Here is a 110,532-nt window from a genome sequence, read left to right as displayed (position 1 = left end):
GGCGGCCGTCCTTGCGCAGCTGGGCCTGGCGCTCGACCACGCGGTGCGCGTAGTAGATCGGCGCGGGCATCAGCTCAGGCGTCTCGTCGCAGGCGTAGCCGAACATCAGGCCCTGGTCGCCGGCGCCGGTGTTGAGGTGGTCGTCGGAGGCGTGGTCCACGCCCTGGGCGATGTCGTTCGACTGCTTGTCGTAGGCCACCAGCACCGCGCAGCCCTTGTAGTCGATGCCGTACTCGGTGTTGTCGTAGCCGATGCGCTTGATCGTGTCACGCGCGACCTGGATGTAGTCGACATGCGCGTTGGTGGTGATCTCGCCGGCCAGCACGACCAGACCGGTGTTGGTCAGCGTCTCGGCGGCCACGCGCGAGCGCGGATCCTGCGCCAGGATGGCGTCGAGGATCGCGTCCGAGATCTGGTCGGCCACCTTGTCGGGGTGTCCCTCGGACACCGATTCGGACGTGAAGAGGAAATCGTTCGCCACTTATAAACTCCTGTGATCCAAACAAGCTTTTCGGCGCGTGTCGCCGAGCTGTTGAGGAGCCTGCGGCGAACGCTTTAGCGGCATTTTTTCCACTTCTGCCGAAAATCTCTCGATTTCGGCAGGTGGCGTGCCCGGTTCAGGACCTGGCCCGTCGCCCCGCAAGTTGTTCCTTAACTCGGCGAATGTGACGAATTCTATGCCCGTGATCGCCTCCCTGTTCAACGCCGCCTCGAAGGCCCCGCTGCCGTTGCTCCACCGCATCGGCGCGCTGCTGGGCTGGATCACCTGGTGCGCCTCGCCGACCTACCGGCGCCGGATGCGGGCCAACGTCGAGCAGGCCGGGCTGCCGTGGTCGCAGGCGCGCCCCGCGGTGGCCTCGGCCGGACGCATGGTGGCCGAGCTGCCGTGGCTGTGGTGCCGCCGCCCCGATGCGCCGCTGGGCGAGCTCGTGCGCTGGGAAGGCGCCGAGCATGTCGAGGCGGCGCTGGCGCGTGGCCGCGGCCTGGTGATGCTCACGCCCCACCTGGGCTGCTTCGAGATCATCGCCCAGGCCTATGCCGAGCGCTGGGGCGGCCAGCGCGCGATGACGGCGCTGTACCGCCCGGCGCGCCAGCCCTGGCTGCGCGATCTGGTGGCGCAGTCGCGCAACCGCCCTGGCCTGGAGACAGCGCCGGCGACGCTGGCCGGCGTGCGGCAGATGATCCGCGCGCTGCGCAAGGGCGGCACCATCGGCCTGCTGCCCGACCAGGTGCCGCCCGAGGGCCTGGGCACCTGGGCGCCCTTCTTCGGCCGCGAGGCCTACACGATGACGCTGGCTGCGCGCCTGGTGCAGCAGACCGGCGCCGACTGGCTGCTGCTGGCCTGCGAGCGCCTGCCCGGCGGGCGCGGCTTCGTCATCCGCGCGAGCCTGCCCGACGAGGCGCTGCCCACCAGCGCCGACGAGCCCGACGCCGAGCGCCTGGCCGTGCGCAGCGCCGGCGTCGTCAACCGCGCGATGGAGCGGCTGATCCGCCAGAATCCCGGCCAGTATCTGTGGGGCTATCACCGCTACAAGGCGCCGCGCGCGCTGGCGGAACCGGCCCCCGCGCCTGCATCCGACGCTTCCGCATGAAATCCTTTCTCTCCAACCTGGCCGCCCGGCTGGTGCTCGGCCTGCTGTGGCTGCTGCACTGGCTGCCGCTGGGCCTGCAGACCCTGCTCGGCCAGGGGCTGGGCGCGCTGCTGTGGCGCCTGGGCAAGTCGCGCCGGCGCATCGCGCTGCGCAACCTCGAGCTGTGCCTGCCCGAGAAGACGCCGGCCGAGCGCGAGGCCATCGCCCGCGCGCACTTCGGCTGGCTGGGCCGCAGCTTCCTGGAGCGCGGCATGCTCTGGTACGCCTCGCGCGAGCGGCTGTCGCGGCTGATCCAGGTCGAGGGCGACGTGAAGCTGGCCGAGCGCAGCGAGCGCCCGGTGATGTGGCTGGTGCCGCATTTCCTGGCGCTGGACGTGGCCGGCGTCAGTGTGCTGCTGAACCAGAGCCGCCACGCCGGCTCGATCTATCAGCGGCAGAGCAACCCGGTCTTCGATGCGGCGATGCGCCGCGGCCGGCTGCGCTTCGGCAACGCCGAGATCTTCGCCCGCAGCGAGGGCGCGCGCGCGCTGATGCGCGCCATCAAGCGCGGCGACGCCTTCTTCAACCTGCCCGACATGGACTTCGGCGCGCGCGACGCGGCCTTCGTGCCCTTCTTCGGCGTGCCGGCGGCCACGCTGCTGGCGCCGTCGCGCATGGCGCGTGCGCTGGGCATGGTGGTGCAGCCGGTGGTCAGCGAGATGCTGCCCGGCGGACAGGGCTGGCGCATCCGCTTCCTCGAGCCCTGGACCGACTTCCCCACCGACGACGCGGTGGCCGACACCGCGCGCATGAACCGCTGGATCGAGCAGGAGGTGCGCCGCCTGCCCGAGCAGTACCTGTGGGTGCACAAGCGCTTCAAGACCCGGCCCGAGGGCGAGGCGGGGTTGTACTGAAGTCAGAAAGAGGGGGATTGCTCCTCGGTCGGCAGCTGGCGCTACACTTCCGAACTTAACGAGATTGACGAAATTTCGTTACCACAGGGAAGTCAAAATGCTGAATGCAGCGGGTCAAGTGGACTGTGAGCCTCTTCTTCAGGACAGCCGAAGTTGCCAATGGCGGGGCTACTGTGAGCGGCTCCTATGGATGCTCTTTGGGCGTGACTTGGTGTGTGGGCCGGTGTTGCCGTCACGAACCGCCTATGAAGAGTTTCTGGCAGCAGCTGATCTGGAGCGAGCTGTCTTGGAGATCCAGCGTCGCATACAGATGCAGCTAAGCCTGCCCGAGTCTGTTTTTCGTGTTGCCAAGCAAGCCAGCACACCGCCTAGCCCGCCTGTCCGAGCGTCAGTTCGGTACCTTCTCAGGATGAGCTTGGCCAGAGCATTCCGTAAGCAAGGCCAGACTGCACCTCGTTCCAGCAGCTTCTTCAGCCAAGCCAAGGTCAACGCGCGCAATGCGCCTTGAATGTTCGCTTTTCAGTCTCCTTCGACCATGAAACCCCAGACGACTGAAACCTCGACGTCTTCCGTCCTTCCCCGCCGAAGCGCGCGAGCCGCCCGACCTTCGCCCTACCTGACCCCGACCGAGACGAATGCGCTGCTGCATGCCAGTCTCGACAGCCGCCTGCGCCGGCTCGATCAGGCCGACATGATGAGCACCGACGAGGCCGCCGCCCTGCTGGGCACCAGTCGCGTGACCATCAACGCCTGGATCGGCAAGGGCCGCTGCATCGGTCTGACGCAGACCAAGCGCGGATTCAAGGTGCCGCGCTGGCAGTTTGAGCCGACCGTGTGGGCGCATGTCGCGCCGATCGGTCAGGCACTCGGGCTGAGCGAGGGCTGGGCGCTGCTGAACTTCTTCGAGACCCCGCACGGTGGCCTCGAAGGATTGACGCCGCGACAGGCCTTGGAACAGGGTCAGGCCGAGCGTGTGCTCGCTGTGGCCCGGACGGAAGGCGCCTGAACCGCGATCTTCCCGCATGAAACTGAGCGATCTCACCTACTGCCAGGAACACACGCTGCCGCGGCTGCACTCGATGTACCGCATCCAGCGCACCCGCCGCACCGCCAGCACCGTGGCGGTCGGCCCGGTGCGGTTGCCGCCGACCGGGCTGATGAGCGGCCGATTCGACCTGCCGGACACGCCGGTCGGCTATTTCGCCGAGGAACCCGAGACGGCGGCCTACGAGACACTGGCGCGGCGCGAGGCCCATGTGCTGTCGATCGCCGACCTGCGCCAGCGCAGCCTGCTCTGGGTCCAGCTTACCGAGCCGGTGCTGCTGCTCGACCTGCGTCCGCATGCGCCCACCTGGCCGGTGCTGACCTCGCTGCGCTTCGGCTGCACGCAGGAACTGGCCGCCGACGCGGTCTGCCACGGCTATCAAGGCCTGATCTACCGCTCCGCCCAGCAGCACGAGCACGACTGCTACGTGCTGTTTGGCTCGGCGCTCGACCGGCTGCGTCGTGTGGAGAGCATCCCGCTGGTGGATGCGGCCACGGGGGGCTTGCACCATCTGCTGCGCGACGTGGCCCGCGGTGCGCAGATGCCGTTCGTCCCATGATGTCCGCCCCGGATAATCCCGCCATGACCACCCGCCCGCCCCTTCCGTTCACCAAGATGCACGGCCTCGGCAACGACTTCGTCGTGTTCGATGCCACCCGCGCGCCGCTGGCGCTCAGCGAAGACCAGCTGCGCTTCGTCGGCGACCGACGCTTCGGCATCGGCGCCGACCAGATCCTCGTCGTCGAGCGGCCGCAGGGGCCGGACGCCGATTTCCGCTACCGCATCTTCAACGGCGCCACCGGCGAGGAGGTCGAGCACTGCGGCAACGGCGCGCGCTGCTTCATGCGCTTCGTGCGCGAGCAGGGCCTGACCGACCGCGACGAGGTGCGCGTCGAGACGATGAACAACCGCATCGTGCTGCGCATGCAGGCCGACGGGCGTGTCACCGTCGACATGAACCAGCCCATTCTCGAGCTCGAGCGCGTGCCCTTCGACCCGTCCGGGCTGCAGCCGCGCCTGGAGAACGGCGCCGAGCTGTGGCCGCTGGCCAATCCGGCCGCGCCCCAGGAGCAGGTCGAGGTCGCGGTGGTGTCGATGGGCAACCCGCATGCGGTGCAGCGCGTCGACGACGTGGACACCGCGCCGGTGGCGCAGGTCGGGCCGTGGGTGGAGTCGCATCCGCGTTTCCCGCGCAAGGTCAACGCCGGCTTCCTGCAGGTGGTCGCGCGCGACCGGGTGCGGCTGCGCGTCTTCGAGCGCGGCGCCGGCGAGACGCTGGCCTGCGGCACCGGCGCCTGCGCGGCGGTGGTGGCGGGCATCCGCCTGGGCTGGCTGGACGCGCGCGTCGATGTCGAGACCCGCGGCGGCGAGCTGACCATCGAGTGGGACGGCCCCGGCAGCAGCGTGCGCATGACCGGCCCGGCGGTCACCGTGTTCCAGGGCGAAGTGGTGCTGCCGGCGGCTTCCTGCTGAACCGGATCGGCTTGTGCATTCAAGGCGCGGATGAAGGGCATCCGGCCGGCTTTTCCTTCGGGTGACTGGCGGGGGGCTGCGCTACCCTCGCTCGCCATGAGCAGCATTCCGGGCCGACTGAGTGGCCTTTCCGAGGACGACATCGCCAGCTATCTGGTGCAGACGCCGGGTTTCTTCGAGCGTCATGCCGAGCTGCTGGCCCATGTCGAGCTGGCCAATCCCCATGGCCAGCGCGCCGTCTCGCTCCAGCAGCGCCAGATGGAGATGCTGCGCGAGCGCATTCACGGTCTCGAGCGTCGCCTGATGGACATGATCCGCCATGGCCAGGAGAACGCGGTGCTGTCGGACCGGCTGCACCAGTGGGTGCGCGGCCTGATGCTGCTGGCCGATCCGCGCGACATTCCGGACATGCTGGTGATCGATCTGCAGGAGCAGTTCATGGTCCCGCAGGCCGCGATGCGGCTGTGGGAGGTGGCGCCGGACTTCGAGTCCGAGCCGGTGGCGCGCGACGTCAGCCCCGAGCTGCGCCGCTTTGCGTCCAGCCTGGTCACGCCCTGCTGCGGCGCGCACACCAGCTTCGAGGCGGTGCAGTGGCTGGCGCAGCCCGCCGCGGTGGCCTCGCTGGCCTTGCTGCCGCTGCGGCGCAGCATGACCTCGCCGGCCTTCGGCATGCTGGTGCTGGCCTCGTCCGACCCGATGCGCTACACGCCCGAGATGGGCACCGATTTCCTGGTGCGCATCGCCGAGCTGGCCAGCGCCGCGGTGACCCGGCTGCTTCCCGACGGCGGCTGACCCGCCAAGACCGCCCGGGCGCCGGGGTTTCGGGCGCGCTGCCAGCATCGTGGGCGGTCTTCGCCTGATGCGGTCCGCGAGGAGGCTTGTGATGCCCGTGCCGCTGTCCGCGTTCACCATCGCCCTGGAGGTCGCCTCGGCCTCGGTCCCATCGCCGGATGCGCTGCTGCTGCAGGCGCTGCTGGCCGCCGCGGTGCGGCTGTCCGGTCTGCCGGCACCGCCGGTCGACACACCGGTGCCGGTGCTGGTCGAACTGCCAGCCGCCGAGCTGCACCGTCAGGCCTGTCCCGAGCGCTCCCGCGCCTGCATGCACCTGATCGCCTGGCATGACGCCGCCGCAGGCCGGGTGCTGCTGAGCGACCAGCTCGACTGGCGCATGCGGCCGGTCGATCGCTCCTTCGTGCTGCACGAGCTGGTGCATGTGCTGCAGGCGCGGCGCCCCGGCAGCCCCCGCGACGACGACTGCGCCCGCGCGCTCGACGACGAGCGCCTGGCCTACCGGGTGCAGAACGCCTGGCTGGACGAGCAGGGGCGCACCGAGCGCTTCGGGGGCCGGCTGCATGTGCTGCGCTGTGCCGCCGCGCAGGTCGACGCCGAAGGGCGGATGCTGCTGCGCCGTGCGGGCGGCGACGGCGATGCCGAGGCGCTGATCGGTGATCTGATGCGGCGCCGGGGCCTCAACCCGCCGGAAACAAGCCCTCCACCGCCCGGTACAGCGCCCTGAAGCGCGCATGGCGGGCGGCCAGCCGCGCGGTCTCGGCCGGATCAGGCGAGAAGGTCGCGGCGATCTCGGGTGCGGGGCAGACCGCGTCGAGCGTGCCGCCATCGGCCAGCCAGGCCAGGCGCGCGGCGCCCAGCGCGCCGCCGGCCTCGCCGCCGTGGCGGGTGACCATCGGCACGCCGATCGCGTCGGCCAGCAGCTGCGCCCACAGCCCTGAGCGCGCGCCGCCGCCCACCAGCGTGAGGCTGGCCACCTCGCCCGGCTGCACGCCCAGCGCATGCCAGCCGTCGAGCAGCCCGAAGCTCACGCCCTCGATCACCGACCAGCCCAGCGCGGCGGCGTCGTGCTCGTTGCTCAGGCCGAAGAAGCTGCCCTGCGCGTGCGGGTTGTTGTGCGGCGTGCGCTCGCCGTTGAGGTAGGGCAGGAAGAGCGGCGCGCGTTCGCGCTGCGACGGCGTCATCTGCGCGACCTGTTCGAGCAGCGCTGCCTCGCTGGCGGCGCCGACCAGCCGCGTCACCCAGCTCAGGCCGTTGGCGGCGCTGAGCATCACGCTCATCTGGTGCCAGGTGCCGGGCAGCGCGTGGCAGAAGGCGTGCATCGCGCTGGCCGGGTTGGGACGGAAGCGGTCGCTGGTCAGGAAGATCACGCCCGAGGTGCCCAGCGAGACGAAGCCCTCGCCCGGCCGCACCGCGCCGATGCCCACCGCGCTGGCGGCGTTGTCGCCGCCGCCGCCGGCGACGATCACGCCCGCCGGCAGGCCCCAGCGCGCGGCCAGATCCGGTTTCAGCCGGCCCGACACCGCGCTGCCCTCGACCAGCCGCGGCATCTGCGCCTCGGTCAGGCCGCAGGCGGCCAGCACCTCGGCCGACCAGCGCCGCTCGGCCACGTCCAGCCACAGCGTGCCGGCCGCGTCGCTCATCTCGCCGACGCGCTCATCCGTCAGCATGAAGCGCAGCCAGTCCTTGGGCAGCAGCACGGTGGCGGTCTGCGCGAAGACCTCCGGCTCGTGCCGGCGCACCCACAGCAGCTTCGGCGCGGTGAAGCCGGGCATGGCCAGGTTGCCGGCGATGGCGTGCAGGCGCGGGCAGGCGGCCTCCAGCTCGGCGCACTCGGCGCCGCTGCGGCCGTCGTTCCAGAGGATGGCCGGGCGCAGCACCGCGCCGGCGGCGTCCATCAGCACCGCGCCGTGCATCTGGCCGGACAGGCCGATCGCGCGCACCCGCGCCAGCGCCTCGGCGTGCTGTGTGCGCAGCCGGGCCATGCCGCGCTCGGTGGCGGCCCACCAGTCGGCCGGATGCTGCTCGCGCCACAGCGGGCGGGGCTGCTGCAGCGTCAGCGGCTCGTCGAGGCTGGCGACGACCTGATGGCCGGTGTCCAGCAGCACGAACTTGATGCCGGAGGTGCCCAGGTCGAGACCGAGGTACAGGGGAGACGTGCTCATTGCGGGCTCACGGGCTGTCCGGCCGGGTGCCGAAGCGGTTGTCGGCCTGCTTGCGGAACTCGCTCGGCGTCAGCCCCTTGATCTCGAGGAAGCGCCGGTTGAAGTTCGCGACGTTGTTGAAGCCGACCTCGTAGCAGATGTGCGTGATCAGCCGGTCCGATTCCATCAGCAGCTGGCAGGCGCGGTTGATGCGGACGCGGTTGACGAAGTCGGTGAAGGTGTTGCCGGTGGCGCGGCGGAAGAAGCGGCTGAAGCGGCTCTCGCTCATGCCCAGTTCCTGCGCGATGTCGGCCGCCGAGAAGGCCTGGCCCAGGTGGTCGGTGATGCGGCTGACCACCGCGTCGATCTGGTCGAGCGAGTCGTCGTCGTCGATGCTCTGCATCTGCACGTTCGACAGCAGCCGGTAGTCGGTGCAGGCGGCCAGCTCGGCCAGGAAGTCGCAGAAGGCGGCGAAGCGGCGTGCGCCGCGGGCCTCCTTGACCTTCTGCCAGTGCTGCTGCGCGCGCTCCCCCTGGCCGAAGAACTCGATGCCGTGGCGCGCACGCTCGAGCAGCGGCAGCACCTCGGCCAGCTCCGGGATCAGCTCGGCCGCGCGCACCAGCGGGTCGTGCGAGAACTGGATGACCATGTCGCGCAGCGCGACGCCGCCCTCGGGCAGATCGGTCGACAGCCAGTTGTGCGGCAGCCGCGGCCCGGTCAGCACCAGATGGCCGGGCTGGAACTGCCCGATCCAGTCGCCGACGAAGGCCTTGCCCGAGGTGCTGGTGATCAGGTGCAGCTCGTACTCGTCGTGGTAGTGCCAGCGCGCCAGCGGCGTCGGAAAGCCATGCGAGAGGCAGCGGATGAAGCCGACCTCCTGCGGCGACTCGTAGCCCAGGTCGGGCGAGCGGGCGTAGTCATGCTCCAGCTCGGGCTTGAGCTGGCGTGGCACCGAACGCGGCCGGGCGGGCATCGAGGCGCCTCCGGGTCTCAGCGCGCGCTGGCGCCGGGATGCGCGGCGACGAAGGCCGCCACCCGCGCGCTGGCGCGGCGCACCGCATCCACCAGCCGCGTGTCGCCCGCCAGCTCGCCCCACAGCGGCCGGTCGGCGCAGAAGGCCGCCACCGGGTCCGCCGCGTCGCAGATCGCGTGCGCGACCGCCGGGTCCATCGCCTGGTCCTGGTAGGTGTAGGGAATGCCGCCGCGGTGCCAGACCTGCAGGTAGGCCAGGAACAGCGCCGGCAGCATCGCCACGCTGTCGATGGTGGCGCCGGCGGCCAGGCGCTCGCGGATGGTCGGCGCGATGAAGCCGGGAATCTTGCTGAAGCCGTCCATCGCCACGCGCTGGTTGGTGTCGCGGATGGCGGGATTGCCGAAGCGGTCGAGCACCACGTCGCGGTAGCGGGCCAGGTCGATCGGGCAGGGATGCTCGGGCGTGTCCAGCACCGGGATGGTGTCGTCGGTGACGTAGTCGAAGGCCATCCGGCGGATGACCGGATCGTGCGTGCCCTCGTGGATGTAGAGATGGCCCACCAGCGTGCCGGCCCAGGCGATGCACGAGTGAGTCGCATTGAGCAGGCGGATCTTGGCCTCCTCGTAGGCGTCCACCGACTGCACCATCTCGACGCCCACTGCCTCCCAGGCCGGGCGGCCGGCGATGAAGTTGTCCTCGATCACCCACTGGATGAAGCTCTCGCCCATCAGCGCGGCGGGGTCGTCCACGCCGGTGGCGGCCAGCACGCGCTCGCGCACGTCGGGCGTCGGGCGCGGCGTGATGCGGTCGACCATTGCGTTCGGGCTGGTGGTGTTGGCCTGCACCCAGGCCAGCAGCGCGGCGTCGCCGACGAGCTCGATGAACTGCAGCAGGCCGCCGCGCGAGCGATCGCCGTTGTGGCGCAGGTTGTCGCAGTTGAGCAGCGTGACCGGGCCGGCGCCGCTCTTCATGCGCGCGCGCAGGATGGCGGTCAGCGCGGCGTAGATCGTCGAGCCCGGCTGGCCGGAGCGTGCGGCGTCGAGGTCGGCGCGCAGGTCGGCGAAGGTGGCCAGGTCGAGCCGGTTCTTCGCGTCGAGGTAATAGCCCGCCTCGGTGACGGTGAAGGAGATGATCTTCGTGTCGCTGCTGGCGCCTTGCGCGATCAGCCCGGCCAGATCGGGCGAATACGCGATGACCTGGCGGATCGAGCCGATGCGGGTGTAGCGGTGCTCGCCGGCCGGGGAGATGGTCTCCAGCGTGTAGGCGCCGCCCTGGGCCTGGAGCGCGGCGATCGTCTCGGCCATGTCGGGCCGGGTGTTGCCGCCGGCCAGTTGCCAGCCGGTGTCGCCGCTCTGGATGAGCTCGTGCAGGTAGACAGCCAGATGGGCGCGGTGGAACGAGCCCAGGCCGAGGTGCAGGATGACGTTCATGGTGGGGCGTCTTGTCGGAAGGGGTGTTCTGCTCAGAGGTCGAAGTTCGACGGCATCAGCACGACGTCGCGGATGGTCACGCCGCGCGGACGGGTCAGCATGAAGGTGATGACCTCGCCGATCTCGGCCGGCTCGATCAGGCTGCCGGAGGCGCGGGCGGCGGCCAGCTTGTCGGCCGGCCAGTCGGCGATCAGGCCGGTCAGCACCGGGCCGGGCGAGATCGAGCCCACACGCAGGCCGTGCTTGAAGACCTGGCGGCGGGTGGTCTGCACGAAGCAGTCGATCGCCCACTTGGACGAGGCGTAGACCGGCTCCCACGGCGTCGGGTAGTGCGCCGCCAGCGAACTGGTCACCAGGATGTCGCCCGAGCCGCGCGCGATCATGTGCGGCAGCGCGTCGCGCACGTTCTTCATGACGACCGCGACATTGAGCTGCAGCATGCGGTCGATCGCGTCGGTGTCGGCATCGACCAGATCGCCGCCGATGTAGAGCCCGGCGTTGGCGTGCAGGATGTCGAGCCGGCCAGCGCGCTCGAGCACCTGCGGCACCAGCGTGCGGCACTGCGCGGCGTCGAGCAGGTCCAGCGGCAGCGCGATGACCGCATCGCCATGCACGGCCTGCATCGCCGCCAGGCCCGCGGCGTCGCGGTCGACCAGCACCACGCGCGCGCCGCCGGCCAGCAGCGCTTCGGCGCTGGCGCGGCCGATGCCCGAGGCCGCGCCGGTGATCGCGGCCACCTGGCCTTCGAAGGGACGGTTCTTCATCATCAACCCACGCGTGCAGCGCGGCCCTGGGCGTCGAAGCGGTGCGCGTTGGCCGCCTCGACGAAGACGCCCACGCGGTCGCCGTTGTGCAGGCCTGAGCGCACCGGCTGGCGCGAGACCAGCTGCGCGCCGCTGTCGACGGTGACGTAGATCAGCGTCTCGGCGCCGAGCGACTCGACCAGCTCGACCGTGCCGGGCAGGCCGCCGGCGCCCGCCTGCGCGGCCGGCTGCAGCGTCACGTCCTCCGGGCGCAGGCCGACGAAGCCGCCCGCGGGCACGCCGGCCACCTGCGGCAGGTGGCGGCCCTCGACCACGTTCATCTGCGGCGAGCCGATGAACTGGGCGACGAACTGGTTGGCGGGGCGGTCGTAGAGCTCCAGCGGGGTGCCGACCTGCTCGATCAGGCCGTCGCGCAGCACGACGATGCGGTCGGCCAGCGTCATGGCCTCGACCTGGTCGTGGGTGACGTAGATGGTGGTGGCGCCGAGGTCGCGGTGCAGCTTGGCGATCTCGACGCGGGTCTGGCCGCGCAGCGCGGCGTCCAGGTTGGACAGCGGCTCGTCGAAGAGGAAGACCTTCGGGGCGCGCACGATGGCGCGGCCGATGGCCACGCGCTGGCGCTGGCCGCCCGAGAGCGCCTTCGGGGTGCGCTCGAGGTACTGCGTGAGGTTGAGGATCTTCGCGGCGCGCTCGACCTTCTCGCGGATGACGGCGGGGTCTTCCTTGGCGAGCTTGAGGGCGAAGCTCATGTTCTCGAACACGCTCATGTGCGGGTAGAGCGCGTAGCTCTGGAACACCATCGCCAGGTCGCGCTTGGAGGAGGGCGCGTGGGTGATGTCGCGGCCGTCGAGGACCAGCTGGCCGCCGTCGATCTGCTCGAGGCCGGCGATCAGGCGCAAGAGCGTGGACTTGCCGCAGCCCGACGGTCCGACGAAGACGATGAACTCGCCCTTCTCGATGGTGAGGTCCACGCCCTTGATGGCGCGGTGCTCGCCGAAGAACTTCTCGATGCCCTGGAGTTGCAGGTAGGCCATGGGAGGATGTCTCGTGGAATGGTTGACGTCGCGGTTCACTTCACGGCGCCGAAGGTCAGGCCCTGCACCAGCTGCTTCTGGCTGAACCAGCCGAAGACGACGATCGGGGCGATCGCCAGCAGCGAGGCGGCCGAGAGCTTGGCCCAGAACAGCCCCTCGGGGCTGGAGTACTGCGCGATCAGCGCGGCCAGCGTGCCGGCGTTGGCGGCGCTGAGGTTGAGCGACCAGAAGGCCTCGTTCCAGCTCAGCACCAGGCACAGCAGCCCGGTGGAGGCGAAGCTGCCCAGCGACAGCGGCAGCAGCACCTGCACCGCCTCCTGCCAGAGCGTGGCGCCGTCCATGCGCGCGGCCTCGAGAATCTCGGGCGGGATCTCGCGGAAGCCCGAATAGAGCATCCACACCATGATCGGCAGGTTGGAGAGCGTGAAGACGATGATCAGGCCGAGCTGGGTGTCGAGCAGCGCCGACTTCTGTGCCAGCACATAGATCGGCACCAGGGCGCCCACCGCGGGCATCATCTTGGTGGAGAGCATCCACATCAGGATGTCCTTGGTTCGCGGGCCCTTGAAGAAGGCCATGGCGTAGGCGGCCGGGCCGGCCAGCGCCAGGCCCAGCAGCGTCGAGACCACGCTGGTCACCACCGAGTTCCAGGCGTAGTGCAGGTAGTCGCTGCGCTCCTGCACCTCGTGGAAGCTCTCCAGCGTCGGGGTGAAGAAGATCTGCGGCGGCACCGCGATGGCCTGCAGCTCGGTCTTGAAGGCGGTCAGCGCCAGCCAGCCCAGCGGGAAGAACAGCAGCAGCGTGATCAGCCAGGCAGCCAGGGTGCGCAGCAGCAGCACCGGTGTCAGGGAGGAGGGACGGGACGACATCGGGAGGCTCCTCACTTGTCCAGGTTCTTGCCGACCAGGCGGATCAGGAAGACGGCGGCGATGTTGGCCAGCACGACCGCGAACAGCGCACCGGCCGAGGCCACGCCGGCGTCGAAGTTCAGCAGCGCCTGCTTGAAGATCAGGAAGGCCATGTTGGTGCTGGCGTCGCCCGGCCCGCCCCCGGTGGTGGTGTAGATCTCGGCGAACACGCTCAGCAGGAAGATCATCTCGATCATCACCACCACCGCCACCGAGCGGCCCAGGTGAGGGATGTAGAGATAGCGCAGCTGCTGCAGGTAGTTGGCGCCGTCCATGCGGGCGGCCTCGATCTGCTCGCGGTCCATCGACTGCAGCGAGGTCACGAAGATCAGCGTCGCGAACGGCAGCCACTGCCAGCTCACCATGATGATCACGCTCAGCAGCGGCCAGTCGGTCAGCCAGTCCACCGGCGCGGCGCCGAAGAACTGCCAGACCTGCGCCAGCACGCCGTAGATCGGGTTCATCATCATGTTCTTCCACAGCAGCGCATTGACCGTGGGCATGACGAAGAAGGGGCTGATCAGCAGGATACGCACCAGGCCGCGGCCCGGGAACGGATCGTCGATCAGCAGCGCGATGGCCGCGCCCAGACCGACCGTGATCAGGATGACGCTGCCCAGCAAGAGCAGCGTGTTGATCACCGAGGTCGTGAACGACGGGTCGGTGATGAAGTATTCGAAGTTCTCGAGCCCGACGAAGCCGCTCTGGTCGGGCTGCATCAGGTTGTAGCGGATCACGCTGAAGTACAGCGTCATCACCAGCGGCACGATCATCCACAGGAAGAGCGTGGCCACCGCGGGCGCCATCAGGGCGCGGGGCAGGAATCGGTTCATGGGTCCACCATCGTGCGCGGCCGGTCAGGTCGTGAAGGGGGTCGGAGGTCGCCCCCCGGCCCGTCTTCACGCCTGCCGGCCATGCCTCACCTCACCACAGGGAGAGGGTCGAGAAGTCGGCTGCAGCGCGCCCTGCGGGCGTCACTTGTAGTAGCCGGCCTTCTTCATCTCGCGCTCGGCGGCCTGCTGGCTGGTCTTCAGGGCAGCGTCGACCGAGGTCTTGCCGGCCAGCGCCGCGCTCATCTGCTGACCGACGGCGATGCCGATGGCCTGGAACTCGGGAATCGCCGCGAACTGCACGCCGATGTAGGGCGACTTCGGCAGCGTCGAGTCGGTCGGGTTGGCGCTGTCGATCGCGGCCTTCTCGGCGGCGGCGAAGCGGGCGGCCTTCTGGAACTCCGGCGAGGCGTAGGTCGACTTGCGGGTGCCGGTGGGCACGTTGGCCCAGCCGTTGGTCTTGGCCACCAGCTGCACATAGTCCTTGCTGGTGGCCCAGCCGATGAACTTCTGCGCGGCATCGACCTTCTTCGAGCCGGCCGGAATCGCCAGATTCCAAGACCACAGCCAGTTGGCGCCCTTCGGCGTGTTCATCGTCGGCGCCTGGGCGAAGGCCATCTGGTCGGCGACCTTGGACTGCTTCGGATCGCTGACGAAGGAGGCGGCGATGGTGGCGTCGATCCACATGCCGCACTTGCCGGCGTTGGTCAGCGCCAGGATCTCGTTGAAGCTGTTGGCGGCCGAGCCCGGGGGGCCGTAGTTCTTCAGCAGGTCGACGTAGAAGTTGATCGCGTCCTTCCAGGGCTTGGATTCCAGCTGCGGCTTCCACGCCATGTCGAACCACTGGCCGCCGAAGGTGTTGACCAGCGTCGAGAGGAAGGCCATGTTGTCGCCCCAGCCCGGCTTGCCGCGCAGGCAGATGCCGTACACGCCGTTCTTCGGGTCGTGGATCTTGGCGGCCAGGTCCTTGATGTCGGTCCAGGTCGGCTTGTCGGCGACCTTCACGCCGGCCTTGTCGGCCAGGTCCTTGCGGTACATCAGCATCGACGACTCGCCGTAGAACGGCGCGGCGAAGAGCTTGCCGTCCACGCTCAGGCCGCTGCGGATGGCCGGCAGCAGGTCGTCGGCGTCATAGGCGGCGTCGGTCTTGAGTTCCTGCAGCCAGCCCTTCTTGCCCCAGATCGGCGCCTCGTACATGCCGATGGTCATGATGTCGAACTGGCCGCCCTTGGTGGCGATGTCGGTCGTCACGCGTTGGCGCAGCACGCCTTCCTCCAGCGTCACCCACTTGACCTTGATGTCCGGGTTGGCCTGCTCGAAATGCTTGGTCAGCTTCTGCATCTCGATCATGTGACCGTTGTTGACGGTGGCGATCACCAGCTCGGTGGCGGCGTTCGCCAGGCCGGCGCTCAGGCCGAAGGCCAGGGCCAGAGCGGCCTTGAGGGTCAGTTTCATCATGTGTCTCCTCGCGGGATGGAACAGGAACGGACGACGTGGGGGCGGCCGGGGCCTCGGCGGTGCAGCGCTGGCACCGGGCTGGAGCGGTCAGCCCCGATCGACAGGCGCAACGATAGGTGCTGGTGCATGCGCCGATTGATACGGATGCAGCCCGTTCATGTACTTCATTGCACGCACAGACCCGGGTTTTCCATAGGTGCACGGAAGAAAGTACAGATTTGTACTTTCTTGCATTGATTCGCTGCAATGCAGCATCGAAACCGGTCGGTGAGCGACGTGTGAGCGAGGGGTGACTGGCGAGGGCCACATCGCTCGCGCGACAATTCCGCCCCATGAAAGTCATCCGTCTGCGTGAAGGCAAGGAGCGCTCGCTCCTGCGCCAGCATCCCTGGGTGTTCCAGGGCAGTGTCGAGAAGGGCCGAGCCGATGCCGGCGAGACGGTCCGGGTCGAGAGCCACGACGGCCAGTTCCTGGCCTGGGCTGCGTTCAGCCCGGACTCGACCATCCGGGTGCGTGCCTGGAGCTTCGAGGCTGCCGAACGCATCGATGCCGATTTCTTCCGTCGCCGCGTCGAGGCCGCAGTGGCGATGCGTGCGCGTCTGGGGCTGCGCAGCAACGGCGTTCGCCTGGTTCACGGCGAGGCCGACGGCCTGCCCGGCCTGATCGTCGATCGCTACGAGGACATTCTCAGCGTCCAGTTCCTGGCCACTGGCGTCGAGCGCTGGAAGTCGGTGATCGCCGATGCGCTGCTGGCGGCCACAGGCTGCACGCGGCTCTACGAGCGCAGCGACTCCAGTGTGCGCCAGCTGGAGGGCCTGCCGCTGGTCAAGGGCTGGCTGCGTGGCGGCGGCGACACCCGCGTGCTGCTGCACGAGCACGACATCCGGCTGACCGTCGATGTCGAGGAAGGCCACAAGACCGGCTACTACCTCGACCAGCGCGAGAACCGGGCGCTGTTCGCGCGCCTGGTGCGCCAGCTCGGCTGCCGGTCGGTGCTGAACTGCTACAGCTACACCGGTGGCTTCAGCGTCTCGGCGCTGGCCGGCGGTGCCACCGAGGTGGTCAGCGTCGATTCCTCCGGCCCGGCGCTGGCGCGGGCCTGCGCGCATGTCGAGCTCAACGGCTTCGATCCCGCGCACCACACCGCGCTCGACGCCGACGTCAACGGCACGCTGCGCCAGATGCTCAAGGACGGCCGCCAGTTCGACGCCATCGTGCTCGACCCGCCGAAGTTCGCGCCCACCGCAGCGCACGCCGACCGGGCCAGCCGCGCCTACAAGGACATCAACCGCCTGGGCCTGAAGCTGCTCAAACCCGGCGGCCTGCTGCTGACCTTCAGCTGCTCAGGCGGCATCAGCGCCGATCTGTTCCACAAGATCGTCGCTGGCGCGGGTCTGGACGCCGGCGTGGACGCCTACATCCTGCAGCGCCTGGAGGCCTCCAGCGACCACCCGACCACGGTCAACTTCCCCGAGGGCGAGTATCTGAAGGGGCTGGTGCTGCTGAAGCGCTGAGCGCGCTGAAAGTCGGTGCCGGGCGCGCTCAGGCGTTCTCCGCCAGCAGCTTCTCCAGCAGCAGGTGCAGCTGCTGGAAGTCGGGCTCGCCGACGTAGCGCTTGACGATCTCGCCCTTGCGGTTCAGCACGAAGGTGGTTGGCGTGAGCTGCACCTTGCCGTACTGGCGCGCGATCTCGCCGGTGTTGTCGATCGCGACCTTGAAGGGCAGCTGGCGCGATTCGGCGAAGCTGGCGACATAGGCCGGCGGGTCGTAGCTCATCGCCACCGCCAGCGTCTCGAAGCCCTTGTCCTTGTACTTCTGGTGGGTCGCGACCAGCTCGGGCATTTCCTTGACGCAGGTGGTGCAGCTCGTCGCCCAGAAGTTGACCAGCACCACCTTGCCCTTGAGCGCTTCGGCCGAGGTCTGCTTCGTGCCGTCGAGCAGGGTGTAGCTGATGGCGGGCGCCTTTTCCTTGCTGCCGACCGCGAACGAGGCGGTCACGGCGATGGCGGCAACGACGGCGGCGGCGAGGGCGATGCGGGCGGCTTTCATGGTGCGGCGAAGTTTACGGCAGCCCCCGCGGCAGCGGCGGGTCTGTGCCGGGGAAGCCCGGCTGTTCGTGCGGCCGCCGTGCCGCGTGGGCCCGGACAATGAACCGATCCGTTCCCGTGGGTTCCGTCCCGTCCTGCCATGTCTTGCGCCGTCCCTGCTTCCCGCCCGTCGGTTGTCTCCTTGTCGTCTACCGGGCTGAGGCTGTCGCGGGCACTGATGCCCTGGCTGCTGCCCTTGCTGCTGCCTTGGCCGCTGACATCGGTCGCGGCGGCGCCCGAACCCCAGGGCCTGGTGGCGGTGTCGAAGGATGGCCAGACGGTGGTCGATGTCGAGAGCGGCCTGGCCTGGTCGCGCTGCGTCGAGGGCATGCGCTGGAGCGGTGGGCGCTGCACCGGCCAGGCGCTGCGGGTGATGCAGTCGCAGGGGCCGGATCTGGCGGCCGTGCGGCGCCAGGCCGACGGCCGACCGTGGCGGGTGCCGCGCGCGATCGAGATGCGCCGGGTGCTGCAGCGCGCCGCAGGTTCGCCCGGCGGCATCGACAAGCTGTTCCCCGACACGCCCGAGGGCTGGCTGTGGAGCGCCTCGGCCACCATCGAGGCCGGTCCGGTCAATATCCACAGCTATGACAGCGTGATGCGCGGGCGCACCTCGGAGAACGAGGAGCGGCTCGACGGCCTGCACGGCTGGGTAATCGACGGCCACACCGGCCGGGCGCGCTCCGACATGAGCCGCGACACGCCGCTGCCGGTGCGGCTGGTGCGCCCGCGCGACTGAGCACGACCGAGGGCGGCCGAGGGCGGCTGTGGCCTGCGGTTTTCCCGAGGGGCGCGGCGATGCCGTAGCATTTCCGCTTTGCGTCCGCGCTGAAGCAACCGCCCGCCCCATGACCGCCTCCCTTCTCGTGCGTGGCTACGAAGTCGTCATCGGCTTCGAGACCCACGCCCAGCTCTCGACCCAGTCGAAGATCTTCTCCGGTGCCTCGACCCGTTTCGGCGCCGAGCCCAACACCCAGGCCTGCGCGGTCGATCTGGCGCTGCCCGGCGTGCTGCCGGTGATGAACCGCGGCGCGGTCGAGCGTGCGATCCAGTTCGGCCTGGCCGTCGGCGCCACCGTCGCGCCGATGTCGATCTTCGCCCGCAAGAACTACTTCTACCCGGATCTGCCCAAGGGCTACCAGATCAGCCAGTACGAGATTCCGGTGGTGCAGGGCGGCCATGTCGACTTCCTGGTCGATGGCGTGAAGCACCGGGTCAACCTGACCCGCGCTCACCTGGAGGAAGACGCCGGCAAGTCGGTGCACGAGAACCTGCACGGCATGACCGGCATCGACCTGAACCGGGCCGGCACCCCGCTGCTGGAGATCGTCACCGAGCCCGAGCTGCGCTCGTCGAAGCAGGCGGTGGAATACGCCCGCGCGCTGCACACGCTGGTGGTGTGGCTGGGCCTGTGCGACGGCAACATGCAGGAGGGCTCGTTCCGCTGCGATGCCAACGTCTCGGTGCGCCGCCCCGGCCAGCCCTTCGGCACCCGGCGCGAGATCAAGAATCTCAACAGCTTCCGCTTCCTGCAGCAGGCGATCGACTTCGAGGTCAACTGGCAGATCGACCAGATCGAGGACGGCTTCGACATCGTCCAGGCCACCGTGCTGTTCGACCCGGACACCGGCGAGACGCGCATGATGCGCACCAAGGAAGACGCGCACGACTACCGCTACTTCCCCGACCCGGACCTGCCGCCGCTGGTGATCGCGCCCGAGTGGGTCGAGCGCGTGCGCGCCGAGATGCCCGAGCTGCCGGCCGCGCTGGCCGAGCGCCTGCAGGCCGAGCACGGCCTGCCGGCCTATGACGCGGCCATGATGACCACCAGCCGCGCCACCGCCGACTATTTCCTGGCCGCGGTCGCGGTCTGTGGCGCGCCCAAGCCGGTGGCCAACTGGGTGATGGGCGAGATCAGCAAGCGCCTGAACGCCGACGGCGGCGACATCGCCGACGCGCCGGTGGGCCCGGCGCTGCTGGGCGCGCTGATCCGCCGCATCCAGGACGGCACCATCTCGAACAACGCTGCCCGCCAGGTCTTCGACGCGCTCTGGAGCGGCGAGGCCACCGACGTCGACGCCGTCATCGAGGCCAAGGGCCTGAAGCAGATGAACGACACCGGCGCCCTGGAGGCCATCCTCGACGAGGTGCTGGCCGCCAATGCCAAGTCGGTCGAGGACTATCGCGCGGGCAAGGAAAAGGCCTTCGGCGCGCTGGTCGGCCAGGCGATGAAGGCGACCAAGGGCAAGGCGAACCCGGCTCAGGTCAACGAGCTGCTGAAGAAGAAGCTGGCGGGCTGACACCCGGCTGCGCCAGCACCCACCGACCTGCGCCGCGACCCGGCGCAGGTCTTTTTTTCATTCATCCCACCAGGATCGAAAAATGACGAGTTCCCGCAGGATTCTGCTGAACGCGCTGGCGCTGGCCGGCCTCGGGCTGGCCGCCGCCGGCCCGCTGCACGCCCAGGAGCGCGTGCGCATCGGCTTCATGAGCCCGCTGACCGGCCCGCAGGCCGCCAGCGGCATCGACAACCGCGACGGCGCGCAGCTGGCCATCAAGGCGCTCAACGCGCGCGGCATCAAGCTCGGCGGCAAGCCGGTGCAGTTCGAGCTGGAGGTCCAGGACGACGGCGCCGACCCGCGCCAGGGCGTGCAGGTCGCGCAGGCGCTGGTCGACAAGGGCCTGAAGTTCGTGCTCGGCCCCTACAACTCCGGCGTGACGCTGCCGGCCTCGCGGGTCTTCGCCGACGCCGGCGTGCTGGTGCTGACGGTGGCCTCGAACCCGAAGGTGACGCAGCCGGCCCAGGCCAACCTCTTTCGCATCGGCGCGACCGACAACCAGCTCGGCGCCAAGATGGCGACCTACGCGGCGCAGGACCTGAAGGTCGCTTCGGTCGCGGTGATCGACGACCGCACCGCCTACGGCCAGGGCGTGGCGCAGGAGTTCATCGCGCAGGCGCAGAAGCTCGGCATCAAGGTCGTCGCCAAGGAATTCACCAGCGACAAGGCGACCGACTTCAGCTCGATCCTGACCGGCATCCGCGGCGCCAGGCCCGACGCGGTCTTCTACGGCGGCTACTCGGCGCAGGCCGGTCCGATGCTGCGCCAGATGCGCTCGCTGGGGCTGAAGGCACCGCTGCTGGGCGGCGACGGCATCTGCTCGTCGGAGACGGCGACGCTGGCGCAGATGAGCGCCGACCTGAACGTCTACTGCACCCAGGGCGGCGCGCTGATGGACCGCAGCGACAAGGGCCGCGCCTTCGTCGAGCGCTACCGCGCCGAGTACAAGCGCGATCCGCTGACCTACGCCGCGGCCTTCCATGACGGCGCCAACCTGCTGGCCGGGGCGATCGAGGCCACGCAGTCGCTCGATCCGAAGAAGCTCGCCGAGCACATCGCCAAAGGCAGCCATGCCGGCGTGGCCGGCGACTACGCCTACGACAGCCGCCACGACCTGCGCTCGTCGGCGGTGACCGTCTTCACCTTCAAGGGCAAGGACGTCGTGGCGCTGAAGAGCCTGTGACGTTGCGCCGCCCGGGCCGGCTTCAGCGCGCTGCCGACGACGGTGCGGCCAGGCTGCCCGGCGTCGCGCCGTTCCAGAGCTGGCGCAGCCGCGCCAGCTCCTGGTCGAAGCTGGCGTTGATGCGCCGGTTCTCGGCCTGGTGGCTCTGCATCGCGTCCTTCTGCGCCTGCGTCGCCACCTGGTTCTGCTCGATCTTCTGCCTGAGCGAGCGCGGCAGCTCGCGGCCCTTGTAGAACTCGGCCTCCTCGCGCAGCTGGCGGCGCTCGCGCTCGAGCTCCTCCATGCGCTTGTCGGTGCTCTGCATGGCCGAGCGCACCGGCTCCAGCGCGGCCTCGCGGGCTGCGTTGTGGCGCTCGATGTCCGGGTAGCGGCTCAGCAGGTTGCGGTCGTGGCGGATCGCGTCGCGGCGGGTGCGCTCCTCGAGCTGCTCGCGCCGGCGCCTGTCCTCGGCGGCGGCGCGCTCCTCGGCGGTCATCGACGGCGGCAGGATGCGCCGCACCGAGCCGTCGGCGCCGCGCACCTGCTGCTCGCGGTCCATGCACTCGGCGATCGGGCGATCGGCGGTCAGGCGCTGGCCGCGGGCGTTGACGCAGGAATAGATGTCGGCCTGCGCCGGCAGCGGCAGCCCTGCCGCGCCCAGCGCGGCGGCCAGCAGCAGTCCGGCAGGAACGCGAGCCGCCGCGCGGCTCACATCTGCACCCCGTAGCGGTCGCGGTAGGCCTGCACCGCCGGCAGGTTGCCGGCCAGGCGTGCGTCCTGCTGCGCGCGCAGGTAGGCCAGCAGGTCGGCCAGCGTGGCGATGGCCACCACCGACAGGCCCAGGTCGCGCTCGACGAACTGCACCGCCGAGTGCGGCGCATCGACGCCGTTCTCGCTGGCCTTTTCCTGGCGGTCCAGCGCGATGGTCACGCCGCAGGGCGTGGCGCCGGCGGCGCGGATCATCGCGATCGACTCGCGCACCGAGGTGCCGGCCGAGATCACGTCGTCGATGATCAGCACCCGGCCCTTGACGGGGGCGCCCACCAGCGTGCCGCCCTCGCCATGGTCCTTGGCTTCCTTGCGGTTGTAGGCGTAGGGCACGTTGCGGCCCAGGCGCGCCAGCTCGATGGCCACCGCCGCCGCCAGCGTGATGCCCTTGTAGGCCGGGCCGAACAGCATGTCGAACTCCAGGCCCGAGTCGATCAGCCGGCGTGCATAGAATTCGGCCAGGCGGCCCAGCCGGGCGCCATCATCGAACAGGCCGGCGTTGAAGAAATAGGGCGACAGCCGCCCCGCCTTGGTCTTGAACTCGCCGAAGCGCAGCACGCCGGCGTCGACTGCAAAAGCCACGAAATCCTGGGCGAGGGCATCGGTGCGGGAGGTGCTTGCGTCTGGGGTCGTCATCTCGGAAGGTCTTTGCTCGTGCGTCTGGTCAGCCTCAATCTCAACGGCATCCGCTCAGCGGCCACCAAGGGCCTTCATGCGTGGGTCGAGTCGGTACGCGCCGATTGTATGGGGGTGCAGGAGCTCAAGGCACAGGCTCCGGACCTGAGCCCGTCGCTGTCCGTCATCGACGGCATGCAGGGTTTCTTCCATCATGCGCAGAAAAAAGGCTACTCGGGCGTGGGCGTCTACAGCCGTGTCACGCCGAGCGAGGTCATCGTCGGGCTCGGCGACGAGGAGTTCGACGCGGAGGGCCGCTACCTTGAAGCCCGTTACGACTCGCCACATCGACGGCTGTCCATCATCAGCTGTTACTTCCCGAGCGGCTCGTCCTCCGAGGAGCGCCAGCAGGCCAAGTACCGCTTCCTGGCCCGCATTGCGCCGCACCTGCGCGCGCTGCGCCAGAGCGGGCGCGAGTTCGTGCTGATGGGCGACGTCAACATCGCGCACCGCGAGGCCGACCTGAAGAACTGGAAGGGCAACCTGAAGAACTCCGGCTTCCTGCCCGAGGAACGCGCCTGGATGACGACGCTGCTGACGCCGCTCGACCAGGGCGGCGGCGGCCTGGTCGATGTCTACCGCCACCTGCACCCCGACACCACCGACGCCTGCTACACATGGTGGAGCAACCGCGGCCAGGCCCGCGCGAAGAACGTCGGCTGGCGCATCGACTACCACCTGGCCACGCCCGGTCTGGCCGAGACGGCCCGCGCCGCCTCGATCTACAAGGACAGCTGGTTCAGCGACCATGCGCCGCTGACGGTGGATTACGACGTCAGCCTGTGAGGGGCTGCAGCAGGCGCTGTCCGCCGCAGGACTGTCTCACCACCAGCCGCGTCGACAGCTCGACCCGCGTGGACTCGGGTTGCCTGCCGCCCATCAGCATGGCCAGCAGGTCCATCGCGGCATGACCGTGAGCCACGGCGTCGGTGTGGACGGTAGTCAGCGGCGGCTCGGCATAAGGCGCCAGCGGAATGTCGTCGAAGCCGACCAGCGCGATGTCCTGCGGCACACGCCAGCCTGCCTCGCGCAGCGCCCGCAAGGCGCCGAAGGCGATGGTGTCGTTGCCGGCGAAGACGGCGTCCAGCGGCGGGCCACCTGCTGCCACTCCCCCTGCCGATGCCAGCAAGGCCTGCATGGCGCGGTGGCCGCTCTCGGCGGTGATGTCGGCCCGCGTGCACCAGGCGGGTGGCACAGGCAGGCCGGCCGTCTGCAGCGCGGCGCGCCAGCCCTGCTCGCGCTCTCCCACCACGCCAGGAGGTGCCTCTGCATGAGACTCGTAGTCGATGAATCCGATCCGGCGGTGACCGCAGGCCAGCAGGTGCTCCACCAGCGCCTGTGCGGCCGCCATGCCGCAGCTGCCGACGCAGGGCAGGCTGCCTAGCCCGGGCAGATCCAGCCCGATCATCACCACCGGCACGCCATGCTCTGGCCCTTCCAGCAGGGCCTGGTTCAGTGCAGTATCCCCTCCGAAGGCGATCAGGCCATCGACCGTGCCGCCGCGCACCAGCGCTCGCACGCGGTCGGCGCTGCTCGGAGCGCTGGCCTCGGCCTCGTCACCGCAGGCCTCGACCAGCAGCCGCAGGCCCTGGGCGCGGCAGCGGTCGTTCACGGCAGCCACCAGCTGTGCCAGGAAGACGTCCACGTACAGGTGCTTGAGCCGCGGGATCAGCACGCCCACCGTGTGGCTGCGCCCGCCGGCCAGGCGTCGGGCGCCGGCATGGGGCGTGTAGCCAAGATCGCGCGCGGCAGCCAGAACGCGCTCGCGCGTGGCCTCGCTGATGCCCTGGTGATCGACCCCGTTGAGCACGAAGGACACGGTGGTGCGCGAGACGCCGGCCGCGCGGGCGACCTCGGTGCTGGTGGGGGGCTTGCGCGGCGGCGGGGAGGCGGGCGAGGACATCGGCAGCAGGCAGGGTGGATCGTGCGGGCCCGCCGGCCGCACGGTGCGCCCGGCGCGTCAGTTCCGCAGGTACTCGGGCAGGATGTCGCCGTGGGCGGCCAGCAGCTCGTCGACCATCGCGCGGATCTGCGACAGATCGAGCTCGGCCGCGGTGTGCGGATCCAGCATCGCCGCATGGTACACATGGTCGCGTCGCTGGCTGAACACCGACTCGACCACCAGCTCCTGGACGTTGACGTTGGTGCGCATCAGCGCGGCCAGTTGCACCGGCAGCGCGCCGACGCGGGTCGGCTGCACGCCGTTGGCATCGACCAGGCAGGGCACCTCGACGCAGCAGCCCTGCGGCAGGTTGTCGATCAGCTGGCGGTTGGGCACGTTGCCGTAGATGACGCTGGGCTGGCCGCTGACCATGCTGTGGATGATGGTGCCGCCGTACTCCATCGAGCGGTTCACCGTGCGCAGGCCCTCGATCAGGCCGGCCGCGCCCCTCACCTCGCGCGGCATGACATGGATCTTTGCCGCCTCCAGCTCGGCGCGCAGGGCAGCCGGATCGGCCGCGCCGGGCTGCTGCAGCTCGCGCTCGATGTGCGGCCAGGCCCGCTCGTAGACCTGGCAGCGGCCGGGGTACTCGTCCAGCGGCACGTTGAAGCGCTCCAGCAGCTCGGGCCGGTCCTTCTTGATGAACCAGGGCGTGTACTCGGCGAAGTGCTCGCTGCTCTCGGTGGCGAAGTGGCCGAGCTGGGCCAGCATCTCGTAGCGCACGCGGTTCCAGTCCGGGGCGCGGCCCTCGGCATGGATCTGGCGCAGGCGCGGGTAGAGGTCCTGGCCGCGGTGCTCGAACCGCAGGTAGAAGGCCATGTGGTTGATGCCGGCGCACAGGTAGTCGATCTCGTCGGCCGGCAGGTCCAGATCACGCGCCAGCTCGTGGGCGGTGCCCTGCACGCTGTGGCACAGGCCCACCGTGGGCACGCGGGTGCTGGCCCGGTTCAGCGCCCAGGTCAGCATGGCCATCGGGTTGACGTAGTTCAGGTGCAGCGCGCCGGGGGCACACAGCGCGTCCATGTCGCGCTGCATGGCCAGCTGCACGGGGATGGTGCGCAGCGCACGCATGATGCCGCCGATGCCGAGGGTGTCGCCGATGGTCTGGCGCAGGCCGTACTTCTTCGGGATCTCGAAGTCGATCACCGTCGACGGGCGATAACCGCCGACCTGGATGGTGTTGATGACGAAGCGCGCGCCGTCCAGCGCGCGGCGGCGGTCGGTGGTGGCGGTGATCAGCGGCCGGGCGCCCAGCAGGCCGGCCAGGCGTTCGGCCACTTGGCGCGACAGGTCCAGCCGGTGGACGTCGATGTCGTGCAGCGCGATCTCGGCCTCGGCCAGCTCGGGCCAGGCCAGGATGTCGCCCAGCAGGTTGCGGGTGAAGACGGTGCTGCCGGCACCGATGAGGGTGATCTTGGGGCGGCGGTGGCTCATGCGGCGGGAACTTTCGGTGGAGGGGCGGGTGTCAGCGGAACAGTGCGTTGACCTTGGCGTTGGCGTCCTTGAGGGCGACGCTGGCGGGTTGCCGGCCCAGCAGCACCGACTCGATCGCGCCCTTGACCAGCTCGTCGACCTGCGAGCCGTTGTCGGCGATCGGCGCCAGGAAGGTCTGCTCCCTGGACATGGCCAGGAAGGCGGACGCGTCGACGCCCTTCTTCTTCTGCGCCTCGACCGCCTTCTCGGCCATGCCTCGGATGGCGGGGAAGACGACGCCATGGCCGGCGACCACCTGCTGGCAATCGGCCGAGGCCAGGTACTTGACCCACTTCCAGGCCTCGTCCTTGACTTTGGAGCCAGCCCAGATCGAATCGGCCAGGCCGTTGAACATGGTGGCGCGGCGGCCGTTCGGCCCCTTGGGCAGCGGCACCCAGGCATGCTCGAACTTCGCGTTGCCGGCGAAGTAGGTGATCATCCAGGAGCCCTGTGGCACCATCGCCGCCTTGCCGCCGACGAACATCGCGTCCGAGCCCAGGCTGCGCGTGCTCTCGTAGCCGGCCGACAGGCCCTTGGCTGGCAGTCCGGCCAGCCAGTCCAGCGTCTCGGCCAGCTTCGGGTCGTCGTAGAAGAACCTGCCGGCCCAGGGCTTGTCCTGGAACCTGAAGCCGTTGGTGACGGCGAAGTGGCTCCACTCGGTCTGGCCCATCATGCCGCCGTGCCCGGGGTTCTGGTAGCCGTAGACGGCCACCGACTTGCGGTCGAAGGCCGGATCGGCGGCGTTGCGGCCCTTGGCATCGACGGTCAGCTTGCGCACCAGCTGCTCGAAGCTGCCGCCGTCCTTCGGGTTCCAGGTCATGGCCTGCAGATCGGCCAGCGTCACGCCCTGCTTCTTGGCGTGCGCCAGGTTGACGATGAAGCCGATGGTGTCCCAGTCCTTGGGCAGGCCGTACTGCTTGCCGTCACGTCCCCAGACGTCGACCAGGCCGGCGGCGTAGGCCTGGGTGTCGACCTTGTCCTTCTGGATGTAGGGCGTGAGGTCGACCAACTGCTGGTTCTTGGCGAACTCGGGGTACTTGGCCAGGTGGTTGGTGAAGACGTCGGGCGCGGTGCCCGAGACGAAGCCGGTGGAGATCGCCGTCCAGTAGTCGTTCCAGCCGGCCTGGGTGATCTTGATGGTGGTGCCGGGGTTCTTCTTCGCGAAATCGGCGGCGCACTGCTGGTAGGCGGGCAGCTGGTTGCTGTCCCACAGCATGTACTTGACCTCGGCGGCCTGGGCGGCCGGAGCCAGCGCGCCGGCCAGCAGGGCGAGGGCCGAGCCGGCATGCACGACGGCACGGCGGCGCGAGGTGGCAGGCGGCAGGAAGGGCGTCAGGTGGGTTGTCATGGATGTCTCCTCAGCGTGTCGGTCGGGATCGATGCGGCCACGGCGTGGCCGTCGGGCGGTTGGTGGCATTGCAGTGGCGCCACTGGAAAATTCGGGCGGGGGGCGGCCATCACTTGCCGCCACTGAACTGAACCGACTCGACCACCCGCCGACCCAGCACCAGCAGCAGCACGAGGGTGGGCAGCACGGCCAGGCTGGCCGCGGCCATCAGGCCGGACCAGTCGGGCTGGCCCTGGGGTGTCTGCGACTTGAAGGCCTGCAGCGCGACGGGCAGCACCTGCCAGGTCTCGTCACGCGCCACCAGCGAGGGCCAGAAGAACTCGTTCCACATCCCGATGCCAGTCAGTACCGCGATGGTGGCCAGCGGCGTGGTCGACAGCGGCAGCACGATGCGCAGGAAGATGCACCCGAAGCCGGCGCCCTCCAGCCGGGCGGCCTCCTCAAGATCGCGCGGGATCGACAGGAAGAACTGGCGCAGAAAGAACACCGAGAAGCCCTGCATCAGCGCGAAGGGCGCCACCAGTCCGGGCAGCGTGTTCAGCCAGCCCAGGTCCTTGATCAGGATGAAATTGGGGATGAAGGTGACGACTCCGGGCACCATCATCGACGCGATGAACATGCCGAACAGCACCTGCCGGCCAGGGAAGCGCAGCCGCGCGAAGGCATAGGCGGCCATGGCGGCGCAGGCCGTCTGCAGCACCACCACCACGGCGGTGAACACCAGGGAGTTGAGCACCGCGCGGCTGACGTCGATGCGTGCGCCCGAGCCTCCAGCCGCGATGGCCTGCGCAGCGTCCATGCCGCCGAGCACGCGGCGCAGGTTGTCCAGCGTCGGCGCTTCGGGCCACAGCCGAGTGCTCTGACTGAACAGCTCGGCCGCCGGCGTCAGCGCTGTCTTCAGCATCATCCAGAACGGGGCCAGCGTCAGTGCCAGCAGCGCGGCCAGCACCAGCCAGGCTGCCATCCCGCCCCAAGGCAGCGCACGGCGGCGCGCGGCGGCGGGTCGGGCGTCTGCAGGGCGGTCCGGGGCTGCCGTGTGCTCGGCCAACAGGGTGGGGGTGTCGTTCATGGCAAGGCTTTCGTGCGCTTCAGGCCAGATCGCTTTCGGCCGCGCGCATCAGGCGCATCTGCGCCAGCGTGTAGATCCCCATCACCGCGCACAGCACCATGGCCATCGCCGACGCGTAGCCCATGCGGTAGAACGAGAAGGCGTTCTGCACGATGTAGTGCACGACGACGCGGGTCGAGTCCAGCGGTCCGCCATTGGTGGTCACGGCGATCGTGTCGTAGATCTGGAAGGAGCCGGTCACGCTGGTGACCAGCACGAAGACCATCACCGGGCGCAGCAGCGGCAGCGTGATGTGGCGGAACATCTGCCACTCGCTGGCGCCCTCGAGCGCCGCGGCCTCGTACAGGCTGGCCGGGATGCTCTGCAGTCCGGCCAGGAACAGCATGGCCACCAGGCCCATGTGGCGCCAGATGTTGACCGCCGCCACCGTCAGCAGCGCGCTGTCGGCGCCGCCGAAGAAGGGCTGGCGCTCTAGGCCTGCCGCGCTGATCAGGTGGTTCACCAGGCCCAGCATCGGGTCCAGCATCCACAGCCAGATCAGCGCCACCAGCACGTTGGACAGCAGGTAGGGCAGCAGCACCAGCGCGCGCACCGTCAGCGCTCGGGTCAGCCGGTGCATCGCCACGGCCAGGAACAGACCCAGCGCTGTCTGCAGCGGGATGTTCAGCAGCACGTAGAGGCCGGAGAGCTTCATGCCGTTCCAGAACTTGTCGTCCTCGAACAGGCGAACGTAGTTGTCCAGCCCTATGAATTGGGGCTCGCGCAGCAGGTTCCAGTCGGTCAGGCTGATCTGGATGGCGCGCAGCAGCGGCCAGGCATGGAACAGCGCAAAGCCGATCAGCGCCGGCGCCAGCAGCGCCCACGCAGCGAGCGTCTCAGCGCGGCGCTGGGGCGACAGGGCGCCGGGCATGGCAGTGGTGGACGGTGCGGTCATGGGTGGGAGATGCTGTTGCACGAATCATCTAACGCGCGTTAGTTGGTGGATTATTGGCAAATCGAGTGCAGCGTCGCACCCGGAACAACACCTAGAACGGCCGCAGTGGTCTTGCGTGTCGACCGGGTGGTAGATTGCCGGCCCGGTCGAGGTCCTGATGGCCTCCCCGGAGCGCCTGACCTGGCGGCCGTTCCTGGCGCCGCGTCAGCTCACGAGGACACCGGGATTGGCGCCATGGCGGCCGCGATCCTTCAGGACGAGGAGGCGCCGTGAAGGCTCTGCTTGATGCGATTGCCACGATGCCGCGCCCGCGGAACGCGGTGCGGATATTCCACGGCCGTGGCGGCCTGCACCCCGGCTGCGAGCCCTGGACGCTGGACGCCTGGCCGCCGGTCTGGGTGCTGACCTGCTTCCGGGCGCCCGCCGCCGACCCGGCCGAGGACGAGGCCGAGCTGACCGCGATCGGCGCGGCGCTGGCCGCGCGCTGGGCCGAGCTCGCGCCGGGCGAGCCGCTGAACTGGGTCTTCCAGCGCCGCCACGAGGGCCGCAGCGAGACGCGCCTGATGGCCGGCGCGGTACCCGAGCCGCATGTCGTCGAGGAAGACGGCCTGAAGTTCCTCGTCCATGTGCTGCGCGGTCAGAACCACGGCCTGTTCCTGGACATGGCCGAGGGCCGGCGCTGGGTGCGCGAGCAGGCGCGCCGGCAGCCCGGCCTGAAGGTGCTCAATCTCTTTGCCTACACCTGCGCCTTCTCGGTGGCGGCGCTGGCGGGCGGCGCGGGCCGGGTGGTCAACCTCGACATGAGCCGCGGCGCGATCTCGATCGGCCAGCAGAACCACCGGCTCAACTCGCTCGAATCCGGGGCGACCTTCCTGCCGCATGACCTCTTCACCACCTGGGGCAAGATCGGCCGCGGCGGGCCCTACGACCTGATCGTGGTCGATCCGCCCAGCTACCAGAAGGGCAGCTTCGTCGCCACCAAGGACTACGCGCGGCTGCTGCGCCGCCTGCCCGATCTGCTGATGCCTGGCGGCCAGGTGCTGCTGTGCCTGAACGCGCCCGAGCTGGGCAGCGCCTTCCTGCACGACGCGATGCGCGAGCACGCGCCCGAGCTGACCTTCGTGCGGCGCCTGGATAATCCGCCGGTCTTCGCCGATGTCGATCCGGAGCGCGCGCTGAAGGTGCTCGTCTATGCCGCGAATGACGCAGCAATGATGCGCTGATGCCTCATTCGGTCACGGTATCGGCCATGCGGACGATGCTGGCGCGCGCGCGTGCGCCTAGGCTGTGTTCAAGCGGATCGGCATCGGGCCGGTCCGAGTGATGACCCCAGGAGTCCGCCATGAGCGCATCCCGTTTCTCCCTGTCCCCGGCCCTGGCCGCCGCACTGACCCTGGTCACGGCAGGGCTGCTGCCCCAGGCCCGTGCGGGCGAGGTCTATGCCAATGTCGGCCTGCCCGGCATCGGCCTGGGCTATGCCCATCCGATCGACAGCCGCTTCACCGTGCGCGCCGACTTCATGACGCTGGGCAGCCGCTCGAAGTCGACCACCGAGGAGGGCATTCGCTACGACGGCCGCTACAAGCTGCAGCGTCTGGCGGTGCTGGGCGACTGGTTTCCCTTCGGGGGCGGCTTCCGGCTGACCGGCGGCCTGAGCTCGAACCAGTACAAGGTCACGCTGGATGCCTCCGGCGACAGCGGTTCGCTGACCATCGGCGATCGCACCTACACCACCACCGCCGCCGACGGCCTGAAGGTCGAGGTCAAGTTCCCGAGCGTCACGCCCTATCTGGGCATCGGCTGGGGCCACCAGAGCGCCTCGGGCTGGCGCGTCGGCGCCGACCTCGGCGCGCTGGTCGGCCGCGCCAAGGTCAATGCGACGGTACGCGGTGCGCTGGCCAATGAGCCCGACATCCAGGCCAACCTCGACAAGGAGCTGGCCGAGCTGCGCGACGGCGTCGGCAAGGTCCGCGCGATTCCGCAGCTCTCGGTGGCGATCGGCTACAGCTTCTGAGCTCAGGCGGCCGCCAGGTCGGCCGAGCGCTGCGTCAGCCGGGTGACCCGCAGCTTCAGCGGCAGCATCAGCTGCTCGGCCTCGTCGAGCCGGCCTTCGCGGGCCAGGTGGCTGATGCGGCGTGACAGCCGCTCCAGCGCCTCGGCCGAGCAGTTGCCGGCGGCGCCGGCGATCTGGTGGGCCAGCAGGTCGATGCGGGCGCCATCGCGTCCGAGGAAGGCCTGGTCGAGCTCGTCCAGGCGCGGCAGGGTGTCTTCCACCAGCAGCGCGACCAGCTCGCCCATCAGCGCCTGATCGCCGCCCAGACGCTCCAGCAGCGCGGTCTGGTCGAGGTCCTTCCAGGCGCGGTTGTCGCCCTCGGCCGGCTCCGAGGCGGGGACGACCGCTGCCGCCGCCGGCATGGCCGATGGGGCGCAGCCCGGCAGCCGCAGGTGCACATGGAAGATGCTGCCTCGGCCGGGCTCGCTGTCGACGGCGATGCTGCCGCCCATCAGCCGGGCCAGCCGCGCGCAGATCGCCAGGCCCAGGCCCGTGCCGCCATGGCGGCGAGTGGCCGGATCGGCCGCCTGGGAAAAGGCCTCGAAGATGCGCTGCTGCTGGGCCGGCGCGATGCCCACGCCGCTGTCCTCGACCGACAGATGCAGCTCGTGCACGCCCTCGGCCTGGGGCTGGCTGGACAGGCCGACCGCGATGCCGCCCTGTTCGGTGAACTTGATCGCGTTGCCGAGCAGGTTGTCGACGATCTGCGCCAGCCGGGCCGCGTCGCCCAGCAGCCAGGACGGCACGCCGGCATCGATCGAGAGCGTCAGCGCCAGACCGCGTGCGCTGGCTGCTGGCCGGCGCCTCTCCACCACCTGCTCGAGCAGCGGGTGTGGCGAGAGCGGCGCGCTGTCGAAGCGCAGGTCGGCCGACTCGATGCGGCTGTAGTCGAGCACATCATTGATCACCAGCTCGAGCGCCTGGGCCGATTCGCGCAGCAGCTGCAGATGCTCGCGCTGCTCCGCATCCAGGCCGGACGGCCCCTGGGTCTGCGCATCCATCAGCAGATCGCTCATGCCCAGGATGCCGTTGAGCGGGGTGCGGATCTCATGGCTCATGACCGTCAGGAAGCGGGTCTTGGCTTCGGAGGCCGCCTCGGCGCGGCGAGCCTCGGCGGTGCGTTCCTCGACCAGCTGGTTCATCAGCGCCATCGCCTGCTCGACGGTGCAGTCGCGGCTGCGGATCTGATCGAGCATCGACTGGAAGGCGGCCACGGTGCGGCCGATCTCGTCGCTGCCGGGCTCGGGCAGCCGGGCCTGCTCGATGCGGCCTTCGGCGATCGCGGTGGCCGCCGCGGAGAGCTCGTCCAGCGGCTGGCTGATGCGCTGCGCCAGCGGCCGGGCCAGCCGGCGCAGCAGCAGCCCGGACAGCAGCGCGGCCAGCACCATCGCGCCGCTCTGGGCCAGCAGGCTGCCGAGCAGATCGTGCTGGTCGATCTGAACCGTCACGCTGCCGACCCGCTCGCGCAGGTGGTCGACCACCGGCACGCTGCGCACCAGCCGACCGCTGAGCAGCTGGCCCTCGCGACTCCACAGTCCCGGGGTTGGCGCGCTGCCCCAGGAGGCCAGCGGCGTGGTCTGTCCGGCGGCATAGACCCAGATGCCACTGATGCGCGGCTGGGATTCCGCGATCGACAGATGCCGTGAAATGCCCGCCTGGTCACCGACGGCCAGCGGCTCGGCGATCAGCGCGGCCAGAGCGCGGGTCACGTCATCGGCTTCCGTCTCGGCGTGATGGAGCGCGAATCGCCAGCCCACCAGCAGCGTGGCCAGCATCGACAGCAGCAGCGTCAGTGCGGTGCACAGGCTGATGAGCCGGCGCAGCTGCTGGCGCAGTGGCTGGCGCTGCGTGCCCAGGCCGACCTGCCGGATCCATCGCTCGATCATGGCTTCAGGCCGCGGTGCGCGTCGGGGTCGCCGCCTGGCCGGGCTCTTCGGGCAAGCTGTCCTGATGATGATCATGGATCGCGATGACTTCGCTCCAGGCCGACAGCAGCGCCTCGACGCAGTCCGGGTCGAAATGGCTGCCGGCGTTGTCCACCAGGAAGCTGCGCGCCTGCTCGAGCGGCCAGGCCTTCTTGTAGGGGCGCTTGGAGGTCAGCGCATCGAAGACATCGGCCACCGCGACGATGCGCCCGACCAGCGGAATCGCCTCGCCGCGCAGCCCCTGCGGATAGCCGCTGCCGTCGAACTTCTCGTGATGGCTGTGCGCGATGACCGCAGCCATGCGCAGCAGCGGCGAGGGGCTGTCGCGCAGGATCTGGTAGCCGATGGCGGCATGCTCGCGCATGATGACCATCTCCCGGTCGTCGAGCCGGCCGGGTTTCAGCAGGATGTGATCGGGCGTGCCTACCTTGCCGATGTCGTGCATCGGCGCGGCGCGGTGCAGCATGTCGAGCATGGCTTCGGGCAGGCCGAGCTGACGCCCGATCAGCCGCGAGTACAGCGCCATGCGCACCAGATGCAGGCCGGTCTCGGGGTCGCGGTACTCGGCCGCGCGCGACAGCCGCAGGATGGTGTCGTACTCGCGCTCGGCGATCACCCGGGTGGCGCGCTCGACCTCCTCGGCCAGCGTCGCGGCCCGCTCGGCCAGCGCCTTCTGACTGCGACGCAGCGCGAGCATGTTCTTCGCACGCGCCAGGAACTCGGGCCGGTCGACCGGCTTGGTGAGGAAGTCGCTGGCCCCACGCGCCAGCGCGTCGTAGCGCACCTGGGCCTCGTGGCTGGCGGTGATCATCAGGATCGGCACGTCGGCCTTGCCCGGATGCAGGCGCAGCTGCTCGATGAAGGACAGGCCGTCGACCACCGGCATCATGTAGTCGAGCAGCAGCAGGTCGAAGTCGTGGGTCAGGCACCACTGCAGCGCCGGCACCGGGTCGGTGAAGTCGACGCTGGGCACCTCCGAGAGCTGGCGTGCCAGCGCCTTCAGCAGCGCGACGTTGACCCGGTTGTCATCGACGATGACGATCTGCATGCTTCCTCCGGCGGACGACGCCGGCGGGACGACACGATCCGCCGGACCGGAGAAAGATCGGCCGCCCAAGGCGCCGACTTGAGCGTCACTGCGGCTGGAAGCCGCTGGCGCGGATGATGCGTGCCCAGGTCGCACGGTAGGCCTGCTCGCGTGCGGCCAGCTTCGCGCCGTCGCTGAAGGCCACGCTCAGGCCCATTGCGGTCAGCCGCGCATGCACCTCGCGCTGCGCGATCACCTTCGCCAGCGCGGCGGCGAAGCGCTCGCGCACGTCTACCGGCGTGCCGGCCGGCGCGAACACGCCGTAGTAGGGCATGTCCTCGAAGCCCGCCAGGCCGAGCTCGGCGAAGGTCGGCACCTCCGGCAGCGCCGCCTGGCGCCGCCCGCCCAGCACCGCGACCACCTTCAGCCGGCCGGCGCGGTGGTTCTCGATGAAGTCGGGAATCGAGCCGACGCCGGCGGCGATCTGGCGGCCGAGCAGGTCGGTGATCATCGGCGCGCTGCCGCGGTAGGGCGCGGCCACCAGGTCCAGGCCGTGCTTGTCGCCGATCACCTTGACCAGGAATTCCGGCACCGAAGCCGGCGCCGGCACGCCGATCGCGCCCTTGCCCTGGCCGGCGCTGCGCACCCAGTCGACGTACTCGCGCAGGCTTTTTGCGGGCGTGGCGTCCGACAGCGCCAGCGCGTTGACGAAGTCGGCAAAGCCGGCCACCGGCACGAAGTCCTTGGCCGGATCGAAGCCGGGCTGGCGCGCGACCAGCGGCAGGATCGAGATGGTGTGGTCGTGGCTGATGAAGAAGGTGCTGCCGTCGGGCGCGGCGGCCTTGAGCGCCTGCGCGGCGAGCTGACCGCCGGCGCCGGGCTTGTTCTCGACGATGACCGGCTGGCCGAGCACCTCGCGCAGCCGCTCGGCCAGCAGCCGGGCGATGGCGTCGGTGCCGCCGCCGGCCGGGAATCCGACCAGCAGCCGGATCGTGCGGCTGTCGGCGCGCGCAGCCGGCAGGGCGGTGGCGGCCAGCGCCGCGGCGCCGGTGGCCAGGACGGTGCGTCGGGAAAGGCGGGCTTGCGGGTCGGTCATGGGGTCGGGATCCTTGGCAGAGGGTGAACAGACAGCGTTGCCGTCATGGTAGTCCCGTGCCCCGGTCGGGGGCCTGATGCCGCGCACACGCTAAAGTCACCCGCCATGGACGAGACGAACGCCCGCCAGGTGCTGCTGCTGCGCGCCTTCGAGACCGCCCGCCCCGCGCATCCGCTGTGGGGCGAGGAGGACCGCCGCTGGGCCTCGCGCGTCGCGCTCGAGGAGGCGCCGGCCGACGACACGCCCGAGCGCTTCCTGGCGCGCCGTGCCGCCGCGGCGCTGCGCCGCCTCGGGCCGCGCGAATCGCATGTGCGCGACTGGCTGGCGCATCCGCTGTGGCGGGGGCGCTGGATGCCGGCCGCGCTCGGTCTGGGCCTGATGCTCGGGCTGGTGGCCGATGCGCTCGGCCCCGCGCATCGCATCAGCCTGCTGGCACCGCCGGTCTGGGCGCTGGTGCTGTGGAATCTTGGGGTGATCGTGCTGGTGCTGCTGCGCGCGCTGCTGGCGCTGCGGCCCTCGGCCGTGCCGCGGCCGGGCGGTCTGCGCGGCTGGCTGGCCCGGCGCACGCTCGATCTGCGCAGCCTGCGGCGCACCCGCCGCGATGAACGGCGCCCGCCGCCGGACGCTCCCGATGCGCCCAGCCTGGCCAGCCTGCTCGACACGCTGGCCGTCCAGTGGCTGAGCCTGAGCGCCCCGCTGGCCGGCGCCCGCGCCGCGCTGCTGCTGCATCTGGGCGCGATCGGGGTGGCGCTGGGCGTGATCGCCTCGCTTTATCTGCGCGGGCTGGTGCTCGACTACCGCGTCGGCTGGTCCAGCACTTTCCTGGATGCCGGCACGGTGCATCAGGTGCTGTCGCTGCTGCTCGAGCCGGCGGCGCGGCTGTCCGGCCTGAGCCTGCCGGATGTCGCGACGCTGGCGGCGCTGCGCCTCACCGAAGGCGCGCCGGTGCAGCCCGCACCCGGCGGCATCGACACCGCCGCGCCGTGGATCCATCTGTGGTCGATCACGCTGGTGCTGGCGGTGGTGCTGCCGCGTGCGCTGCTGGCGCTGCTGGCGGCACTGCAGGCCGGCTGGCGGGCGCGGCGCTTTCCGCTGCCGCTGACCGAGCCCTATTTCCGCGAGCTGCTCGGCCAGCAGCGCCGCGAGGCCGAGCGGCCGGTGCTGCTGCCCTACGCGCAGCCGGCCGAGCCGGCCCGGGTCGCGGCGCTGACCGATCTGCTGCGCCGGCAGCTGGGCGAGACGCTGGCGCTGCAGGTCGCGCCGGTGCGCGCCTACGGCAGCGAGGACGAGACCGCGCTGCAGGCCTCGGTGGCGGGATCGCCCTCGCTGCTGCTGCCGCTGTTCGATCTGTCGGCGACGCCCGAGCCGGAAATCCACGGCCGCTGGCTGCATGCGCTGATGACGGCCTCGGCGCCGGGCGGGCGGCCGGGGCCGCGCATCGTCATGCTGGTCGAGGACAGCAGCTTCATGGCCCGCTTCGCCGCCAGCGCGCCCGAGCGGCTGGCGCAGCGCCTGCAGGCCTGGCAGGCGCTGGCCGACAGCCTGGGTCTGGGCTGCGTGCGTCTGCACGAGGGCCGCCCGGCCGCGGACGACACGGCGGCCCAGACGGTGCTGGCCGGCCTGCGGCCTGCGGGAGCCAGCGCATGAAGGTCAGTCTGGATCTGGACATGAGCGCCGCACCCGGCACGCCGCCGGGTGCACGCGCCGACACGCTGGCGCTGACCCTGGTGTCGCACACCAACATCGGCAAGACCACGCTGGCGCGCACGCTGCTGGGCCGCGATGTCGGCGTGGTGCGCGACGCCACCCATGTGACCGAGTTCGCCGACGCCCATCCGATGATCGAGGCGCCCGACGGCGCGCGGCTGATGCTGTGGGACACGCCGGGCTTCGGCGACAGCGTGCGGCTGGTGCGGCGCATGCGCCAGTCCGGCACGCCGCTGGGCTGGCTGCTCAGCCAGGTCTGGGACCGCTGGCGCGACCGCGCCTTCTGGGCCAGCCAGCAGGCGCTGCGCAATGTGCGCGACGAGGCCGACGTGGCGCTCTACCTGGTCAGCGCCGCCGAGTCGCCCGAGGCGGCCGGCTATGTCGATCCGGAAATGGAGCTGCTGGCCTGGACCGGCCTGCCGGTGATCGTGCTGCTCAACCAGCTGGGCGGCCCGGACGCGCCCGAGCGCCTGCAGGCCGAGCTCGACCGCTGGCGCACCCGGCTGCAGGGCGTCGCCGCGGTGCGTGCGGTGCTGCCGCTGGACGCCTTCTCGCGCTGCTGGGTGCAGGAGCTGGTGCTGCTGCGCGAGATCGAGCAGGTGCTGCCCGAGGCGCGCCGGCCGCTGATGGCGCGGCTGCGCGCGGCCGGCCGCCAGGAGCGGCTCGCGCGGCTGGGCCGCTCGGCGCAGCTGCTGGCGGCCAGCCTAGCGCGGGTGGCGGCGATGGTGCAGCCGGTCGAGGACAGCGGTGCGCTGCGCGGGCTGGTGCGTCAGGTCGGCAGCGCGCTCGGCCTGGGCCGCGACGAGGAAACGCCGCTGGCACGCGCCGGGCGCGAGCTGCTGGCGCGGCTCGACGGCGAGATCCGCTCCAGCACGTCGGAGCTGCTGCATCTGCATGCGCTGGAAGGGCAGGCCGGTGCCGACGAGATCCTGGAGCGGGTCGGTGCGGCCTTCGATCATCAGTCGCGGGTGGCGCCGGCGCCGGCGGCCATCGTCGGCGGGCTGGTCTCGGGCGCGCTGGCCGGGCTGGGCGCCGACCTGGCCAGCGGCGGGCTGACGCTGGGCGGCGGCCTGATCGCCGGCAGTGTGCTGGGCGCGCTCGGCGCCGCCGGCCTGGCGCACGGGCTGAACCTGGTGCGCGGGCGCGACGGCAGCCGGCTGCTGCTGCAGGACAGCGCATTGGAGGCGCTGCTGACGCACGCGCTGCTGCGCTATCTGGCGATCGCGCATTTCGGGCGTGGGCGCGGCGAGTGGAGCGGCCATGCCTCTCCGGCGCACTGGCGCGAGCGCATCGAGGCGGCGCTGCAGGCACGTCGCGCCCTGCTCGACGAGGCCTGGAGCGAGCGCACCGACCTGCCGGCCACCGAGGCCCGGCTGCATGCGCTGATCGACACGCTGCTGCGCGAGGTGCTGGTGGCACTGCATCCGGCCGCCGCCGACGAACTGGCGGTGTCGCCCCGGTCTTCTTGACGCTTCTGCCGGAGTCGGCCGCGGGCACGATGCGCCGTCGTGTCGCGCGTCACGGTCGGCCGCTGCCTGTCGCGCTCCTTTCCACCTGTCCGTGGCGGTCGCTGTCCAGGAGCCAAGATGAATCCCAGCCGACTCGGCCTGTCGCGACGCCTCGCGCTGGCTTTTGCGGTGCTGACCGCCCTGATGCTGGCCATTGCCGCCACCGCGGTAGTGCAGATGCGCGCGATGGATGAACGCCGCGCCGAGATCACCGGCAACTGGCTGCCCAGTGTCGAGAGTGTCAACCAGATGCGGTCGCTGCTGGCCGAGCTGCGCATTGTCGACACCCTGCATGTGCTCAACACCGATGAGGTGGCGATGCAGGCGCTCGAAAAGCGCATGGCCGACATCCAGCAGCGCTTCGAGCGCATCCACGCCGGCTATGAGGCGCTGATCAGCAGCGACGAGGAGCGGATGCTGCACGACCGCTTCAAGGGCGATCTGGTCAGTGGGCTGGGTGTGCGTCAGCGAACCCTTGAGCTGTCGCGTAGCAATGCCAACAGCGAGGCTCGTCAGCTGCTCGAAGGCGAAGGTGAAAAAAGCTTCTCGGCGGCCATGGCTTCGCTCGAGAAGCTGATCGCGCTCAACAGCCAGGGGGCGGCGACCGCAGCGCAGGCCAGCGACGCGGCGAAGCAGCAGGGCCTGCTGGTCGTCGGCATCGGTGCGCTGCTGGCGCTGATCGCCTCGGTGGCGATGGCCTGGCGGCTGACGCGCTCGATCACCACGCCGCTGCGCGAGGCCGTCGAGATCGCCGACCGGGTCGCCTCAGGCGACCTGACGGTGCCGATCCGGGTCGAGTCGGACGACGAGACCGGCCAGCTGCTGGCCTCGCTGTCGCGCATGCAGGCCCGCCTGGTCGAGATCGTCGGCTCGGTGCGCGGCAATGCCGAGCTGGTCTCCTCGGCCAGCCAGGAGATCGCTCAGGGCAACCAGGACCTGAGCCGCCGCACCGAGGACCAGGCCAGCGCACTCGAGCAGACGGCCGCGACGATGGAGCAGCTCGGCTCGACGGTGCGCCACAACGCCGAGAATGCCCGCGAGGCCAGCGTGCTGGCCAGCCAGGCCAACCAGGCCGCGCAGCGCGGCGGCGAGGTCACGACCCAGGTGGTCGACACGATGCGCGCGATCAACGAGAGCTCGCGCAAGATCGCCGACATCATCGGCGTGATCGACGGCATCGCCTTCCAGACCAACATCCTGGCGCTGAACGCGGCCGTTGAAGCCGCGCGGGCCGGCGAGCAGGGCCGGGGCTTCTCGGTGGTCGCCGCCGAGGTGCGCAACCTGGCGCAGCGCTCGGCCTCGGCCGCACGCGAGATCAAGTCGCTGATCACCGACAGCGTCGCCCGTGTCGACCAGGGCTCGCAGCTGGTCGATCAGGCCGGCGCGACGATGACCCAGATCGTCGACCACATCCGCCATGTCGGCGAGATGATCGAGCGGGTCAGCCTGGCCAGCCAGGAGCAGAGCACCGGCGTCGGCCAGGTCGGCCAGGCGGTGACGCAGATGGACCAGACCACGCAGCAGAACGCCGCGCTGGTCGAGCAGTCTGCCGCAGCCGCCGACAGCCTGCGCCAGCAAGCGCAGCAGATGGTGCAGGCGATGGCGGTGTTCCGCCTGGCACGCGACGGCCTGCACGCCTGACCGGCGGCCCGGCCCGTGGGTTCAGCCCGGCGACGCGGGCGCGCCGGGCACCGCCGGGGTCGCATGGCCGGCCTCGTGGCGCAGCACCGGCAGCGGTGACAGCCCGTGCGCCAGCAGCAGCGAGGCGCGGAAGCGGTGATGACCGTGCTGATGGCGCGCCCTCAGCCGCGCCGCACGGCCCATCGCCAGACGCAGCGCATCCGACTCGAGCAGCCGGGCCAGCGCCTGAAGCAGATCGGCGCGGCGCGCGTGCAGCTCGCCTGACAGCGCATCGATGATCTGCAGCCGGTAGGCCGGTGCCGGCGCGGCCACGCAGGCCAGCCCGACCGCCATCGCCTCGGCCAGCCGGTCCGCGCCGCGGCCGGCCACATCCGGCGCCAGATAGATCCAGGCCTGGGCCAGCGCCCGGGCGCGTGCCGGCGCTTGCGCCAGCGCGATTTCCTGCAGCTTCACCTGCGCGGCCAGCAGCAGCGCGCGCACCGGTCCGGGGACCGGGCCGATCCAGGCGAAGGCCGGCTGGCGTGCGGCCTGAATGCCCGACAGCATGACCGCCAGCTCGGCGAAGGCCTGCGCGATCTCCTCGTCGGCCTGTGGATCGCCGGTGGCCGCGGTCACGATGCGCGGGACGGTGTCCGCGATGAGCGGCTGACTGAAGAAGGCCGCATCGACCGCGCCGGGCAGCGGGGCTGCGGCCAGCGGATCGACCCGGTCCGGGCCGACGAGAAAGACGCTGCGCTCCGGCATGCCCTGCAGCAGCCTCTGGGCCAGCACCCGGCTGCACTGGTGCAGGAACAGCGGCATGGGGGCCCGGGGTCGGCCCTGCAGCACATGGCGCGCGCTCAGCAGCGCCGGCAGGCCGTGCAGGTGCAGGGCCTGCGGCGGCGCCGGCGCGTCGAGCACGCGTCGCAGCGCGGTGGCCACCGCCCGGATCGCGGGCACCGGCAGCAGCTGCACCGACTCCGGGCTCAGCAGCCGTGCCGCCTGCAGCGCGCCGGCACCGGCCGCCAGCGGCAGCACCTGCTGCATCAGCTGGCCGTCGGCCAGCGCCATCAGCGTGGGCCACAGCGTGCCGCCGTGGCCGCCCGGCCGCAGCCGGGTCACCAGATGCAGGACGGTGCTCATCGGGCGCCGCTGCCCCGGATGACCACCCGCAGCGTGCGCAGCAGGATGCTGATCCGCAGCTTCAGGCTGTGCTGCTCGACGAACTCGCGGTCAAGCTCGACGCGCTCGTCGTAGGTGGTGTCGTTGCGGCCGCTGACCTGCCACAGGCCGGTCATGCCCGGGCGCACGCTCAGATAGTGCCAGCGCACCTGGCCGTAGCGCGGCAGCTCGGCCAGCGTGATCGGGCGAGGGCCCACCAGGCTCATTTCGCCGCGCAGCACGTTGAAGAGCTGCGGCAGCTCGTCGAGGCTGGTGCGGCGCAGGAAATGGCCGATCGGGGTGATGCGCGGATCGTCGGTCAGCTTGTGGTCGCGCTCCCATTCGGCACGCGCGGCCGGGTCACGCTCGAGCAGCTCGCGCAGCATCGCCTCCGAGTCGAGGTACATGCTGCGGAACTTCAGGCAGCGGAAGGGTCGGCCGTGCTGGCCGATGCGGTAGTGGCCGAACAGCACCGGCGCGCCGTCGCGGCGCCACACCAGCAGCGCGATCACCGCCATCAGCGGCGCGAACAGCAGCAGCAGCAGCAGTGCGGCGAACTGGTCGAGCCGGAGCTGCAGCCGGGCCAGCCGGCTGCCCGATCGCGCCTGGTTGCGGCGCCTGAAGCGGCAGGCGCCACCGACAAATTCCTGCAGCGTCCGGTCCGAGCGCGGGCCTGCCGACTGTTTCGATTTCATACAAAAATCTCTCGGAGACGGTGGGGCTGGCGGATGTTGCGTTGTTTTCGTGCATTATTCACCCGAAAACCTGTCCCGCAGATGAATGACCTTGCGGCCTCCTTCAGTCATGTGGCGCGCCTGTCCAGAAGTTGGGCCCTGAAATGTGAAAGTCTAAAGATCGCTGCATGAGCGCCATGAAGTGCAAAAGATGGGCGGTGATGTATGAACTTGGCCCGTGCCTGCAGGATGGCATCACGACGCCAGATCGGGTCCATTCGCCCATGTTGATCATCTGAATCCAATGGTTGCCAAGGATTCATGGGTTTCAATTCGTAATACAGATACTGACCTTCCATGTCGCTTGCCCGTTTCCTGATGGCCCTGCGTGCGCGCTGGCGCCTTGCGCTGGCGGTCCTGCTGGCCGTGCTCGGGCTGACCCTCGCGGTCAGCCTGCTGCTGCCCACCCGCTACACCGCGACGGCGATGGTGCTGGTCGACGCCCGGGCGGCCGATCCGGTGGCGCCGGGCGATGCCCAGCCGCCGCAGGCCAGCACCTACATGGCGATGCAGGTCGACCTGATCCAGAGCGAGCGGGTGGCGCGGGCGGTCATCGCCGCCACCGGCCTGGGCCGCGCGGACGGCCCGGCGCGGGCGAAGTGGCAGGACGAGACCGGCGGCGTCGGCGACTTCGAGGCCTGGCTGGCCACCGCGATGCGCAAGCGCTTGGAGGTGCGCCCGGCCAAGGAATCCGGCGTGATCTCGATCGCCTACACCGCCGAGAGCCGCGAGGAGGCGGCGCGCCTTGCCAATGCCTTCGTGCAGGCCTTCGTCGACACCAGCCTGGCGCTGCGGCTCGATCCGGCGCGCGGCAGCAGCGACTTCTTCGACGCGCGTGCGCGCCAGCTGCGTGCCGCGCTGGAGGAAGCGCAGCAGCGCCTGTCGGCCTTCCAGCGCGAGCATGGCCTGCTGGCGGTCGGCAGCGACGAGCGGGTCGACATCGAGACCGCGCGCCTGTCGGAGCTCTCCAGCCAGCTGGTGGCGCTGCAAGCGCAGGCCGGCGAGTCCGGCAGCCGCCGGGCGCAGGCCGCGGCCAGCCCGGACCGGGCGCCGGAGGTGCTGGCGCATCCGGTGGTCGCCGGTCTGTCGGCTGATCTGGCGCGCCAGGAGGCGCGGCTCGACGAAATGGGCGCCCGGCTGGGCGAGCAGCATCCGCAGATGCTCGAGCAGCGCGCCACCGTCGAGCGGCTGCGCCGGCAGCTCGCCACCGAGTCGCGCCGCGTCGCCTCCAGCCTGGGCCTGAGCGACAACGTCAACCAGCAGCGCCTGGCGCAGGCGAAGGCCGCGCTGGACGAGCAGCGAGCCCGGGTGCTGGAGCTGACCACCCGCCGCGACGAGGCCCGCGTGCTGCTGCGCGACGTGCAGAACGCCCAGCAGGCCTATGACGCGGTGGCCGGCCGCGCCACCCAGAGCGGCACCGAGCGCCAGGCGCGCCTGAGCAATGTCTCGGTGCTGAAGCAGGCCACCGCACCGGCGCAGGCCTCCTCGCCGCTGCTGGGCGTGAACCTGGGCATCGCAGCGGTGCTGGGCAGCGTGCTGGCGCTGGGCGCGACGCTGCTGGCCGAGCTGCGCGACCGCCGGCTGCGCTGCGCCGACGATGTGCCCGAGCTGCTGGGTCTGCCGCTGCTGGTCGAGATCCCGTCGTCGCGCCCAGGCGCCCGCACGCCGGTGGCGGCCTTTCCGGCCTTGCGCGGCCCGGGCCGGGCCGGCCGGACATGACGGCAGGTCGGCCGATGAGCCCGCGCGACGGACATGATCAGCTGCTGCAGGTGGCGGTGCCGCCGGGCGAGCGGCCATTGGGCGAGCTGCTGCGCGACGTCTGCCCGCTGGGCGACGCCGACATCGCCCGCATCGTCGCGCTGCAGGCCGAGCGCGAGCTGCGCTTCGGCGAGGCGGCGCTGCAGCTCGGGCTGGTGCAGCCCGCCCAGCTGCAGCAGGCGCTGGCGCGCCAGTTCGGCTATGCCTGTGTCGATGTGGCGGCGCATCCCCATCTGGCCGAGCTGAGCGTTGCCGCCGATCCGCACGGACCGGCCGCCGAGCTGTGGCGCGACCTGCGCGCGCAGCTGATGCTGCGGGTGCCGGCGCCGATGCCGGGGCCGGGGCCGGGGTCGGCCCGTGCGCATCCGCCCGGCCGGGTGCTGGCGATCGTCAGTCCGCGCCGGGGCGATGGCCGCAGCCACGCCGCCGCCAACCTGGCGGCCGCCTTCAGCCAGCTGGGCGAGCGCACGGTGCTGGTCGATGCCGACCTGCGTGCGCCGCGGCTGCACCGGCTGTTCGGCCTGGCCGACCGGCCGGACCGGCCCGGGCTGAGCGTGCTGCTGGCCGACCCGGCGCGGCAGCCCGAGCCGCAGCGCATCGACGTGCTGCCCTGCCTGGCGCTGCTGCCGGTCGGCGCGCCGCCGCCCAATCCGCTCGAGCTGCTCGAGCGCGGCCGCTTCGCCGCGCTGCTGCGCAATCTGGCGACCCGCTTCGATCGGGTCATCGTCGACACCCCGGCCGCGACCGATGGCGCCGACGCCCGGGTGATCGCTGCGGCCTGCGGCGAGGCGCTGGTGCTGGCGCGGCGCCATCACGCCCGTGCCGCCGAGCTGGGCGCGCTGGTCGAGTCGCTGCGACGCGAGTCGGTCGACCTGGCCGGCGTGGTGATGCGCGGGGACTGACGGTGCCTGTGCCGGTGCGCCTGCAGCTGCTCGAGCTGACGCTGACCCAGATCGCCACCTTCGCCTTTCCGCTGGTGTTCGCGGTGGTGTGCGGGCGCACGCTGGGCATGCACGACTACGGCGTGGTGTCCTTCTACGCGGCGCTGGGGGGCTTCCTGGGCATGATCATCGAGTTCGGCTTCGACTGGTACGGCACCCGCGAGGTCGCGCGCCGTCGCGACGATGCCGACCATGCGCACCGCACGCTGTGGAACATCACCGCCGCCAAGCTGCTGCTGTGCGCGACGGTGGCCAGCGGCTGCGGCGCGCTGCTGCTGCTGCTGCGCCCGCCCGGCGAGGAGGCGCTGATGCTGGCCTCGCTGGCCTATCTGATCGGCTTCGCGCTGGATGCCGGCTGGTATGCCCGTGCCCTCGAGCAGACCCGGCTGCTGCTGCTGGTCACCACCGGCGTGCGGCTGCTGGGCATCGCGCTGCTGCTGGCGCTGGTGCCGCGCCTGGCGACGATGGAGCGCGCGCTGGCGGTCTACGCGCTGGTGTCGCTGGCCACCAGCGCGCTGACCTGGTTCCTGCTGCTGCGCCGGGGGCTGGCGCGCCGCGCCGGCCTGGAGGCCGATCGCATCGGGCAGCTGCTGCGCGGCGCCTCGGCCATCGTCTCGGGCAATGTCAACGGCGCGATGCTGACCAATGGCGGCATCGCGCTGCTGGGCCTGCAGGCGGACGCCGCCACCGTCGGCGCGGCCAGCCTGGCGCTGCGGGTGCGCATGGCCGGGCAGGCGGTGCAGCTGCCGCTGCAGCAGTTCGGCTTCGTGCGCTTTGCGCGGCTGGCGGCCAGCGCGCCGGACGAGGCGCTGCGCTTCGGCCGGCGCCTGCTGGCGGCGATGCTGGCCATCGGCCTGACGGTGGGCGCGCTGGCGATGCTGGCTGCGCCGCACATCGTCGGCTATGTATTTCACCGCGAGGAGCCGCTGGCGGTGGCGCTGGTGCTGCTGCTGGCGCTGAGCGTGCCGCTGCAGGCGGTGGCGGCGCTGTTCGGTCAGCAGTCGCTGATCGCCTTCGGGCTGGAGCGTCACTACGCGCTGGTGCAGACCGCCGCGACGCTGCTGTTCTGCGCGCTGCTGGCGCTGCTGCCACAGTGGGTGGGGCGAAGCGCCTACGGCTGGGCCCTGCTGGGCGCCGATCTGCTGGTGCTGCTGCTGTCGGGCGCGGTGCTGGCGTGCTGCCGGCCGGGGCGGGCGCGATGAGGGCAGCCCGCACCGCCTCGATGCCGTGGTGGAGCTCGCCGGCGGGCATCGCCTGCGGCTTCCTGCTGCCGCTGATGTTCCTGATCGCCTGGGCCGGCGAGGTGCGCCATCCGGCGCTGACGATCCGCGGCGTGCAGGTGCTCGACCTGGGCTGGCTGATGCTCGGCGGCCTGCTGCTGGCGGCGCTGGCGCTGGGCGGCGCGCTGGGCGCGCAGCTGCAGCCGCGTGCCGGCGCGCCGCGCCCGCTGGGCGTCGGCGCGGACCGCGCCGCGCTGGCCATCGGCCTGGTGGCGGTGCTGGCCTTCTCGGTCTGGTTCCGGGATTTCCTGCTCGACCCGGCGCTGCTGTGGGCGATCCTCAGCGGGGCCTACAAGCCCGAGCGCGACAGCATCGAGCTGACGCCGGGGCTGACCTCGCTGGCCAATGTCACGCCGGTGTTCTTCTCGCTCTACCTGTTCCGCCGGCTCGATCCGGGGGCGGCGGGCCAGGGCCCTGCGCTGCCGCTGCCGCGCGCGCTGCATGGGCTGGCGATCGTGCTGGCGCTGCTGACCGCCTTCCGCGTCTATGTCTGGTCGGAGCGGCTGGCGCTGATCGAGTCGCTGGTGCCGTTGGGCCTGGCGGTGGGCCGCTGGGCAGCGGCGCGCCCGGGCGCGGCCGGCACGCTGCTGCGGGTGGCCGGGCCGTTCGCGGCCATTCCGCTGGTGATCCTCTACTTCGGTGCGGCCGAGTACGCGCGCTCCTGGGCGTCCGACACCTACCAGGGCCGGCTGGACTTCTGGGAGTTCGCGCTCGGGCGCTTCGCCAGCTACTACTACACCTCGCTGAACAATGGCGCGAGCCTGCTGGCGAACTCCGCCTGGCCGACCTGGACCTTCGAGTTCACGCTCGAGTGGCTGCACCGCGCGCCGCTCGGCCTCGGCCAGCCCTTCTCGACGCTGACCGGCTATGCCGGGCGCACCTTCGAGCAGCACCTGTTCACCTACCAGGACCCGGAGTTCAACAGCCCCTCCGGCCTGTACGCGGTGGTGTCGGACCTCGGCCTGACCGGCGCGGTGGTCTACATGTGCGCGGTCGGCCTGCTCAGCGGCATGGCCTTCCGTGCCTACCGCGAGGGCCGGTTGGCCGGGGTGCTGCTCTATCCGATCTTCTTCATCAGCTTCATGGAGATGTACCGCTATCCCTATCTGGGCACCGCGCGCGCCTTCACCTGGACCTGCGGCATCGTGCTGGCGCTGCTGCTGGCGCGGGTGCTGGTCCCCACGCCCGCGTCAGCCTCCACGTCCACGCCGGAAGGCCGCCAGCCATGAACATGCTGCAGCGACCGCGCCTGAGCATCGTCGTGCTGAACCGCCAGCGCGAGCGCTTCGTCGCGCATGCGATCGAGTCGGCCTGCGCGCAGACCCTCGCGCGCGAGCAGCCCGGGGCGGTCGAGGTCATCGTCGTCGACGACGGCTCGCGCGATGGTTCGCTCGGCGTGATCCGGCGCATGGCGCCGCAGCTGCGCTGCATCGCGCTCGGCGGGGTGGGTCAGGCCGCGGCCATCAACGCCGGCTTCGCCGCCGCCCGCGGCGAGCTGCTGCTCTTCCTGGAGTCGGAGGACTGGCTCTATCCGCAGGCGGCCGCGCAGGTGCTGGCCGCCTGGGCGCCGGGCGTGAGCAAGCTGCAGTTTCGCCTCGATCTGGTCGATGCGGATGACCGGCCGCTGGGCCGCCAGCTGCCGCGCCGGCTGCACGAGGGTGCACAGGCGCTGGCGCTGCTGCGCGAGTTCGGCGCCTATGGCTCGCCGCCATGCTCGGGCAATGTCTTCCACCGCGACTTCCTGGCGCGGGTGCTGCCGCTGGACGAGTCGCCCTGGCAGGCCGGCGCCGATACCGTGCCGATCCTGCTGGCGCCGGCCTGTGGCGTGGTGCGTTCGCTGCCCCAGCCGCTGGGTGCCTACCGCGGCGCCGGGCCGGACGACTGGTTGCCCTCGGCCCGCCACGGCGCGCTGCGGGAGGCCTGCCGGCGTGTCCTGCAGGGCAAGCAGGCGCTGGCTGCTGCGCTGGACCATCTGGTGATCCCGCGCCGGCGCGAGCTGGCGCTGGCGCCCTGGGAGGCGCGCACCCTGGTCATGGGCCTGCGCCTGGGCCCCGCCGATCCGGCGCTGCCGCGCGCACGCACGGCCGGCCGTGCGCTGCGGGCGGTGCTGCGCTGGCCCGATCTGCGCCTGGGCGAGCGTCTGCTGATGCTGGGCTGGATGGCCGGCGTGCTGCTGCTGCCGCGCGCTTTGGCGGGCCGGCTGGCCCGCCAGCATCGCCGCCTGAGCGGCCGGGAAACACCGACATGCTGATCAACGCCCGTTTCCTGACCCGCCCCGCCACCGGCGTGGACCGCTTCGCCATCGAGCTGCTGGGCGCGGGCACGCGGCTGGGCCTGCTGCCGCAGGCGCGTGCGATCGTGCCGCAGGATGCCCGGCTGGTCACGCCGCTGCCGCCGGGCCTGGCGCTGGCGCGCGCCGGCCGCCATCAGGGCCACCGCTGGGAGCAGACCGAGCTGCCGGCGCTGGCCGGCGACGAGCCGCTGGTCAATCTGTGCAACACCGCGCCCTGGCGCCACCAGCGCCAGATGGTGGTGATCCACGACGCGGCGGCGGTGGCCAATCCGCGCAACTACGGCTTCGCCTTCCGCCACTGGTACCGGGTCATGCTGGACTCGGTGATGCACCGCGCGCGGGTGGTCACCACGGTGTCGCGCTTCAGCGCCGACGAGCTGGTGCGCCATTTCGGTCGGCCCTTTCTCGACATCGAGGTGCTGCCCGAGGGCGGCGAGCACATCCTGCGCCTGCCCGCCGATCCGACCGTGTTCGAGCGCCTGGACCTGCAGGGCCGGCGCTATGTGCTGGCCGTCGGCAGCCTGTCGCACAACAAGAACTTCGCCGCGGTGCTGAAGGCGATGGCGCTGCTGGACGATCCCGGCATCGTGCTGGTGGCCGCCGGCGGCGGCAACGCGCGCATCTTCGCGCAGGCCGGCGGCCTGGACCTGGACGACCGCCGGCTGCAGCGCACCGGCTATGTCAGCGACCAGCAGCTGCGCGCGCTCTACGAGGGCGCGGCCTGCTTCGTCTTTCCCTCGTTCTACGAGGGCTTCGGCCTGCCGCCGCTGGAAGCGATGTGCTGCGGCTGCCCGGTGATCTCCTCCGACCGCGCCTCGCTGCCCGAGGTCTGCGGCGACGCCGCGCTCTACTGCGACCCGGACGATCCGGCCACGCTGGCGGCGCAGCTGCGCCGGCTGCTGGACTCCGACGCGCTGGCGGCCGAGCTGCGCCAGGCCGGCCGCCAGCGTGCCGCCGGCTTCACCTGGGACCGGGCCGCGCGCGAGTTCGCCGACCTGATGGACCTGCATTTCGCCTGAGGGATCTTCGATGTTCTCCCCGTCCCGCCCCGAGCGCGTCGCCATCGTCCACGAATGGCTGGTCAACCATGCCGGCAGCGAGAAGGTGGTCGAGCAGCTGCTGCAGATCTACCCGCAGGCCGACCTGTATGCGGTGGTCGACTTTCTCGGCCCCGGCGAGCGCGGCTTCCTGGGCGGCCGGGTCGCGCGCACCACCTTCATCCAGCGCCTGCCGGGCGCGCGCAAGCGCTTTCGCCACTACCTGCCGCTGATGCCGCTGGCGGTCGAGCAGCACGACCTGTCGGGCTACGACCTGATCGTCTCGTCGAGCCACGCGGTGGCCAAGGGCGTGCTGACCGGGCCGGACCAGCTCCATGTCTGCTACATCCATTCGCCGATCCGCTACGCCTGGGACATGCAGCACCAGTACCTGCGCGAGTCCGGCATGGACAGCGGCCTGAAGGGCGCCTTCGCCCGCGCGATGCTGCACTACATGCGGCTGTGGGACAGCCGCACCGCCGCCGGCGTCGACCGCTTCGTCGCCAACTCGGCCTTCATCGGCCGGCGGGTGCGCAAGGTCTACCGGCGCGAGGCCGGCGTGGTGCATCCGCCGGTGGACGTGGCGCGCTTCGCGCTGCGCGCCGACAAGGAGGACTTCTACCTGACCGCCTCGCGCATGGTGCCGTACAAGCGCATGCCGATGATCGTCGAGGCCTTCGCGCGCATGCCGCAGCGCCGGCTGGTGGTCATCGGCGACGGCCCCGACATGGACAAGGTGCGCGCCACCGCCGGTCCGAACGTGACGGTGCTGGGCTTCCAGGACGACGCCACGCTGGTCGACCACATGCAGCGCGCCCGCGCCTTCGTCTTCGCCGCCGAGGAGGACTTCGGCATCACCCCGGTCGAGGCCCAGGCCTGCGGCACGCCGGTGATCGCCTACGGCCGCGGCGGCTCGCTGGAGACGGTGCGCGGCCGCGGCGACCCGGCGCAGCGCACCGGCGTGTTCTTCGACGCGCAGACGCCCGAGGCGCTGATCGCCGCGGTCGAGGCCTTCGAGGCGCTGCCCGCGCCGATCGCGCCCGAGACCTGCCGCCGCCATGCCGAGGACTTTGCGCCGGAGCGCTTCCGCGAGCGCTTCGCCGCCGAGGTCGAGCGCGCCTGGGCCGCCTTTCACGGCGAGCCCGCAGCGGCGACCGCACCGGAGCCCGTCGCGCGCGCGATCTCCCGCCCCGACCTGAGCCTGATCCCGATGCCTGACGCTTCTGCCTCTCCTGCCACCGTCGCCGCCGCCAGCACCGCCGCCCCCGTGTCGATGCCGCCGGCACCGGCCGAGCCCGACATCGTGCCGGCGGTGCTGGCCGCCTGGCAGCCGCGGCCCGACCCGATGGCGCTGCCGCCGCAGCCTGCACCGACCACGGCGGTGGTGTCGGCGCATCCGGCCCGGCCGATCGGCGAGCTGCTGCGCACGCTGCGGCCGCTGTCCGATGGCGACATCGCCCACATCCTGGTGGTGCAGCGGCGCATGGGACTGCGCTTCGGCGAGGCGGCGGTCGCGCTCGATCTGGCCAGCCAGGCCGACGTGCTGCGGGCGCTGTCGATGCAGTTCAACTATCCGTGCGCGCTGGACCTGAGCCGCTTCGGCGCCGGCGGGCTGGTGGTGGCCACCGATCCGCACGGTGCCCAGGCCGAGGCCTTTCGCGAGCTGCGCAGCCGCATCCTGGCCGGTCCGCGGGTGCCGCTGGCGGTGCTCAGTCCGGACCGGGGCGACGGCCGCACCCATGTCGCGGCCAATCTGGCCATCACCTTCAGCCAGCTCGGCGAGCGCACCGTGCTGGTCGACGGCAATCTGCGCGCACCGGCGCTGCACCGCGTCTTCGGCCTGAAGGAGCGCGCCAGCCTGGCGGACCTGCTCAACGGCCGCCGTCCCGCCCGGCCCTTCGACCGTTCGGCCGAACTGCCGGGGCTGTTCGTCATGCAGGTGGGCGCGCCGCCGCCCAATCCGCTCGAGCTGCTGCAGCAGCCGCTGTTCGCGGTGCTGCTGCGCGAGCTGCAGCGCGAGTTCGACCGCGTCATCGTCGACACCCCGCCGGCGCGTGACAGCGCCGACGCGCGTGTCATCGCCGCGACCTGCGGCCAGGCGGTGCTGGTCGGGCGCAACGGCCGCACCGATGCCCGGGCGATGAATCTGCTGGTCGAGCGGCTGCGCCGCACCCGCGCCGACATCGCCGGCGTGGTGCTCAACGCGTACTGAGGGCCGGGCAGTCGAGCCGCGCGCCGCTGGCGCCGGCATCGAGGCGGCCGTCGCGCAGCCGCAGCGCCGGCACGCCGCTGTCCTCGACCCGATTGTCCTCGAGGTGCAGCCGGCCGATGCCGGCCGCGCCGGGCGGCGTCTCGTGGCGATGCACCTCGATCGCCGCATGGCCGGTCGGCGCACCGGCGGCCTGCGCCGCATCCTGAGGCCGGCCGATGCGCATCAGCCGGTTGCGCTCGATGCGCACCTGATCGACGCCCCGGGTGCGCCACGGGCCCTCCTGCGCCACCAGGATGCCGGCGGCGCGCAGCACGTCGCTGATGCGGTTGTTCGCCAGCGTGATGCGCTCGCCGCCGACCACCGCCAGCCCGCGCCCCCAGCGCCCGCCCGCGACCTGGTTGTCGCGCACCAGGATGTCCTGCACCGGCGCGGGATCGCTGTCGTAGGACACCACCGCGATCAGGTCGTCGCCGGCATCGTTCACCTGGTTGTTCTCGATGCGGCCTTGCCGGCTGCCGCCGCTGACATGAATGCCGTCGGCCAGCGTGGCGCGGATCCGGTTGTCGGCCAGCAGGAAGCCGCGCGCGCCGAGCACCAGGATGCCGGCCGCGCCGGCGCCCTCGATGCGCACCTGCTGCACCACCTGGCCGGCGCCCTGCAGCACCAGCCGCGACTGCGCCGGCGCGTCGCGGCGCCGGTCGGTGCGCGCGCGCAGCGTCAGTCCGGCCAGCCGCACGCCGTCGGCCTGCAGCCGCAGCGCATGGTCGGCCGGATCGAGCGCCTGCAGCGTCGCGCCCGGGCCCCACAGCGTCAGGCCGGGCCGGTCGATCGTCACGCTGTGCGCCTGCAGGTAGAGGCCGGGCTCAAACACCAGCCAGTCGCCGGGACGCAACGTGGCCTGCGCGCGACGCAGTGCCTCGTCATCGGCCAGATCGTCGTCGGGAATGGCGCCAAAGTCGCTGACGCGCCACACCTGCGCGGTGGCGGGCGGATGCGCCGGGATGGCGACGGGACAGGGGGGAGGGGGCTGCAGCAGCGATGCAGCGTGGGCAGCGCCGGGCAGCAGGCCCGCGCACAGCAGCAGCGCAGCGGCCAGGCCAGGTCCGGATCTCGCGCCGAGACGCGGCCGGCCGGGAGAGGCCTCCTCACGCCGGGGCGGGCCGGTGCCGATCGGGTGATTCCGGGTCTGCGACACACTGCCGCGCATCAGGTCCCTTGCATCCATGATGACCGGAGGCTCACCAGATCGGCCCGCGCTGCCCGCGCCCGACGTGAGGATTCGGTGGCATCTTAGGCACGGACCCTGTCGTTCCTGTGACCTGGATTAAGCAGATGTTAAAAAAACGACAGTCTGTTCATCCTGCCTTCAGCACAGGCTCATGCAGCGAGCCCGGGGGCCGAGGCTGCGGTGCGCGGTGCGGTGATCGAGGCGTCGAAATAGGCCCGGGTGTTCGGATGCACCGCCGGATCGGCGCGCAGCTCGGCGGGCGTGAACCAGCGCAGCTCGCGGTGCTGGGCATCGGCGGCCTGCAGCTCGCCTGCAGGCAGATCCAGCGTCCAGCCGAGCACGACATAGTGGGTCGTCACGCCCTCGATGCCGGCGAAGTTGTCCGGGTACAGATGCTGGTAGACGCCGAGCGGGCGGGCCTGCGCGGCCAGCGCCGCCGGCAGGCCGAGCTCGGCCGCGGCGATGCGCTCGATCGCCTGCTCGATGCGTTCGTCCTTCAGGATGCGCCCGCCCGGCACGAACCAGCTCGCCTGTGCCGGGCGGTTGCTGCGCCAGCCCAGCAGCACCCGGCCCTGCGGATCACGGCAGATCAGGTCGATCGAGACCAGCGGCGTGTGGCGGACGACCTCGACCAGCGTCTCGCGGGGCAGGTGGGGGCGGGGCTGTGGACAACTCATGATGAAATTTTCATTCAGGGTTCAGCGCAGCAGCGGGCGCGACATCACCCGCTGCTCGATCTCGGCCATCATCCGCCGGTAGGGCGCGGCGCCGATGCCGCCGTAGCGGGCCTGGAACTCGGCCTGGGGCATGAACTCGGGCAGGCCGTCGACCGGCGGCATGAAGTCGGCCTCCTTCAGCGTGGCGTCCTGGTCCTGCAGTGCCGCGGCGCGCAGCCGGCCGGGGTCCTGCACCGCGATCTGGCCGAAGCGGGTGCCGGCGCGGTCGGCGGCGATGTCGTTGAAGCTGAAGCCGCTGCCGTCGCGCGAATCGACCACCTCCTTGTAGATGCCGATCGCATCGGCCAGGCGCCCGCCACCTTCGGCGGCCAGCACCGCCGAGACCAGGAAATGCATCGCGAAGTCGGGGCGGCCCAGCAGCGTGACGGTGCGCGCCGGCGGCCGCGGCCAGTCGCGTGCCTGCGGCACGATGCGCGACAGCGGCTGGCCGGCCGCATGCAGCGCCAGCACCACCAGCGCGGCGCGGTGCTCGGCGGCCAGGTCCTGCGGCGGGCAGTCCAGGCCGCAGCGGCCGGCGGCGAAGCCCAGCATCGGCTGCAGCAGCGTTGCCAGCGGCGCTGGCTCCGGCGCCTGGCGGGCCAGCCGCGTCAGCTCGCGCACATGCGCCTGCAGCCGCTGCTGCAGCGCCTGCGGCACCAGCGAGGCGCGCAGGCGGTCGGGCGTGTCCTCGCGCCACACATAGGCGATCTCGACCTCCTGGGGCTGCAGGCTGACGCGGCGCACCATGTCGAGCAGCAGCTCGGCCTGCTCCGTCAGGCCACGGCGGGTCAGCTCATGGCGCAGCAGCCACTCGGCCAGCGCCGGCGGCACCGGCACGCCGCCCAGATGCAGCCGCTCCAGCACGGGCAGGCCGGCGGTCTCGCGCAGGTCGGCCTCGATGTTGAGCCAGCGGCCGAAGGGGCTGGCCGGCATCTCCAGACTGGCCTGCAGCCGCGCGCTGCCGGTGCCGGGCACCAGCCGGCTGGGCAGGCGCAGCAGCCGCTGCGTCGCGTCGTTGAGCAGCAGGTCGATGTCGCGGCTGTCGGCGCGCAGCACCCGCAGCGCCGAGCCGTCCGCACTGCGGCCGGCCGCCTGCGGCGCGGGGTGGCGCGGATCGGCCGCGCGCAGCAGCAGCTTGACTCGCAGCAGATCCTCGGCCGACATCGACGCGGCCTCGCGCCGCACCAGCGGCTGGTCGTGGAAGGCCAGCGCCAGCAGCACCAGGGCGGCGACGAGGCCCGACAGCAGCAGCGCGCCCAGGCCTTGCAGCAGCCTGCGCAGCACCCGGGGGGAGGAGGGGGATGCGGTGTCTTTCATCTGCGGCGCATCTTAGGCGGGCCGCGCCGGCCCGATCCGGGAAAACCCCTCGTTTTTCCGGCCGGGCTCAGCGGGTGGGCGGTTCGTCGTCGGGGGGGCGGAGGTAGAGCCGGTCGGAATAGGTTGCCAGCCAGTGCGGCCGGAACGCGACGAAGATCGCCACCAGCATGCCGACCAGGAAGGCATCGCCCCAGGCCGCCAGCCAGCGGCCGATCATCTGCTCGTCCGGGTCCAGGCCGGGTGTCGCGCCATGCAGCGCCATCGACAGCGCGCCCGACAGCACGCAGCTCAGCGCGGTCGCGGCGAAGCCCCGGCCGAGGATGTAGACGAAGAGCTGGTTCGGCAGCCAGCGCCGCACCGCTGCGCCCAGCAGCAGCGCGATCGTCGCCGGCATCTGGCCGAGCCAGACCAGGCGGTGCAGCGCCTCGGCCGCATCCAGCCCGGCCATCGCCCAGGTCAGCAGCGTCACCGGCACCAGCGCGAGCATCGCCAGCGGCCAGCCGGTCATCATCAGCAGCATCACCGCGCCCGACAGCGGCTGCACCACCGACATGCCGACATAGCGGTCGGTGCCCCACAGCAGCGGCATCAGCGCGCACCAGGCCAGCCAGATCCACGGTGGCCCCGCCGGGCCGACCAGCCGCCACGGGCGCAGCCACAGCGCCACCGCCAGCGGCCCGGCCGCCAGGAGAAGATCGAGTTCCATGCGCGCATGCTAGAGGCGTTCCGGACCGGCGTTCCTGACCGGTCGCACGCTCCTGAAAAACCCGCACTCCCGCGCATTCCCGAGGGGGCTTGTCGCCGGATTGCGGTGATGGATCGGGAGTGGGGTCGCCATACCGGCTACAGTGCCGCCCAACGCAAAAGACTTCGCACACCGATCGGCCGGCTCTGCCGGCCCAGCCACCATGGCGTCTACCTCATCCCGCAAGACCTCCTCCCCCCGTGCCCGCACTGCGCGCGCCACCTCTCATCCGGCGACTTCGGCGATCCCGGAGACTCCAGCGCTTCCCGTCGACGACGCGCCGGCCCTGCCGGTGACGGCATCCGAGCCGGTGGCGGTCGCCGCCGAGCCGACCGCTGCGGCCCCGGCCAAGCCGGCGCGCAAGCGCGCCGCGCCGCGCCGCAAGACCGCCGCGTCCGAGCCGGCGGTGATCGCGCCGACCGAAGCCCCGGTCGTCGCCCCTGATGCCCCCGCGGCCGAGGTCGCGCCCGAGCCCGAGCCCGCACCGCAGGCCGAACCGGTCCCTGCGGCCAAGGCGGCCCGCAAGCGTGCTGCGCCGCGCGCCCGCAAGACCGCGGCCAAGGCCGAGGTGACGCCCGCCGCAACCCCCGAGCCGATCGCTGAGCCGGTGCCCGAGCCGATTTCCGCGCCCGCCGAAACGACGGCTGTGGTCGAGGCCGCACCGGAGCCGGCCGCGAAGACGCCCCGCAAGCGCGCCCCGCGTCGCCGCGCCGCGCCGCGCCCACGCCCGAGGCTGTGGTCGAAGTGGCTGCCGAGCCCGCTGCTGAAGCCATCGTCGAGCCTGTCGCCGAACCGGTGGCCGAACCGGCCGAGGTCGTGGCGGTGGACACCCCCGTGGACGTGGGCACGACCGCAACTGCAGATGAAGGTCCCGATGCACTGACGCAGGCTGTGGATAACGCCTGTGGACAAGCTGTGGATAACCTCGGCGATCCGATGCCGCAGCCCGAGCTGGCGCCAGAACCTGAGCCTCAGCCCGAGCCGGAGCCGGAGCCTCAGCCGCTGGCGCCGCCTTTCAGCCAGGTCGCGCTCGAGGCGCTGGGCCCGGTGCGTCGTCTGGCCTGGACCCCGGGCCGCGACTGCCCGGCCGAGCTGCTGGCGCTGGCCGCGCAGCTGGATCAGCCCACGGCTGCCGCTCCGCTGGTCAATGACCTGGCGCTGCTGGAGATGGTGCGCATCGCCCGCGAGCGCCGCCATGCGCTGCGTGTCGACGAGGCGGTCTGGCTGTGGCTGGCCCCGGCGCGCGACATGCGCGAGCGCGTCCATCTGCTCGAGACCCGCATGCCGGAAGGCCCCGCCAGCCCGCTGCTGACCGCGCTGGTCACGCTGCCGCTGCGCACTTACCAAGGTGAGGGCGCGCTCTACGCCGCCTGCGCGGGCCGCAGCGTGCTGGCCGATGACGCCGGCCTGGGACGCACGGTGCAGGCGGTGGCCGCGCTGCGCCTGCTGGCGGCCCAGTTCGGCGCCGAGCGCGCGCTGGTGCTGGCCCCGGCCGAGCGCCTGGCGCACTGGGCCGAGCAGTGGCAGGCCCTGACCGGCCTGAGCGCGCTGCAGGCGGGCTCGGTGACGGACATCACCGCGGCGGCGCAGGCCGAGGCCTCGCCGCAGGCACCGCTGCTGCTGCTGGCCGAGGCCGCGCTGGCGGTGCAGGCCGACACGCTGGCCGCGCTCCAGGCCTTCGCGCCCGACAGCGTGGTCGTCGACGAGAGCGACGACGCCAATCTCAGCCCCTGGCTGGACACCGACTTCGCGGCGGCGCTGGCGACTCTGGACGGCCCGTTTGCGCTGTCCGTGGCCCGCACGCCGGTCGAGGTGCGTCCGCGTGCGCTGCGCGCGATGCTGGAATGGGTCGACGCGTCGTGCCTGGGCGCGATCGGCCGCCTCGAGGCTCTGGCCGAGGCGCCGGTGGCCGAGCGCCTCGAGGCGCTGGGTCCGTGGCTGCTGCGCCGCACCAAGACCCTGGTGCTGCGCCAGCTGCCCGAGACGGTCGAGGCGATCTGCCCGGTCGAGCTCGATGCGGCCGAGCGGCCGCTGCATGACGCCCGCCTGGCGCAGATCGTCCGTGCGGTGCAGCGCTGGCAGCGCAGCCGCTATCTGTCCGATGCCGACCAGCGCCGCCTGCTCTCGACGCTGCATGCGCTGCGCCTGGGCTGCAATGCCGGCAAGATCGGCACCACGATCGAGGGCCTCGAGACGCTGCTGGCCGAGCCGGACATGCGCGTGGTGGTCTTCAGCCAGTGGGTCGACAGCCTGGAGGCGCTGTCGGCGGCGCTGACCGAGCGTGGCATCGCGCACCTGGCCCTGCCGGTCGATGTCGGCGGCGAGGCGCGCCGTGCGCTGGTCAGCGCCTTCCAGCAGGATCCGCAGCAGCGGGTGCTGCTGTGCTGCGACGACAGCCCCGGCGGCCAGCTCGGCCTGCGCCATGCCGCCACCGCGATCCTGCATCTGGACCGGCCCTGGAATCCGGCGCTGCTGGCGCAGCGTTTCAGCCGCGTGCACCGTGCCGACCGGGTCCGCCAGGTGCCGGTCTGCCATCTGGTGGCCAGCGACACGCTGGAGGAGCGCCTGGTCCGGGCGCAGGACGACGAGGCCTCGCGCGAGCATTTTGTCGGGCTGATCGACGGCGCCCAGGCCGAGGCCTTCCTCGGCGGTGCGCGCCTGGAGCGCTTCATGACGGCGCTGTCGGTGCTGGTCGGCGTGCCGGCGTGAAGCTCGGCTGAAGGCCCGCGCTCGGCCGGCCGAAGGTCCGGGCGCGCCTGCTGCCGGGCGCGCTAGGATGGACGGCATGTCTGTCTCCTTCGGTACGGCCGAGCTGATGTCGGTCGCCGCGACGCTCGGCTGGGCCAGCGGCCTGCGCCTGTACGCGGTGCTGTTCCTGACCGGGCTGGCCGGCCGCTACGCCGGTATCGGCCTGCCCGAGGGGCTGCACTGGCTGATGCATCCGCTGGTGCTTGGCGCCAGCGGCCTGATGCTGCTGGTCGAGTTCCTGGCCGACAAGATCCCGGGGCTCGACTCCTTCTGGGACATGGTCAGCACGCTGGTGCGCGTGCCGGCCGGTGCGGCGCTGGCCGCGGCGGTCTTCGGCGGCGACGAGGCGGGCTGGGCGGCGGCGGCCGCGGTGCTGGGCGGCTCGCTGGCGGCCACCGCACATGCGGCCAAGTCGGCCACCCGCGCGGCGGTCAATGCCTCGCCCGAGCCCTTCAGCAACTGGGGGCTGTCGCTGGCGGGCGATGCGCTGGTGCCGTCGATGCTGTGGCTGGTCTGGCGTGATCCGGTGCTGGCGGCCGTCGCGCTGGGGGTGCTGACGCTGGCGATGCTGCTGCTGCTGTGGCGGCTGGCCTGGCATTTGCGCGCGTTGGCGGCGCGGCTGCGCCGGGCGCTCAGCGGCGCAGCGAGCGATCCGGTGTCGCCGCCCTGAGCGGCGGGCGCAGCAGGGCCGTGAACTGGTCGGCCAGCAGCGCGAGCTCGGCATGGCCGCAGGCGCGGCACAGGCTCAGCACCGCGCGGGCATATTCCGGCGGACCGAGCATCAGCGCGGTGTCGATCTCCTGGCCGGTCTCGCGCCTGAGCAGATCGTGAATGCGGCTGGCGATCTGGTGGCGTGCGGCGGCGGGATCGTCGGTGTTCATCGGGGACTCCTGAGTGCCCGATGGCCATTGCATGCGGCGTGCCGGCGGAAATCCGGAAAAACCGCCCCGGCGGTGGGCGCCTGCACCAGCGCCACTCGGGGTCATCCCGGATTCATTTCACGCGGCATCGGCCGGAGGTGGCTGAAGTGCACCGCAGTGGTGCGCTTCAGATCGCCTTGCGCAGGTTGGCCGGCGCGATCTTCAGTGCCTCGCGGTATTTCGCGACCGTGCGGCGCGCGACCTGGATGCCCTGCTCCTCCAGCATCGTGCTGAGCTGGCTGTCGGAGAGCGGCTTGCGCTGATCCTCTGCAGCGACGAACTGCTTGATCAGCGCACGCACCGCCGTGCTCGACGCATTGCCGCCCGCCTCGGTGTTCAGCGATGAGCCGAAGAAGTACTTCAGCTCGAAGGTGCCGAACGGCGTGGCCATGTACTTGGCGGTGGTCACGCGGCTGATGGTGGACTCGTGCAGGCCCAGCTCGTCGGCGATCTCGCGCAGCACCAGCGGCTTCATCGCGATCTCGCCGTGGGTGAAGAAGCCCTTCTGGCGCTCGACGATGGCCTGGCTGACGCGCTGGATGGTGTCGAAGCGCTGCAGGATGTTCTTGACGAACCAGCGCGCCTCCTGGAGCCGCGCCGACAGCGTCGCGCCGCTGCCGGCGTCGTCGGCGCCGCGCTGGCCGCGGTGCTGGCGCAGCGCCTGCGCGTACATGTCGTTGATGCGCAGCCTGGGCATCACGTCCGGGTTGAGCACCACGCGCCAGCCGCGGCCGGCCTTCTGCACGATGACGTCGGGCACGACGATGTTGGCCTCGGCGCGGGCGAAGCGCCGGCCCGGCTTGGGCTCGAGCGTGACGATCAGCGACTGCGCGTCACGGATGTCGTCCTCGTCAGCGCCGGTGGCGGCCACCAGCTTCTTCATGTCGCGCCGCGCCAGCAGCTCCAGATGGCCCTGGCAGATCAGGATGGCGACCCGGCGCGCCTCGGTGGCGTCGTGCTCGCGCAGCTGCAGCACCAGGCATTCGCCCAGGTCGCGCGCACCCACGCCGCAGGGCTCGAGGTTTTGCAGCCAGCCCAGCGCGCAGCGCAGCCGGTCGAGCAGCTCCTCGCGCAGCTCGGCGGCGGCCTGCGCCTCCTCCGGCGTCGGGGCCTCGGGCAGCTCGGCCTGGTCGATGTCGACCGCGGTGACCTGGCCCGGTGCGGCATCGCGGCCGAGCGACTCGCCCAGCTCCAGGCCGACGGCCAGGCGCTCGGCGATCTCCTCGAGCGGGTCGGCCAGATAGCCGTCCTCGGTCAGCGAGTCGATCAGCGCCTCGACCAGCAGCTGGTCCTCGGGCGCCAGGCGCATGCCGCGCAGCTGGCTGCGCAGGTGGTCGGGCAGGCTCTCGGCGACGCTGGAGCGCTCGCTCCAGTCGCTGTCCTCGTCGTCGGGCGCGCCATTGCGGGTGCCGCCCACGTCCGACAGGCTCTGGTAGTCGTCCTGGCCGCTGTCCCAGTCGTTGCCGGCGTCGCCGCCTTCGAAGTCGAGCTGGTCGACGCCGGCGCTCTCGCCGTCACCGCTGCTGCCGCTGTCGGCCGGCGCCTCGCCAGCGGAGTCGGTGCCGGGCGCGCTCCAGTCCTCGCGCTCTGCGGCAGTGGCGGTGCCGCCCTCGACGGTGACCGCCTCCGGGCCGCCGCCGCTGTCCTCGTCGGCCTCGAGAAAGGGGTTCTGCTCGAGCATCTGCTCGACTTCCTGATGCAGTTCCAGCGTCGAGAGCTGCAGCAGCCGGATCGACTGCTGGAGCTGCGGCGTGAGCGCCAGATGCTGCGACAGGCGGACCTGGAGGGAAGGTTTCATGGGGCGGTCACATCCGGAAGTGTTCGCCGAGGTAGACCTTGCGGACCTGCGGGTTCTCGACGATGGCCGCCGGCTCCCCTTCGGCCAGCACGCGGCCCTCGCTGATGATGTAGGCGCGGTCGCAGATGCCCAGCGTCTCGCGCACGTTGTGGTCGGTGATCAGCACGCCGATCTGCCGCGCCTTCAGGAAGCCGATGATGCGCTGGATCTCGAGCACCGCGATCGGATCGACCCCGGCAAACGGCTCGTCGAGCAGGATGAAGCGCGGCTGCGTGGCCAGCGCCCGCGCGATCTCGACGCGCCGACGCTCGCCGCCGGACAGCGCCGGCGCCGGGCTGTCGCGCAGCCGCTCGATCGACAGGTCGGCCAGCAGCGCGCCGAGCTGCTCGTCGATGGCGCGGCGGCCCAGCGGCCGGCCGTCAGCGTCCTGCTGCAGCTCCAGCACCGCGCGGATGTTCTCCTCGACCGTCAGGCGGCGGAAGATCGAGGCTTCCTGCGGCAGGTAGGACAGGCCGAGGCGGGCGCGCTGATGAATGGGCAGCTGCTCGACCCGCTCGCCGTCGATGCGGATCTGGCCGGCATCGGCCCGGACCAGACCGACCAGCATGTAGAAGCTGGTGGTCTTGCCGGCGCCGTTCGGCCCGAGCAGGCCGACGACCTCGCCGCTGTGCACCGCCAGGTGCACGTCCTTGACGACCAGGCGCGCGCCGTAGCGCTTCTGCAGGCCCTCGGCCTCGAGGCGCTGGCGGGGCGGGGCGCTCAACGGGCGCCCTCCGTCGCCGCGTCGGCACCGGCCGGGCGCGAGGCCGCGCCGGCCGGCCGGGGCGTCAGCACGCCGCGCACCCGACCGCTGGCGGCGCCAGGCGTCGGGGTCTGCGTGCTGGCCGGCAGGCCGCCCTGCACCTCGAAGACATCGCGGCCGTGGTCGTAGACGATGGTCTGGCCGCTGACTTGGTCGGCCGGGGCGCCGGCGCGCAGCACCCGCACCTGGGCCTGGCCGATGAAGCGCACCGTCTCGCTGACGCTGTCGTACTCGATGCGGCGCGACTGGCCCTCGACCGTCTCGTCGACGCCCTCGCGCTTCTGGCGGAAGGTGACGAACTGGCCATCGGCCGCCGTGGCGATCGCGAACTGGCCGCCCTGGGGCGTCTCCTTCAGCTCGACCTGGGCCGCCTTCAGCAGCAGCGTGCCGCGGCTGATCTCGACCCCGCCGCTGAGTACCCGGACCTTGCGCTTGCCGTCGAGCACCATCCGTCCGGCATCGAAGGCCAGCGGCTGTGCGCTGTCAGCGCGCTCGGCCCGGGCGGGCGCGATGCTGGCGATCATCAGCAGGGCCGCCGCCAGCAGGGCCGGGGCCGAACGCAGGCAGCGGTGTGAAAACCAGCACGGAACAGCGACAGCAGCCATCAGTGGCAATCGAAGGCATGAAAATTGCATTGTAGCCTTCGATCCGCCCGGTGTCACCGGGCGGGCGGCCGCGTCAGGCGGCCGATTCCCAGCCTGCCGTGCCTCAGCCCTTGCGCAGGCTGGCGACGAGCTGGTCGGTCAGCGCCAGCGCGCGGGTCTGGCCCTGGACCTCGGAGGCGCCTTCGCCGCCGGCCAGCGCCGGCGAGGTGTAGAAGCGGCCGTGAATGCCCAGGGCCGGCACGCCGTCGATCTTGTAGGCCTCGGAGAGCTGCTTGCCCTGGCGCACCTTGCTCTGCACGCCGAAGGAGTTGTACATCTCGGTGAACTTGGTGCGATCGACGCCGTTGGCGACGACGAAGTCGATGACCGCCTCGGGCTTGTCCAGCCGTGCGCCCTGCTGGTGGACCGCGTAGAAGACCTTGCGGTGCAGCGCCTCGACCAGGTTCATGTTCTCCAGCGTGGCGTAGAGCCGCTGCAGCGGCTCGAAGCTCGGACGGAAGGCGACATGCACGCGGCGGAAGGCGACATCGGCGGGCAGCTTCTTGACCCAGGCCTCGAGCGTCGGCTCGAAGGCGTTGCAGTGCGGGCAGCCGTACCAGAAGAACTCGAGCACCTCGATCTTGCCGGCGGGGGCAGAGACCGGCACCGGCTGCTGCAGCCGCACATAGTGGCGGCCTTCCTGGAAACCGGCCTGGGCCGAGGCCGGTGCGCTGACCAGACCGCCCAGTGCCAGCGCGGCACTGCTTCCGGCGACGAACTCGCGACGCTTCATTCGATGGTTCCTTTCGATGGTTCTGTGCAGGCCGTTCGGACCCGATCCGGGGCCGAAGGTTCAGCGCGGCACGCGCACCAGCGCGGCATCGCCCTGGCCCGAGGCCGAGAGCTGGTCGCGCATGCGCTCCGCATCCTCCCGGCTGTCGTAGGGGCCCAGGCGGACGCGGTGCATCACGCGGCCGTTCTGCTCGCGCTCGGTGATGCGGGCCTTGAGCCCGTTCATCGCCAGCCGCGCGCGCTGCTGCTCGGCCTCGTCGGCGCTGCCATACGCACCGACCTGCACGAAGTAGGTGAACGGATCAGCACTGGTCTTCGCCGACGTCTCGCCGCCCGTCGGGGCCGGAGCCGAGGCGCTGGCCTCGGCACGTGCGGGGGGCTTTGAGGCCGGGCGGGCCGGCGGCGGGGCGCTGGCGGCCTCGGGCGGGCGGCTCTGGCGCTCGGCGATCGCGCCGATCGGGTCGGGGTCCTGGGCGGGCGGCGTGGCCGGCGGCGGCTCGGCGGGCCGGCCGGGCGGGCGGCCGTGCAGCGGCGCGTTCGGATCCCACTGGCGGTTCTTTTCCGCCTCGGCGGCATCCTGCTCCGCGGTGCGGCCCGGCACCTTGTCGACGAACGGCACGGGCGCCTTGGTGACGAAGATCGCCACCCCCAGCGCCAGCACCAGACCGCCCAGCAGGCCCACCACCACGCCGACGCCGAAGCCGCCGCGCTGAGTCTTCGCTTTTGATGCCATCACCGTTCTCGTCATCGCGCCGTCAGGCCGCTCACATGCGCTCGGGCGCGCTCACGCCCAGCACCGCCAGCGCGTTGCGCAGCACCTGGGCGGTGGCCTGCAGCAGCGCCATGCGCGCCGCCATCGCGGCGGCCGAGCCGTCGAGGAAGCGCACCGCGGCGTAGTAGCTGTGGTACGCCGAGGCCAGATCGCGCAGGTAGAAGGCGACGTCGTGCGGCGCCAGCCCTTCGGCGGCGCGCGCCAGCATCTCGGGGTACTCGGCCAGCTTGTTCATCAGCGCGAACTCGGTCGGCGCGTCCAGCACCGCCAGGTCGGCGGTGGCCAGCGTGGCCGGGTCGCCGCCGTGCTCGGCCTTCCACTTCTCCAGCACCGAGCAGATGCGCGCGTGGGCGTACTGGACGTAGAACACCGGGTTCTCGTCGTTGGCCTTGAGCGCCAGGTCGACGTCGAAGACGAACTCGGTGTCGGCCTTGCGGCTGATGAGGAAGAAGCGCACCGCGTCGCGGCTGGTCCACTCGATCAGGTCGCGCAGCGTGACATAGGAGCCCGCACGCTTGGAGATCTTCACCTCCTCGCCGCCCTTCATGACGGTGACCATCTTGTGCAGCACGTAGTCGGGCCAGCCCTGGGGCACGCCGACGCCGGCCGCCTGCAAGCCGGCGCGCACCCGCGCGATCGTGCCGTGGTGGTCCGAGCCCTGCACGTTGACGACCTTGTCGAAGCCGCGCTGCCACTTGTGGACGTGGTAGGCGACGTCGGGCACGAAGTAGGTGTAGCCGCCGTCGGACTTGCGCATCACGCGGTCCTTGTCGTCGCCGTAGTCGGTCGAGCGCAGCCAGAGGGCCCCGCCCTCCTCGAAGGTCTTGCCGGCGGCCACCAGCTTCGCCACCGTCTCCTCGACCCGGCCCGAGCTGTACAGGCTCGATTCGAGGTAGTAGTGGTCGAACTTGACGCCGAAGGCGCGCAGGTCCAGATCCTGCTCGTGGCGCAGGTAGGCCACCGCGAACTGGCGGATGCCGTCGAGGTCGTCCGGGTCGCCCGAGCCGGTGAACTCGCGGTCGTCGGCCTGGACGGTGGCGCGCGCCATGAAGGCGTCGGCGATGTCCTGGATGTAGTCGCCGTTGTAGGCCGACTCGGGCCAGGCGGCGTCGCCGGGCTTGAGGCCCTTCAGGCGGCACTGGGTCGAGTTGGCCAGCGTGGCGATCTGCACGCCCGCGTCGTTGTAGTAGAACTCGCGGTGCACCTGCCAGCCCTGCGAGCCGAACAGATTGCACAGCGCGTCGCCCAGGGCGCCCTGGCGGCCGTGGCCGACATGCAGCGGCCCGGTCGGGTTGGCCGAGACGAACTCGACCATCACCTTGCGGCCGTTGGCCGCGGCCTGGCCGAAGCCGGCGCCTTCGGCCAGCACCTGCGCCACGACCTGCTGGCGCGCGGCGGGCTTGAGGCGGATGTTGATGAAGCCGGGGCCGGCGATCTCCAGTGCCTCGACCCACTGCTGCACCGCCGGGCGGGCCTGCAGCGCGGCGATCAGCGCGCCGGCCAGCTCGCGCGGGTTCTTCTTCTGCGGTCGGGCCAGCTGCATCGCGGCGGTGCAGGCGAGGTCGCCGTGGGCGGCCTGCTTCGGGCTTTCGAAGGCGGGCTCGATCGCCGCACCCGGCGCGATCTCGGCCAGCGCGTCGCCGAGGGCGGCGAGGAGTTGCTCTTTGGCTTGAATCATGGGGCGGATTCTACGGGGCGGGTCGGCCGAGCAATCCGCACTTGTGTCGGGCAGGGGCCGATGAAAAGATCGCCCACCCTGTCCGAGCCCGCCGCCGATGATCGATCTCTCCGCCCCGGACCTCTCCGACCCGCCGCAGCGCATCGGCAAGTACCGCGTGATCCGCCGTCTCGGCGAGGGCACGACCAGCGAGGTCTTCCTCTGCCACGACGAGTTCAACGATCGCCAGGTCGCGGTCAAGCGGGTGCGCGCCAGCGTGCTGGGCGACGCGGCCGACGCGCATGTCTTCGCGCGCTTCTTCGCTTCGGAGGCGGCGCTGGCCGGGCGGCTGCACCACCCGAACGTGGTCGACATCCTGGACGCGGTGCCCGACCCGCGTGCGCCTTATGTGGTGATGGAGTACGTGCCCGGCACGACGCTGCGCGCCTTCTGCGCGCCCGACCATCTGCTGCCGCTCGACCAGATCGTCGAAATCGGCTTCAAGTGCGCGATGGCGCTGGGCTACTGCTATCGCCAGGGGCTGATCCACCGCGACGTCAAGCCGGCCAACATCCTGACCGTGGGCAGCGACCGCGAGGTGCGCGACATCAAGCTGACCGACTTCGGCAGCGCGCTGAACCTGCGCTCGGACGAGACGCAGGTCCACCGCGTCGGCTCGCTGGCCTACATGTCGCCGGAGCAGCTCGACGGCGCCGAGCTCGACGCGCGCGCCGACATCTACGGCCTGGGCGCGGTGCTCTATCACCTGATCGCCGGCCATGCGCCCTTCGAGGCCTCCAGCCAGGCCAGCCTGATGCACCAGATCTGCCATGTCGAGCCGCCCTCGCTGGTGGGCGTGCGCACCGGGGTCTCGCCGGCGCTCGACCGGGTGGTGCGCCGCTGCCTGGCCAAGCGTGCCGACGACCGCCATGCCTCCTGGGAGGCGCTCGGCGAGGCGCTCTCCGGCCTGATCGCGATGCAGCATGTGCCGCGCGGCGCGGTGCAGGGCGTGCTCGACTCCGAGCGCTTCACGCTGCTGCGCACGCTGGACTTCTTCACCCGCTTCGGCGACATCGCGCTGTGGGAGGTGGTGCACCGGGCGCGCTGGGAGCGCCTGCCCGCCGGCCAGGCGCTGTACCGCCGCGGTGAGGAGGGCCGCACCTTCCACATCATCGCCACCGGCACGCTGGAGGTCTGGCGCGACGGCCGGCGCGTGGCGGTGCTGGGCTCGGGCACCTCGGTCGGCGAGATGGCCTATCTGGCGCCCAATCCGGAGCTGCGGGTGCACAGCACCGACGTGATCGTGACCGACAGCGCCACGACGATCTCCTTCACGCCCGATACCCTGGCCCGGCTGAGCCCGGCCACCCGGCATCTGTTCGACGAGGCCTTCATCCGGGTGCTGGTGCGCCGGCTGCATGCCGCGCACGAGGCGCTGGCCCACCCGCGCCGCATCCTCTAGCCGCAGTGACCTGCCCCGGTCAGGGGCGCTGGTCCGGGCCGTATCATCGCCCCATGGACACGCTCTACCTGGGGACCAAGACCCTGCACATCATCCTCGTGGCCAGCTGGTTCGCGGGGCTGTTCTACCTGCCGCGCATCCTGGTCAACCTGGCGATGGTCGCGCCCGACAGTCATGCCGAGCGCGAGCGCCTGCTGCTGATGGGGCGCAAGCTGCAGCGCTTTGCCACCGTGCTGATGGTGATCGCGCTGGTCACCGGCCTGGCGCTGTGGCTGGGCTGGCCCTTCTGGCGCGGCCCCGGCAATGCCTGGGTGCATGCCAAGCTGACGCTGGTGGTGGCGGTCATCGGCTTCCATCACATGAACGCGCGGCTGCTGCGCGGCTTCGAGCGCGCCGACAATCGCCGCAGCCATGTCTGGTTCCGTGTCTACAACGAGATCTCGGTGCTGCTGTTCGCCGCGATCGTCGCGCTGGTCGTCTTCAAGCCCTTCTGACCGTCCGGGGCGATGACGTCCGCCGCGCTGCCGCCATCGCCTGCGCCGCCGCTGGCGCACCGCTCGTCCTCCTGGCCGCTGGCCTGGCTGTGGGCCGGGCTGATCGTCTACGCCAGCCTGCACCCCTTCGGGCCGTGGCGCTGGCCGGTGCTGCTGCCGGGCCAGCTGCCGCATGAGCTGCTGTGGCTGCCGGTGCAGCGCCACAACCGCTTCGATCTCTGGGCCAACTTCGCCGGCTACCTGCCGCTCGGGCTGCTGCTGGCGCTGGCCTGGCTGCGTGCCGGCCGGCGGCCGCTCGGCACGCTGCTGCAGGCGCTGCTGTTCGGCTCGCTGCTGTCGCTGCTGATGGAGTGGACGCAGAACCTGCTGCCGCTGCGCGTGCCCTCGCGCCATGACTGGCTGCTCAACAGCGCCGGCACGCTGGTCGGTGCGCTGGTGGCGGTGCTGCTGCTGCGCCTGGGCGTTCTGGCGCACTGGCAGCGTCTGCGCGACGTGATCTTCGTGCCCCACGGCACGCTGGGGCTGGCGCTGCTGCTGTCCTGGCCGATCGGGCTGCTTTTCCCCCCGCCCGTGCCGCTGGCCACCGGGCAGGCCCTGGAGCGGCTGCTGGTCGCGCTCGATGTCTGGCTGGCCGACACGCCGCTGCGTCGCTGGGTGCCGCTGCCCGATCCGGTCGGCGCGCTCGAACCCGGCGCCGAGGTCTCGGTGATCGCGCTCGGGCTGCTGGCGCCCTGCGTGGTCAGCTTCGTGATGCTGCGCCGGGTGCGTCACCGCATCGTGACGCTGGCGCTGCTGCTGCTGGCCGGCGTCGGTGCGACCGCGCTGTCGACGCTGCTGAACTTCGGCCCCGAGCACGCGATGTCCTGGCTGACGCCGCCGGTGCTGCCGGGTCTGCTGGTCGGGCTGGGCCTGGGGCTGGGCCTGGCCTTCGTGCCACGCCGGCTGGTCGCCGCGCTGGGGCTGGTGGCGCTGACGCTGCTGATCATGCTGGTGACCCAGGCGGGAACCGATCCGTACTTCTCGCTGAGTCTGACCGGCTGGGAGCGCGGACGCTTCATCCGCTTTCACGGCCTGGCGCAGTGGATCGGCTGGCTCTGGCCCTTCGCCGCCTTGCTGTTTCTGCTGATCCAGGTCGCCGATCCCCACCGCATCCGCGCCCCCGCGCCTGTGCCCTGATCGGGGTGACTCCTACAATCCAGCCCATGAGCAGCTACTTCGAACGCCACATCTTCTTCTGCCTGAACCAGCGTGACAACGGCGAGTCCTGCTGCGCCGACCACGATGCCCAGGCAGCCTTCGACCACTGCAAGAAGCAGGTCAAGGCCGCCGGTCTGGCCGGGCCGGGCAAGGTGCGCGTCAACAAGGCGGGCTGCCTGGACCGCTGCGCGGGCGGCCCGGTCGCGGTGGTCTACCCGGACGCGACCTGGTACACCTTCGTCGACCGCAGCGACATCGACGAGATCGTCGAGTCGCACCTGAAGAACGGCCAGATCGTCGAGCGGCTGGTCGTGCCTGCGGACGTCGGCCGATGAACGCGCAGACCGAACGCGCCCGGATCACCGGTCCGGCCGGCACGATCGAGATCGCCATCGACCATCCGGCCGAGCGCGAGGCGCCGGTCGGCGTGGTGGTGCTGTCGCATCCGCACCCGCTGTTCGGCGGCACGATGGACAACAAGGTCGTGCAGACCATGGTCCGCGCCTTCCTGCAGATGGGCTGGCGCACGGTGCGCCACAACTTCCGCGGCGTCGGCGCCAGCGAAGGCACGCACGACGAGGGCCGCGGCGAGAGCGAGGACCTGCTGGCGGTGATCGCCGCGCACCGCCTGCCCGGGCGGCCGCTGGCGCTGGGCGGCTTCTCCTTCGGCGCCTATGTCACCACGCTGGCCGCGGCGCAGCTGGAGGGCGACGCCCGCGCCTCGCGCCTGCTGCTGGTCGGCCCGTCGACGCAGCGTGCTCTTCCTGCCGACGTGCCGCCCGACACGGTAGTGATCCACGGCGAGGCCGACGACGTGGTGCCGCTGTCGGCGACGATGGACTGGGCGCGGCCGCAGCAGCTGCCGGTCATCGTCATGCCCGGCACCGGCCATTTCTTCCACGGCCAGCTTACCCAGCTGCGCGACCTGATCGTGCGCAGCTGGCGCTGACCGGCCTGCGCCCCTTCGCCGCCGTGCCGGGGAACCGGCCGGCCGCCCGCGTGTTCCAACGCGCCTGAACGAATTCCGACCGCTCCGATGAAACGACTTCTTGCTTCCCTCGCGCTGGCCGCGCTGCTGCCGCAGACCGTGTCCGCCCAGGCGCTGCCCCAGCCGCCCGAGATCGCCGCCCGCGCCTATGTGCTGCTCGACCTGAGCACCAACCAGCCGCTGGCCGCGCGCGATGCCGACGTGACCGTCGAGCCCGCCTCGCTGACCAAGCTGATGACCGCCTACCTGGTCTTCCAGGCCCTGCGCGACAAGAAGCTCGCGCTCGACCAGGAGCTGACCGTTTCCGAGCGTGCCTGGCGCACCGGCATGACCGATGCGTCGCGCATGTACATCCAGGTCGGCAACAAGGTGAAGGTCGAGGACCTCATCAAGGGCATGATCGTGCAGAGCGGCAACGATGCCACCGTGCTGCTGGCCGAGGCGGTCGGCGGCTCGGTCGAGAACTTCGTCGCGATGATGAACCGCCAGGCCCAGGCCTTCGGCCTGAAGGTCTCGCAGTTCAGGAACCCCGAGGGCCTGCCGGCCCCGGGCCATGTCAGCACGGTGCGCGAGCTCGGCATCATCGCTACCCGGCTGCTTCAGGACTTCCCCGGCGAGGTCAAGTTCTACTCGATCAAGGAATTCACCTTCAACAAGATCACGCAGCAGAACCGCAACCTGCTGCTGTGGCGCGATCCGAGCGTCGACGGTCTGAAGACCGGCTACACCGATGCGGCCGGCTATTGCCTGATCGCCACCGCCAAGCGCGATCTGCCCAACGGATCACGCCGGCTGCTGAGCGTCGTCGTCGGGGCCTCGTCGAAGGAGTCGCGTGCGGTCGAGAGCCAGAAGCTGCTCAACTGGGGCTACAGCAGCTGGGATGCGGTCAAGGTCTACGATGCCCGCCAGGTCATCGCTTCGGCCGAGGTCTGGAAGGGCGCGGCCTCTACCGCCAAGATCGGCACTCAGGTGCCGGTGAGCGTGGCTGTGCCGCGTGGCGAGGCGGCACAGGTCAAGACGCAACTGGTGCGCACCGATCCGCTGATCGCGCCGCTCAGCCAGGGCCAGCAGGTCGGCACGCTGAAGGTGCTGTCGGGCACGCGCGTGCTCGCCGAGGTGCCGGTCACCGTGCTGGAGCCGGTCGCTCAGGCCGGCATGTTCGGGCGCGCCTGGGACCAGCTGCGCCTGTGGCTGCGTTGAAGCAAGGAGAGTCCGAGATGCACACCCCGCCCGTCATTCCGCCCGAGCAGTCGCTCATCGAGTATCCCTGCGCCTTCCCGATCAAGGTCATGGGCCTGCATGTCGATGGCTTCGCGGCCGCGATCGCGCAGGTGGCGCTGCAGTTCGATCCCGGCTTCGATCCCGCGACGATCGAGCACCGCCCCAGTGCCAAGGGCAACTATCTGGGCCTGACGATCACCATCAACGCCACCAGCCGGGAGCAGCTCGACGAGCTCTACCGGACGCTGACCACCCATCCGATGGTCAAGATGGTGATCTGAGCCGTGATCCGAGCGGGATCTGCGCTCAGATCCCCATCGCCCAGGCGATGATGTTCTTCGCCACGAAGCCCAGCATGCCGAAGGCCAGCACGATGAACAGGACGAAGGTTCCGAACTTGCCGGCCTTCGACTCGCGCGCGAGCTGCAGCACGATGAAGAGCATGTAGAGAATGAAGGCGCTGACACCGATGGTCAGACCGAACTGGGCGAGCTGTTCCTCGGTGTAGCCGAACATGGGCAGGCAGGGGGCGAAAGAGGGCGGGGCGCGGTGGGTGCGGCAAGGCGCCGGGATGATACGCGCTGGCGCCGGTCGGGCCGTCATGCCCTTTTGCAGCTCAGGCCTGCCGATTGATGGCGATCAAGTTCTTTCCCGGTGACCGGGCACTCGCCCTTGTGGCGTGTTGTCGGAGAGACACGCGGGCGCTTGCGCGCTTGTGGGCGCCGCTGCGGCTCAGCCCTCGGTCGGCAGCAGATCGCGGTAGGCATGCCAGCTGGCATGACCCAGCATCGGCATCACGAAGACCAGGCCCAGCATCAGCGAGCCCATGCCGAGCAGCGCGAAGCCCATCACCAGCACCGCCCAGACGCCCATCGGCACCGGGTTCTCCAGCACGGTGCGCCAGCTCGCCAGCACCGCGTCGCCGACGCTGACCTGACGATCGACCAGCATCGGGATCGCGGTCACGCTCGAGGCGAAGACCGGTGCCGCCAGCAGCCCGCCCAGTGCCAGCCAGGCCTCGAACAGCCAGGACTCCCGGTTCAGCACCACAAGGGTCAGGAAATCGGCTGGCGTCTGCACCGGCTGCGGTGCCATCAGCGTGATCAGCGCAGCCGAGGTCATCACCCAGCCTGTGCCTGCGGCGGCCAGCAGCAGCCCGAATCCGACCAGACGTCGATCCAGCGAGCGCCAGATCGCGAACACCGTCGACCAGCCCGCGGTCTCGCCCCGCTCGATGGCGCGACTGACCGCATAGAGGCCGGTCGCCAGGATGGGCGCCACCAGCAGGAAGCCTGACATCGAGCCGGCCAGCAGCCAGAAGCGATCGCGTGCCAGCAGCATCAGCAACATGCCGAACAGCGCCATCAGGGCGCCGTGACCGAATCCGACCTGAGGGGCCATCCGGATGTCATGACATGCACGCTCCAGCCAGACCATCGGCTGCAGCGGCCGGAGGGTGCGCACGGGCAAGGCGGCAACGGCGTGGGCGTTCATGCAGTCCATCCTAGGCCTGTCGACATGACCCTGATACCCGTGCTGTTCCTAGGTCGGGTGCCGTTTGCGGGGTCATGGGGTTTCATTCAGGACAGCGGTCCCTGTCCGTCCGAGGGTTTCTCCTGAATCCGGAACCTGAAAAATTACCGGGTATCCGACTGATACCCGATTCCATCTTTGGGGGGCTTTCCGGCCGCGGCGCGCATCGCCTAGCATGATCTCGACTGTCAAGACATTTCCGCCGGACATGTCGCAGTAATTCGGAAACTCTCGTGAATGCGATGAAACCCTCATCCACTGGCCCGTCGATTTGCCGAATGACCGTTCCGAGCCTCTCTCCTCCTCGCGATACCTGACCGTTTTTTCGAGCTTGCCACCGCCATGAACACCTCGCTCTCTCTGGCTGCCTCGTCGGCCCCCTCGTCCCGCCCCGCCGCTGCACCACGCTTTCACGCCCTGCGCTCCTGGCTAAGCCTGATGCGATCGCGTCGCGCTCGGCTCGTTGCGGATCTGGACCGTGACCGTGCAGCGCACGAGGCCTGTGCCAGCGAAGGTGTTGCACTCGAGGTCCGCTCCATCGATCTCGATGGCCGGCGTTTCGAGGCGCTGTATCGCCATGGCGACCTGATCTGCCTGCTGCCGGATTCGCCGCGCAACTGAGCGTGGATTCCTGGACCGTGGGCTGAACGGCTGATCGCGGCCGTTCCGTGCGCCTGATCGGGGGATTGGCGCATCTGCGGTGCTCATAACATCGGTCAGGACATTCCTGTGCCGTCACATCCGCCTGCCGAGGAGCCGGACATGAGCCCGCAGTCCCCCCTTCCGACCGACCCCGATGCCTGGGGTGCCTTTCTTTGTGCCGTGCCGGCGCCGATCCTGGCCGATACCGCCGAGCAGCTGACCGAGCTGGCGTTGCTCGAGGAGCGCTGCGGCAATGTCGACGCGCACATGATCGCCGACGCGGTGCGAGGTGACCCGCTGATGACGATGCGGGTGCTGTCCCACGCCGGCCGGCACCGCGGCGAGCACCAGGTCACCGAGATCCAGACCGTCACGGCAGCGGTCGTGCTGATGGGCATCGGGCCCTTCTTCCGCGCCTTTCCGCCTGCGGGCCTGCGGGTGCTGGAGGAAGAACTGCGCACCGGCGCCGATCCGCAGCGGCTCGACGAGGTGATGCGCCTGCTCGAGCGCGCCTGGCGCACCGCGCGGGTGGTCACCGAGTTCGAGCTGCAGCATGGCGATCCGCATGCCGAGGCGATGCAGGGTGCGGCCGTGATGCACAACCTCGCCGAGGTGCTGCTGTGGTGGCGAGCGCCAGAGGTGGCACGTCGGCTCGGGCGCGATCCCGACGAGGCTCGTCAGCGCGAGCTGCTCGGTGGCACGCTGGTCGAACTGCAGCAGGCCTTGATGAGTCAGGCCCGGCTGTCGACGCTGCTGTGCCAGCTGCTGCCGCGTCCGCATGAGGAGGCGCACGATCCCGAGCGGGGCGGCCTGGCGCTGCTGCGTCCACAGCGTCGGCTGCTGGCGCTGTCGGCCACGCTGGCGCGCCGCGCCGAGCTCGATCCGCCGGCCGGGCTGACCCTGGAGGAGCTCGAGGAGCTGGCCCAATGGCTGGCGCTGTCGACGCCGGCAGCCGAGCGACTGGCCGCCCAGGCCCTGCTCTGATCCAGGGCCCGGTCGCGGCTGGCGCCTGATCGGCGGATCACCCGGCCGCCGCAGGGGCTGATCCTCGCCACGGCGCTCGATCGGGCGTCGCTACAATGCGGGCCTCGTGTCCGAGGAGCGTTGCAAGGCCGGTCGATTCAGGCGACCGCCCCAGGCTCGGACCCCTTCCCACAGGCAACGGCGCTCACCCGTCCGACCGCGCACCCGACGCGGCCGGAAATCCCGGGGTGAGCTGCGCGCATCGCACTGCCATCGTGCTTCGTGCCGCGCCCGCCGGGCTTTCCTGCCGATGACGAGCGTGCGGTCCGGACGGTTCCATTCCTGGAACTTCTGGAGCTTGCTGACATGAACGCTGCCGTCGAATCCGTCTTCCGCGACTTCCACATCGCCGATCTCTCGCTGGCCGACTGGGGCCGCAAGGAGCTGACCATCGCCGAGGGCGAGATGCCCGCGCTGATGGCGATCCGCCAGGAATTTGCCGCGAGCCAGCCGCTCAAGGGCGCGCGCATCACCGGCTCGCTGCATATGACCATCCAGACCGGCGTGCTTGTCGAGACGCTGCAGGCGCTGGGCGCGCAGGTCCGCTGGGCCTCGTGCAACATCTATTCGACCCAGGACCATGCGGCCGCCGCGCTGGTGGCCCGGGGCACGCCGGTCTTCGCCTACAAGGGCGAGACGCTGAAGGATTACTGGGACTACACCCACCGCATCTTCGACTTCGGCCCGGCAGGCAGCGAGGGCGAAGGCCCGAACATGATCCTGGACGACGGCGGCGACGCGACGCTGCTGATGCACCTGGGCAAGAAGGCCGAGAAGGACGCGTCGGTCATCGCCAATCCGGGCAGCGAGGAAGAGCGCGAGCTGTTCGCCTCGATCCAGGCCAAGCTGGCGGTCGACCCGACCTGGTACAGCCGCAAGAGCGCGCAGATCCTGGGCGTGACCGAGGAGACCACCACCGGCGTGCACCGCCTGAACGAGATGTCGGCCAAGGGCCAGCTGATGTTCCGCGCGATCAACGTCAACGACTCGGTCACCAAGTCGAAGTTCGACAACCTGTATGGCTGCCGCGAGTCGCTGGTCGACGGCATCAAGCGCGCCACCGACGTGATGATCGCCGGCAAGATCGCCGTCGTCTGCGGCTACGGCGACGTGGGCAAGGGCTCGGCGCAGGCGCTGCGTGCGCTGTCGGCCCAGGTCTGGGTGACCGAGATCGACCCGATCAACGCGCTGCAGGCGGCGATGGAAGGCTACCGCGTCGTGACGATGGAATGGGCCGCTGCGCAGGCCGACATCTTCGTGACGACCACCGGCAACCGCGACGTCATCACCTACGAGCACATGGCGGCGATGAAGAACAACGCCATCGTCTGCAACATCGGCCACTTCGACAACGAGATCCAGGTCGCACGGCTGGAAGAGAAGTGCCGCTTCGAGGAAATCAAGCCGCAGGTCGACCATGTCGTCTTCGAGGATGGCAAGCGCATCATCCTGCTGGCACGCGGCCGCCTGGTGAACCTGGGCTGCGGCACCGGCCACCCGAGCTACGTGATGTCGTCGAGCTTCGCCAACCAGACGCTGGCGCAGATCGAGCTGTACGCGCACAAGGATGCCTACGACATCGGCAAGGTCTACGTGCTGCCCAAGCACCTCGACGAGAAGGTGGCGCGCCTGCAGCTGACCACGCTCAACGCCCAGCTGACCACGCTGACCGAGGAGCAGGCCGCCTACATCGGCGTGCCGGTGCAGGGCCCGTACAAGCCCGACACCTACCGCTACTGATCGGCCCCGCCGCGCTGTCGAAGATGCGTGCCGACCAGATGCTGGTGAGCCGCGGCCTGGCGCCGACGCGCTCGGCCGCGCAGCGGCTGATCGCCCAGGGCGCCGTGCGCTGGCTCGGGCCCCGGGGCTGGAGCATGCCGCGCAAGGCCGGCGACGAGCTGCCCGAGGGCTGCGAGATCGAGGTCACCGACGACGCCGAGCTGCGCTGGGTGTCGCGCGGGGGACTGAAGCTCGAGGGCGCGCTGGCGGCCTGCGGGCTGGAGGTCGCCGGCCAGGTGGCGCTCGATGTCGGCCAGAGCACCGGCGGCTTCACCGACGTGCTGCTGGCGCGCGGTGCCGCGCGGGTGGTCGGTGTCGATGTCGGTCACGGCCAGCTGCACCCGCGCCTGCGTGGCGACGCCCGCGTCACCGCGCTGGAGGGCCTCAACGCCCGCCATCTGGCGGCGGCCGACCTGGGTGCGGCGATGCCGGCGGGCGGCTTCGGCTTCATCACCGGCGACCTGTCCTTCATCTCGCTGGCGCTGGTGCTGCCGGCGCTGGCGCCGCTGCTGGCTCCGGCCGGCGACCTGCTGATGCTGGTCAAGCCGCAGTTCGAGCTGCAGCCCGGCGACATCGGCAAGGGCGGCCTGGTGAAGGACGCGGCCGCGCTGGCGCGGGTCGAGCCCCGGCTGCGCGAGGCCGCGGCCGGCTGCGGCCTGGCGGTGCAGCGCTGGCTGGACAGCCCGATCACCGGCGGCGACGGCAACCGCGAATTCCTGATGCACGCGCGGCGCATTCCCGGCTGACCCGCCGCAGGCGCCGCGCCGACGACCCTTTCTCCCGCTGGAGACTTTCCCCATGACGACGACCCCCGCGGCCCCGCTGCCGCTGAGTCTCGAGTTCTTCCCGCCCAAGACGCCCGAGGGCACGGCCAAGCTGGCCCAGGTGCGCCGCGAGCTCTACGTGCTGGAGCCGCAGTTCTGCTCGGTGACCTATGGCGCTGGCGGCAGCACGCAGGACGGCACGATCGGCGCCGTCCAGGCCATCCTTGACGAGGGCCGCGAGGCCGCGTCCCACTTCACCTGCGTCGGCGCGACGCGCGAGTCGGTGCGCGAGCGCCTGGCGCAGTTCAAGGCGATGGGCCTGAAGCGCATCGTCGCGCTGCGCGGCGACCTGCCCAGCGGCTTCGGTCCGATGGGCGAGTTCCGCCACGCCAGCGACCTGGTGAGCTTCATCCGAGCCGAGACCGGCGACCACTTCCACATCGAGGTGGCGGCCTATCCCGAGATGCACCCGCAGGCCAAGTCGCCGCAGGCCGACGTGCAGGCCTTCGCGGCCAAGGCCCGCGCCGGCGCGGACTCGGCGATCACGCAGTTCTTCTTCAACTCGGACGCCTATTTCCGCTTCGTCGAGGATGCGCAGGCGCTGGGCGCGGACATCCCGGTGGTGCCCGGCATCATGCCGATCACCAACTCCAGCGGCATCCTGCGCTTCGCCGACAGCTGCGGCGCGGAGGTGCCGCGCTGGATCCGCCTGCGCCTGCAGAGCTTCGGCGACGACAGCGCCTCGATCCGCGCCTTCGGCCTGGACGTGGTCACCGACCTGTGCGAGCAGCTGCGCTGCGCCGGCGTGCCGGCGCTGCACTTCTACACGATGAACGCCAGCGCGACGGTGCTGGAGATCTGCCGCCGGCTCGAGCTGATCCCCGCGGCGGCGCCCGCGCAGTGATGCAAAAAGGCGACAGCGCACGGTCGCGCATCTGACGCAGGTCAAGCCGGCTGCGCCCCGAGGGGCGCGCGGCCAGCGACTTGAGCCGCCGCAAGTCGACAGCCGGCGCGTCAGGCTCCAATGGATTCATGCCCGGTGCCAAGACCAAGAGGTGCCGGAAACCGAATCCCTACAGGAGCCCGCCATGAACAAGACCTGCCTCGCCCTCGCTGCCGTTGCCGCCCTCGTCGCCACGCCGCTCGCCTCGGCCCAGAACGCGGCCGGTGATCTGGTGATGCGTGCCCGCGTGGTCCACCTGGATCCGGCCAACAAGGACAGCATTCCCGGCCTCGACGTCGGCATCAACAGCAAGGTGCTGCCGGAAGTCGACTTCACCTACTTCATCTCGCCGAACCTGGCCGCCGAGCTGATCCTGACCTATCCGCAGAAGCAGGATGTCAAGGCTGACGGCACCAAGATCGGCACGCTCAAGCACCTGCCGCCGACCCTGACGCTGCAGTACCACTTCACCGACCTGGGCCTGGGCGCGCTCAAGCCCTATGTCGGCGCCGGCCTGAACTACACCCGCTTCTCGAACGTCAGCCTGCCGAGCGGCCTGTCGATCGACAAGAACAGCTTCGGCGGCGCGCTGCAGATCGGCACCGACTTCGCCATCGACAAGAACTGGTCGGTCAACCTGGACGTCAAGAAGGTCTGGATCCGCACCGACCTGAGCGCGGCCGGCGCGACGCTGGGCAAGATCAAGGTCGACCCGGTGCTGGTCGGCGTGGGCGTCGGCTACAAGTTCTGATTCCGGATCTGATCCCGAATCCGATTGCGGGGTGACCGGGCGGCCTCAAGCGCCCGGGGGGAGAACGCTGGAGAGGCGTCGGGGAGAGAGACCGCGGCCGTGGCAGGCAACTGCCACGGCCGCTCCCCTTTCCGGGGCGCTTTCCGGTGCAGCGCCCAGGCTCAGGCGTCGCGCTGCCAGACCGTGCCTTCCTCGGTCAGCATCGCGTCGAGCGGCACGTCGTGCGGCTCGGCCTCGAGCCACGGGATGAAGCCGTGGCCGTAGCCGATGCCGGCGGTGTAGGGCATCGGGTCGAGCGAGGCCAGCGTGCGGTCGTAGAAGCCGCCGCCGTAGCCCAGGCGCACGCCCTTCGGTCCGAAGCCGACGCAGGGCACCAGCAGCAGCTCGGGGTGGAACTCCTCGGTGTCCTTGGGCTTGAGAATGCCGTAGGCATCCTCCTCCATCGGGCAGCCCGGGTACCAGACATGGAAGCGCAGCTGGCGGGTCTTCTTGTCGATGACCGGCAGGCCGATGCGCCGCGACGGGTCGGACTCGCTCCAGCGGTAGAGCGCCGGCAGCGCGTCGAACTCGCCCTTGATCGACCAGAACGCGCCGATGGTGCGCTCGCGCCGGGTCAGCAGCCAGACCATCAGCACCTCCTGCAGGTGGACCGAGCGCTGGTGGCGGTCGCTCATCGACATCCGCTCGGCCTGGAGCTGCTTGCGCAGCACGGCCTTGTCGCGGGGCGGATCGGGCAGCTTGAAGGGCGTGGAGGTCATCGCGTGCGGCGGCGTGGGCGTTGAAGGGCGGGTCGTCGGATTGTGCGTGGCTTTGACGCACCGCGGCAACCCGGCACGGGCCTCGTGTTTGGGGCCTGGCCTACACTGGATTTCCCTGCAGCCGCTCCCGGCCCTCCCTCATGACACGACCCTTCTCCTTGCGCTGCGGCGCGGTGGGCGCGCTGCTCGCCGCCGCGATCCTGCCGCTGCTGCCCCTGGCCTGCACCGCCCAGACGACCGACGCCACCGGCATCGTCGAGACGTCCCTGTCGACCCGCACCGCGCCGATGCGCCAGCTCGACGAGCGTCTGTCGCAGGCGCGCGAGGCCTGGCGCAAGCGCGACCGCGCCCGGCTGCGGGCGCACCGCGACGCGCTGGTCGAGGCGGGACACCCGCTGGCGATGTGGGCCGACTACTGGGATCTGAACCTGCGCCTGGCCGAGGCCACGCAGCCCGAGCTGGAGGCCTTCTACGCCCGCTGGCCGGGCAGCTATGTGGAAGACCGGCTGCGCAACGACTGGCTGCTGGAGCTGGGCCGTCGGCGCGACTGGCGCAACTTCGCCGTCGATCATCCGCGCTTCCGGATGAACGACGACCGCGAGGTGAGCTGCTATGCGCTGCTGCTGCGCCACCAGGCCGGCGAGGACGTGCGCGCGGCCGCCCGCAGCGCCTGGTTCGCGCAGCGCGACGGTGGCGACGGCTGCACGCTGCTGGTGGCCGCGCTGCTGGAGGCTCGCCAGTTCAGCCCGGCCGACGTCTGGCTCAAGGCCCGCCAGGCGGCCGAGGCCAAGCGCACGGCCGCCGCGCGCCAGGCGCTGAGCCTGCTCGATCAGGACAGCTCGGCGCTCGGCGAGATCCTTGAGCAGCCGCAGCGCTTCCTGGCCCGGCGTGCCGATGTCGGCACCCGTCCGGGTCTGGAGCTGACGCTGATGGCGCTGGCGCGGCTGGCCGCGACCGATCCGGCGCTGGCCGCCACCGAGCTGCAGTCGCGCTGGCAGGCGCAGCTGCCGGCCGAGGCGCAGTCCTGGGCCTGGGGCGTGGTCGCGCGCCAGGCAGCGATGAAGCTGATGCCCGAGGCCGACGGCTGGTTCCGCCGTGCCGGTCTGGCCGAGCGCGAGGTCGAGTGGAACGACGAATCCCTGGCCTGGCGGGTGCGCGTCGCGCTGCGCAGCGAGGATGCCGGCCGCTGGAGCCGCATCCTCGAGGCGATCGACGCGATGAGCCGCACCGCGCAGGCCGACGACGCCTGGATCTACTGGAAGGCGCGTGCGCTGCAGGCCACCGCTCAGCCGGGCGCCGCTGCGCTGCTCGAGCGCATCGCCGGCCAGTACAGCTTCTACGGCAAGCTCGCCGCCGAGGACCTGGGCCGGCCGCAGCAGCTGCCCGCCCGTCCGGCACCGCTCTCCGCCGAGGAGCGTGCCCAGGCGGTGCGCCATCCCGGCCTGGACCGGGCGCTGGCGATGATCGGCCTGGGCCTGCGCAGCGAGGGCGTGCGCGAGTGGAACTTCTCGCTGCGCGGCATGAGCGACCGCCAGCTGCTGGCCGCCGCCCAGCACGCCTGCGACAACGCGGTCTGGGACCGCTGCATCAACACCAGCGAGCGCACCCGTCAGGAAGTCGACATGGCGCAGCGCTTTCCCACGCCCTTCCGCGAGGACGTGCTGGCCGCTGCGCGCGAGGTCGGCGTCGATCCGGCCTATGTCTACGGCCTGATCCGTCAGGAGTCGCGCTTCGTGACCGATGCGCGCTCCGGTGTGGGAGCCTCCGGCCTGATGCAGGTCATGCCGGCCACCGCGCGCTGGACCGCCCGCCGCCTGGGCATGCCCTACACCGATGCACAGATCGCCGACAAGTCGACCAACCTGAAGCTCGGCACCGGTTACCTGAAGCTGGTGCTCGACGACTTCGGCGGCTCGCAGGCGCTGGCGGCGGCCGGCTACAACGCCGGCCCGAACCGGCCGCGGCGCTGGCGCGAAGGCCCGGTCATGGAAGTGGCCGCCTGGGCCGAGAACATTCCCTTCACCGAAACCCGCGACTATGTGAAGAAGGTGCTGTCGAACGCCAGCTACTACGGCGCGCTGATGGCCGGGCGCGCGCAGGTCACGCTCAAGCCGCGCCTGCAGCCGGCCATCGGCCCGCGTCCGGCCGAGGCGCCGGCGGAGAACCGCCAGCTGCCCTGACCGATCCCGCCGATGCTTTCCGAGGACTTTTTGCCATGGCCTTTCGCAAGCTGCTGATCCTGGGCGGAACCGGTTTTGTCGGCCGCTCGCTGGCGGCCCGCTGGGCGGCCGAGCCCGCCGCCGCCGGCTGCACCATCGTCGTGCCGAGCCGCCGCCCGAGCCGGGGCGCCGCGCTGGCGACGCTGCCGACGGTGCAGCGTGTCGCCGCCGACGTGCATGATCCGGCCACGCTCGAGCGCCTGATGCAGGGCGCCGATGCGGTGGTCAATCTGGTGGCCATCCTGCACGGCAGCGCCGCGCAGTTCGAGGCGGCCCATGTCGTGCTGCCGCAGCGCATTGCCGCGGCCTGCCTGCGTGCGGGCGTGCCGCGGCTGATCCATGTCAGCGCGCTGGGCGTGCCCGAGGGCGATCCGCAGTCGGCCCCGTCGCGCTACCTGCGCAGCAAGGCCGCCGGCGAGCAGGTGCTGCGCAGCGCGGCTGGCCTTGAGCTGACGATCCTGCGTCCGAGCGTGATCTTCGGGGCCGACGACCGCTTCATCCGCCTGTTCGCGCGGCTGCAGGCGCTGGCGCCGGTGATGGCGCTGGCCGGCGCGAACGCGCGCTTCCAGCCGGTCTGGGTCGAGGATGTGGCCGCAGCCCTGGTGCGCTGCCTGCTCGACCGGGCGACGGTCGGCCAGGTGATCGAGTGCGCCGGCCCGGAGGTCTGCACGCTGGCGCAGCTGGTGCGCCTGTCCGGGCGCTGGAGCGGTCACGAGCGCCTGGTGCTGCCGCTGCCCGACTGGGCTGGCCGGCTGCAGGCGGCCGCGCTGGGCCTGCTGCCGGGCGAGCCGCTGATGTCGGGCGACAACATCGATTCGATGAAGGTACCCAATGTCGCCACCGGCCGCCGGCCGGGGCTGGAGTCGCTGGGCATCCGGCCCGCTGGCGTGGGCGCGGTGATGGCGCCGATCCTGCAGGCCGGCCTCACGGATGCCGACCGGCGCCGCTCAGCCCGGCGCTGAGGCCGAGTGCGGCGTCAACGGTCGTCTTCCGCCTCTCTCCCCCGTCATCCTCGCGAAGGCGAGGACCCACGCGGACCTCAGCCTCCTGTCCCTCGTGGGTGCCCGCTTTCGCGGGCATGACGGAGGGGCAGGGGCGCCGAGCCGGATCAGGCCGCGTTGCGGCGCCGGCGGCTGGCCAGGCCCAGCAGGCCCAGGCCGGCCATCATCATCGCCAGCGTCGAGGCTTCCGGCACCGGTGCGGCCGGCGTCCAGCCGCTCAGCTTCAGGCGGTAGTCCCAGCCGGCATCGCCGCCGCCGTCGAAGTCCCACCAGTGCGCGCGGTAGCCCATGACCGCGGTGTAGTAGGTGCCGGCCGACAGGTTCATGTTGAAGGTCAGGCGGCTGACGCCGTCGCCGGCGTCGTCATCGGTCGCCGAGGCCAGCGTGCCGGTGGCCACCGAGCTGCCCTGGAACAGGCCCAGCACCGGCATGGCGCTGGCGCGGTCCGGGGTCAGCGTGAAAGTGACCCACATCTGCTCGGCCAGCGTGAAGCTGTAGAAGTCGGAGGAGCTGCCGCCGTCGGTGGTGGTCAGGCGCGAGCCGTCGACCTGCAGCAGGCCGCCGTTGCTCAGCGTGCCCAGGTCCTGGGGGATCGAGATCGCGTCGTTCGGATCGCCGCCCAGGGCTTCCTGCTCGGTGTAGGCCGCCTGCGCGGCGGCGCCGGCACAGGCCAGCGCGGCGCCGACCAGGGCGGTGCGCCAGCGCTGCGGTTTCGAGGTTGCGGACATGACTGCTTCTCCCATCACGCTGCGCCGACCCGGCAATCGACTGACGCTCACAATTGGTACGGCGAAGTGTTTGGTGATTATTGAAGCATCTCGCTACAGGTGCGTACCATCCCCGGGTCATGGGTAGGACTTGTGTGATGCTTGATACACCCTGCACTCAAGGGAATGGAAATCCCGCGTTCCGGTTGGCTGAAATTGATCAATCCATCGGGGGCCTCGGATCTCGCCTCGGGTGGCGACGGCGGCGAGAATGGTTGCATGAACGTGTTTCTGGTTGGAGGGGCGGTGCGTGACCGCCTGCTGGGGCGCCCGTCGGGCGATCGGGACTGGGTGGTGGTCGGTGCCACGCCCGAGGCCATGGGCGCGGCCGGCTACCTGCCGGTCGGCCGCGACTTTCCGGTCTTCCTGCATCCGCGCACCCACGAGGAATACGCGCTGGCGCGCACCGAGCGCAAGACCGGTCCCGGCTACCACGGCTTCGTCTTCCGCACCGGGCCGGAGGTGACGCTGGAGGACGACCTCTCGCGCCGCGACCTGACCATCAACGCGATGGCGCAGGACGCGGACGGCACGCTGGTCGATCCCTGGGGCGGTCAGGCCGACCTCGCGGCGCGGGTGCTGCGCCATGTCGGGCCGGCCTTCGCCGAGGATCCGGTGCGCATCCTGCGGCTGGCGCGCTTCGCGGCGCGCTTCGCCGACTTCTCGGTCGCGCCGGAGACGCTGGCGCTGTGCCGCACGATGGTCGAGGCCGGCGAGGTCGACGCGCTGGTGCCCGAGCGCGTCTGGCAGGAGCTCGCGCGCGGGCTGATGGAGGCGCGGCCCTCGCGCATGATCGAGGTGCTGCGCGACTGCGGCGCGCTGGCGCGGCTGCTGCCCGAGGTGGATGCGATGTTCGGCGTGCCGCAGCGCGCCGACTACCACCCGGAGATCGACACCGGCGTGCACCTGATGATGGTGCTGGACATGGCCGAGCGCCTGGGCACCGCGCTGCCGGTGCGCTTCGCCTGCCTGGCGCACGACCTGGGCAAGGCCACGACGCCGGCCGACATCCTGCCGCGCCACCTCGGCCACGAGGGGCGCAGCGTGAAGCTGCTCGGGCCGCTGGCGGCGCGGCTGCGCGTGCCGGTCGAGTGCCGCGAGCTGGCCGAGCTGGTCGCGCGCGAGCACGGCAACCTGCACGCCAGCGCCGGCTTCGGCGCGGAGGCGCTGGTGCGGCTCTTCGACCGCTGCGACGCCTGGCGCCGGCCCGAGCGCTTCGAGCAGGCGCTGCAGGCCTGCGAGTGCGACGCACGCGGCCGGCTCGGCTTCGAGAATCGACCCTATCCGCAGGCCGACCGGCTGCGCACGGCGCTGGCGGCGGCGCGGGCGGTCGACTCGGGCGCCGTCAGCGCCGAGGCGCTGGCGCGTGGCCTGAAGGGCCCGGCGATCGGCCAGGCGCTGCAGCAGGCGCGCATCGCAGCGGTGGCTGCGGCGCTGCCCGAGGGCGGCTGAGGGCCGCTGCCGGGCTCAGCTCAGGCGCCGGGCTGCCATCGTGTCGAGCTGCTGGGCCAGCCGATCTTCGGCCCAGTCTTCCGCCAGCGCCCGGCGCACCACCTGCTGCACGCTGTCTGGCGCCAGGCCTGCGCGGGGCGGGTCGCGGTCCAGATTGGTCGGAAAGGCGTAGCCCTCGGCACTCGCGGCGATGACCCGCGCCAGCGCGGCCTCGCTCCAGCCCTGCTCACGCAGCCGACGCAGGACCGGATGGAGCGCCTGCGTCATGCGCTGGCGGTCGACCGTCTCCATCGCCCGTCCGAAGGGCGAGGAGATCTGCAGCAGGTTGGCCAGGCGCTGAATGTCGGTCGATCGATTGGCGCCGGCCGCGTGCAGCAGCGCCGGATTGAAGAACACCGCATCGCCTCGCGCCAGCGGCAACTGGACCTGGTGGGCCTCGAAGCAGGCCTGGACATCGGTCCGCCCTGCCACCAGATAGCCGTGTGCGAACTTCTGGGAATGCGGCAGGTAGAGCGTCGGGCCGCTCTCGATCGGCATGTCGACGTGTGCCACCGCCCCCTGCAGCGTCAGCATCGGCGAGAGGCGATGGACATGTGCGGGGTAGCGCTCGGCCTGCGCGGTCGTCATGAAGCCGAGGTGGTAGTCGCGGTGGGGCATCTGGGCCGCACCGCCGGGGCGCACGTTGTTGATCTGGGAGGTCAGCTGCCAGCCCGGCCCCAGCCAGGCCTCGGCGGCCAGGTCCAGCATGTCGCTGGCGTAGTAGCGCGCGAAGGCCTCCGGGTCCATCAGGCAGAGCTTCTCGAGCGCATTCCAGACCCGGTCGTTGGCGCCGGCGGCGGCGAAGTGGTCGCTGCCTGGGCCGGCGGCCCGCTCCTGACGGATCAGCGACTCGAAGCAGGCGGTCACCGGATCGAGCACCTCGGCGGGCCCGAACGCGCCCCGGATCACCAGGATGCCGGGGCCGTCTTCCCAGACCCAGGCCCATTCGGCCATCAGCGCCTCGCGCTGCGTGGGGGCCTCGGCCAGGTGGCGGCGCAGTGCGGCGCTGTCATAGATCGGCACCTCGCGCACGAGGTCGGCGGCCCGTGGGCAGCCGGCCGGATCGGTGCGCGAGGCCAGCACCGCCTGCAGATCCTCGAGGCGGGCCTCGGTGCTGCGCAGCCAGCGGGCGGACGAGGACGGGGTCATGGTCGTGTCTCCTGTGGATCGGGCGGCGAGGGGCGCCCGTTTGCAGCCAGTCTAGGAAGGTCGTGCGCGGTGCTGGCCGCCCAGACACCTCAGCGACACCTCAGCGGCCGGGCCGGTGACTTGCCCCAGGCGCCAAGGTGGTGCGATGCTGCGCACGGGCATGGCCCCAGGAGACCGGATGACCCATGTCGTTTCGCTGAAGGAGATCGCGCTGCAGGCCGGCGTGAGCCTGGCCACCGTCGACCGCGTGCTGCATGGGCGGCCGGGCACGCGCACGGTGACGCGCGACCGCGTCCTGCAGGCCCGAGCCGAGCTTGAGCGTCAGCGTCAACAGCTCGCGCGCCGCGGTCGGCGCTTCCTGATCGATCTGGTGATGGAGGCGCCGCTGCGCTTTTCGCGCCTGGTGCGGACTGCGCTGGACGGCGCGATGCAGCGGGCCCAGCCGGCGGTCTTCCGGGCCCGTGAGCATCTGGCCGAGACTTGGCCGCATGGGGCGCTGGCCGAGCGGCTCGATGCCTTGGGACGCTGCGGCAGCCAGGGCGTGCTGCTCAAGGGGCCGGACACCGCCGCGGTGCGCGAGGCGGTGGCAGGGCTGCAGGCCAGAGGCATTCCGGTGCTGGCGCTGGTGACCGATCTGCCCGGATCGGCCTGCAGCGCCTACGTCGGCCTGGACAACCGCGCCGCGGGCCGGACGGCCGCCTGGCTGATGGCGCCCTGGCTGCGCGTGGCGGGCGGGGAGGTGCTGCTGTCGAGCAGCGGGCCGCGCTTTCGCGGCGAGATCGAGCGCATCGAGGCCTTCGTCGAGGCGCTCGGCCTGCAGGCCCCGCGCAGCCGTGTGCATCTGCTCGACGACGGCCAGGGCCTGCACGCGCCCACCGTGGCCGGCGTGCGTCGTCTGCTGGTCGCGCATGACCGGGTGAGCGCGGTCTACTCGGTGGGTGGCGCCAACGCGGCGATCCTGGAGGCCTTCGACTGGGCCGGGCGCGTCTGCGGCGCGTTCGTGGGCCATGACCTGGACGAGGACAACCGCGCGTTGTTGCGTCAGCAGCGGCTCTCGGCGGTGCTGCACCACGACCTCGATCACGACTTGGACACCGCCTGCCGGCTGCTGATGCAGGCCCATGGCGTGATGCCGCGCGACCGCGCCGCGCTGCGCTCCGGGGTCGAGGTGATCACGCCGTTCAACCTGCCGCCGGACCTGCGTCGCTGAGGTTGCTGGAAATCGCAAAGTCACCGCCGCCGGGCGGGCCATCCCGACGGCCGAGGCCGTCGCCCGGCGCCGCGCGCTACGCTGGCCGCCTTTGTCTTGAGGATGCCCGGACCATGAGCCTTTCCGCTGTTTCCCCGTCGCCGACCGTTTCCTTGTCCGACGGCGTCGAGATGCCCCTGATCGCGCTGGGCACCTGGCCGATGCGGGGCGACGAGGCGGCCCGCGCGGTGGCCTCGGCCCTGGAGATCGGCTACCGGCACATCGACACCGCCGAGGCCTACGAGAACGAGGAGGCCGTCGGCCAGGGCCTGCGCGCCAGCGGCGTGCCGCGCGAGCGGGTCTTCGTCACCACCAAGTTCCAGCGCCAGTGGCACAGCCGGGAGGGCGTGCGCACCGCCTGCGAGGGCAATCTGCGCCGGCTTGGCCTCGAGTACATCGACCTGCTGCTGATCCACTGGCCCAACCCGCAGCAGGGCCGATATGTCGAGGCCTTCGAAGGCCTGCTGGCGCTGCGCGAGACGGGCAAGGTGCGCGCGGTGGGCGTGTCCAACTTCAAGGCGCACCATCTGGCGGACCTGTTCGCGCGAGGTCTGGTGCCGCAGGTCAACCAGATCCAGCTCGACCCCTACCACCGCCGCCCGGACCTGGAGGCGCTGCACCGCGAGCGCGGCATCGTCACCGAGGCCTGGAGCCCGCTGGGCCGCGCCGGCGCGATGCTCGAGGACCCGGCCATCGCCGCGATCGCCGAGCGTCACGGCCGCACGACCGGCCAGGTGGTGCTGCGCTGGCAGCTCCAGCACGGCTTCGCGGCAGCGCCGAAGTCGGCCGACCCGCGCCGTCAGCGCCAGAACCTCGACCTGTCGGGCTTCGAGCTCGACGCGGCCGAGATGGCCCTGCTCGACGGCCTGGACCGCCCGGATCAGGGCATGCTCGACGCCGACGTGTTCGGGCACTGAGCCCGGCGGCCGGGTCCGGCGTCGGCTACAGCCAGCGAGCCAGCGCCAGCCCGACCAGCGTGATCAGCAGGCTCGAGCCGAGCGGAAAGTGCCAGCGCCGGCGGCCGATGCGCACGCTGAAGTCGCCCGGCACCCGGCCCAGGCCGATGCGTTCCAGCCAGGGCTGCAGGCCGTTCCAGACCAGGCAGGTCAGCACGAAGACGATCAGCCAGCGCATCGGGGCGGTCCGCTCAGAGCGTGTGGCTGCGGTCGCCCGCGGCGAAGCCGATCGGATCGAACAGTTCGGCCGGCGTGACGAAGCCGACCACCTTGAACAGCTCGCCCATCTCGTGCTCGGTGACGAGCTTCTGCGCCATCGCGCGCTCGCGCAGGTCGGCGCCCTCCAGGTCGGCGAGCAGGCCGCAGTTGAACAGGAAGCGCGCCTGCGAGGTGTAGCCCAGCACCTCCAGCCCGGCGTCCTGCCCGGCCAGCGCCACCGCGGTGAAGTCCACATGCGCCGTCAGGTCCTTGCGGCCGACATCGACCAGCGGATCGGCGTCGGCCTGGTGGCCGCGGTGGCACATCAGCGTGCCGCTGGTGCGCTGCGGGTGATAGAACTCGTGCTCGGGGAAGCCGTAGTCGAGGAAGAAGGCCGCGCCGCGCGCGAGCTGCGCCGCCAGCGTGCGGATGAAGCCGCTGGCCTGGCGCGGCAGCTCGGTGACGGTGCCGGGCAGGAAGGGGCCCTCGACCGGCGGGTGCTCGGTCGTCGGCCGGTCGGACCAGGCGAAGCCGCCCTGCGCGTCCAGCGCCACGCCGCGCTCCAGCCACTGCGCGCCGTCCCAGTGCAGCAGCATGACCGGCATCGCGTCGAGCACCTCGTTGCCGATCACCACGCCCTCGAAGCGCGCGGGCAGCGCGTCGGCCCAGTGCAGCTTGTCCAGATGCTGCGGCACCCGCGCGGCGCAGGTCTGGCGCTGGCGCTCGCGCAGCGTGCCCGACAGGTCGACGATGGTGTAGCGCTGGATGCGCTCGCCCAGGGCCTCCAGCAGCTGCGCGGCCAGCGCGCCGGAGCCGGCGCCGAATTCCCACAGCTCGGCGGTGCCGGTGGCCTCGAGCGCCTGCGCGAGCTGGCGCGCCACCGCGCGGCCGAACAGCCCGGAGAGCTCCGGCGCGGTCACGAAGTCGCTGCCCGAGGCGGGCAGGGCGCCGAACTGGCGGTCGCCGCCGCTGTAGTAGCCCAGTCCCGGCTGGTACAGCGCCAGCGCCATGAAGCGCTCGAAGCCGATCCAGCCGCCGCTGCGGCGGATCTCGTCGGCGATGAGGAGGGCCAGCGCGTCGCTGGCTACACTGGGGGAGGAGGCGGCATTCACCCGCCGATTGTAGGAACTCGAGCCTTTTCCATGTCCACCACCCGCGGCACCCAGATCCTGACGCTCACCGGCCTGCGCTTCGACGCCAACCTGGGCGTGCTCGAGCACGAGAAGGAGGCGCCCCAGCCGATCGCGGTCGATGTCGAGCTCAACCTCGGCAGCCAGCCGCTGCATCCGCGCGACGACGACCTCACCCATGTGCTCGACTACCGCCGCGTGCGCGCCATCGTCATCGAGGAATGCACCGCCCGGCACGTCAACCTGCTCGAAAGCCTGATCGGCAAGGTCGCCGCGCGGCTGATGGACCTGCCCGGCGTGCTGGGCGTGCGAGTGAAGATCGCCAAGCTGGAGATCTTCGACGACTGCGAGGTGGCCATCCGCATCGAGACCGGGCAGTGGTGAGGCGGACCGGCGTGTCCGCCCCCGCTCAGTAGACCTCGGGCACGAACAGCTCCGGCGCGACCGGATTGCGGGTGTAGTCCTCGTGGCGCTCGCGCTCGGGCAGCGCGATCAGCGGCTGCTCGACCTCCTGGTAGGGCATCTGGCCGAGCAGGTGATGGATGCAGTTCAGCCGCGCGCGCTTCTTGTCGTCGGCGGCGACGATCCACCACGGTGCCTCCGGGATGTGGGTGCGCTCGAGCATCACCTCCTTGGCGCGGGTGTAGTCTTCCCAGCGCCGGCGCGACTCCAGGTCCATCGGGCTGAGCTTCCACTGCTTGAGCGGATCGTGGATGCGCGCCAGGAAGCGCACACGCTGCTCGTCGTCCGAGATCGAGAACCAGTACTTGATGACCTGGATGCCCGAGCGCACCAGCATGCGCTCGAACTCCGGCGCGGAGCGGAAGAACTCCTCGTACTGGTCGTCGGTGCAGAAGCCCATGACGCGCTCGACGCCGGCGCGGTTGTACCAGGAACGGTCGAACAGCACGATCTCGCCGCCGGCGGGCAGGTGCGAGACATAGCGCTGGAAATACCACTGCGTGCGCTCGCGGTCGTTGGGCGCCGGCAGCGCGGCGACCCGGCAGACCCGTGGATTCAGGCGCTGGGTGATGCGCTTGATCACGCCGCCCTTGCCGGCGGCGTCGCGGCCCTCGAACAGGATGACGACCTTGTGCCTCGTCGCCACCACCCAGTCCTGCAGCCGCACCAGCTCGGCCTGCAGGCGCAGCAGCTCGCGGAAGTAGAGCTGGCGCGACTGCGCGTCGCCATCGGTGCTCGGCCGGCCTTCGGCGGCGGCCAGCGCGTCGAGATGGCGATCCTCGAACTCCAGCTCGATCTCCTCGTCGAGGTCGTCGCGCAGGTCGCGGTGCAGGCGGCGCATCAGCTCGTCATCGGTCGGGGTCAGGCTCATCGGTCGGGCTCGTCGGGCAGGGAGGATTCGCCGCACGCTAGCGCGCCGCCGTGGCGGGCCTGTGACAGCCGCTCGCCATCGGCCTGTCCGGGGTGATGCGCTTGGACCGACAATTCCGCCCATCATGCAGACCTCCGAACCCACCTCCGTCCCGACCTCTGCCGCGCCGCCCACCGAGGCCGAGCGCCGCGCCGCGCACGAGATCAACAAGCTGTCCAAGCGCCTGCACCGCCAGGTCGGCCAGGCGATCACCGACTACAACATGATCGAGGAGGGAGACCGGGTCATGGTCTGCCTCTCGGGCGGCAAGGACAGCTACTCGCTGCTCGACATCCTGCTGAACCTGCAGCAGCGCGCGCCGATCAACTTCTCGATCGTCGCGGTCAACCTCGACCAGAAGCAGCCGGGCTTCCCGGCCGACGTGCTGCCGGCCTACCTGAAGAGCCGCGGCGTCGACTTCCACATCGAGAACCAGGACACCTACTCGGTGGTCAAGCGCGTCATCCCCGAGGGCGACACGATGTGCAGCCTGTGCTCGCGGCTGCGCCGGGGCATCCTGTACCGCGTCGCCGGCGAGCTCGGCGCCAACAAGATCGCGCTGGGCCACCACCGCGACGACTTCCTCGGCACCGTCTTCCTGAACCTGTTCTTCCAGGGGCGCCTGAAGGGCATGCCGCCGAAGCTGGTGAGCGACGATGGCAAGCACACCGTGATCCGCCCGCTGGCCTATGTCGCCGAGACCGACATCGAGCGCTGGGCTGCGCACCGCCAGTTCCCGATCATCCCGTGCACGCTGTGCGGCAGCCAGGAGAACCTGCAGCGCGTGCAGGTGAAGAAGATGCTGCGCGAGTGGGACCAGAAGTTTCCGGGCCGCATCGACAACATGCACCGCGCCTTCAGCCACGTCGTGCCCTCGCACCTGATGGACCGCAAGCTCTTCCCCTTCGAGACCATCCGCCCGACCGGCGAGGCCAACCCGCTGGGCGACAAGGCCTTCGACCACGACGACGAGGAGGACGACGACGTCTGCGCGACGCCGGCCGCCGCCGAGGCCGGGCTGCCGGCTGAGGCCGCCATCTCGCTGGAGGCGCTGCGCCGCACGCTGAGCCCGTCGTCGCCCTTCCTGCCCGCTCAGGACTGATCCGAGGAGACTGCCGATGCCTGCCCCTTCGAACGACGCGGGCGCCCGGCCCGGACGCCGACGCCTGCTGGCGCTGGCCGCGCTGGTGCCGCTGGCCGCGCTGCTGCCCGGCTGCACGCTGCTGAAGCAGAGCGTCGTCGATGTGGCGAGCTTCGGCGCGTGGCCGGCCGGCCGTCGGGCCGGGACGTACGCCTTCGACCGGCTGCCCTCGCAGCAGGCCGATGCGGCCGCGCAGCAGCAGCTGGAGCAGGCGGCGGCGCAGGCGCTGGAGCGGGTCGGCTTCGTGGCCGTGGCCACGCCGGCCCAGGCCGATGTGCTGGTGCAGCTCGACAGCCGCTTCAGCCGGGTGCTGTCACCCTTTGCCGATCCCTGGCCGGGGCCCTTCGCGCCGGTGCGACGCGCGCCGCCGCCGCCAGACCGTCGCATTCATGGCTCGGTCGTGATCGGCACCGGCGTAGGCTTCGGCGCCGGCTTCGGCTGGCAGGATGTGCACGAGCGCCAGCAGCTGCTGATGCTGCTGGTCGACCGCGCCAGCCGCGAGCGCCTGGTCGAGATCCGCATCGAGCATGAGGCGCGCCACACCAGCCTCGATCTGCTGCCGCTGATGTTCGAGGCCGGCCTGCAGGGCTTCCCGGACCTGCCGGCGGGCACGCGGCGCGTCACGATCCAGCTGCCGTAGCGGTGGCGGCACCGGCCGCGCGCAGGTCGCGGGCCCAGCCCTGCAGCCGTGTGGCGGCCTCGCGGCGCTGACCGGCGTCGGTGCGGTTGTGCAGCTCGGCGATCAGCTCGCACTGGAAACGCTGCAGCTGCTCGCGGTACTGGCGCGCCTGCGGATCGTCCGGCTCGAGCGTGCGCCGGGCCCAGGCCTGCAGCAGCGCGGCGCGGCGCTCGCGCTCCGGCGCCTGCAGCGTGCGCAGCGCCTGCAGTGTCTCGATCAGGTCGCGCTGCTGGCGCTCGCGCTCGAGCTGCCAGCGCGCCGCATCCCAGGGCGATGCGCGCAGCCTGTCGGCCACCAGCCGGCGCTGCGCCGCATCCAGCCGGCCGTAGACGGTCTCGGCGCGGTCGATGAAGCGCTCGCGCGAGGCGCGCTGGCGCTGGTCGGCGTCGCCGCGCAGGAAGCGCTCGCGCCAGTCGCGGTTGTCCTCGTCGAGCGCCTGCTGCAGGTGGCGCAGCTGCGCCTCGCTCAGCCCGGCCAGCACATCGGCCATCGCGCCGCCGGCCAGTGTCTGCAGGTGCAGATGCTGACGCTCGCGCAGCTGCTGCGCCCAGCGGCACAGCCGCTCGGGCCGGGTGTCGGCGCCGGCCTCGCGCGCGATCTCCTCGATCAGCGCGACATCCTCGGCCAGGGCCAGCGGATGGCGGCGATGCCAGTCCAGCCACTGCGTCAGCGCCTGGCGCACCCGCGGCGCCTGCGTGTCGTCGAAGTCGAGGCGACGGTCCAGCCACCACCAGGCCAGCGTGTCGGCCTGCCGGTAGGCCAGACCGACGCTGCTGCAGGCGCCCAGCAGCAGCGTCAGCGCCAAAACCGGCAGGAGTCGCGGCCACTTGACGCCCTTAAGGCGCGGAAGTCGCGCCAGTGCCATGCCAATCCGGATAATCCGCGATTCCACACCGTCCGGAACACACGGAACACGCTTGAGAGAGGATCTGCGCATGTCGCTCGATGTTGTGATCATGGCCGCTGGCAAGGGCACGCGGATGAAGTCTGCCCGCCCGAAGGTGCTGCACCCGCTGGCCGGTCGGCCCCTATTGCAGCATGTCCTCGAGACCGGCATCGGCCTGGGGGCGGAGCGGCTGATCACCGTGACCGGCCACGGGGCCGAGCAGGTCGAGCAGGCCATGCGCCGCGCGCTGCCCGACGCGCCGCTGGCCTTCGTGCGCCAGGAGCCGCAGCTCGGCACCGGCCACGCGGTGCAGCAGGCGGTGCCGGAGCTGCCGGAGTCGGGTACTACGCTGATCCTGAACGGCGACGTGCCGCTGGTCAAGGCGGAAACCGCCCGGGCGCTGATCCAGGCCTGCGCCGGCGAGCGCCTGGTGCTGCTGACGGTCGTGCTGGCTGACCCGACCGGCTACGGCCGCATCGTGCGCGAAGGCGAGGCAGTGCGCGCCATCGTCGAGCACAAGGACGCCAGCCCCGAGCAGCGCCAGATCCGCGAGGGCTACACCGGCATGATGGCCGCGCCGACCGCGCACCTGAAGCGCTGGCTCGCCAACCTGAAGAACGACAACGCCCAGAAGGAGTACTACCTGACCGACATCGTCGCGATGGCGGTGGCCGACGGCGTGCCGGTCGTGGCGACCCAGGCCACCGGCGAGACCGAGGTGCTGGGCGTGAACAGCCCGGTGCAGCTCGCCGACCTCGAGCGCCGCTTCCAGCGCGAGCAGGCTGAGGCGCTGATGGAGGCCGGCGTGCGGCTGATGGACCCGGCGCGCTTCGACCTGCGCGGCACGCTGCGCACCGGCCGCGATGTCGCCATCGACGTCAACTGCGTCTTCGAGGGCATGGTCGAGCTGGGCGACGATGTGCAGATCGGCGCCAACTGCGTGATCCGCAATGCCCGCATCGCCGCCGGCGCGGTCATTCATCCCTTCACCTGCATCGATGGCGAGGCCGCCGGCGCCGTGGTCGGCGAAGGCGCGCTGGTCGGGCCGTTCGCGCGGCTGCGTCCCGGTGCCAAGCTGGGCCGCGAGGTCCACATCGGCAACTTCGTCGAGGTCAAGAACTCGACGCTGGCCGACGGCGCCAAGGCCAATCACCTGGCCTACCTGGGCGACGCCACCGTGGGCGAGCGCGTCAACTACGGCGCCGGCAGCATCACCGCCAACTACGACGGCGCCAACAAGCACCGCACGGTGATCGAGAGCGACGTGCACATCGGCTCGAACTGCGTGCTGGTAGCGCCGATCACCGTCGGCGCCGGCGCCACCGTCGGCGGCGGCTCGACGATCACGAAGAACGTCGGCGCCGGCGAGCTGGCGGTCGCGCGCGGCAAGCAGATCGGCATCGGCGGCTGGGCCCGCCCGGTCAAGGCGAAGAAATGAACCCGTCGGCGGGCGGTGGGCGCGGACTGGGCGGGCTGTGGCACAGCCTGACCGGCACGGCGACCGCGCCGGCTGCCGCGCCTTCCAGCGCGCCGGCTGCGGCGATCGCCACCGGTGCCGGCCTGCCGTTCGAGCCTACCCACTATCAGCGCCTCGGTCTGGCCGAGGACTGCACCGAGGCGGAAATCGAGATCGCCTGGCACCGGGTCTCGGCCGATCTGCTGCCGCCGCTTCCTCCTGCCGAGCGTCTCAAGCCGCAGGCCGCCAGCGCGGGTGCGGCCGACGAGGCCCGCTCCGCGCAGCGCCGCGCCGACGACCGCCGGCTGGCGCATGCGGTGCTGAGCGATCCGGCCCGGCGTGCGGTCTACGATGCCTGGCTGGCGCGCGAGCGGGCGGCGCGGCCGCCGCAGGGCTGGCTGGCGCGGCTGCGCGGGCGCTGAGTCAGTCGCGCGGCTTCGACGGCAGCGTGATCTGCAGGCCGCTCTTGGCGCGGTGCACGCTGAAGAAGCAGCGCACGTTGCGCACGTTCACGTCGCTGGTGAACAGGCGCTGCGCCAGGGCCTGGTAGGCGGGCATGTCTGCGACCTGCGCGATCAGCACGAAGTCCGGGCCGCCCTGGGTGCGGTAGCACTGCTGCACGCCGGGCTCGGCCACCGCGCGCGCCTCGAAGGCCTCGATGCGGTCGATGGCCTGGCGGTCGAGCGTGATCTCGACGATCGCGGTCAGGCCGTGGCCGAGCGCTTCGGGCGACAGGATGGCCACCGTGCGCTCGATGACCCCCGCATCGGTCAGCCGCTTGACGCGGCGCAGGCTGGTCGCGGCCGAGACATGCACCGCCTCGGCGATCGCCTGGTTCGAGCGTGACGCGTCGCGCTGCAGCTCGTCGAGCAGCTTCAGGTCGATGGTGTCCACCGGGATGGGGGTTGGCATGCAAAAAATCCTCAAGAAATGCTTTTGTATGGCATCTTATTGCGTTGCATTTGCAATGAGATGTTTTCGAGCAAAAAAGATAATTTTTTGCTCATTCATTTCACGGATCTCTGCCTACCATGCGGGCCTGCTTCCACTTTCCAAGGGAAACCACCCATGTGCGGCATCGTCGGCGCGGTCAGTCAGCGCAACATCGTTCCCATCCTGATCCAGGGTCTGCAGCGGCTCGAGTACCGCGGCTATGACTCCTGCGGCGTCGCGGTGCACCAGGGGGGCGGTCTGCGCCGCACCCGCAGCACCTCGCGGGTGGCCGAGCTGGACGCCCAGGTCGCGCAGGAAGGCGTCGAGGGCCTGATCGGCATCGCGCACACCCGCTGGGCCACGCACGGCGTGCCGGCGGTGCACAACGCCCACCCGCACTTCTCGCACGGCCCGGGCACGGACGCCAAGAGCGCACGCGCCGGCCGCATCGCGCTGGTGCACAACGGCATCATCGAGAACCACGACGAGCTGCGCGACGAGCTCAAGGGCCGTGGCTACGAGTTCCTCAGCCAGACCGACACCGAGGTCATCGCGCACCTGGTCGACTCGCTGTACGACGGCGACCTGTTCGCCGCGGTCGAGGCCGCGCTGCCGCGCCTGAAGGGCGCCTACGCGATCGCCGTCTTCTGCCAGGACGAGCCGCAGCGCGTCGTCGGCGCGCGCGAGGGCTCGCCGCTGGTGCTGGGCGTGGGCCAGGGCGAGAACTTCCTGGCCTCCGACGCGATGGCGCTGGCCGGCGTGACCGACCAGATCATCTATCTGGAAGAGGGCGACGCGGTCGACCTGCAGCAGGGCAAGTACTGGATCACCGCCCGGGGCGAAGGCGGCGCGCGCGTGCGCGTCGAGCGCCCGGTCAAGACCGTCAACGCCCACAGCGGCGCGGCCGAGCTGGGCCCGTACCGCCACTACATGCAGAAGGAGATCTTCGAGCAGCCGCGCGCCATCGCCGACACGCTCGAGGGCATCGAGACGATCACGCCGGACCTGTTCGGCGAAGGCGCCGCCGAGGTGTTCTCGCAGATCGACAAGGTGCTGATCCTGGCCTGCGGCACCAGCTCCTACAGCGGTCTGACCGCCAAGTACTGGCTGGAGTCGATCGCCAAGATCCCGTGCGCGGTCGAGATCGCCAGCGAGTACCGCTACCGCGAGAGCGTGCCCGACCCGAAGACGCTGGTCGTCACCATCAGCCAGAGCGGCGAGACCGCCGACACGCTGGCCGCGCTCAAGCACGCGCGCTCGCTGGGCATGGAGCACACGCTGACCGTCTGCAACGTCGGCACCAGCGCGATGGTGCGCGAGTGCAAGCTGGCCTTCATCACGCACGCCGGCGCCGAGATCGGCGTGGCCTCGACCAAGGCCTTCACGACGCAGCTGGTCGCGCTGTTCCTGCTGACGCTGGTGCTGGCCAAGCAGCGCGGCTCCATCCCTGAGACCGGCCTGGAAGCCGGTCTGCGCAACCTGCGCCACCTGCCGGCCGCCGTGCAGTCGGTGCTGGCGCTGGAGCCGCAGATCATCGCCTGGGCCGAGCTGTTCACCCCGAAGCAGAACGCGCTGTTCCTGGGCCGTGGCCGCCACTACCCGATCGCGCTGGAAGGCGCCTTGAAGCTCAAGGAAATCAGCTACATCCACGCCGAGGCCTACCCGGCCGGCGAGCTCAAGCACGGCCCGCTGGCGCTGGTCGACGCCTCGATGCCGGTGGTCACGGTCGCGCCGAACGACCAGCTGCTGGAGAAGCTCAAGAGCAACATGCAGGAAGTGCGCGCGCGCGGCGGCGAGCTGTTCGTCTTCGCCGACGCCGACACCCGCATCGAGAACGAGCCCGGCGTGCACGTCATCCGCATGCCCGAGCACTACGGCGCGCTGAGCCCGATCCTGCACGTCGTGCCGCTGCAGATGCTGGCGTATCACACCGCCTGCGCCCGCGGCACCGACGTCGACAAGCCGCGCAATCTGGCGAAGTCGGTGACGGTGGAGTGAGGCCGGCTGATGGGGTTCTGACGCAGAACCGGTGATCAAAGGGACCGCCTCGGCGGTCCCTTGTCGTTGGGGTGTCCGGTGCGGGGCTTCTGCGGCATCTGCCCTTTCCGGAAATCAAGTCCCCCGCCCGCCCCGTCGATAGCCCTGACGCACCCGTCCCGCCCCCCGGGAGCCCCTGACAGCCGGTCGACAGCGGGCTGCATGGAAAATCGAGGGTTTTCCCGAAAAGAACCGGACTCCCGCATGACCACCAAGCATCCCATCGGCCTGATCGGCCTGGGGGTGATGGGCCGCAGCCTGGCCCTGAACCTCGCCGACCACGGCTTCGACGTCAGCCTGCATGACCGCTCGCCCGAGGCGGTGACGCGCAGCGTGGCCGATGACACCACCGGGCGGCTGCACGGCTTCGCGTCGCTGGCCGACTTCGTCGCCAGCCTGGCCGCGCCGCGCAAGGTGCTGATGATGGTCAACGCCGGCGCGCCGGTGGACGACGTGATCGCCAGGATCGCGCCGCTGCTCGCGCCGGGCGACATCCTGGTCGATGGCGGCAACAGCCTGTTCGCCGACACCGAGCGCCGCTCGGCCGAGCTGGCCGCCGCCGGCCTGTGCTTCGTGGGCGCGGGCGTCTCCGGCGGCGAGGAGGGCGCGCGCAAGGGCCCGGCCATCATGCCTGGCGGCCCGGACGAGGCCTGGGACGCGCTGCGCCCGATGTTCGAGGCCATCAGCGCCAAGGTCGACGGCGAGCCCTGCGTCTCGCACATCGGCCCGGGCGGCGCGGGCCACTACGTCAAGATGGTGCACAACGGCATCGAGTACGGCGACATGCAGCTGATCTGCGAGGCCTACGCGCTGATGCAGGCCGCCGGTCTGGACACCGACACGATGGCGGCCGTCTTCGAGGAATGGAACCGTGGCGAGCTGCGCAGCTACCTGATCGAGATCACCGCGCGCATCCTGGCGCAGCGCGATCCCGACACCGGCGCGCCGATCGTCGATGTCATCCTCGACAAGGCCGGCCAGAAGGGCACCGGCCAGTGGACGCTGATGAACGCGGCGCAGAACGCGGTGGTGGTCAGCACGATGGGCGCGGCGGTGGACGCGCGCGTGCTGTCGTCGATGAAGGCCACGCGGCTGGCGGCCAGCACCCGGCTGCAGGGGCCCGAGGCGCGCATCGACCTGCCGGTGGCCGAGTGGGTCGAGCTGCTGCGCCAGGCGCTCTACGCCAGCAAGATCGTCAGCTACGCGCAGGGCCTGGACCTGATGCGCACCATGAGCGCGCAGCGCGGCTGGAACCTCGACCTGGGCGCGATCGCGCGGCTGTGGCGCGGCGGCTGCATCATCCGCGCGCAGTTCCTCAACCGCATCGCCGAGGCCCATGCCGACGGCCCCGCGCCGGCCAGCCTGATGCTGGCGCCGTACTTCGAGTCGGCGCTCAACGGCGCGCAGTCGGCCTGGCGCCGGGTGGTGGCGCAGGCGATGCTCGCCGGCGTGCCGGTGCCGGCGATGTCGGCCTCGCTGGCCTTCTATGACGCCTTCCGCAGCGCGCGCCTGCCGGCCAACCTGCTGCAGGCCCAGCGCGACTTCTTCGGCGCGCACACCTACGAGCGCACCGACCGCCCGGCCGGCCAGTTCTTCCACACCGTCTGGCCGGAAGTGCAGGGCTGATATCGGCCGGCGGGTGTTACACCCAGTCGGCCAGCTTGCCTTGGGCGTTGCGCGGCAGCTCACTTCCCAGCGCAAAGGCGCGCGGGCGCTCGGCCGCGCTCAGCCGAGGGGCCAGCCAGGTGTCGAGCCGCTGCGTCAGGTCGGTGATGTCGGCCTCGGGCCTGGGCACGACAAAGGCCTTGAGCCGGGCGCTATCCTGCAGGGCCATCAGTCGCACGGCGGCGTCCGCCACCTCTGGATGCTGCAGCAGCACGTCGCGCACCCGTGAGGGGAACACATTGATGCCACCCACCTGCACCGCCTGATCCAGGCGGCCCATCACGTTGAAGTGGCGCGGACCGTGCCACTTCAACGCATCTTGTAGCGCGAATGCGCGCGTGTCCCCAGCGTCCGAGTGGCGCAGCAGATCGTGGGCCTGATTGTCCGGGCGCGTCCAGTGAGCCATCAGTTCATAGTGGGCTGCCGGCGCATCACGCCATGCGATGCCTGCGGTTTCGGAACTGCCGTACACCTGCACCAGCCGCTGCAGGCCGCAACGCGTCAGCGCCTGCGCGGTCTCGTCCGGGCAGGGGGCCGTGGATGTGGTGCCGATCACCCCGGCGGGCAAGGCGCTGGCATGACGTGCCAGCAGCGCCCAGTGCGCGGGGTGGCTCACCAGCAGGTCGCCGGCGGCCATGCGCCGGGGCAGGTCGTTGACGGTGACCCTGCGCACGTCTTGCACCGGCAGGTGCCCCAGCTCGACCGGCAGCAGCACGGTGAACAGGAAGCCGTAGATGTGGTGTGCCGGCACGGCCGTTAGCACGCGGCGCAGGGGTTTGCGATGCGCGCCGGTGAACAGGCGTGCGAGGAAGCGGGTTTCCTGCTGCAGGTCGGCCAGGGTGTGCGTGCAGGGCTTGGGCTGACCGCTGCTGCCCGATGTGCGGAAAGTCAGCCGGGCGTCCACCTGCGCCAGCGCCTGCCCGGTGATTCGCAGCCAGTCGCCGAAGGTGGCGTGGGCGGTCAGCAGTTCATCGGCGCTGCTCTCGTGCAGATGCAGCGTCTGACTGAGTGCGGCTGCCACGGACATGCGCTCCAGCGAGTCCAGCCCCAGGCCGTCCTCGTTCAGCGGAGTCTCCAGCGGCCAAGGTCCGGCTGACAGGGCTGCAGCACCTGGTCGCAGGTAGGATGTTTCATCCACGACCAGATCAGCTATGAAGCGCGCTAGCGCGCTGGCTTGCTGGTGCCAGGGCTGAACCTGGTGGTCAGCGAAGGAGGCGGGCTGTTCCAGGAGGTCCATGTTGTGCCGTGCAGAATGGGCTGCGTCAGATGGAGGAGTGGATTTTTTATCGTCTTGCTGCCGTGGGCAGTCTGGTGAGCAAAACCACAATGGGTTGTTTTATCGGCGTGTGTACATACCGGATTCAAGCTGCACGGCTCTGCATGCGGCCGATTTCTGCCAGATTCAGTACACCAATCACCCGTCTTTCGGACTGGATGAAGCCGCGGAGCCGGGTGGCGTGCAGCCCTTCTGGTACCGCGTGCAGCGCAGCCCGACGTGTTCCTTCGATGCCGGATACGCGTAGGGCCATGCGGCGACCTCTGTCGTGCTGTACGATCACATAGGCATCTTGTTGCTGATGGACATTGTGTTCGTTGAATAGCAGGAGTCCAGCATCTACCACGGGGATGACTTCACCGCTGTCCCGAGCTGTGAGCACGTTGCCACGCATGCGTAGCTGCTCGGTGCTGCGCTGCTCGATCGATTCCACGTTGCTCAAGGGTACGGCCAGCCAGCCGTCCGCGGCGTCGTCGAGCGATCGGATGACCAGATAGTCGATCACCTTGCGCAGGTTGCAGCGCGCCTCCAGCCGTCGTCCGCGCCCTTCTTCTTGCACCAGGTTCAGGCGGACGTTGTGCACCGCATCCGAGGGCCGGTTGCGCGCGTACACCACCGTGCCGTCACCGTCGTCGTCGAAAGTCAGGATCAGGTCATTGGCGTCTACGCTGATCTGGACTTTCAGTGTCACGAAGGCTGTCTGGTGGTCTGTAATGCGCTCTTCGACGCTGTGGTTCAGTGCTTGCTCTTTCAGGGCCAGCGCCCATTCTTCGCTCAGGTCCACCAGCAACCTTGCCACGTCAGGCTGCATGCAGGTCTTGTTGTCAAAACCCTGTAGCTGCGGCAGAACACGCAGGGCGGAGCCGTCCAGCGCCTTCAGCAGACGTGCCTCAAGTGCCGCGCCTATGTCTTCTCCGGTCAGGACCAAGGCGCGCTCGATCTCCTCCACCACCACCTCCACGGCCTTGTCGAGTTCGCGCCGAACCTCGGGGGCCTGTAGCTGTTGCTGGACCTGTTCCAGTGCCATCAGCAGGGACTCGACGGCGCGGTTGGCCCCATCGCTAGCGCGGCTCATGCGTTCGAGCAGGCGCCTGTTCTGCTCGCTGGCGCGGCGCGCGGTTTCATAAAGATCGGTGCCGATCTTGTCCACCAGCAGCAGACTGTCTACATCTAGGAACGGACGAAGGTTGTCCAACAGCTGCCCGATCAGGGAGCCCGCGACCATCAGGCCCGGCGAGGCGCCGTCCTGCATGTTCTGGTACTGCATTTGCTGGTTGCAGCGATTCCAGATCAGCCGCAGCTCCAGCCAAGCGTTGGCCAAGCTCTGGGGCAGCTCGTAGGTATCACCGTCGGGACATACGTCGCGCAGGGCCTGAGCTATTCCTTCGATGTGGCTTAGGTAATGGTCAGTCAGCTGCAGGTATGCATGTTCGTCTACTCCCATGTCGGCCAACATCGAGTCCGCCTGCTGCCGCAAGGCTCCGGCGTTCAGCACAGAGAGGACGCTTTGCAGTCTTTCGTACATGGCGTGGTGTTGTGCTTCAGACGGGCTCAGCCGCCCAGCGTTTCAGAATCGCCTCGATGCGTGGACGAGGGACTGACAGCGCGCCCTGGGTCCATACCTCGTCGAGATCAACTGTCTCGTTGCGCGACAGGACGTGGCTCACTACATTCGCCAAGTACAGGGCTTCTGAGAGTGGTTCGTGGTGCAGGGCCTCCAACTGACGATGGTGGTTGCCGATGGCCGCTGCTGCACGCGGTCCGAGCTGCCAGCGCTGTGCGGCTAGAGCGCCCAGCGCTTCGTGGGTCGTCGACAGAAGGGCCTGCACGAAGTCTGGCGGTAGGTCGATGCTGCGCCGGCGTGTGGCGCGCAGCACCGACAGGCGATCGAAGACGACGAGCTTGCCAACATCATGCAGCAGCGCCAGCGTCATGGCTTCATCCGGGTTGACGGACAAGGCCGGGGCCAGGCATTGGGCGATGGGGCCACTGCGGATCATGTGCGCCCACACTTGTGCTGCCATCGCGTTGTAATGCCCGCCTGGCAGCGACAGCAGGTTGCTGGCGCAGCTAGATGTGATCACCCCGCGTGCATTACCCACGCCGATACGGTCGAGCGCAGCCTCCATGCCCAGCACCGGCTCGCGCCCACTGCTGAAGGCGCTGCTGTTGGCGGTGCGCAGGATGGCCTCCATCAGGCTGGGGTCGCGCGAGAGCTGGCTGACTAAGCGTGATCTGGGCAGGTTAGTGTCATCACACAGCGCCAGAGCCTCCCGGGCTGAAGCCGGCAATTGCCGGATCAAATCGTCAGGGCCACTGTCGAGCAGATCAACCAGCGCGCGGGCATCGGGAACGTTGGGAGCGTGCTTGTTCACGAGCTGATGGCGCAGGTCGCGTTGCGTATGCCAGTAGGTCAACGGATCTGGCACCGGCGTAGCTTGCTGCGTTGGTGCAGGAGCGGGCGCCTGGGGCTCGAGGGGAGGGGACGCCGGTCCCTGCAACGCGCGCTTCGTTTCAGGTGTCGATTCTTCAGGGCGTCGAAGCCATCCCAACGATCCTAGAAAGAAGCGCAGCATTTTCATCATGCTTTCTCAGCGGCGCTCGCCACATCTTGGCGCAGGCTGTCGATGAGTGCCAGTGCCTTTTGATTCAGGCACATGATCTGATCGGGCTGAAGCAGGGACTCGATGCGCTCGAAGTAGTAGGAGCTGACGCTGCCGCGCACCAGATCGATGGGCTTGGCCTCGCCATGGCGCATTAAATCGTAGTTGGCCACGTCGTTGTGGCGCTGCCACTGCAGGCGCAGTTCCAGCCACAGCGAGGCCAGAGCTCCGTATAGCTCCTCAGCGTCCTCGGGGTCGCACATGGCGTCGGCCAGGGTACGGATCTGGAAGGCGGTAGATTGGGCTTCATGCCACACCAAAGTGCGGGCCTGCTCGGTGATGCTCACCGCAGCCAGGAAAGCCTCCGTGTCTGCGGACACGATGTCGGTGTCCGCGATGCGGGACAACCGTTGCGGAAGGTCGTAGGTCATGGATCGATTCCGGTGGGGTTTGTCGTGAATGATGGGTGGGAGGCGTTCCTGCCCGTCAGGCGGTGCGCATGTTCACGAAGACCCAGTTCGACCCGGAAGGCGAGTGGCGCAGCAGTCGGATACGCACATTCGTCGGTTTCATCTTGTAGGTGAATGTGTAATTGAATTCTGTGTCCAAGTCGTTCCGGGCCACACCATCCTTGAACTTGCCGAAAACCAGGCGGTTGTTGGTGCAGGCGGCGACCTGGGTGAAGAAGTTGCTGCCCTCGGCTGTGGAGATGGGTACGCCGGCCATCTCGGATTCCCACTTGTTGTAGAGCTTGATGACGCCTTGGTCATCCACTTGGACCACCCCATACGGCTGCGCATCAGCCGCGCCACGGTCAACCGACGGAATTTGTGAGAGGAACTGAGCGGAAACAAAAGTCATGGTCACTCCAAACTGCCATGGAAGCTTGAGACAGGACAGGATTCGGGAAAACTTTGGGCATTCCGTCCACCTGTCCGGGAAGGCAACTGATGAACTTCAGTTGAGCGATTGCGCCACGAGTGCGTCGATCATGGCGCGTGCGCGTCGCTTGGCGGTGCGCAGGTCTGCTTTGAGGTTTTCGCATTCCTGTGCAAGGTCGTTGCGTTCTTCCAGGAGTACGGCCACCTGCTCCGTGAGGCTTTCCGCCATACACGCCAGATCGCGGCGCCCCAGGCTCTGGCCTTCGCACTCCTCGTAGAAGGCTGCCAACTGGGCTTCGAGCGATTGCACTGTGGCCTGCAGCGCCGCGACGCCACTCTCCGGCAACGCTGCGAAGCGCTCGTTCAGTTCGCGCTCCTCGTACAGGGCGTGGAGCTGCTGGTTGAGACCCTCGATGGTGATGCGCAGGCTGCTGTCGGCGATGTCGCTACCGGATTCGCGCAATGCATAGACGTCTGCCAGCTGCGCGGTCAGGTTGTCCACGGTCTCGTTCAGCTCGGCGATGGTGCGGGCGCTCAAGCGCTGCTTGTCCTCGTAGAGAGCAGCCAGGGATTCGTCTCCGTAGAAGGAGGCGCTGTTCTCGCGTTCCTTGTCGGCGTACAGCGACGCTAGCTGTTGCTCCAGGCTGGCCAGTGTTTCCCGCAGGGAGTCGATCGAATCGGCGGAGGCGTTGCGATGTGACAGATTCATGGGGCATCAGGCCTTGCTGGTTGAGTGATCCGTGTCGCACGTGCTTGGGCTGTACTGCCCCTCGGGCATCACTCACGAGGATTGTTGGGTCCAAGCTGCGCGTGCAGATCTCGACAAGATTGTCGGCGGTGCCTGTACAGACCTTAAGGTTGGAGTTGCCACTTTCGTCGAGCGTTTTTCGCTGACATGCGCTCCAATTCCATCATGCTGACCTCCTTGAACTTCAGTGACGCGGTTGCCCATCCTGTCCAGGGCATTTGGCGACCTTTATTGCGATCGCGTCTACATGGTCGTGCTGAGCCGCTGTTGGTTGAGGTCGGCGGTCTGCGCAGCGCAGCGTCGCTCTGGAGTGGTGCGCAGGTGTGGGTCCAACTGCTGCGCACGCGCCCTGATGTCCTGCGCGTGCGGGTGTGCCGGGCCGAGCGGCTGGCCCTGCTGCAGTTGCTGGTGGCCGTCCTGTGGGATGGTCGCACCTTGGAGATCGAGCCGAATGTTGACGTGTCCTCATCCGGTGCGTGGAGCCTTGATGGCCGACAGGTGATGCACGATGACCAGACCGTGTGCCTGCTGGGTGATGGCGGCTGGCCTGACCTGATGGGATCGGCGAGTTTGTCTGTCTTGGACATGCTGGCCGCTGCGCCCATGCGGGGCGACATCGTCGTGCGTGGTCGACGTGCAGATCATGGGGCGCTGTGGCTGACCCTCAGCGTGCCGCCTGGCGCGGTGCTGCCGACTTCTGAGGCTGGCGCCGTCGTCTTGCCGGACTTCGATCTGGCGGCCCTGGCCACGCCGCATGATCTGCTCAACGATGCCCTGGTGCCGCTGCTGCACTTCACCGAGGTATGGGAGTGCGCGGCCTGGCCGACGGCATGAGGCCAGGTACGTATTCACGCCCCCTCCTTGACACGCCCAGCCTCACACCTCCCGGCAAGCCCAGCCCACCAGGAAGCACGAACAGCAACGCGGTGAAGTGAAGCGAGCCCGGCCGGCGCGCTCAGCCGCCAGGCAGCAGCGAGGGCATCGGGCCGGCGCCCAGCCAGGCGCGCAGCGCCTGTTCCATCCAGCCGCGCAGGTCGCGGCCCTGGCGACGGCAGCTCTCCATCGCGGAGAAGCCCCGGGCGACAAACTGCTGGCCGCGCGTCGAGCGCGTCGGGCCGCTGATCTTGCGCTTGAGCACCACCGTGCGCAGCGCCTGCTCGGCGGCGTTGTTGGTGGGCTCGACGCCGGCGTGCCGGGTGAAGGTCCACAGCGAGACCTCCTGCGCGAGCAGGTTGGCGCAGGTCTGCGCGGTGCGCCGGCAGCCTGCGCGCGTGCCGCGCTCGAGCGCCTGGTGCACCCGGGCCTGCAACCTTTCGAATTCGGCCGGGCCGGCGCCGCGCGCGCGCCAGCGGAACATCACCCGCCCCAGCCCGAGCAGGCGCCGGCCGGCACTGCCCGCCGCCCCGGCCCGACCGGCGATGCGCTCGAAGTCGCGCAGCAGGTGCGCCCAGCACACCTGGCGCCGCTCGGGCGCCACCCAGTCGTACACCGCGTAGCGGTCCGTCACCAGCACGCCGGCCGGGCGCTCGCCCGCCAGCGCCCGGTGGCCGAGTGGGTCGGGCTGCTGCGCCAGGCGCTCTATGCCAGCAAGATCGTCAGCTACGCGCAGGGCCTGGACCTGATGCGCACCATGAGCGCGCAGCGCGGCTGGAACCTCGACCTGGGCGCGATCGCGCGGCTGTGGCGCGGCGGCTGCATCATCCGCGCGCAGTTCCTCAACCGCATCGCCGAGGCCCATGCCGACGGCCCCGCGCCGGCCAGCCTGATGCTGGCGCCGTACTTCGAGTCGGCGCTCAACGGCGCGCAGTCGGCCTGGCGCCGGGTGGTGGCGCAGGCGATGCTCGCTGGCGTGCCGGTGCCGGCGATGTCGGCCTCGCTGGCCTTCTATGACGCCTTCCGCAGCGCGCGCTTGCCGGCCAACCTGCTGCAGGCCCAGCGCGACTTCTTCGGCGCGCACACCTACGAGCGCACCGACCGCCCGGCCGGCCAGTTCTTCCACACCGTCTGGCCGGAAGTGCAGGGCTGAGCCACTGTCCGTCTTGAGCGGCGCCGGGCGCAGGCACATCGCTTGCAGTTCCCGTCGGCCTGTCATGAAGCGCGGGATGAGGCACCACCGTGGTGCCCTCTGCCGCCCTTCGGACAGGTTCCGATGTGAACCGCGACCCTGATGGAGGCCTGCGCCATGAACCGACTCGACGTGACCGAAAAGATCATCGCCACCAAGGTGGCCCGGGGCCTGAAGTGGTCCGACGTGGCCCGCGAGGTGGGCCTGAGCAAGGAATGGGTCACCGCCGCCTGCCTGGGCCAGATGACGCTCGATGCCGAGCAGGCCGCGGTCATCGCCCGCCTGTTCGACCTCAGCGAGGCCGAGGCGCGCTGGCTGCAGGTGGTGCCGTACAAGGGCTCGCTGCCGACCTCGGTGCCGACCGATCCGCTGATCTACCGCTTCTACGAACTGGTCAATGTCTACGGAACGACCTTCAAGGAGCTGATCCACGAGGAATTCGGCGACGGCATCATGAGCGCCATCGACTTCCGTATGGACCTGCAGCGCGAGCCCGACCCGAAGGGCGACCGCGTCAGCATCACGATGAGCGGCAAGTTCCTGCCGTACAAGACCTACTGACCGAAGCGGGGCGCCGGCGCGGGCCGGGCGTCGCGGCGCTGCTCGCGCAGCATGAACAGGTGGAGCCCCTCGACTTTCTCGCGCGCCCAGGGCGTGCGGCGCAGCATCTTCAGGCTGGAGGCAATGCTGGGCTGGTCGCTGAAGCAGCGCAGCGCGATGCGCTCGGCCAGGCCGGGCCAGCCGTAGTGGGCGACCAGCGCGGTCAGGATGCGCTCCAGGGTCAGGCCGTGCAGCGGGTTGCTCGGCTGGGCCGACGCGGGCGGGGGCGGGGGTGGGGGCGTTTGCATGGGCCGATTGTGGACCGCCTGCGACGGACCGGGGCCGGCTGGCTATGATCGCCGCCCGCAGTCCCTGCCGCTGCGTCCTCGGAGCCCCGCCATGGCCGACGCCCCCTCGACCCTCAATCCCGCCCAGCTCGAAGCCGTCCACCACCTGCACAGCCCCTGCCTGGTGCTGGCCGGCGCGGGCTCGGGCAAGACGCGGGTGATCACGCACAAGATCGCCCGGCTGCTGCAGGCGGGCCTGGCCCCGAAGCAGATCGGCGCGATCACCTTCACCAACAAGGCGGCGCAGGAAATGCGCGAGCGGGCGCGCTCGCTGGTGGGCGCGCGGGCGTCGAAGGACCTGGTGATCGCCACCTTCCACTCCCTGGGCGTGCGCATGCTGCGCGAGGACGGCGAGCGGCTCGGCCTGAAGCCTAAGTTCTCGATCCTGGACGCCGACGACGTGCTGGGCGTGCTGAAGGACGCCGGCGGCACCACCGACGCGGCGGTGGCGCGGCGCTGGCAGTGGACCATCAGCCTGTGGAAGAACAACGGCCTGAGCTGCGAGCAGGCCGAGGCCGCCGCGCAGGACGACGACGAGCGCGTGGCCGCGCGGGTGATGAAGCTCTACGAGGAGCGGCTGGCGGCCTACTCGGCGGTGGACTTCGACGACCTGATCGGCCTGCCGCTCAAGCTGCTGCAGCAGCACGAGGAGGCACGCGAGAAGTGGCGCCGCACGCTGCGCCATGTGCTGGTCGACGAATACCAGGATACCAACGCGACCCAGTACGAGCTGCTCAAGGCCCTGGTGGGCGAGCAGGGCCTCTTTACCGCGGTGGGCGACGACGACCAGAGCATCTACGGCTGGCGCGGTGCCACCATCGAGAACCTCAAGCGCCTGCCGCAGGACTACCCGAACCTGAAGGTGATCCCGCTGGAGCAGAACTACCGCTCCACCGGCGCCATCCTGACGGCCGCGAACAACGTCATCGCGCTGAACCCGAAGATCTTCCAGAAGAAGCTGTGGAGCGAGTTCGGCCAGGGCGAGCCGGTCAAGGTCGTCGAGTGCGACCAGGAGGAGCACGAGGCCGAGCGGGCGGCCGCGCGCATCCTGGCGATCCGCGCCAACACCGCCGGCGAGCACACCGGCTCGACCGAGTGGAAGGACTTCGCCATCCTCTACCGCGCCAACCACCAGAGCCGCAAGCTCGAGGAGGCGCTGCGCAAGGCGCAGATCCCGTACAAGGTCTCCGGCGGCCAGAGCTTCTTCGACCGCGCCGAGATCAAGGACCTCTGCGCCTGGCTGCGGCTGCTGGTCAACCAGGACGACGATCCGGCCTTCCTGCGCGCCATCACCACGCCGAAGCGCGGCATCGGCCACACGACGCTGGCGGCGCTGAGCGACTTCGCCGGCAAGTGGCGGGTGAGCCTGTTCGAGGCGCTGTTCCAGGAGTCGATCGGCACGGTGCTCTCGGCCAAGGCGGTGGGCTCGCTGCACGAGTTCGGCCGCTACGTGAACGACCTCGAATACCGCGCCCGCCACACCGTGGGCGCCGAGGCGGCGCAGCCGATGCTGATGGAATGGCTGGGCGAGATCGGCTTCGAGCAGTACCTGCTCGACAGCGAGGAGAACCCCAAGGTCGCGGCGGCGCGCTGGTCCAACGTGCTCGACTTCATCGACTGGATCGCGCGGCGCTGCGGCGGCGAGATCGCCGAGGACGGCAGCGGCCAGGTGCAGTCCGAGACCAAGAGCGTGCTCGACGTGGCCCAGACCATCAGCGTGATCCTGAGCCTGGCCGAGCGCGGCGAGGCCGACCAGAACGTGGTGACGCTCTCGACGCTGCACGCCAGCAAGGGACTGGAGTGGCCGCATGTGGTGCTGGTCGGCATCAACGAGGGCACGCTGCCCTTCAAGCGCGAGGAGGAGGAGATGACCACCGAGCGCCTGGAGGAGGAGCGCCGCCTGATGTACGTGGGCATCACCCGCGCGCGGCGCACGCTGCTGGTGACGACGCTGCTGCGCCAGAAGCGCGGGCGGGAGATCCGCCGGGCCTTTCCGAGCCGCTTCATCCAGGAGATGCGCCTGGACGAGCAGGTGGCCAAGGTCAACCCGCGCGACCGGATCGCGGCGCAGCGGGCGGCCTTTGCGGCGCGGGCGGCGGCGCAGGGCGGTACGCCGGTCTGACGTCTGACTGTTCTGGAAACAACAGCGAGAAACCCCGTTTTTTCATATTTGTAGAGAAGTGTGAATTTGTGCATGCGCCCCGCCAGCGCAGAAACAAACCCTGGAGGCCGGTTGCACACGATACGAGCTCCCAGGAGGAGAAACCCCATGTCGTATCGTGTCCTGCCTTTTCCGCCCGCGCGCCTGATGGCCGCCGTGCTGCTGGCTGCTGCCGGCGTGTCTGCCCAGGCCAGCGAAGCTGCTCCGAGCGCGCCGAAGATGACCGACCAGTTCATCGTGCATTACCGCGCCACCTCGTTCTCGACCGCCACGGCGGCGCGCACGCCCGAGCGCCGCGAGCGCGATCGCCAGCACGCCGAGCGGGTGGTCAGCCGCTTCGGCGCGAAGGTGGCCTTCCGCCGCGACGGCCATGACGGCAGCAGCGTCTTTCGCGCCAGCCGCGCGCTGACGCCCGAGCAGATCCGCACCCTGTCGAGCGAGATGGCCGCGGCGGATGCCGAGGTGCTGT

The 110,532-nt window shown here is 70.6% G+C and carries 107 protein-coding genes, 1 pseudogene and 1 riboswitch (2 of these 109 cut by a window edge); of the genes and pseudogenes, 57 read left to right on the top strand and 51 right to left on the bottom strand.

Features of this window, described 5'->3' with window-relative positions:
* Positions 1-481 carry the 5' end (the start) of a methionine adenosyltransferase gene (metK, locus tag BW996_RS03280; RefSeq protein ID WP_037479762.1) on the bottom strand. It extends 701 nt beyond the left edge of the window, so only the first 481 of its 1,182 coding nucleotides appear in the window; it begins with the start codon at positions 479-481; its stop codon lies beyond the left edge, outside the window.
* Between the two features lie 205 nt (positions 482-686).
* On the opposite strand from metK, the gene BW996_RS03275 reads away from it, so the two are divergent.
* From BW996_RS03275 to BW996_RS03245, 7 genes are all read left to right on the top strand, one after another.
* Positions 687-1,592, top strand: a complete 906-nt coding sequence (locus BW996_RS03275) for a lysophospholipid acyltransferase family protein (protein ID WP_037479950.1) — start codon at positions 687-689, stop codon at positions 1,590-1,592.
* Positions 1,589-2,485 carry an LpxL/LpxP family acyltransferase gene (locus BW996_RS03270; protein ID WP_076458590.1) on the top strand — a complete coding sequence of 299 codons (897 nt, stop codon included), beginning with the start codon at positions 1,589-1,591 and terminating at the stop codon, positions 2,483-2,485. Before BW996_RS03275 ends, BW996_RS03270 begins: the two co-directional genes overlap by 4 nt.
* A gap of 535 nt (positions 2,486-3,020) precedes the next feature.
* Positions 3,021-3,491, top strand: coding sequence for a MerR family transcriptional regulator (locus BW996_RS03265; RefSeq protein WP_051631711.1), 471 nt, complete (start codon positions 3,021-3,023; stop codon positions 3,489-3,491).
* 16 nt (positions 3,492-3,507) lie between these two features.
* Positions 3,508-4,089, top strand: coding sequence for an RES family NAD+ phosphorylase (locus tag BW996_RS03260; RefSeq protein ID WP_037479766.1), 582 nt, complete (start codon positions 3,508-3,510; stop codon positions 4,087-4,089).
* 23 nt (positions 4,090-4,112) lie between these two features.
* A complete protein-coding gene (dapF, locus tag BW996_RS03255) occupies positions 4,113-5,003 on the top strand; it encodes a diaminopimelate epimerase (protein ID WP_037479768.1) in 891 nt (296 codons plus the stop codon).
* A gap of 96 nt (positions 5,004-5,099) precedes the next feature.
* On the top strand, positions 5,100-5,795 hold the full coding sequence (locus tag BW996_RS03250; RefSeq protein ID WP_037479770.1) for a DUF484 family protein: 696 nt from the start codon (positions 5,100-5,102) through the stop codon (positions 5,793-5,795).
* Positions 5,796-5,886: 91 nt separating this feature from the next.
* Positions 5,887-6,519: a DUF6647 family protein gene (locus tag BW996_RS03245; RefSeq protein WP_051631712.1), complete on the top strand. Its 633-nt coding sequence runs from the start codon at positions 5,887-5,889 to the stop codon at positions 6,517-6,519.
* On the opposite strand, the gene xylB is transcribed toward BW996_RS03245, so the two are convergent.
* The 8 genes from xylB to BW996_RS03205 all read right to left on the bottom strand — a co-directional run bounded on the left by xylB (position 6,473) and on the right by BW996_RS03205 (position 15,330).
* On the bottom strand, positions 6,473-7,942 hold the full coding sequence (xylB, locus tag BW996_RS03240) for a xylulokinase (protein WP_037479962.1): 1,470 nt from the start codon (positions 7,940-7,942) through the stop codon (positions 6,473-6,475). The genes BW996_RS03245 and xylB overlap by 47 nt on opposite strands.
* 22 nt (positions 7,943-7,964) lie before the next feature.
* Complete coding sequence (locus tag BW996_RS03235; protein ID WP_037479772.1) at positions 7,965-8,909, bottom strand: AraC family transcriptional regulator; 945 nt, start codon at positions 8,907-8,909, stop codon at positions 7,965-7,967.
* 17 nt (positions 8,910-8,926) lie between these two features.
* Positions 8,927-10,339, bottom strand: coding sequence for a D-arabinitol 4-dehydrogenase (gene dalD, locus BW996_RS03230; RefSeq protein ID WP_037479774.1), 1,413 nt, complete (start codon positions 10,337-10,339; stop codon positions 8,927-8,929).
* Between the two features lie 32 nt (positions 10,340-10,371).
* Positions 10,372-11,106, bottom strand: a complete 735-nt coding sequence (locus BW996_RS03225) for an SDR family oxidoreductase (protein WP_206539499.1) — start codon at positions 11,104-11,106, stop codon at positions 10,372-10,374.
* On the bottom strand, positions 11,106-12,137 hold the full coding sequence (locus tag BW996_RS03220) for an ABC transporter ATP-binding protein (protein WP_037479777.1): 1,032 nt from the start codon (positions 12,135-12,137) through the stop codon (positions 11,106-11,108). Before BW996_RS03220 ends, BW996_RS03225 begins: the two co-directional genes overlap by 1 nt.
* 35 nt (positions 12,138-12,172) lie before the next feature.
* Positions 12,173-13,006 carry a carbohydrate ABC transporter permease gene (locus BW996_RS03215; RefSeq protein WP_037479779.1) on the bottom strand — a complete coding sequence of 278 codons (834 nt, stop codon included), beginning with the start codon at positions 13,004-13,006 and terminating at the stop codon, positions 12,173-12,175.
* 11 nt (positions 13,007-13,017) lie between these two features.
* Complete coding sequence (locus tag BW996_RS03210; protein WP_037479781.1) at positions 13,018-13,878, bottom strand: carbohydrate ABC transporter permease; 861 nt, start codon at positions 13,876-13,878, stop codon at positions 13,018-13,020.
* Positions 13,879-14,019: 141 nt separating this feature from the next.
* Complete coding sequence (locus BW996_RS03205; RefSeq protein WP_037479782.1) at positions 14,020-15,330, bottom strand: ABC transporter substrate-binding protein; 1,311 nt, start codon at positions 15,328-15,330, stop codon at positions 14,020-14,022.
* Between the two features lie 335 nt (positions 15,331-15,665).
* Between BW996_RS03205 and BW996_RS03200 the strand changes: the two genes are divergently transcribed.
* A complete protein-coding gene (locus BW996_RS03200) occupies positions 15,666-16,847 on the top strand; it encodes a class I SAM-dependent rRNA methyltransferase (RefSeq protein ID WP_037479784.1) in 1,182 nt (393 codons plus the stop codon).
* Positions 16,848-16,875: 28 nt separating this feature from the next.
* Here BW996_RS03200 and BW996_RS03195 read toward each other — a convergent pair whose 3' ends face one another.
* Positions 16,876-17,382, bottom strand: a complete 507-nt coding sequence (locus BW996_RS03195; protein WP_037479786.1) for a TlpA disulfide reductase family protein — start codon at positions 17,380-17,382, stop codon at positions 16,876-16,878.
* 216 nt (positions 17,383-17,598) lie between these two features.
* Between BW996_RS03195 and BW996_RS03190 the strand changes: the two genes are divergently transcribed.
* The 3 genes from BW996_RS03190 to BW996_RS03180 all read left to right on the top strand — a co-directional run bounded on the left by BW996_RS03190 (position 17,599) and on the right by BW996_RS03180 (position 20,939).
* Positions 17,599-18,156, top strand: a complete 558-nt coding sequence (locus tag BW996_RS03190) for an Lcl domain-containing protein (protein ID WP_051631713.1) — start codon at positions 17,599-17,601, stop codon at positions 18,154-18,156.
* Positions 18,157-18,265: 109 nt separating this feature from the next.
* Positions 18,266-19,717: an Asp-tRNA(Asn)/Glu-tRNA(Gln) amidotransferase subunit GatB gene (gatB, locus tag BW996_RS03185; protein ID WP_037479787.1), complete on the top strand. Its 1,452-nt coding sequence runs from the start codon at positions 18,266-18,268 to the stop codon at positions 19,715-19,717.
* 82 nt (positions 19,718-19,799) lie between these two features.
* A complete protein-coding gene (locus BW996_RS03180; RefSeq protein WP_037479790.1) occupies positions 19,800-20,939 on the top strand; it encodes a branched-chain amino acid ABC transporter substrate-binding protein in 1,140 nt (379 codons plus the stop codon).
* Positions 20,940-20,961: 22 nt separating this feature from the next.
* On the opposite strand, the gene BW996_RS03175 is transcribed toward BW996_RS03180, so the two are convergent.
* Complete coding sequence (locus tag BW996_RS03175) at positions 20,962-21,630, bottom strand: hypothetical protein (protein WP_037479792.1); 669 nt, start codon at positions 21,628-21,630, stop codon at positions 20,962-20,964.
* Positions 21,627-22,322, bottom strand: coding sequence for an orotate phosphoribosyltransferase (gene pyrE, locus BW996_RS03170; protein ID WP_037479794.1), 696 nt, complete (start codon positions 22,320-22,322; stop codon positions 21,627-21,629). The genes BW996_RS03175 and pyrE overlap by 4 nt, the downstream gene beginning before the upstream one ends.
* Positions 22,323-22,340: 18 nt before the next feature.
* Between pyrE and BW996_RS03165 the strand changes: the two genes are divergently transcribed.
* Complete coding sequence (locus tag BW996_RS03165; RefSeq protein WP_037479796.1) at positions 22,341-23,147, top strand: exodeoxyribonuclease III; 807 nt, start codon at positions 22,341-22,343, stop codon at positions 23,145-23,147.
* Here BW996_RS03165 and BW996_RS03160 read toward each other — a convergent pair.
* The 5 genes from BW996_RS03160 to BW996_RS03140 all read right to left on the bottom strand — a co-directional run bounded on the left by BW996_RS03160 (position 23,137) and on the right by BW996_RS03140 (position 29,127).
* Positions 23,137-24,264, bottom strand: a complete 1,128-nt coding sequence (locus BW996_RS03160) for a LacI family DNA-binding transcriptional regulator (protein ID WP_076458584.1) — start codon at positions 24,262-24,264, stop codon at positions 23,137-23,139. The genes BW996_RS03165 and BW996_RS03160 overlap by 11 nt on opposite strands.
* A 57-nt stretch (positions 24,265-24,321) precedes the next feature.
* Complete coding sequence (locus BW996_RS03155; protein ID WP_037479798.1) at positions 24,322-25,737, bottom strand: alpha-glucosidase/alpha-galactosidase; 1,416 nt, start codon at positions 25,735-25,737, stop codon at positions 24,322-24,324.
* 31 nt (positions 25,738-25,768) lie between these two features.
* Positions 25,769-27,124, bottom strand: a complete 1,356-nt coding sequence (locus BW996_RS03150) for an ABC transporter substrate-binding protein (RefSeq protein WP_076458581.1) — start codon at positions 27,122-27,124, stop codon at positions 25,769-25,771.
* Positions 27,125-27,233: 109 nt separating this feature from the next.
* The gene (locus BW996_RS03145; protein WP_081838010.1) at positions 27,234-28,193 is read right to left on the bottom strand and encodes a carbohydrate ABC transporter permease; all 960 of its coding nucleotides are present in this window, start codon (positions 28,191-28,193) and stop codon (positions 27,234-27,236) included.
* Between the two features lie 19 nt (positions 28,194-28,212).
* A complete protein-coding gene (locus tag BW996_RS03140; RefSeq protein ID WP_037479801.1) occupies positions 28,213-29,127 on the bottom strand; it encodes a carbohydrate ABC transporter permease in 915 nt (304 codons plus the stop codon).
* A gap of 269 nt (positions 29,128-29,396) precedes the next feature.
* On the opposite strand from BW996_RS03140, the gene BW996_RS03135 reads away from it, so the two are divergent.
* Together BW996_RS03135 and BW996_RS03130 are read left to right on the top strand one after the other, a co-directional pair.
* On the top strand, positions 29,397-30,350 hold the full coding sequence (locus BW996_RS03135; protein ID WP_037479804.1) for a class I SAM-dependent methyltransferase: 954 nt from the start codon (positions 29,397-29,399) through the stop codon (positions 30,348-30,350).
* Positions 30,351-30,469: 119 nt separating this feature from the next.
* On the top strand, positions 30,470-31,141 hold the full coding sequence (locus tag BW996_RS03130; RefSeq protein WP_051631715.1) for a hypothetical protein: 672 nt from the start codon (positions 30,470-30,472) through the stop codon (positions 31,139-31,141).
* A 2-nt stretch (positions 31,142-31,143) separates the two neighbouring features.
* On the opposite strand, the gene BW996_RS03125 is transcribed toward BW996_RS03130, so the two are convergent.
* The 3 genes from BW996_RS03125 to BW996_RS03115 all read right to left on the bottom strand — a co-directional run bounded on the left by BW996_RS03125 (position 31,144) and on the right by BW996_RS03115 (position 35,228).
* A complete protein-coding gene (locus BW996_RS03125) occupies positions 31,144-33,066 on the bottom strand; it encodes an ATP-binding protein (RefSeq protein ID WP_051631716.1) in 1,923 nt (640 codons plus the stop codon).
* A gap of 4 nt (positions 33,067-33,070) precedes the next feature.
* Positions 33,071-34,153: an HD domain-containing phosphohydrolase gene (locus BW996_RS03120; protein ID WP_051631717.1), complete on the bottom strand. Its 1,083-nt coding sequence runs from the start codon at positions 34,151-34,153 to the stop codon at positions 33,071-33,073.
* Positions 34,154-34,238: 85 nt separating this feature from the next.
* Positions 34,239-35,228 carry a Bug family tripartite tricarboxylate transporter substrate binding protein gene (locus BW996_RS03115; protein ID WP_037479807.1) on the bottom strand — a complete coding sequence of 330 codons (990 nt, stop codon included), beginning with the start codon at positions 35,226-35,228 and terminating at the stop codon, positions 34,239-34,241.
* Positions 35,229-35,333: 105 nt separating this feature from the next.
* Here BW996_RS03115 and BW996_RS03110 point away from each other — a divergent pair, with 105 nt between their 5' ends.
* From BW996_RS03110 to BW996_RS22425, 3 genes are all read left to right on the top strand, one after another.
* Positions 35,334-36,875, top strand: coding sequence for a DUF2868 domain-containing protein (locus BW996_RS03110; RefSeq protein ID WP_051631718.1), 1,542 nt, complete (start codon positions 35,334-35,336; stop codon positions 36,873-36,875).
* Positions 36,872-38,404, top strand: a complete 1,533-nt coding sequence (locus BW996_RS03105) for a GTPase domain-containing protein (RefSeq protein WP_206539500.1) — start codon at positions 36,872-36,874, stop codon at positions 38,402-38,404. The genes BW996_RS03110 and BW996_RS03105 overlap by 4 nt, the downstream gene beginning before the upstream one ends.
* 117 nt (positions 38,405-38,521) lie before the next feature.
* Positions 38,522-40,084 (top strand): methyl-accepting chemotaxis protein, encoded by a 1,563-nt coding sequence (locus BW996_RS22425; protein ID WP_076458578.1) that lies wholly within the window; start codon positions 38,522-38,524, stop codon positions 40,082-40,084.
* A 21-nt stretch (positions 40,085-40,105) separates the two neighbouring features.
* On the opposite strand, the gene BW996_RS03095 is transcribed toward BW996_RS22425, so the two are convergent.
* A complete protein-coding gene (locus BW996_RS03095) occupies positions 40,106-41,206 on the bottom strand; it encodes a glycosyltransferase family protein (RefSeq protein WP_037479813.1) in 1,101 nt (366 codons plus the stop codon).
* A pseudogene (locus tag BW996_RS03090) lies at positions 41,203-41,787 on the bottom strand (sugar transferase); the annotation flags it as partial. The gene BW996_RS03095 and the pseudogene BW996_RS03090, both read right to left, overlap by 4 nt.
* A gap of 468 nt (positions 41,788-42,255) precedes the next feature.
* Between BW996_RS03090 and epsF the strand changes: the two are divergent.
* The 7 genes from epsF to BW996_RS22520 are packed head-to-tail and all read left to right on the top strand — an operon-like array spanning position 42,256 to position 51,479.
* Complete coding sequence (gene epsF / locus BW996_RS03085) at positions 42,256-43,677, top strand: chain length determinant protein EpsF (RefSeq protein ID WP_076458576.1); 1,422 nt, start codon at positions 42,256-42,258, stop codon at positions 43,675-43,677.
* Between the two features lie 14 nt (positions 43,678-43,691).
* Entirely contained in the window at positions 43,692-44,618 is a 927-nt protein-coding gene (locus BW996_RS03080) for a cellulose synthase operon protein YhjQ/BcsQ (protein ID WP_051631721.1), read from the top strand.
* Positions 44,619-44,620: 2 nt separating this feature from the next.
* On the top strand, positions 44,621-45,859 hold the full coding sequence (locus BW996_RS03075; RefSeq protein ID WP_162177961.1) for an oligosaccharide flippase family protein: 1,239 nt from the start codon (positions 44,621-44,623) through the stop codon (positions 45,857-45,859).
* Positions 45,856-47,166: an O-antigen polymerase gene (locus BW996_RS03070; RefSeq protein WP_139330720.1), complete on the top strand. Its 1,311-nt coding sequence runs from the start codon at positions 45,856-45,858 to the stop codon at positions 47,164-47,166. The genes BW996_RS03075 and BW996_RS03070 overlap by 4 nt, the downstream gene beginning before the upstream one ends.
* Positions 47,163-48,188 carry a glycosyltransferase family 2 protein gene (locus tag BW996_RS03065; protein ID WP_076458573.1) on the top strand — a complete coding sequence of 342 codons (1,026 nt, stop codon included), beginning with the start codon at positions 47,163-47,165 and terminating at the stop codon, positions 48,186-48,188. Before BW996_RS03070 ends, BW996_RS03065 begins: the two co-directional genes overlap by 4 nt.
* The gene (locus BW996_RS03060; RefSeq protein ID WP_037479821.1) at positions 48,182-49,249 is read left to right on the top strand and encodes a glycosyltransferase family 4 protein; all 1,068 of its coding nucleotides are present in this window, start codon (positions 48,182-48,184) and stop codon (positions 49,247-49,249) included. The genes BW996_RS03065 and BW996_RS03060 overlap by 7 nt, the downstream gene beginning before the upstream one ends.
* Positions 49,250-49,259: 10 nt before the next feature.
* Positions 49,260-51,479 carry a polysaccharide biosynthesis tyrosine autokinase gene (locus tag BW996_RS22520; RefSeq protein ID WP_081838015.1) on the top strand — a complete coding sequence of 740 codons (2,220 nt, stop codon included), beginning with the start codon at positions 49,260-49,262 and terminating at the stop codon, positions 51,477-51,479.
* On the opposite strand, the gene BW996_RS03045 is transcribed toward BW996_RS22520, so the two are convergent.
* From BW996_RS03045 to BW996_RS03030, 4 genes are all read right to left on the bottom strand, one after another.
* The gene (locus BW996_RS03045) at positions 51,466-52,704 is read right to left on the bottom strand and encodes a right-handed parallel beta-helix repeat-containing protein (RefSeq protein WP_081838016.1); all 1,239 of its coding nucleotides are present in this window, start codon (positions 52,702-52,704) and stop codon (positions 51,466-51,468) included. The genes BW996_RS22520 and BW996_RS03045 overlap by 14 nt on opposite strands.
* A gap of 152 nt (positions 52,705-52,856) precedes the next feature.
* Complete coding sequence (locus BW996_RS03040) at positions 52,857-53,384, bottom strand: GDP-mannose mannosyl hydrolase (protein ID WP_051631723.1); 528 nt, start codon at positions 53,382-53,384, stop codon at positions 52,857-52,859.
* 21 nt (positions 53,385-53,405) lie between these two features.
* On the bottom strand, positions 53,406-54,740 hold the full coding sequence (locus BW996_RS03035; RefSeq protein ID WP_139330719.1) for a YfiM family lipoprotein: 1,335 nt from the start codon (positions 54,738-54,740) through the stop codon (positions 53,406-53,408).
* Between the two features lie 67 nt (positions 54,741-54,807).
* On the bottom strand, positions 54,808-55,446 hold the full coding sequence (locus tag BW996_RS03030; protein ID WP_037479834.1) for a membrane protein: 639 nt from the start codon (positions 55,444-55,446) through the stop codon (positions 54,808-54,810).
* Positions 55,447-55,777: 331 nt separating this feature from the next.
* Between BW996_RS03030 and BW996_RS03025 the strand changes: the two genes are divergently transcribed.
* From BW996_RS03025 to BW996_RS03015, 3 genes are all read left to right on the top strand, one after another.
* Entirely contained in the window at positions 55,778-56,368 is a 591-nt protein-coding gene (locus BW996_RS03025) for a hypothetical protein (protein WP_076458570.1), read from the top strand.
* A 32-nt stretch (positions 56,369-56,400) separates the two neighbouring features.
* Positions 56,401-58,194 (top strand): SNF2-related protein, encoded by a 1,794-nt coding sequence (locus BW996_RS03020; RefSeq protein ID WP_139330718.1) that lies wholly within the window; start codon positions 56,401-56,403, stop codon positions 58,192-58,194.
* Between the two features lie 76 nt (positions 58,195-58,270).
* Positions 58,271-58,903 carry a DUF4126 domain-containing protein gene (locus BW996_RS03015; RefSeq protein WP_051631740.1) on the top strand — a complete coding sequence of 211 codons (633 nt, stop codon included), beginning with the start codon at positions 58,271-58,273 and terminating at the stop codon, positions 58,901-58,903.
* Here the strand turns inward: BW996_RS03015 and BW996_RS03010 are convergent.
* The 7 genes from BW996_RS03010 to argS form a co-directional block, all read right to left on the bottom strand.
* Positions 58,866-59,114 (bottom strand): hypothetical protein, encoded by a 249-nt coding sequence (locus BW996_RS03010; protein WP_037479839.1) that lies wholly within the window; start codon positions 59,112-59,114, stop codon positions 58,866-58,868. The genes BW996_RS03015 and BW996_RS03010 overlap by 38 nt on opposite strands.
* Positions 59,115-59,280: 166 nt before the next feature.
* On the bottom strand, positions 59,281-60,951 hold the full coding sequence (gene rpoN / locus BW996_RS03005; protein ID WP_037479842.1) for an RNA polymerase factor sigma-54: 1,671 nt from the start codon (positions 60,949-60,951) through the stop codon (positions 59,281-59,283).
* 7 nt (positions 60,952-60,958) lie between these two features.
* The gene (lptB, locus tag BW996_RS03000) at positions 60,959-61,714 is read right to left on the bottom strand and encodes an LPS export ABC transporter ATP-binding protein (RefSeq protein ID WP_037479845.1); all 756 of its coding nucleotides are present in this window, start codon (positions 61,712-61,714) and stop codon (positions 60,959-60,961) included.
* Positions 61,711-62,358, bottom strand: coding sequence for a lipopolysaccharide transport periplasmic protein LptA (gene lptA / locus BW996_RS02995; RefSeq protein ID WP_076458565.1), 648 nt, complete (start codon positions 62,356-62,358; stop codon positions 61,711-61,713). Before lptA ends, lptB begins: the two co-directional genes overlap by 4 nt.
* Before the next feature lie 103 nt (positions 62,359-62,461).
* Positions 62,462-63,130 carry a thiol:disulfide interchange protein DsbA/DsbL gene (locus tag BW996_RS02990; RefSeq protein WP_037479847.1) on the bottom strand — a complete coding sequence of 223 codons (669 nt, stop codon included), beginning with the start codon at positions 63,128-63,130 and terminating at the stop codon, positions 62,462-62,464.
* A 60-nt stretch (positions 63,131-63,190) separates the two neighbouring features.
* Positions 63,191-63,862 carry an SPOR domain-containing protein gene (locus BW996_RS02985; RefSeq protein ID WP_037479850.1) on the bottom strand — a complete coding sequence of 224 codons (672 nt, stop codon included), beginning with the start codon at positions 63,860-63,862 and terminating at the stop codon, positions 63,191-63,193.
* A gap of 31 nt (positions 63,863-63,893) precedes the next feature.
* On the bottom strand, positions 63,894-65,579 hold the full coding sequence (gene argS, locus BW996_RS02980) for an arginine--tRNA ligase (protein WP_037479853.1): 1,686 nt from the start codon (positions 65,577-65,579) through the stop codon (positions 63,894-63,896).
* A 97-nt stretch (positions 65,580-65,676) separates the two neighbouring features.
* On the opposite strand from argS, the gene BW996_RS02975 reads away from it, so the two are divergent.
* The 7 genes from BW996_RS02975 (at position 65,677) to BW996_RS02945 (ending at position 71,201) form a co-directional block, all read left to right on the top strand.
* The gene (locus tag BW996_RS02975; RefSeq protein ID WP_051631726.1) at positions 65,677-67,020 is read left to right on the top strand and encodes a serine/threonine-protein kinase; all 1,344 of its coding nucleotides are present in this window, start codon (positions 65,677-65,679) and stop codon (positions 67,018-67,020) included.
* A gap of 53 nt (positions 67,021-67,073) precedes the next feature.
* Positions 67,074-67,514 (top strand): CopD family protein, encoded by a 441-nt coding sequence (locus BW996_RS02970; protein WP_037479857.1) that lies wholly within the window; start codon positions 67,074-67,076, stop codon positions 67,512-67,514.
* 12 nt (positions 67,515-67,526) lie between these two features.
* The gene (locus BW996_RS02965) at positions 67,527-68,690 is read left to right on the top strand and encodes a VanZ family protein (protein ID WP_051631727.1); all 1,164 of its coding nucleotides are present in this window, start codon (positions 67,527-67,529) and stop codon (positions 68,688-68,690) included.
* Positions 68,691-68,716: 26 nt separating this feature from the next.
* Complete coding sequence (locus tag BW996_RS02960) at positions 68,717-69,046, top strand: (2Fe-2S) ferredoxin domain-containing protein (protein ID WP_051631728.1); 330 nt, start codon at positions 68,717-68,719, stop codon at positions 69,044-69,046.
* A complete protein-coding gene (locus BW996_RS02955) occupies positions 69,043-69,660 on the top strand; it encodes an alpha/beta hydrolase (protein WP_037479859.1) in 618 nt (205 codons plus the stop codon). The genes BW996_RS02960 and BW996_RS02955 overlap by 4 nt, the downstream gene beginning before the upstream one ends.
* Positions 69,661-69,747: 87 nt before the next feature.
* Positions 69,748-70,899 carry a D-alanyl-D-alanine carboxypeptidase family protein gene (locus BW996_RS02950; RefSeq protein WP_037479862.1) on the top strand — a complete coding sequence of 384 codons (1,152 nt, stop codon included), beginning with the start codon at positions 69,748-69,750 and terminating at the stop codon, positions 70,897-70,899.
* 17 nt (positions 70,900-70,916) lie between these two features.
* Positions 70,917-71,201 carry a YbeD family protein gene (locus BW996_RS02945; RefSeq protein WP_037479865.1) on the top strand — a complete coding sequence of 95 codons (285 nt, stop codon included), beginning with the start codon at positions 70,917-70,919 and terminating at the stop codon, positions 71,199-71,201.
* 25 nt (positions 71,202-71,226) lie between these two features.
* Here BW996_RS02945 and BW996_RS02940 read toward each other — a convergent pair whose 3' ends face one another.
* Both BW996_RS02940 and BW996_RS02935 read right to left on the bottom strand, forming a co-directional pair.
* Positions 71,227-71,436 carry a DUF2788 domain-containing protein gene (locus tag BW996_RS02940; protein WP_037479868.1) on the bottom strand — a complete coding sequence of 70 codons (210 nt, stop codon included), beginning with the start codon at positions 71,434-71,436 and terminating at the stop codon, positions 71,227-71,229.
* A 216-nt stretch (positions 71,437-71,652) separates the two neighbouring features.
* Positions 71,653-72,414 carry a DUF2189 domain-containing protein gene (locus BW996_RS02935; RefSeq protein WP_037479871.1) on the bottom strand — a complete coding sequence of 254 codons (762 nt, stop codon included), beginning with the start codon at positions 72,412-72,414 and terminating at the stop codon, positions 71,653-71,655.
* A gap of 381 nt (positions 72,415-72,795) precedes the next feature.
* Between BW996_RS02935 and BW996_RS02930 the strand changes: the two genes are divergently transcribed.
* From BW996_RS02930 to BW996_RS02905, 6 genes are all read left to right on the top strand, one after another.
* Complete coding sequence (locus BW996_RS02930; protein WP_139330716.1) at positions 72,796-73,074, top strand: hypothetical protein; 279 nt, start codon at positions 72,796-72,798, stop codon at positions 73,072-73,074.
* Positions 73,075-73,215: 141 nt separating this feature from the next.
* A complete protein-coding gene (locus BW996_RS02925; protein ID WP_139330715.1) occupies positions 73,216-74,079 on the top strand; it encodes an HDOD domain-containing protein in 864 nt (287 codons plus the stop codon).
* A gap of 106 nt (positions 74,080-74,185) precedes the next feature.
* Positions 74,186-74,272, top strand: a riboswitch (S-adenosyl-L-homocysteine riboswitch).
* Positions 74,273-74,424: 152 nt separating this feature from the next.
* Positions 74,425-75,858 (top strand): adenosylhomocysteinase, encoded by a 1,434-nt coding sequence (gene ahcY / locus BW996_RS02920; protein ID WP_037479877.1) that lies wholly within the window; start codon positions 74,425-74,427, stop codon positions 75,856-75,858.
* 23 nt (positions 75,859-75,881) lie between these two features.
* Positions 75,882-76,643 carry a TlyA family RNA methyltransferase gene (locus tag BW996_RS02915; RefSeq protein WP_037479880.1) on the top strand — a complete coding sequence of 254 codons (762 nt, stop codon included), beginning with the start codon at positions 75,882-75,884 and terminating at the stop codon, positions 76,641-76,643.
* A 52-nt stretch (positions 76,644-76,695) separates the two neighbouring features.
* The gene (gene metF, locus BW996_RS02910) at positions 76,696-77,565 is read left to right on the top strand and encodes a methylenetetrahydrofolate reductase [NAD(P)H] (protein WP_037479883.1); all 870 of its coding nucleotides are present in this window, start codon (positions 76,696-76,698) and stop codon (positions 77,563-77,565) included.
* Between the two features lie 184 nt (positions 77,566-77,749).
* A complete protein-coding gene (locus BW996_RS02905; RefSeq protein WP_037479886.1) occupies positions 77,750-78,355 on the top strand; it encodes an OmpW/AlkL family protein in 606 nt (201 codons plus the stop codon).
* A gap of 161 nt (positions 78,356-78,516) precedes the next feature.
* Here the strand turns inward: BW996_RS02905 and BW996_RS02900 are convergent, their stop codons facing one another.
* Positions 78,517-79,113 carry a 5-formyltetrahydrofolate cyclo-ligase gene (locus BW996_RS02900; protein WP_051631730.1) on the bottom strand — a complete coding sequence of 199 codons (597 nt, stop codon included), beginning with the start codon at positions 79,111-79,113 and terminating at the stop codon, positions 78,517-78,519.
* A gap of 140 nt (positions 79,114-79,253) precedes the next feature.
* On the opposite strand from BW996_RS02900, the gene BW996_RS02895 reads away from it, so the two are divergent.
* Both BW996_RS02895 and BW996_RS02890 read left to right on the top strand, forming a co-directional pair.
* Positions 79,254-81,293: a lytic transglycosylase domain-containing protein gene (locus BW996_RS02895; protein ID WP_081838017.1), complete on the top strand. Its 2,040-nt coding sequence runs from the start codon at positions 79,254-79,256 to the stop codon at positions 81,291-81,293.
* Positions 81,294-81,328: 35 nt separating this feature from the next.
* The gene (locus BW996_RS02890) at positions 81,329-82,294 is read left to right on the top strand and encodes a complex I NDUFA9 subunit family protein (RefSeq protein ID WP_037479889.1); all 966 of its coding nucleotides are present in this window, start codon (positions 81,329-81,331) and stop codon (positions 82,292-82,294) included.
* A gap of 146 nt (positions 82,295-82,440) precedes the next feature.
* Here BW996_RS02890 and BW996_RS22000 read toward each other — a convergent pair whose 3' ends face one another.
* Positions 82,441-83,061, bottom strand: coding sequence for a PEP-CTERM sorting domain-containing protein (locus BW996_RS22000; RefSeq protein WP_037479892.1), 621 nt, complete (start codon positions 83,059-83,061; stop codon positions 82,441-82,443).
* A 258-nt stretch (positions 83,062-83,319) separates the two neighbouring features.
* On the opposite strand from BW996_RS22000, the gene BW996_RS02880 reads away from it, so the two are divergent.
* Positions 83,320-84,552 carry a multifunctional CCA addition/repair protein gene (locus BW996_RS02880; protein WP_037479895.1) on the top strand — a complete coding sequence of 411 codons (1,233 nt, stop codon included), beginning with the start codon at positions 83,320-83,322 and terminating at the stop codon, positions 84,550-84,552.
* A gap of 15 nt (positions 84,553-84,567) precedes the next feature.
* On the opposite strand, the gene BW996_RS02875 is transcribed toward BW996_RS02880, so the two are convergent.
* Entirely contained in the window at positions 84,568-85,740 is a 1,173-nt protein-coding gene (locus tag BW996_RS02875) for a phytanoyl-CoA dioxygenase family protein (protein WP_037479898.1), read from the bottom strand.
* Between the two features lie 178 nt (positions 85,741-85,918).
* Here BW996_RS02875 and BW996_RS02870 point away from each other — a divergent pair, with 178 nt between their 5' ends.
* Positions 85,919-86,950 (top strand): LacI family DNA-binding transcriptional regulator, encoded by a 1,032-nt coding sequence (locus tag BW996_RS02870; RefSeq protein WP_037479901.1) that lies wholly within the window; start codon positions 85,919-85,921, stop codon positions 86,948-86,950.
* Between the two features lie 113 nt (positions 86,951-87,063).
* Entirely contained in the window at positions 87,064-87,906 is an 843-nt protein-coding gene (locus BW996_RS02865; RefSeq protein WP_037479904.1) for an aldo/keto reductase, read from the top strand.
* Between the two features lie 25 nt (positions 87,907-87,931).
* Here the strand turns inward: BW996_RS02865 and BW996_RS02860 are convergent, their stop codons facing one another.
* Together BW996_RS02860 and BW996_RS02855 are read right to left on the bottom strand one after the other, a co-directional pair.
* Positions 87,932-88,123: a DUF2905 domain-containing protein gene (locus BW996_RS02860; RefSeq protein ID WP_037479908.1), complete on the bottom strand. Its 192-nt coding sequence runs from the start codon at positions 88,121-88,123 to the stop codon at positions 87,932-87,934.
* A 13-nt stretch (positions 88,124-88,136) separates the two neighbouring features.
* On the bottom strand, positions 88,137-89,255 hold the full coding sequence (locus BW996_RS02855) for a class I SAM-dependent methyltransferase (RefSeq protein WP_037479911.1): 1,119 nt from the start codon (positions 89,253-89,255) through the stop codon (positions 88,137-88,139).
* Positions 89,256-89,285: 30 nt separating this feature from the next.
* Here BW996_RS02855 and BW996_RS02850 point away from each other — a divergent pair, with 30 nt between their 5' ends.
* The gene (locus BW996_RS02850) at positions 89,286-89,657 is read left to right on the top strand and encodes a dihydroneopterin aldolase (protein ID WP_037479914.1); all 372 of its coding nucleotides are present in this window, start codon (positions 89,286-89,288) and stop codon (positions 89,655-89,657) included.
* Positions 89,658-89,682: 25 nt separating this feature from the next.
* Here the strand turns inward: BW996_RS02850 and ppk2 are convergent, their stop codons facing one another.
* The gene (ppk2, locus tag BW996_RS02845) at positions 89,683-90,606 is read right to left on the bottom strand and encodes a polyphosphate kinase 2 (protein WP_037479917.1); all 924 of its coding nucleotides are present in this window, start codon (positions 90,604-90,606) and stop codon (positions 89,683-89,685) included.
* 124 nt (positions 90,607-90,730) lie between these two features.
* Between ppk2 and ttcA the strand changes: the two genes are divergently transcribed.
* Together ttcA and BW996_RS02835 are read left to right on the top strand one after the other, a co-directional pair.
* Entirely contained in the window at positions 90,731-91,747 is a 1,017-nt protein-coding gene (gene ttcA, locus BW996_RS02840; RefSeq protein ID WP_051631731.1) for a tRNA 2-thiocytidine(32) synthetase TtcA, read from the top strand.
* 16 nt (positions 91,748-91,763) lie between these two features.
* Entirely contained in the window at positions 91,764-92,426 is a 663-nt protein-coding gene (locus BW996_RS02835) for a DUF4136 domain-containing protein (RefSeq protein ID WP_051631733.1), read from the top strand.
* Here BW996_RS02835 and BW996_RS02830 read toward each other — a convergent pair.
* On the bottom strand, positions 92,407-93,270 hold the full coding sequence (locus BW996_RS02830) for a DUF6279 family lipoprotein (RefSeq protein ID WP_051631735.1): 864 nt from the start codon (positions 93,268-93,270) through the stop codon (positions 92,407-92,409). The genes BW996_RS02835 and BW996_RS02830 overlap by 20 nt on opposite strands.
* Positions 93,271-93,400: 130 nt before the next feature.
* On the opposite strand from BW996_RS02830, the gene glmU reads away from it, so the two are divergent.
* Both glmU and BW996_RS02820 read left to right on the top strand, forming a co-directional pair.
* Positions 93,401-94,789 carry a bifunctional UDP-N-acetylglucosamine diphosphorylase/glucosamine-1-phosphate N-acetyltransferase GlmU gene (glmU, locus tag BW996_RS02825; protein WP_037479921.1) on the top strand — a complete coding sequence of 463 codons (1,389 nt, stop codon included), beginning with the start codon at positions 93,401-93,403 and terminating at the stop codon, positions 94,787-94,789.
* Positions 94,786-95,229, top strand: coding sequence for a hypothetical protein (locus BW996_RS02820; protein ID WP_037479924.1), 444 nt, complete (start codon positions 94,786-94,788; stop codon positions 95,227-95,229). Before glmU ends, BW996_RS02820 begins: the two co-directional genes overlap by 4 nt.
* 1 nt (position 95,230) lies before the next feature.
* Here the strand turns inward: BW996_RS02820 and BW996_RS02815 are convergent, their stop codons facing one another.
* Positions 95,231-95,719 carry an Lrp/AsnC family transcriptional regulator gene (locus BW996_RS02815; RefSeq protein ID WP_037479926.1) on the bottom strand — a complete coding sequence of 163 codons (489 nt, stop codon included), beginning with the start codon at positions 95,717-95,719 and terminating at the stop codon, positions 95,231-95,233.
* A 156-nt stretch (positions 95,720-95,875) separates the two neighbouring features.
* On the opposite strand from BW996_RS02815, the gene glmS reads away from it, so the two are divergent.
* Positions 95,876-97,738: a glutamine--fructose-6-phosphate transaminase (isomerizing) gene (gene glmS / locus BW996_RS02810; RefSeq protein ID WP_037479929.1), complete on the top strand. Its 1,863-nt coding sequence runs from the start codon at positions 95,876-95,878 to the stop codon at positions 97,736-97,738.
* Between the two features lie 243 nt (positions 97,739-97,981).
* Complete coding sequence (gene gnd, locus BW996_RS02805) at positions 97,982-99,403, top strand: decarboxylating NADP(+)-dependent phosphogluconate dehydrogenase (protein WP_076458559.1); 1,422 nt, start codon at positions 97,982-97,984, stop codon at positions 99,401-99,403.
* A gap of 16 nt (positions 99,404-99,419) precedes the next feature.
* Here gnd and BW996_RS02800 read toward each other — a convergent pair whose 3' ends face one another.
* The 6 genes from BW996_RS02800 to BW996_RS02775 all read right to left on the bottom strand — a co-directional run bounded on the left by BW996_RS02800 (position 99,420) and on the right by BW996_RS02775 (position 104,911).
* A complete protein-coding gene (locus BW996_RS02800; RefSeq protein ID WP_051632290.1) occupies positions 99,420-100,679 on the bottom strand; it encodes an AMP-binding protein in 1,260 nt (419 codons plus the stop codon).
* Positions 100,680-100,803: 124 nt separating this feature from the next.
* Complete coding sequence (locus BW996_RS02795) at positions 100,804-102,243, bottom strand: chemotaxis protein CheW (RefSeq protein ID WP_037485667.1); 1,440 nt, start codon at positions 102,241-102,243, stop codon at positions 100,804-100,806.
* Positions 102,244-102,259: 16 nt separating this feature from the next.
* Positions 102,260-103,303 (bottom strand): HDOD domain-containing protein, encoded by a 1,044-nt coding sequence (locus tag BW996_RS02790; protein ID WP_081838299.1) that lies wholly within the window; start codon positions 103,301-103,303, stop codon positions 102,260-102,262.
* The gene (locus tag BW996_RS02785) at positions 103,300-103,752 is read right to left on the bottom strand and encodes a hypothetical protein (protein WP_037485668.1); all 453 of its coding nucleotides are present in this window, start codon (positions 103,750-103,752) and stop codon (positions 103,300-103,302) included. Before BW996_RS02785 ends, BW996_RS02790 begins: the two co-directional genes overlap by 4 nt.
* Before the next feature lie 55 nt (positions 103,753-103,807).
* On the bottom strand, positions 103,808-104,182 hold the full coding sequence (locus BW996_RS02780; RefSeq protein ID WP_037485669.1) for a photoactive yellow protein: 375 nt from the start codon (positions 104,180-104,182) through the stop codon (positions 103,808-103,810).
* A 96-nt stretch (positions 104,183-104,278) separates the two neighbouring features.
* Positions 104,279-104,911, bottom strand: coding sequence for a hypothetical protein (locus BW996_RS02775; RefSeq protein ID WP_037485670.1), 633 nt, complete (start codon positions 104,909-104,911; stop codon positions 104,279-104,281).
* A 186-nt stretch (positions 104,912-105,097) separates the two neighbouring features.
* On the opposite strand from BW996_RS02775, the gene BW996_RS02770 reads away from it, so the two are divergent.
* Positions 105,098-105,784 (top strand): hypothetical protein, encoded by a 687-nt coding sequence (locus BW996_RS02770; protein ID WP_139330714.1) that lies wholly within the window; start codon positions 105,098-105,100, stop codon positions 105,782-105,784.
* A gap of 121 nt (positions 105,785-105,905) precedes the next feature.
* Here BW996_RS02770 and BW996_RS21995 read toward each other — a convergent pair whose 3' ends face one another.
* On the bottom strand, positions 105,906-106,487 hold the full coding sequence (locus tag BW996_RS21995; protein ID WP_259373312.1) for an IS66 family transposase: 582 nt from the start codon (positions 106,485-106,487) through the stop codon (positions 105,906-105,908).
* Between the two features lie 6 nt (positions 106,488-106,493).
* Between BW996_RS21995 and BW996_RS21990 the strand changes: the two genes are divergently transcribed.
* Both BW996_RS21990 and cynS read left to right on the top strand, forming a co-directional pair.
* A complete protein-coding gene (locus tag BW996_RS21990; RefSeq protein WP_245801900.1) occupies positions 106,494-106,976 on the top strand; it encodes an NADP(+)-dependent, decarboxylating phosphogluconate dehydrogenase in 483 nt (160 codons plus the stop codon).
* A 156-nt stretch (positions 106,977-107,132) separates the two neighbouring features.
* Positions 107,133-107,576: a cyanase gene (cynS, locus tag BW996_RS02755; protein ID WP_037481856.1), complete on the top strand. Its 444-nt coding sequence runs from the start codon at positions 107,133-107,135 to the stop codon at positions 107,574-107,576.
* On the opposite strand, the gene BW996_RS02750 is transcribed toward cynS, so the two are convergent.
* Positions 107,570-107,863: a VF530 family protein gene (locus tag BW996_RS02750; RefSeq protein ID WP_037481795.1), complete on the bottom strand. Its 294-nt coding sequence runs from the start codon at positions 107,861-107,863 to the stop codon at positions 107,570-107,572. The two genes, cynS and BW996_RS02750, sit on opposite strands and share 7 nt — an antisense overlap.
* Positions 107,864-107,954: 91 nt before the next feature.
* Here BW996_RS02750 and BW996_RS02745 point away from each other — a divergent pair, with 91 nt between their 5' ends.
* Both BW996_RS02745 and BW996_RS02740 read left to right on the top strand, forming a co-directional pair.
* Positions 107,955-110,024, top strand: coding sequence for an ATP-dependent helicase (locus BW996_RS02745; protein WP_037481797.1), 2,070 nt, complete (start codon positions 107,955-107,957; stop codon positions 110,022-110,024).
* Between the two features lie 147 nt (positions 110,025-110,171).
* On the top strand, positions 110,172-110,532 hold the beginning of the coding sequence (locus tag BW996_RS02740; RefSeq protein ID WP_051631916.1) for a S8 family peptidase. Its footprint extends 1,391 nt past the window's final position; 361 of the gene's 1,752 nt are visible here — the first part of the coding sequence; it begins with the start codon at positions 110,172-110,174; its stop codon lies beyond the right edge, outside the window.

Source organism: Sphaerotilus natans (assembly GCF_900156335.1).
Lineage (GTDB): Bacteria > Pseudomonadota > Gammaproteobacteria > Burkholderiales > Burkholderiaceae_C > Sphaerotilus > Sphaerotilus natans.
This window is presented reverse-complemented; position numbering and strand designations above follow the sequence as displayed.

Bases quoted from the DNA above. Each gene is read 5' to 3' on its own strand.
- BW996_RS03120 (WP_051631717.1), bottom strand. From the start codon at position 34,153: ATGCAGATCGTCATCGTCGATGACAACCGGGTCAACGTCGCGCTGCTG.
- BW996_RS02915 (WP_037479880.1), top strand. From the start codon at position 75,882: ATGCGTGCCGACCAGATGCTGGTGAGCCGCGGCCTGGCGCCGACGCGC.
- BW996_RS02785 (WP_037485668.1), bottom strand. From the start codon at position 103,752: ATGACCTACGACCTTCCGCAACGGTTGTCCCGCATCGCGGACACCGAC.
- BW996_RS02745 (WP_037481797.1), top strand. From the start codon at position 107,955: ATGGCCGACGCCCCCTCGACCCTCAATCCCGCCCAGCTCGAAGCCGTC.
- BW996_RS02970 (WP_037479857.1), top strand. From the start codon at position 67,074: ATGGACACGCTCTACCTGGGGACCAAGACCCTGCACATCATCCTCGTG.
- BW996_RS03060 (WP_037479821.1), top strand. From the start codon at position 48,182: ATGCTGATCAACGCCCGTTTCCTGACCCGCCCCGCCACCGGCGTGGAC.
- glmU (WP_037479921.1), top strand. From the start codon at position 93,401: ATGTCGCTCGATGTTGTGATCATGGCCGCTGGCAAGGGCACGCGGATG.
- BW996_RS02955 (WP_037479859.1), top strand. From the start codon at position 69,043: ATGAACGCGCAGACCGAACGCGCCCGGATCACCGGTCCGGCCGGCACG.
- BW996_RS02860 (WP_037479908.1), bottom strand. From the start codon at position 88,123: ATGCGCTGGCTGATCGTCTTCGTGCTGACCTGCCTGGTCTGGAACGGC.
- BW996_RS02800 (WP_051632290.1), bottom strand. From the start codon at position 100,679: ATGGACCTCCTGGAACAGCCCGCCTCCTTCGCTGACCACCAGGTTCAG.
- lptA (WP_076458565.1), bottom strand. From the start codon at position 62,358: ATGGCTGCTGTCGCTGTTCCGTGCTGGTTTTCACACCGCTGCCTGCGT.
- pyrE (WP_037479794.1), bottom strand. From the start codon at position 22,322: ATGACGACCCCAGACGCAAGCACCTCCCGCACCGATGCCCTCGCCCAG.
- BW996_RS03210 (WP_037479781.1), bottom strand. From the start codon at position 13,878: ATGAACCGATTCCTGCCCCGCGCCCTGATGGCGCCCGCGGTGGCCACG.
- BW996_RS02925 (WP_139330715.1), top strand. From the start codon at position 73,216: ATGAGCCCGCAGTCCCCCCTTCCGACCGACCCCGATGCCTGGGGTGCC.
- ahcY (WP_037479877.1), top strand. From the start codon at position 74,425: ATGAACGCTGCCGTCGAATCCGTCTTCCGCGACTTCCACATCGCCGAT.
- BW996_RS03035 (WP_139330719.1), bottom strand. From the start codon at position 54,740: ATGAAAGACACCGCATCCCCCTCCTCCCCCCGGGTGCTGCGCAGGCTG.
- epsF (WP_076458576.1), top strand. From the start codon at position 42,256: ATGTCGCTTGCCCGTTTCCTGATGGCCCTGCGTGCGCGCTGGCGCCTT.
- BW996_RS03190 (WP_051631713.1), top strand. From the start codon at position 17,599: ATGCCCTGGCTGCTGCCCTTGCTGCTGCCTTGGCCGCTGACATCGGTC.
- BW996_RS02900 (WP_051631730.1), bottom strand. From the start codon at position 79,113: ATGACCTCCACGCCCTTCAAGCTGCCCGATCCGCCCCGCGACAAGGCC.
- BW996_RS02880 (WP_037479895.1), top strand. From the start codon at position 83,320: ATGAACGTGTTTCTGGTTGGAGGGGCGGTGCGTGACCGCCTGCTGGGG.
- BW996_RS03195 (WP_037479786.1), bottom strand. From the start codon at position 17,382: ATGAAAGCCGCCCGCATCGCCCTCGCCGCCGCCGTCGTTGCCGCCATC.
- BW996_RS02835 (WP_051631733.1), top strand. From the start codon at position 91,764: ATGCCTGCCCCTTCGAACGACGCGGGCGCCCGGCCCGGACGCCGACGC.
- BW996_RS03065 (WP_076458573.1), top strand. From the start codon at position 47,163: ATGAACATGCTGCAGCGACCGCGCCTGAGCATCGTCGTGCTGAACCGC.
- BW996_RS02945 (WP_037479865.1), top strand. From the start codon at position 70,917: ATGCACACCCCGCCCGTCATTCCGCCCGAGCAGTCGCTCATCGAGTAT.
- BW996_RS02975 (WP_051631726.1), top strand. From the start codon at position 65,677: ATGATCGATCTCTCCGCCCCGGACCTCTCCGACCCGCCGCAGCGCATC.
- BW996_RS03205 (WP_037479782.1), bottom strand. From the start codon at position 15,330: ATGAAACTGACCCTCAAGGCCGCTCTGGCCCTGGCCTTCGGCCTGAGC.
- ppk2 (WP_037479917.1), bottom strand. From the start codon at position 90,606: ATGAGCCTGACCCCGACCGATGACGAGCTGATGCGCCGCCTGCACCGC.
- BW996_RS03270 (WP_076458590.1), top strand. From the start codon at position 1,589: ATGAAATCCTTTCTCTCCAACCTGGCCGCCCGGCTGGTGCTCGGCCTG.
- BW996_RS02750 (WP_037481795.1), bottom strand. From the start codon at position 107,863: ATGCAAACGCCCCCACCCCCGCCCCCGCCCGCGTCGGCCCAGCCGAGC.
- BW996_RS02815 (WP_037479926.1), bottom strand. From the start codon at position 95,719: ATGCCAACCCCCATCCCGGTGGACACCATCGACCTGAAGCTGCTCGAC.
- gnd (WP_076458559.1), top strand. From the start codon at position 97,982: ATGACCACCAAGCATCCCATCGGCCTGATCGGCCTGGGGGTGATGGGC.
- BW996_RS02865 (WP_037479904.1), top strand. From the start codon at position 87,064: ATGAGCCTTTCCGCTGTTTCCCCGTCGCCGACCGTTTCCTTGTCCGAC.
- BW996_RS02775 (WP_037485670.1), bottom strand. From the start codon at position 104,911: ATGAATCTGTCACATCGCAACGCCTCCGCCGATTCGATCGACTCCCTG.
- cynS (WP_037481856.1), top strand. From the start codon at position 107,133: ATGAACCGACTCGACGTGACCGAAAAGATCATCGCCACCAAGGTGGCC.
- ttcA (WP_051631731.1), top strand. From the start codon at position 90,731: ATGCAGACCTCCGAACCCACCTCCGTCCCGACCTCTGCCGCGCCGCCC.
- BW996_RS03235 (WP_037479772.1), bottom strand. From the start codon at position 8,909: ATGCCCGCCCGGCCGCGTTCGGTGCCACGCCAGCTCAAGCCCGAGCTG.
- BW996_RS03200 (WP_037479784.1), top strand. From the start codon at position 15,666: ATGAAAGTCATCCGTCTGCGTGAAGGCAAGGAGCGCTCGCTCCTGCGC.
- BW996_RS02770 (WP_139330714.1), top strand. From the start codon at position 105,098: ATGCGCTCCAATTCCATCATGCTGACCTCCTTGAACTTCAGTGACGCG.
- BW996_RS03110 (WP_051631718.1), top strand. From the start codon at position 35,334: ATGGACGAGACGAACGCCCGCCAGGTGCTGCTGCTGCGCGCCTTCGAG.
- BW996_RS03045 (WP_081838016.1), bottom strand. From the start codon at position 52,704: ATGGATGCAAGGGACCTGATGCGCGGCAGTGTGTCGCAGACCCGGAAT.
- BW996_RS02780 (WP_037485669.1), bottom strand. From the start codon at position 104,182: ATGACTTTTGTTTCCGCTCAGTTCCTCTCACAAATTCCGTCGGTTGAC.
- BW996_RS03125 (WP_051631716.1), bottom strand. From the start codon at position 33,066: ATGATCGAGCGATGGATCCGGCAGGTCGGCCTGGGCACGCAGCGCCAG.
- BW996_RS03095 (WP_037479813.1), bottom strand. From the start codon at position 41,206: ATGAGCACCGTCCTGCATCTGGTGACCCGGCTGCGGCCGGGCGGCCAC.
- BW996_RS02895 (WP_081838017.1), top strand. From the start codon at position 79,254: ATGACACGACCCTTCTCCTTGCGCTGCGGCGCGGTGGGCGCGCTGCTC.
- BW996_RS03015 (WP_051631740.1), top strand. From the start codon at position 58,271: ATGTCTGTCTCCTTCGGTACGGCCGAGCTGATGTCGGTCGCCGCGACG.
- BW996_RS02870 (WP_037479901.1), top strand. From the start codon at position 85,919: ATGACCCATGTCGTTTCGCTGAAGGAGATCGCGCTGCAGGCCGGCGTG.
- BW996_RS02795 (WP_037485667.1), bottom strand. From the start codon at position 102,243: ATGTACGAAAGACTGCAAAGCGTCCTCTCTGTGCTGAACGCCGGAGCC.
- BW996_RS03030 (WP_037479834.1), bottom strand. From the start codon at position 55,446: ATGGAACTCGATCTTCTCCTGGCGGCCGGGCCGCTGGCGGTGGCGCTG.
- BW996_RS02820 (WP_037479924.1), top strand. From the start codon at position 94,786: ATGAACCCGTCGGCGGGCGGTGGGCGCGGACTGGGCGGGCTGTGGCAC.
- BW996_RS03215 (WP_037479779.1), bottom strand. From the start codon at position 13,006: ATGTCGTCCCGTCCCTCCTCCCTGACACCGGTGCTGCTGCTGCGCACC.
- BW996_RS02985 (WP_037479850.1), bottom strand. From the start codon at position 63,862: ATGGCATCAAAAGCGAAGACTCAGCGCGGCGGCTTCGGCGTCGGCGTG.
- BW996_RS03145 (WP_081838010.1), bottom strand. From the start codon at position 28,193: ATGAACGACACCCCCACCCTGTTGGCCGAGCACACGGCAGCCCCGGAC.
- BW996_RS02990 (WP_037479847.1), bottom strand. From the start codon at position 63,130: ATGAAGCGTCGCGAGTTCGTCGCCGGAAGCAGTGCCGCGCTGGCACTG.
- BW996_RS03040 (WP_051631723.1), bottom strand. From the start codon at position 53,384: ATGAGTTGTCCACAGCCCCGCCCCCACCTGCCCCGCGAGACGCTGGTC.
- BW996_RS22520 (WP_081838015.1), top strand. From the start codon at position 49,260: ATGTTCTCCCCGTCCCGCCCCGAGCGCGTCGCCATCGTCCACGAATGG.
- BW996_RS02940 (WP_037479868.1), bottom strand. From the start codon at position 71,436: ATGTTCGGCTACACCGAGGAACAGCTCGCCCAGTTCGGTCTGACCATC.
- argS (WP_037479853.1), bottom strand. From the start codon at position 65,579: ATGATTCAAGCCAAAGAGCAACTCCTCGCCGCCCTCGGCGACGCGCTG.
- BW996_RS03250 (WP_037479770.1), top strand. From the start codon at position 5,100: ATGAGCAGCATTCCGGGCCGACTGAGTGGCCTTTCCGAGGACGACATC.
- glmS (WP_037479929.1), top strand. From the start codon at position 95,876: ATGTGCGGCATCGTCGGCGCGGTCAGTCAGCGCAACATCGTTCCCATC.
- BW996_RS02965 (WP_051631727.1), top strand. From the start codon at position 67,527: ATGACGTCCGCCGCGCTGCCGCCATCGCCTGCGCCGCCGCTGGCGCAC.
- BW996_RS02960 (WP_051631728.1), top strand. From the start codon at position 68,717: ATGAGCAGCTACTTCGAACGCCACATCTTCTTCTGCCTGAACCAGCGT.
- BW996_RS22425 (WP_076458578.1), top strand. From the start codon at position 38,522: ATGAATCCCAGCCGACTCGGCCTGTCGCGACGCCTCGCGCTGGCTTTT.
- BW996_RS22000 (WP_037479892.1), bottom strand. From the start codon at position 83,061: ATGTCCGCAACCTCGAAACCGCAGCGCTGGCGCACCGCCCTGGTCGGC.
- BW996_RS02930 (WP_139330716.1), top strand. From the start codon at position 72,796: ATGAACACCTCGCTCTCTCTGGCTGCCTCGTCGGCCCCCTCGTCCCGC.
- BW996_RS03180 (WP_037479790.1), top strand. From the start codon at position 19,800: ATGACGAGTTCCCGCAGGATTCTGCTGAACGCGCTGGCGCTGGCCGGC.
- dalD (WP_037479774.1), bottom strand. From the start codon at position 10,339: ATGAACGTCATCCTGCACCTCGGCCTGGGCTCGTTCCACCGCGCCCAT.
- BW996_RS03115 (WP_037479807.1), bottom strand. From the start codon at position 35,228: ATGACCGACCCGCAAGCCCGCCTTTCCCGACGCACCGTCCTGGCCACC.
- BW996_RS02935 (WP_037479871.1), bottom strand. From the start codon at position 72,414: ATGAACGCCCACGCCGTTGCCGCCTTGCCCGTGCGCACCCTCCGGCCG.
- metF (WP_037479883.1), top strand. From the start codon at position 76,696: ATGACGACGACCCCCGCGGCCCCGCTGCCGCTGAGTCTCGAGTTCTTC.
- dapF (WP_037479768.1), top strand. From the start codon at position 4,113: ATGACCACCCGCCCGCCCCTTCCGTTCACCAAGATGCACGGCCTCGGC.
- BW996_RS03160 (WP_076458584.1), bottom strand. From the start codon at position 24,264: ATGTCCTCGCCCGCCTCCCCGCCGCCGCGCAAGCCCCCCACCAGCACC.
- BW996_RS03080 (WP_051631721.1), top strand. From the start codon at position 43,692: ATGAGCCCGCGCGACGGACATGATCAGCTGCTGCAGGTGGCGGTGCCG.
- BW996_RS03155 (WP_037479798.1), bottom strand. From the start codon at position 25,737: ATGAGCCACCGCCGCCCCAAGATCACCCTCATCGGTGCCGGCAGCACC.
- BW996_RS02875 (WP_037479898.1), bottom strand. From the start codon at position 85,740: ATGACCCCGTCCTCGTCCGCCCGCTGGCTGCGCAGCACCGAGGCCCGC.
- BW996_RS03105 (WP_206539500.1), top strand. From the start codon at position 36,872: ATGAAGGTCAGTCTGGATCTGGACATGAGCGCCGCACCCGGCACGCCG.
- BW996_RS03225 (WP_206539499.1), bottom strand. From the start codon at position 11,106: ATGATGAAGAACCGTCCCTTCGAAGGCCAGGTGGCCGCGATCACCGGC.
- BW996_RS03010 (WP_037479839.1), bottom strand. From the start codon at position 59,114: ATGAACACCGACGATCCCGCCGCCGCACGCCACCAGATCGCCAGCCGC.
- BW996_RS03245 (WP_051631712.1), top strand. From the start codon at position 5,887: ATGCCCGTGCCGCTGTCCGCGTTCACCATCGCCCTGGAGGTCGCCTCG.
- BW996_RS02890 (WP_037479889.1), top strand. From the start codon at position 81,329: ATGGCCTTTCGCAAGCTGCTGATCCTGGGCGGAACCGGTTTTGTCGGC.
- BW996_RS03265 (WP_051631711.1), top strand. From the start codon at position 3,021: ATGAAACCCCAGACGACTGAAACCTCGACGTCTTCCGTCCTTCCCCGC.
- BW996_RS03070 (WP_139330720.1), top strand. From the start codon at position 45,856: ATGAGGGCAGCCCGCACCGCCTCGATGCCGTGGTGGAGCTCGCCGGCG.
- BW996_RS03150 (WP_076458581.1), bottom strand. From the start codon at position 27,124: ATGACAACCCACCTGACGCCCTTCCTGCCGCCTGCCACCTCGCGCCGC.
- BW996_RS02850 (WP_037479914.1), top strand. From the start codon at position 89,286: ATGTCCACCACCCGCGGCACCCAGATCCTGACGCTCACCGGCCTGCGC.
- BW996_RS03130 (WP_051631715.1), top strand. From the start codon at position 30,470: ATGAGCGCATCCCGTTTCTCCCTGTCCCCGGCCCTGGCCGCCGCACTG.
- BW996_RS03260 (WP_037479766.1), top strand. From the start codon at position 3,508: ATGAAACTGAGCGATCTCACCTACTGCCAGGAACACACGCTGCCGCGG.
- BW996_RS03140 (WP_037479801.1), bottom strand. From the start codon at position 29,127: ATGACCGCACCGTCCACCACTGCCATGCCCGGCGCCCTGTCGCCCCAG.
- BW996_RS02790 (WP_081838299.1), bottom strand. From the start codon at position 103,303: ATGATGAAAATGCTGCGCTTCTTTCTAGGATCGTTGGGATGGCTTCGA.
- rpoN (WP_037479842.1), bottom strand. From the start codon at position 60,951: ATGAAACCTTCCCTCCAGGTCCGCCTGTCGCAGCATCTGGCGCTCACG.
- BW996_RS02905 (WP_037479886.1), top strand. From the start codon at position 77,750: ATGAACAAGACCTGCCTCGCCCTCGCTGCCGTTGCCGCCCTCGTCGCC.
- BW996_RS02950 (WP_037479862.1), top strand. From the start codon at position 69,748: ATGAAACGACTTCTTGCTTCCCTCGCGCTGGCCGCGCTGCTGCCGCAG.
- gatB (WP_037479787.1), top strand. From the start codon at position 18,266: ATGACCGCCTCCCTTCTCGTGCGTGGCTACGAAGTCGTCATCGGCTTC.
- BW996_RS03220 (WP_037479777.1), bottom strand. From the start codon at position 12,137: ATGGCCTACCTGCAACTCCAGGGCATCGAGAAGTTCTTCGGCGAGCAC.